The 97,889-nt window shown below is 67.3% G+C and carries 83 protein-coding genes, 1 tRNA gene and 1 pseudogene; 48 read left to right on the top strand and 37 right to left on the bottom strand.

The window, feature by feature from the left end; all coding sequences use genetic code 11:
• Positions 1-336 precede the first annotated feature (336 nt).
• The 4 genes from IEY21_RS08325 to IEY21_RS08310 all read left to right on the top strand — a co-directional run bounded on the left by IEY21_RS08325 (position 337) and on the right by IEY21_RS08310 (position 3,542).
• On the top strand, positions 337-1,296 hold the full coding sequence (locus tag IEY21_RS08325; protein ID WP_188903288.1) for a hypothetical protein: 960 nt from the start codon (positions 337-339) through the stop codon (positions 1,294-1,296).
• A gap of 145 nt (positions 1,297-1,441) precedes the next feature.
• Positions 1,442-2,173 carry an alpha/beta fold hydrolase gene (locus IEY21_RS08320; protein ID WP_229752976.1) on the top strand — a complete coding sequence of 244 codons (732 nt, stop codon included), beginning with the start codon at positions 1,442-1,444 and terminating at the stop codon, positions 2,171-2,173.
• 164 nt (positions 2,174-2,337) lie between these two features.
• A complete protein-coding gene (locus IEY21_RS08315) occupies positions 2,338-2,952 on the top strand; it encodes a hypothetical protein (protein ID WP_188903284.1) in 615 nt (204 codons plus the stop codon).
• A gap of 8 nt (positions 2,953-2,960) precedes the next feature.
• Positions 2,961-3,542 (top strand): 3'-5' exonuclease, encoded by a 582-nt coding sequence (locus IEY21_RS08310; RefSeq protein ID WP_188903283.1) that lies wholly within the window; start codon positions 2,961-2,963, stop codon positions 3,540-3,542.
• Between the two features lie 82 nt (positions 3,543-3,624).
• On the opposite strand, the gene IEY21_RS17180 is transcribed toward IEY21_RS08310, so the two are convergent.
• The 6 genes from IEY21_RS17180 to mntE all read right to left on the bottom strand — a co-directional run bounded on the left by IEY21_RS17180 (position 3,625) and on the right by mntE (position 10,852).
• A complete protein-coding gene (locus IEY21_RS17180; protein WP_444542371.1) occupies positions 3,625-3,744 on the bottom strand; it encodes an MFS transporter small subunit in 120 nt (39 codons plus the stop codon).
• 27 nt (positions 3,745-3,771) lie between these two features.
• A complete protein-coding gene (locus tag IEY21_RS08305) occupies positions 3,772-5,187 on the bottom strand; it encodes an L-lactate MFS transporter (protein ID WP_188903281.1) in 1,416 nt (471 codons plus the stop codon).
• A gap of 144 nt (positions 5,188-5,331) precedes the next feature.
• Entirely contained in the window at positions 5,332-6,192 is an 861-nt protein-coding gene (locus tag IEY21_RS08300) for a formate dehydrogenase accessory sulfurtransferase FdhD (RefSeq protein WP_229752975.1), read from the bottom strand.
• A 3-nt stretch (positions 6,193-6,195) separates the two neighbouring features.
• On the bottom strand, positions 6,196-6,714 hold the full coding sequence (locus IEY21_RS08295; RefSeq protein WP_188903279.1) for a helical membrane plugin domain-containing protein: 519 nt from the start codon (positions 6,712-6,714) through the stop codon (positions 6,196-6,198).
• A gap of 30 nt (positions 6,715-6,744) precedes the next feature.
• On the bottom strand, positions 6,745-9,816 hold the full coding sequence (gene fdhF / locus IEY21_RS08290) for a formate dehydrogenase subunit alpha (protein ID WP_188903277.1): 3,072 nt from the start codon (positions 9,814-9,816) through the stop codon (positions 6,745-6,747).
• Between the two features lie 115 nt (positions 9,817-9,931).
• Entirely contained in the window at positions 9,932-10,852 is a 921-nt protein-coding gene (gene mntE / locus IEY21_RS08285) for a manganese efflux transporter MntE (RefSeq protein ID WP_188903275.1), read from the bottom strand.
• Positions 10,853-10,983: 131 nt separating this feature from the next.
• Between mntE and IEY21_RS08280 the strand changes: the two genes are divergently transcribed.
• Entirely contained in the window at positions 10,984-13,209 is a 2,226-nt protein-coding gene (locus IEY21_RS08280) for an ATP-dependent helicase (protein ID WP_188903273.1), read from the top strand.
• A gap of 202 nt (positions 13,210-13,411) precedes the next feature.
• Here the strand turns inward: IEY21_RS08280 and IEY21_RS08275 are convergent, their stop codons facing one another.
• The 6 genes from IEY21_RS08275 to IEY21_RS08250 all read right to left on the bottom strand — a co-directional run bounded on the left by IEY21_RS08275 (position 13,412) and on the right by IEY21_RS08250 (position 18,681).
• Positions 13,412-13,597: a hypothetical protein gene (locus IEY21_RS08275; RefSeq protein WP_188903271.1), complete on the bottom strand. Its 186-nt coding sequence runs from the start codon at positions 13,595-13,597 to the stop codon at positions 13,412-13,414.
• Positions 13,598-13,737: 140 nt separating this feature from the next.
• A complete protein-coding gene (locus tag IEY21_RS08270; protein WP_188903269.1) occupies positions 13,738-14,208 on the bottom strand; it encodes an NUDIX domain-containing protein in 471 nt (156 codons plus the stop codon).
• Positions 14,205-15,605: a hypothetical protein gene (locus IEY21_RS08265; RefSeq protein WP_188903267.1), complete on the bottom strand. Its 1,401-nt coding sequence runs from the start codon at positions 15,603-15,605 to the stop codon at positions 14,205-14,207. The genes IEY21_RS08270 and IEY21_RS08265 overlap by 4 nt, the downstream gene beginning before the upstream one ends.
• A 31-nt stretch (positions 15,606-15,636) precedes the next feature.
• Positions 15,637-16,470: an NAD(+) diphosphatase gene (nudC, locus tag IEY21_RS08260; RefSeq protein ID WP_188903265.1), complete on the bottom strand. Its 834-nt coding sequence runs from the start codon at positions 16,468-16,470 to the stop codon at positions 15,637-15,639.
• Positions 16,470-17,594, bottom strand: a complete 1,125-nt coding sequence (locus IEY21_RS08255; RefSeq protein WP_229752974.1) for a vWA domain-containing protein — start codon at positions 17,592-17,594, stop codon at positions 16,470-16,472. Before IEY21_RS08255 ends, nudC begins: the two co-directional genes overlap by 1 nt.
• Positions 17,595-17,655: 61 nt before the next feature.
• Positions 17,656-18,681 carry an AAA family ATPase gene (locus IEY21_RS08250; protein ID WP_188903263.1) on the bottom strand — a complete coding sequence of 342 codons (1,026 nt, stop codon included), beginning with the start codon at positions 18,679-18,681 and terminating at the stop codon, positions 17,656-17,658.
• 322 nt (positions 18,682-19,003) lie between these two features.
• Between IEY21_RS08250 and IEY21_RS08245 the strand changes: the two genes are divergently transcribed.
• From IEY21_RS08245 to recQ, 4 genes are all read left to right on the top strand, one after another.
• Entirely contained in the window at positions 19,004-22,135 is a 3,132-nt protein-coding gene (locus tag IEY21_RS08245; RefSeq protein ID WP_188903261.1) for a heterodisulfide reductase-related iron-sulfur binding cluster, read from the top strand.
• Between the two features lie 121 nt (positions 22,136-22,256).
• Positions 22,257-23,096, top strand: coding sequence for a DegV family protein (locus tag IEY21_RS08240; RefSeq protein WP_188903259.1), 840 nt, complete (start codon positions 22,257-22,259; stop codon positions 23,094-23,096).
• A 91-nt stretch (positions 23,097-23,187) separates the two neighbouring features.
• On the top strand, positions 23,188-23,892 hold the full coding sequence (locus IEY21_RS08235) for a hypothetical protein (protein WP_229752973.1): 705 nt from the start codon (positions 23,188-23,190) through the stop codon (positions 23,890-23,892).
• Between the two features lie 72 nt (positions 23,893-23,964).
• Positions 23,965-26,235, top strand: a complete 2,271-nt coding sequence (gene recQ, locus IEY21_RS08230; RefSeq protein WP_188903257.1) for a DNA helicase RecQ — start codon at positions 23,965-23,967, stop codon at positions 26,233-26,235.
• Between the two features lie 13 nt (positions 26,236-26,248).
• Here recQ and IEY21_RS08225 read toward each other — a convergent pair whose 3' ends face one another.
• Entirely contained in the window at positions 26,249-27,049 is an 801-nt protein-coding gene (locus tag IEY21_RS08225; protein ID WP_188903255.1) for a Cof-type HAD-IIB family hydrolase, read from the bottom strand.
• Between the two features lie 142 nt (positions 27,050-27,191).
• Between IEY21_RS08225 and IEY21_RS08220 the strand changes: the two genes are divergently transcribed.
• The 8 genes from IEY21_RS08220 to IEY21_RS08185 all read left to right on the top strand — a co-directional run bounded on the left by IEY21_RS08220 (position 27,192) and on the right by IEY21_RS08185 (position 35,363).
• Positions 27,192-27,273 (top strand) — tRNA-Leu (locus IEY21_RS08220).
• A 15-nt stretch (positions 27,274-27,288) separates the two neighbouring features.
• Positions 27,289-27,513: a preprotein translocase subunit SecG gene (secG, locus tag IEY21_RS08215; protein WP_188903253.1), complete on the top strand. Its 225-nt coding sequence runs from the start codon at positions 27,289-27,291 to the stop codon at positions 27,511-27,513.
• Positions 27,514-27,832: 319 nt separating this feature from the next.
• Positions 27,833-29,596: an ABC transporter substrate-binding protein gene (locus IEY21_RS08210; protein WP_188903251.1), complete on the top strand. Its 1,764-nt coding sequence runs from the start codon at positions 27,833-27,835 to the stop codon at positions 29,594-29,596.
• Between the two features lie 89 nt (positions 29,597-29,685).
• Positions 29,686-30,669: an ABC transporter permease gene (locus IEY21_RS08205; protein WP_188903249.1), complete on the top strand. Its 984-nt coding sequence runs from the start codon at positions 29,686-29,688 to the stop codon at positions 30,667-30,669.
• Between the two features lie 8 nt (positions 30,670-30,677).
• The gene (locus IEY21_RS08200) at positions 30,678-31,820 is read left to right on the top strand and encodes an ABC transporter permease (RefSeq protein WP_188903247.1); all 1,143 of its coding nucleotides are present in this window, start codon (positions 30,678-30,680) and stop codon (positions 31,818-31,820) included.
• Positions 31,821-31,869: 49 nt separating this feature from the next.
• Positions 31,870-32,916, top strand: coding sequence for an ABC transporter ATP-binding protein (locus IEY21_RS08195; protein ID WP_188903245.1), 1,047 nt, complete (start codon positions 31,870-31,872; stop codon positions 32,914-32,916).
• The gene (locus IEY21_RS08190) at positions 32,913-33,938 is read left to right on the top strand and encodes an ABC transporter ATP-binding protein (protein WP_308424831.1); all 1,026 of its coding nucleotides are present in this window, start codon (positions 32,913-32,915) and stop codon (positions 33,936-33,938) included. Before IEY21_RS08195 ends, IEY21_RS08190 begins: the two co-directional genes overlap by 4 nt.
• Positions 33,939-34,085: 147 nt before the next feature.
• Entirely contained in the window at positions 34,086-35,363 is a 1,278-nt protein-coding gene (locus IEY21_RS08185) for a DUF4139 domain-containing protein (protein ID WP_188903243.1), read from the top strand.
• A 111-nt stretch (positions 35,364-35,474) separates the two neighbouring features.
• On the opposite strand, the gene IEY21_RS08180 is transcribed toward IEY21_RS08185, so the two are convergent.
• The 4 genes from IEY21_RS08180 to metH form a co-directional block, all read right to left on the bottom strand.
• A complete protein-coding gene (locus tag IEY21_RS08180; protein WP_188903241.1) occupies positions 35,475-35,906 on the bottom strand; it encodes a Fur family transcriptional regulator in 432 nt (143 codons plus the stop codon).
• Between the two features lie 74 nt (positions 35,907-35,980).
• The gene (locus IEY21_RS08175) at positions 35,981-37,519 is read right to left on the bottom strand and encodes a catalase (protein WP_188903240.1); all 1,539 of its coding nucleotides are present in this window, start codon (positions 37,517-37,519) and stop codon (positions 35,981-35,983) included.
• Positions 37,520-37,646: 127 nt separating this feature from the next.
• Entirely contained in the window at positions 37,647-38,390 is a 744-nt protein-coding gene (locus IEY21_RS08170) for a methylenetetrahydrofolate reductase (RefSeq protein WP_188903238.1), read from the bottom strand.
• Complete coding sequence (metH, locus tag IEY21_RS08165; RefSeq protein ID WP_188903236.1) at positions 38,387-42,157, bottom strand: methionine synthase; 3,771 nt, start codon at positions 42,155-42,157, stop codon at positions 38,387-38,389. Before metH ends, IEY21_RS08170 begins: the two co-directional genes overlap by 4 nt.
• Positions 42,158-42,597: 440 nt before the next feature.
• Between metH and IEY21_RS08160 the strand changes: the two genes are divergently transcribed.
• Positions 42,598-43,089, top strand: a complete 492-nt coding sequence (locus IEY21_RS08160; protein WP_188903234.1) for a hypothetical protein — start codon at positions 42,598-42,600, stop codon at positions 43,087-43,089.
• Between the two features lie 176 nt (positions 43,090-43,265).
• Here IEY21_RS08160 and IEY21_RS08155 read toward each other — a convergent pair whose 3' ends face one another.
• From IEY21_RS08155 to ddrA, 3 genes are all read right to left on the bottom strand, one after another.
• Positions 43,266-44,381 carry a nitric oxide synthase oxygenase gene (locus tag IEY21_RS08155; RefSeq protein WP_188903298.1) on the bottom strand — a complete coding sequence of 372 codons (1,116 nt, stop codon included), beginning with the start codon at positions 44,379-44,381 and terminating at the stop codon, positions 43,266-43,268.
• Between the two features lie 88 nt (positions 44,382-44,469).
• Positions 44,470-45,240 (bottom strand): methyltransferase domain-containing protein, encoded by a 771-nt coding sequence (locus tag IEY21_RS08150; protein WP_188903232.1) that lies wholly within the window; start codon positions 45,238-45,240, stop codon positions 44,470-44,472.
• Positions 45,241-45,440: 200 nt separating this feature from the next.
• Positions 45,441-46,043, bottom strand: a complete 603-nt coding sequence (ddrA, locus tag IEY21_RS08145; RefSeq protein ID WP_188903230.1) for a single-stranded DNA-binding protein DdrA — start codon at positions 46,041-46,043, stop codon at positions 45,441-45,443.
• A 213-nt stretch (positions 46,044-46,256) separates the two neighbouring features.
• On the opposite strand from ddrA, the gene hisB reads away from it, so the two are divergent.
• The 11 genes and pseudogenes from hisB (at position 46,257) to IEY21_RS08090 (ending at position 58,955) form a co-directional block, all read left to right on the top strand.
• Positions 46,257-46,844 carry an imidazoleglycerol-phosphate dehydratase HisB gene (gene hisB / locus IEY21_RS08140; RefSeq protein ID WP_188903228.1) on the top strand — a complete coding sequence of 196 codons (588 nt, stop codon included), beginning with the start codon at positions 46,257-46,259 and terminating at the stop codon, positions 46,842-46,844.
• Complete coding sequence (gene hisH, locus IEY21_RS08135) at positions 46,841-47,470, top strand: imidazole glycerol phosphate synthase subunit HisH (protein WP_188903226.1); 630 nt, start codon at positions 46,841-46,843, stop codon at positions 47,468-47,470. The genes hisB and hisH overlap by 4 nt, the downstream gene beginning before the upstream one ends.
• A 93-nt stretch (positions 47,471-47,563) precedes the next feature.
• A complete protein-coding gene (locus IEY21_RS08130; protein ID WP_188903224.1) occupies positions 47,564-48,613 on the top strand; it encodes a branched-chain amino acid aminotransferase in 1,050 nt (349 codons plus the stop codon).
• 129 nt (positions 48,614-48,742) lie between these two features.
• Positions 48,743-50,608: pseudogene (locus tag IEY21_RS08125) on the top strand (1,4-alpha-glucan branching enzyme); the annotation flags it as partial.
• A 525-nt stretch (positions 50,609-51,133) separates the two neighbouring features.
• A complete protein-coding gene (locus IEY21_RS08120) occupies positions 51,134-51,424 on the top strand; it encodes a hypothetical protein (RefSeq protein ID WP_188903222.1) in 291 nt (96 codons plus the stop codon).
• Between the two features lie 86 nt (positions 51,425-51,510).
• Complete coding sequence (locus IEY21_RS08115; RefSeq protein ID WP_188903220.1) at positions 51,511-54,453, top strand: diguanylate cyclase domain-containing protein; 2,943 nt, start codon at positions 51,511-51,513, stop codon at positions 54,451-54,453.
• Positions 54,454-54,585: 132 nt separating this feature from the next.
• On the top strand, positions 54,586-55,545 hold the full coding sequence (locus tag IEY21_RS08110) for an FAD:protein FMN transferase (RefSeq protein WP_188903218.1): 960 nt from the start codon (positions 54,586-54,588) through the stop codon (positions 55,543-55,545).
• A gap of 72 nt (positions 55,546-55,617) precedes the next feature.
• Positions 55,618-56,184 carry a DUF2271 domain-containing protein gene (locus IEY21_RS08105; protein ID WP_229752972.1) on the top strand — a complete coding sequence of 189 codons (567 nt, stop codon included), beginning with the start codon at positions 55,618-55,620 and terminating at the stop codon, positions 56,182-56,184.
• Positions 56,162-56,806: a PepSY-associated TM helix domain-containing protein gene (locus IEY21_RS08100; RefSeq protein WP_229752971.1), complete on the top strand. Its 645-nt coding sequence runs from the start codon at positions 56,162-56,164 to the stop codon at positions 56,804-56,806. The genes IEY21_RS08105 and IEY21_RS08100 overlap by 23 nt, the downstream gene beginning before the upstream one ends.
• 77 nt (positions 56,807-56,883) lie before the next feature.
• Positions 56,884-57,678 (top strand): nitroreductase family protein, encoded by a 795-nt coding sequence (locus tag IEY21_RS08095; protein ID WP_188903216.1) that lies wholly within the window; start codon positions 56,884-56,886, stop codon positions 57,676-57,678.
• A 107-nt stretch (positions 57,679-57,785) separates the two neighbouring features.
• A complete protein-coding gene (locus tag IEY21_RS08090; protein ID WP_188903214.1) occupies positions 57,786-58,955 on the top strand; it encodes a trans-sulfuration enzyme family protein in 1,170 nt (389 codons plus the stop codon).
• A gap of 73 nt (positions 58,956-59,028) precedes the next feature.
• Here the strand turns inward: IEY21_RS08090 and IEY21_RS08085 are convergent, their stop codons facing one another.
• The 3 genes from IEY21_RS08085 to mnmC2 all read right to left on the bottom strand — a co-directional run bounded on the left by IEY21_RS08085 (position 59,029) and on the right by mnmC2 (position 61,855).
• Positions 59,029-60,027 (bottom strand): isocitrate/isopropylmalate dehydrogenase family protein, encoded by a 999-nt coding sequence (locus tag IEY21_RS08085; protein ID WP_188903212.1) that lies wholly within the window; start codon positions 60,025-60,027, stop codon positions 59,029-59,031.
• A 94-nt stretch (positions 60,028-60,121) separates the two neighbouring features.
• Complete coding sequence (locus IEY21_RS08080; protein WP_188903210.1) at positions 60,122-61,117, bottom strand: NAD(P)/FAD-dependent oxidoreductase; 996 nt, start codon at positions 61,115-61,117, stop codon at positions 60,122-60,124.
• Between the two features lie 48 nt (positions 61,118-61,165).
• Positions 61,166-61,855 carry a tRNA (5-methylaminomethyl-2-thiouridine)(34)-methyltransferase MnmC2 gene (mnmC2, locus tag IEY21_RS08075; RefSeq protein WP_188903208.1) on the bottom strand — a complete coding sequence of 230 codons (690 nt, stop codon included), beginning with the start codon at positions 61,853-61,855 and terminating at the stop codon, positions 61,166-61,168.
• 201 nt (positions 61,856-62,056) lie between these two features.
• On the opposite strand from mnmC2, the gene tsaD reads away from it, so the two are divergent.
• Positions 62,057-63,067 (top strand): tRNA (adenosine(37)-N6)-threonylcarbamoyltransferase complex transferase subunit TsaD, encoded by a 1,011-nt coding sequence (tsaD, locus tag IEY21_RS08070; RefSeq protein ID WP_188903206.1) that lies wholly within the window; start codon positions 62,057-62,059, stop codon positions 63,065-63,067.
• Positions 63,068-63,142: 75 nt separating this feature from the next.
• On the opposite strand, the gene IEY21_RS08065 is transcribed toward tsaD, so the two are convergent.
• The gene (locus IEY21_RS08065; protein WP_188903204.1) at positions 63,143-64,858 is read right to left on the bottom strand and encodes a long-chain-fatty-acid--CoA ligase; all 1,716 of its coding nucleotides are present in this window, start codon (positions 64,856-64,858) and stop codon (positions 63,143-63,145) included.
• A gap of 250 nt (positions 64,859-65,108) precedes the next feature.
• Here IEY21_RS08065 and IEY21_RS08060 point away from each other — a divergent pair, with 250 nt between their 5' ends.
• The 4 genes from IEY21_RS08060 (at position 65,109) to IEY21_RS08045 (ending at position 70,808) form a co-directional block, all read left to right on the top strand.
• Positions 65,109-65,669: a nucleoside deaminase gene (locus IEY21_RS08060; protein WP_188903202.1), complete on the top strand. Its 561-nt coding sequence runs from the start codon at positions 65,109-65,111 to the stop codon at positions 65,667-65,669.
• Positions 65,670-65,672: 3 nt separating this feature from the next.
• A complete protein-coding gene (locus IEY21_RS08055; protein ID WP_188903200.1) occupies positions 65,673-66,581 on the top strand; it encodes a ribokinase in 909 nt (302 codons plus the stop codon).
• Positions 66,582-66,722: 141 nt separating this feature from the next.
• The gene (locus IEY21_RS08050; RefSeq protein WP_188903198.1) at positions 66,723-68,255 is read left to right on the top strand and encodes a B12-binding domain-containing radical SAM protein; all 1,533 of its coding nucleotides are present in this window, start codon (positions 66,723-66,725) and stop codon (positions 68,253-68,255) included.
• Positions 68,256-68,351: 96 nt separating this feature from the next.
• Positions 68,352-70,808 (top strand): EAL domain-containing protein, encoded by a 2,457-nt coding sequence (locus IEY21_RS08045; RefSeq protein WP_188903196.1) that lies wholly within the window; start codon positions 68,352-68,354, stop codon positions 70,806-70,808.
• 30 nt (positions 70,809-70,838) lie between these two features.
• Here IEY21_RS08045 and IEY21_RS08040 read toward each other — a convergent pair whose 3' ends face one another.
• Positions 70,839-72,011 carry a cation:proton antiporter gene (locus IEY21_RS08040; protein ID WP_188903193.1) on the bottom strand — a complete coding sequence of 391 codons (1,173 nt, stop codon included), beginning with the start codon at positions 72,009-72,011 and terminating at the stop codon, positions 70,839-70,841.
• 43 nt (positions 72,012-72,054) lie between these two features.
• Entirely contained in the window at positions 72,055-72,570 is a 516-nt protein-coding gene (locus tag IEY21_RS08035; protein ID WP_188903191.1) for a cation:proton antiporter regulatory subunit, read from the bottom strand.
• A 181-nt stretch (positions 72,571-72,751) separates the two neighbouring features.
• On the opposite strand from IEY21_RS08035, the gene IEY21_RS08030 reads away from it, so the two are divergent.
• The 9 genes from IEY21_RS08030 (at position 72,752) to deoD (ending at position 79,872) form a co-directional block, all read left to right on the top strand.
• Entirely contained in the window at positions 72,752-74,008 is a 1,257-nt protein-coding gene (locus IEY21_RS08030; protein ID WP_188903189.1) for a homoaconitate hydratase family protein, read from the top strand.
• On the top strand, positions 74,005-74,847 hold the full coding sequence (locus IEY21_RS08025) for a shikimate 5-dehydrogenase (protein WP_229752970.1): 843 nt from the start codon (positions 74,005-74,007) through the stop codon (positions 74,845-74,847). Before IEY21_RS08030 ends, IEY21_RS08025 begins: the two co-directional genes overlap by 4 nt.
• Before the next feature lie 13 nt (positions 74,848-74,860).
• A complete protein-coding gene (locus IEY21_RS08020; protein ID WP_188903187.1) occupies positions 74,861-75,373 on the top strand; it encodes a LeuD/DmdB family oxidoreductase small subunit in 513 nt (170 codons plus the stop codon).
• Positions 75,374-75,383: 10 nt separating this feature from the next.
• Positions 75,384-75,728 carry a zinc ribbon domain-containing protein gene (locus tag IEY21_RS08015; RefSeq protein WP_188903185.1) on the top strand — a complete coding sequence of 115 codons (345 nt, stop codon included), beginning with the start codon at positions 75,384-75,386 and terminating at the stop codon, positions 75,726-75,728.
• A 56-nt stretch (positions 75,729-75,784) separates the two neighbouring features.
• Positions 75,785-75,958 carry a lysine biosynthesis protein LysW gene (gene lysW, locus IEY21_RS08010; RefSeq protein WP_188903183.1) on the top strand — a complete coding sequence of 58 codons (174 nt, stop codon included), beginning with the start codon at positions 75,785-75,787 and terminating at the stop codon, positions 75,956-75,958.
• Positions 75,959-76,050: 92 nt separating this feature from the next.
• The gene (gene lysX, locus IEY21_RS08005) at positions 76,051-76,902 is read left to right on the top strand and encodes a lysine biosynthesis protein LysX (RefSeq protein WP_188903181.1); all 852 of its coding nucleotides are present in this window, start codon (positions 76,051-76,053) and stop codon (positions 76,900-76,902) included.
• Positions 76,903-76,928: 26 nt separating this feature from the next.
• Positions 76,929-77,924 carry a DsbA family protein gene (locus IEY21_RS08000; RefSeq protein WP_229752969.1) on the top strand — a complete coding sequence of 332 codons (996 nt, stop codon included), beginning with the start codon at positions 76,929-76,931 and terminating at the stop codon, positions 77,922-77,924.
• Entirely contained in the window at positions 77,921-79,126 is a 1,206-nt protein-coding gene (locus tag IEY21_RS07995; RefSeq protein ID WP_188903179.1) for an alanyl-tRNA editing protein, read from the top strand. The genes IEY21_RS08000 and IEY21_RS07995 overlap by 4 nt, the downstream gene beginning before the upstream one ends.
• A gap of 29 nt (positions 79,127-79,155) precedes the next feature.
• The gene (gene deoD, locus IEY21_RS07990) at positions 79,156-79,872 is read left to right on the top strand and encodes a purine-nucleoside phosphorylase (RefSeq protein ID WP_188903177.1); all 717 of its coding nucleotides are present in this window, start codon (positions 79,156-79,158) and stop codon (positions 79,870-79,872) included.
• Between the two features lie 86 nt (positions 79,873-79,958).
• Here deoD and IEY21_RS07985 read toward each other — a convergent pair whose 3' ends face one another.
• Both IEY21_RS07985 and IEY21_RS07980 read right to left on the bottom strand, forming a co-directional pair.
• Positions 79,959-81,245, bottom strand: coding sequence for an RsmB/NOP family class I SAM-dependent RNA methyltransferase (locus IEY21_RS07985; protein ID WP_188903175.1), 1,287 nt, complete (start codon positions 81,243-81,245; stop codon positions 79,959-79,961).
• Positions 81,246-81,328: 83 nt separating this feature from the next.
• On the bottom strand, positions 81,329-82,579 hold the full coding sequence (locus tag IEY21_RS07980; RefSeq protein ID WP_188903173.1) for an MFS transporter: 1,251 nt from the start codon (positions 82,577-82,579) through the stop codon (positions 81,329-81,331).
• Between the two features lie 306 nt (positions 82,580-82,885).
• On the opposite strand from IEY21_RS07980, the gene IEY21_RS07975 reads away from it, so the two are divergent.
• From IEY21_RS07975 to IEY21_RS07965, 3 genes are all read left to right on the top strand, one after another.
• Positions 82,886-84,064 carry a sugar ABC transporter substrate-binding protein gene (locus IEY21_RS07975; RefSeq protein WP_188903170.1) on the top strand — a complete coding sequence of 393 codons (1,179 nt, stop codon included), beginning with the start codon at positions 82,886-82,888 and terminating at the stop codon, positions 84,062-84,064.
• A 198-nt stretch (positions 84,065-84,262) separates the two neighbouring features.
• The gene (locus IEY21_RS07970; RefSeq protein WP_188903168.1) at positions 84,263-85,669 is read left to right on the top strand and encodes an ABC transporter permease subunit; all 1,407 of its coding nucleotides are present in this window, start codon (positions 84,263-84,265) and stop codon (positions 85,667-85,669) included.
• Positions 85,666-87,045, top strand: a complete 1,380-nt coding sequence (locus tag IEY21_RS07965; protein ID WP_188903166.1) for a sugar ABC transporter permease — start codon at positions 85,666-85,668, stop codon at positions 87,043-87,045. The genes IEY21_RS07970 and IEY21_RS07965 overlap by 4 nt, the downstream gene beginning before the upstream one ends.
• Before the next feature lie 101 nt (positions 87,046-87,146).
• Here IEY21_RS07965 and IEY21_RS07960 read toward each other — a convergent pair whose 3' ends face one another.
• From IEY21_RS07960 to IEY21_RS07930, 7 genes are all read right to left on the bottom strand, one after another.
• Positions 87,147-88,883, bottom strand: a complete 1,737-nt coding sequence (locus IEY21_RS07960) for a S8 family serine peptidase (protein WP_188903164.1) — start codon at positions 88,881-88,883, stop codon at positions 87,147-87,149.
• A 318-nt stretch (positions 88,884-89,201) separates the two neighbouring features.
• A complete protein-coding gene (pruA, locus tag IEY21_RS07955) occupies positions 89,202-90,773 on the bottom strand; it encodes an L-glutamate gamma-semialdehyde dehydrogenase (protein ID WP_188903162.1) in 1,572 nt (523 codons plus the stop codon).
• Positions 90,766-91,656, bottom strand: coding sequence for an SDR family oxidoreductase (locus IEY21_RS07950; protein ID WP_188903160.1), 891 nt, complete (start codon positions 91,654-91,656; stop codon positions 90,766-90,768). The genes pruA and IEY21_RS07950 overlap by 8 nt, the downstream gene beginning before the upstream one ends.
• The gene (locus tag IEY21_RS07945) at positions 91,653-92,585 is read right to left on the bottom strand and encodes a proline dehydrogenase family protein (RefSeq protein ID WP_188903158.1); all 933 of its coding nucleotides are present in this window, start codon (positions 92,583-92,585) and stop codon (positions 91,653-91,655) included. Before IEY21_RS07945 ends, IEY21_RS07950 begins: the two co-directional genes overlap by 4 nt.
• Positions 92,586-92,647: 62 nt before the next feature.
• On the bottom strand, positions 92,648-93,322 hold the full coding sequence (locus IEY21_RS07940; RefSeq protein WP_188903156.1) for a GntR family transcriptional regulator: 675 nt from the start codon (positions 93,320-93,322) through the stop codon (positions 92,648-92,650).
• 58 nt (positions 93,323-93,380) lie between these two features.
• The gene (locus IEY21_RS07935; protein WP_188903154.1) at positions 93,381-93,848 is read right to left on the bottom strand and encodes an MgtC/SapB family protein; all 468 of its coding nucleotides are present in this window, start codon (positions 93,846-93,848) and stop codon (positions 93,381-93,383) included.
• A gap of 157 nt (positions 93,849-94,005) precedes the next feature.
• A complete protein-coding gene (locus IEY21_RS07930; RefSeq protein ID WP_188903152.1) occupies positions 94,006-94,419 on the bottom strand; it encodes a hypothetical protein in 414 nt (137 codons plus the stop codon).
• A 128-nt stretch (positions 94,420-94,547) separates the two neighbouring features.
• On the opposite strand from IEY21_RS07930, the gene recO reads away from it, so the two are divergent.
• Entirely contained in the window at positions 94,548-95,300 is a 753-nt protein-coding gene (gene recO, locus IEY21_RS07925; protein WP_188903150.1) for a DNA repair protein RecO, read from the top strand.
• A 42-nt stretch (positions 95,301-95,342) separates the two neighbouring features.
• Here the strand turns inward: recO and IEY21_RS07920 are convergent, their stop codons facing one another.
• On the bottom strand, positions 95,343-96,035 hold the full coding sequence (locus IEY21_RS07920; RefSeq protein WP_188903148.1) for a 16S rRNA (uracil(1498)-N(3))-methyltransferase: 693 nt from the start codon (positions 96,033-96,035) through the stop codon (positions 95,343-95,345).
• Entirely contained in the window at positions 96,032-96,853 is an 822-nt protein-coding gene (locus IEY21_RS07915; protein WP_188903146.1) for a 50S ribosomal protein L11 methyltransferase, read from the bottom strand. Before IEY21_RS07915 ends, IEY21_RS07920 begins: the two co-directional genes overlap by 4 nt.
• Positions 96,854-96,927: 74 nt before the next feature.
• On the opposite strand from IEY21_RS07915, the gene proC reads away from it, so the two are divergent.
• Positions 96,928-97,719 carry a pyrroline-5-carboxylate reductase gene (proC, locus tag IEY21_RS07910; RefSeq protein ID WP_188903144.1) on the top strand — a complete coding sequence of 264 codons (792 nt, stop codon included), beginning with the start codon at positions 96,928-96,930 and terminating at the stop codon, positions 97,717-97,719.
• Positions 97,720-97,889: the final 170 nt, after the last annotated feature.

Below are 97,889 nucleotides of genomic sequence, written 5' to 3'. Positions count from 1 at the left end.
GCTCCGGATCTTCAGTAAAAACGCAGAATTCCTCGGCCAGCACGGATATTCACTGCGCTATGCAAGGTGCAACTCCTGAGTTTAACGCTTGGGCAGGTCAGCCCGGTGCATCTCTATTCCTTTTGGCATTCTTAATGTAAACCGAGCAGATTCTTAAGTGGTAACCCATTTGCGCTGAGTTACCACTTGTATGAGATTCAAGTTAAGCAGATTGCGGCAACACTTTTGCGGACATGCCGTTAAGTTGGGAACAGGAACGTTCTGGGCCAATGCCCTTTGGCCCGGTGCAACGCAGTGGACCTTCTTCATTCTCACACCACTGCCTAAGGAGTCCCCATGACCGTAAACCGAGATCCACTGAACCGAGATCCACTTTCTCACCGCCTGTCCTGGCGTGGAATCATCGCCGGCTTGGTAATGGGACTGGTGTCCACCCTGACCGTGATTGCCCTGGGCCTGATCATCACCGCCCTGACCGGCCTGACCCTGACGGGCGTGGGCATTGCCGCCGCCATCTGGACCGGCATCGCCGCGCTGGTCGGTGCGTACCTCGCGGGCCTGACCGCCGTGCGTGCGAGTGCGCCTGCCACCCGCAGCGACGACGGTATTGCCGCCATGACCAACGACGACGCCACCCTGACCGGCCTGATCACCGGCGGCGTTCTGGTGCTGCTCACCACCATGTTTGCCTTCAACAGCGCCTCGCGGGTCGTGGGCACGGCCAGCAATCTGGTGGGCACGGCGGGCAACGTCGTGAGCGCGGCGACCGGTGCGGCGGCCAATGCAGCCGACAACGTGCAGATGCCCAACCTGCAGAACTTCTTCAACAACATCACTCCGAATGACGTGGAGGCGCTGATCGCCGAGAACACCAGCGATCTGAGCCAGGAGCAGATCTCGGCCACGGCCGATGTAGTGACCGGGATTGTGCGCCGCGCCCAGAACGATCTGGGTGCCGTGGATCTGGCCAACATCACCGACTTTGCCCAGGCCCGCATTGACGCCATCAAGCAGGCGCTGACTGGCCCGCAGTTCGTGACCCGTCTGGAGCGCCAGGGCCTGACGAACGCCCAGGCGACCGAAGTGCAGAATGAGCTCAACCAGTCGGTGAACCGCATTGAAACCCAGGCCAACCAGGCTGTGGAGAATGCCGAGGCTGCTGCCCGCGGTGCGGCGAGCACCGCCGGCTGGGGCTGGCTGCTGGTGGCCGGCCTAACCCTGCTGGCCAGCATCTTCGGCGCCCGCAGCGCCGCGACCACGAGCGTCTCGACGGTCACCGCTGCTCCCCGCCGCTAAACCACCCCGTTCCACTGTTCCGACCGCGCTCTGCTGGAGCGCGGTTTTTGCTGTCCTGTCGGTGTCCTATGCTGTGGATATGCTGCGACCACGCCGCCGGATACGGCGCCTCACCCTGCCGCCCCGCCTGTGTAGGGCTCTGGGGATGATCCTGGCTCTGGGCGTGGGCTATCTGCTGGCGCTGGCCCAGGGGGTGCTGATCCGGCCTCCGCTGGTGATCGGCCAGGACGCCGTGCCGCCGGCTGGACATGGGATGAATGCAAGTTCTACGCTGGAAAACGAGGGTGGTGCGTTCATCAACATCCGTCCTGCCGGGGAAGCGACGACGCTCCTCATTTTTTATCCGGGCGGTCTGGTGCGCCCACAGGCCTACGAGTGGCTGGGCCGCGCACTGGCCACCGACGGCGTACAGACCATGATTCCCGTGTTTCCCGTGGACCTGGCCGTGACCGGCGTGAACCGTGCCGACGCACTGATCAGCAAGTTTGGCGTGGGCAAACGGGTGGTTCTGGCGGGGCATTCCCTGGGCGGAGCCATGGCGGTGCAGTACGCCGTGGGCCGTCCCGACCAGATTGACGGCTTGATCCTGATGGGCGCGTATCCGCCAGACAACGTGAGTCTGAGGGACCGCACCCTGCCGGTGCTGACGTTGCTTGCGGGCGAGGACGCGGTGGCCGATCCGGCGAACGTGCGCAGCGGCCTGAAGCGGCTACCCGACGGCGCCCGGCTGACGGTGATTCCCGGTGCCGTCCACAGTTTTTTTGGTCGGTATGGCCCGCAGAAGGAGGATGGTTTGCCCACCGTGACCCGCGCGGCGGCGGAACTGGCCATCCTGGGAGCGGTGCGGGACTTTCTTGGCGGCTTGCCCGCCCGGTAGCCCCAGGACAGACCGTGCGGGCGAGGGTGGGGTCAAGCGGCACTGCCCCATGCTGCAGACAGGAGCGGGGCTGTACCCGGCGGGCGGTCATCTTTGGCTGCCCTGCCGGCCTTTGGTAACCGCGGCGCTGTTGCAGGAGGCAGCGGCCGGAACACAATGGAGCAATGCCTGTGCACGAAGCTGTCCTGCCGTCCGCTCCGGCGCTGCCGGCGCCCCGCGCCACCGCCGCCGAACTGACCCGGCTGGCCCGCAGCGCCACACCGGTTCCCGTGCTGGAAGCCGTGGCCCGTCATCCCAATACCCCCATTGAGGTTCTGGGTGAGCTCGCGGCCCGCTACCCGGAAGCGGTGCTGGACAATCCTGCCCTGCCGCTGCTGCGGCTGGCCCAGATGGGACAGATTCGGACATGGTCGGGGCTGACGGTGGCGCGCCTGGCCGCTGTGGAAGCGGCCCCCGAGTGGGTGCAGGACCTCGCCATGCGCCACCCCGAGCCGCAGGCCCGCTGGGCGGTGGCGGGGCGGGCCCGGCTCAGCCCGGAACGGCTGCGGCAACTGGCTGGTCGGCGCGAGTGGCAGCTGCGCGCGGCGGTCGCCCAGCATCCCGACCTGCCGCCCGAACTGATCGAGCGGCTCTCGGCCGATGAGGAATACAGCGTGCGCCTGTCGGTGTCTGCCCGGTTCGATCTGCCGCCCGAGGTCCTGGGTCAGCTGAGGCGCGACCCGCACCCGCTGGTGCGCCGCCGCCTGCAGATGACCCGTGTGCCCCGTCCGGCACTGTAGGCTGCCGCATGTCCGAAGTCCTGCCGCCCACGCTGCGTCAGCCCATCATCTTTCTGGATGTGGAAACCGGGGGACGGGACCCGGCCCGGCATCCGCTGCTCACCCTGGGGCTGGTGACGCTGGACGAGGCCGGGCAGATCACCCGCCCGCTGCACCTGTTCGTCAAGCATTCCGAGTATTGCGTGGAGCCGGGAGCGCTGGCCGTCACCGGGATTGACCTGCTGGCGCATGATCAGGCCGCACAGCCGTCCGAGGAGATCGCGCAGCAGGTGCGTGACTATGCGGCGGAAGTGGGCCGGGTAATGCTGGGAGGCCACAACTTTGATTTCGACCTGCGCTTTGTGCGTCCGCTGCTGCCGGATCTGGGCCGGGTCTTCCGGCGCGGCCACGTGGACACCAAGCTGACAGCCCAGTTTCTGATTCACGCCGGAGTGCTGCCCCATACCGTGGGTACCCCGCTTTCCCAGCTGACCAAACACTTTGGCATTGGTTACACGGCCCACGACGCTCTGGAGGACGCCACGGCCACGGCCAGGGTATATGTGGAGCTGCTGAAATTGGTGGGGGCTGGGCCGGGTCAACGGGATTGAAGGCGGTCGGCAGCTCCGCTCAACAACACGGCCGCCCCAATCTTGGGGCGGCCGTGCATTCAGACGTATGGAAAAACTGGACTCAGCTGAACAGCTGCGCGACCTTGATCAGGGTCTGGTAGACACCCCACGCCAGCGGTAGGGCAACGACGGTCCAGGCAATGTAGATCAGGGCGGGTGAAACTTCACGGTTCTGGTTCATGGGGTCTCCAGAGAAAGGCGCGGAGGCTCAGTCGTTGCCGGTGGGGGTGGCGCCGGGCACGGCCGCAGACTGCTCGGCCCAGAAGCGGCTGGCGATGGGCCGGATCATCAGGTTGCAGATGAAGCCCACGACGAGCAGCGCCGCCATGACGTACATGACCGTGCTGTAGGCCTGGGCCGCGGGAATGCCGGCGGCGATCTGCCGGTCCCGGAAGCCGTTGAGCAGCGTGGGCCCAACGACGGCGGCCGCACTCCAGGCGAGCAGCAGCCGTCCGTGGATGGCGCCGACGTTGGCGGTCCCGAACAGGTCGCGCAGGTAGGCGGGCACCGTAGCGAAGCCGCCGCCGTACATGCTGATGATCACGCAGAAGCCGGCCACGAACAGCACCAGACTGCCCATCTGGCCGAACAGCGGAATCAGGAAGTACAGCACAGCGCCCAGCGCAAAGAAGATCATGTAGGTGGGCTTGCGGCCCAGGCGATCACTCGTGCTGCTCCAGATAAAGCGCCCGGCCATGTTGAAGATGCTCAGCAGGCCCACGAAGCCGGCGGCGGCGGCGGCCGTGACCCCGTTGCCGCTCCCCAGCACCTTGTCACTGAACATCTCCTGAATCATGACGCTGGCCTGCCCGAGCACCCCGATGCCGGCGGTGACGTTGAGGAACAGCACGGCAAACAGCAGCCAGAACTGTGGGGTGCGCATGGCCTGATCGACCATGACGTTGTTCACCGAGATCATGCCGCCGGCCTGCCGGACCACCGGGGTCCAGCCGGCGGGCCGCCAGCCCTCGGCCGGCACGCGCACGAGAAAGGCTCCCAGCATCATGAACACGAGGTACACCGCGCCCATGATCAGGAAGGTGGTGCCGACGCCCAGCGTGCCGTCACCGATAAACCGGGTCATCAGGGTGGTGCCCAGCGGGCTGCCGATGAGTGCGCCGCCGCCAAAGCCCATGATGGCCATGCCGGTGGCCAGACCGGGTCGGTCGGGGAACCACTTGATCAGGGTGCTGACCGGACTGATGTAGCCCAGTCCCAGCCCGATGCCGCCCAGGACACCGTTGCCCAGAATAATCAGCCACAGCTGATGGGTGCTGACCCCCAGGGCCGCCACAAAAAAGCCGCCGCAGAACAGCAGCGCACTCGTGAACATGGTCTTGCGGGGCCCCTCGCGTTCCACCCATTTGCCAAACAGCGCGCTGCTTGCTCCCAGGAAGAACAAGGCCACGCTGAAGATCAGACCAACCTGAAACAGGGACCAGTCGCCGGCGGCGCCGGTCTCGGCCTTCAGGTCCCCGCTGATCAGGCGGGTCATGGGTTTGTTGAACACCGAGTATCCGTAGATCTGTCCGATGCTCAGGTGTACGGCGAGCGCAGCGGGGGGTACCAGCCAGCGGCTCCAGCCGGCGGGGGCTATTGAATGTTCACGGTCCAGGAATCCCATGCAGATCTCCTCAGGGCTGTTGAGAATGCGGAGCCGCGTCACGGCATGCTGACCCCGCTGCGAACGGGGGACGGACTTTAAAAAGTGAAGTTGTAAGCCGCCGAAAATATGCCACGTTTAAAGTGGCACACAAGGGGTGCTGGACTACTCTTTGATGTTTAATCGTTGGCCTCCGGTATAGACCGTCAACCGGCCGTCCCGGACGAAGCCGCACAGGGTCAGATCAAAGGTGGCTGCGGTATCCACCGCCAGCGTGGTGGCCGCGCCCACCGCCACCACCACCGCGATGCCGGCGGTGACGGCCTTCTGAGCAATCTCGAAACCCGCCCGGCTGCTCACCACCAGCACGTGGGTGTCCAGGGGTAGAAGGGCCCGTTCCTGCGCCCAGCCCACCACCTTGTCCACGGCGTTGTGTCGCCCCACATCCTCGAAGACGCACAGCGCCTCGCCGTGCAGAGTGAACAGGCCGGCACCATGCAGCCCCCCCGAGGCGGCGAACCCCGGCTGGGCGGCCCGCAACTGTTCCGGCAGGGCGCACAGGGTCTGCGCCGTCAGTGGGCCGCCGGTCCAGCGGGGAGGCCCCGCCCGGACGGCAAGCTGCTCAATGCTGCCCGAGCCGCAAACGCCGCAGGCGCTGGAGGACACGCTTAAACGTGCCCCCGCCGCGAGGCGTACATGCTCCGGGGTACGCAGATGCCAGACATTGGCATTCTCCTCGTCCGGTGCGAGATCGAACTGCTCCGGCAGCAGACCCTCGGACACAAGCCACCCGGTCAGCAGGGCGCGGTCGTGCCCGGGCGTCCGCATCAGGACCCCCAGGGTGATGGCCCCGTCCGGGGTGGCCAGCCGCAGTTCCAGCGGTTCCTCGGTGGCCACTGCGTCTGCATGGTGCTGGCCGGAGGGATAGCGCACCACAGGCAATTCGGTGTGTGGGCCGGACGGTGCGGAGGGGCGCACCGGGAATGATTCTTCGGTGCGCCCCTCCTGGCCGGTGGAATCGTTCACGGATTACCGGGTTCCGCGGCCCACCATGGTCTGGTTGGTGACCGGATGGGCAGCGCTGTCGTGGCGGCTCTCGCGCAGCCCACGCCCCACACCCTTGAGAATACCGACCAGCGCGCCCAGCGCGATCTGCACGTCGCGGTCGCGCAGCAGGCCCATCAGGTCTCCCACACCAAAGCGCTTGCCCTGCGCGACGCTGCGCGCTCCCTCATGGACTCCCACGCTGATGGCCTTGCCAAGCACGCTGACCTCGTGGGGGTCCAGGGTGGACAGCACCTTGGCGAGTTCGGTGGTGTTGCGCAGCAGGGTGGTGCCGCTCTGGCCCCCGGTAATGTGCAGCAAGGAGGCCACCAGCCCCTCGCCGCCGCGCACGGTCTTGCTCAGCACGTCCAGCACGCCGTGGTTGTGCAGGTCGCGCAGCAGCCGCAGGCTTTCTTCCAGGGCGGGGGCCGAGTCCTCCACCGTGGAGTGCAGCCGTTCCTGCGGGGTGGGTTCGCGCGGCGTGAAATCAAGTGCCTTGGCCATGGAATCTCCTGAAGGGAATGAGGGGGAGCATCAGTCGTCGGCCCCCAGGGCGTCGGTGCGGGCATTCAGGCTGTCGCCGAGCATGGGCAGCGCCCCGCCGGGAAACACATAATCAGGCCGGCTCCACTTGCGCTCGACCTCCACACCCGTCTGGGGGGTGGGGGTGCCGTAACGGAAGTTTGTGGCGGGCAGGGGACTGGCTCCGCTGTCCGGCAGGACCTCCATGCGCACGCTGGTGTCCTTGTACGCCGGCGTGTTGGTGATGGAGTCGCCTCCGCTGCCGGTCAGGAAGTTCACGGTATCCTCGGCCTTGCGGGCGTTCATGGGCACGTACAGCTCGTTGCCGCTGACGCGGGCCGTGACCAGGGCCCGCAGGCGGACCGCGCCGTGCGCGCTGATCAGCCGCACCCACTGACCGCTCTGAATCTGCCGTTCGGCCGCGAGTTCCGGGCTGACTTCCACAAAGGCGTCCGGGGCCTTCTCGGCGATGCCGGCCACCCGGAAGGTCATGTTGCCCTCGTGGAAGTGCTCCAGCATGCGCCCGCTGTTCAGGTGCAGGTCGAACTCCGCGTCCGGGGCCTCCTGACGGGGTTTGTAGGTCGCCGGGTACAGGCGGGCCTTGCCGTCCGGGAAGTTAAAGCGTTCGCGGTGCAGCAGCTGCGAATCGGTGCCGTCTGCGGCGACGGGCCAGCACAGGGTGTTGTAGCCCTCCAGCCGCTCGTAGCTGACTCCGGTGAAGAACGGCGTCAGGCGCGCGATCTCGTCCATGATCTCGCTGGGGTGGCTGTAGTTCCAGTTGGCCCCCATGCGCTGGGCGACCGCCTGATAGATCTGCCAGTCGGGTTTGGTGCCCTTCAGGGGAGCCATGACCTCGTACAGTCGCTGAATGCGCCGCTCGGTGTTGGTGAAGGTGCCTTCCTTTTCCAGCGAGGCGGCGGCCGGGAACACCACATCCGCGTAACGCGCCGTATTCGTGAAATACAGGTCCTGAACCACCAGGAATTCCAGCGCCTCGAAGCCCTCGGCAAGGTGGTTGGCGTTCGCGTCGGTGAGGCTCATCTCCTCCCCGGTGATCCACATGGCCTTGAGCTGACCGTGGATGGCCGCGTCGAGCATCTGGGTGTTGTCCAGGCCACGCTGGGCACGCAGGGTGATGCCCCATTCGCGCTGGTGGCGTTCGATGGCCCGCTCGTCCGTGACCAGCTGATACCCGCTGACCTGATCGGGCATGGCCCCCATATCGCTGGACCCCTGCACGTTGTTATGCCCACGCAGCGGGAAGCCGCCGGTGCCGGTCCGGCCAAAGTTGCCGGTGATCAGCAGCAGGTTGCAGATGGCGGCGCTGGTGTCGCTGCCTCCACACTGCTGCGTGACGCCCATGGCCCACAACACCGCCACGCGTTCCTCGGCCGCGATCTGACGGGCCACTGCCTCCAGCGTCCCGGCGTCAATGCCGGTCTCGCGCTCGGCGTACTCCAGCGTGTAGGTGCTGATGGACTCGCGGTACTCGTCCAGACCGTTCACGCGCCGCTGCAGGAAGTCGCGGTCTTCCAGGCCGTTGTCCAGAATGAACTTGCTCATGGCGCTGAGCCACACGAAGTCCGTGCCGGGTTTGGGACGGATAAAGCGGTCGGCGCGCGTCGCCAGCTCATGCTCGCGGATGTCGAACACGAACAGGCGGGTGTGGCCCAGCTTCTGTGCGCGCTTGACGCGGGTCGCCAGTACCGGGTGGCTCTCGGCGGCGTTGCTGCCCACCGTGATCACCAGCGAAGCGTTCTCGATGTCCTTGATGGTGCCGCTGTCCGCGCCGATGCCGGTCGTCAGGGCCAGACCCTTGCTGGCCGGCGACTGGCAGTAGCGCGAGCAGTTGTCCACGTTGTTCGTCCCGATCACCTGACGGGCGAACTTCTGCACCATGAACGCCTCCTCGTTGCTCGCCTTGCTGGACGCCACGAAGGCCAGAGCGTCGGGGCCGTGCTGCGCCTTGATTTCCAGGAAGCGCCGCGCCACCAGATCCAGCGCCTCTTCCCAGGTCGCCTCGCGGAAGCGGTCCCCCTCACGGATCAGGGGGCTGGTCAGGCGGTCGTCGCTGTTCACGTAATCCCAGCCGAACTTGCCCTTCACGCAGGTGGAGATGCCGTTGGCGTGCCCCAGGCCGGGCTCGACCTTGAGGATGTGGCGCTCGTCGGTCCAGACGTCAAAGGAGCAGCCCACGCCGCAGTACGTGCAGACCGTCTTGGTCTTCTTGATGTAGCGGTCGCGGGCGCTCGACTCGATGTCCGAGACGTTCATGATGGGCTTGAGGCCGGTGCTCGCCTCCACACCCTTGACCACATCCACGGCGGCGTCCCAGACTGGCAGCGGAATGCCGGTGAACATGCCCGCCTCACCCAGCATGGATTTTTCCATCAGGGCGTTGCAGGGGCACACCGTCACGCAGTGGCCGCAGCTCACGCAGCTTGATTCGCCGATGGGCTTGCCGCCGTCCCACAGCACGCGTGGCTGGTCCATTTCCCAGCCGATGGTCAGGGTCTCATTGACCTGAACGTTCTGACAGGCCTCCACGCAGCGGCCGCACAGGATGCACTGGTCCGGGTCGTAGCGGTAGAAGGGGTTGGACATGTCCTTCTCGTAGCCCTTGGGCATGTAGGGCCGGGTCTGGTGGTCCATGCTCAGCAGCCCCAGGGTGTTGTGGACCGTGCAGTTGCCGTTGTTGTTGTCGCAGACCGTGCAGTACAGGTCATGGTTGGCCACGATCCGGTCGTAGGCGTCGCGCTGGGCGGTGCGGGCCTCAGTGGTCTGGGTGCGCACGGTCATGCCCGGCTCGATCCGGGTGCCACACGCGCGCCCGATCACGCCGTTGATCTCGACCGCGCAGGTGTCGCAGGTCTGGATCGGGCCGAGCTGGGGGTGATAGCACACCTGCGCCAGCTCGATCTTCGCGCGGTTGATCGCGTCGACCAGGGGTTCGCCCACGAAGGCGCTGAAGGTGCCTCCGTCAATCTGGATGTCCACGCTGGGGCCGGTGGGGGGCCGGGTCGGTCCCACGGTCGAGCGGATATGCGCGTCGTTGGCGACGCTCAGGTGGTCGGTTTGCTCCATATGTTATTGATTCCTCCGCAGGAAGGTAGGGCCGGTTGTGGTGCACGGGGAGTATAGGAGCCCCCATGTCGGTCCGGTTGAAGCCCCGATTACGTTATGTTGGTTTTTTAGTTCCTCACAGCACCAGCACGCCGTGATGCTTGGCCTTTTCCTGCGGCTCCACATGGATGGAGATGCTGCTCTCGGGCATCTCGGCGCGGATGGCATCTTCCAGTCGGTCGCAGATGGTGTGGGCTTCCTTCACCGACATCTCGCCGGGCACGACCATGTGGAACTCGATAAAGGCCAGCCGTCCGGCGTGGCGGGTACGCAGATCATGCATCTCCAGGGCGCCGTCGCCGTGCGCCTGCATCAGCTGCCGGATACGCGCCTCGGTGCGCGGGTCAATGGCGGCGTCCATCAGGCCGCCCACGCTCTCGCGGACCAGCCCGAACCCGCTCCACAGAATGTTGACGGCCACGAACAGGGCGAGCGCCGGGTCCAGCCACAGCACGCCGGTCAGCTTGGCCGCCAGCACGCCCAGCAGAACCCCCACGCTGGTCAGCACGTCGGTACGCAGGTGCCGCCCGTCGGCAAGCAGGGCGGGGGAGCGCAGCTCTGCGCCGGCCCGCAGGAGCCGCGTGGCCCACAGCGCATTCAGCACGCCCGCTCCCAGGTTCACCAGCAGGCCCGTATACGGCAGGTCCAGTTCACGCGGATTCAGGATGGCCCCCAGCGCCTCGCGCCCGATGCTCAGGGCCGCGAGCACGATCAGGACCCCCTCGGCCACCGCGCTGAAATACTCGGCCTTGGTGTGGCCGTACGGATGCCCCGGATCCGGAGGCCGGGCCGCGACCCGCAGGGCGATGAACGCGGCGATCGCCGCCGCCACGTTGATGATGCTCTCCAGGGCGTCCGAGTACAGCGCCACGCTGCCGGTCATCAGGTAGGCCACGTATTTCAGGCCCAGCACCACCACCGCCACCGCCACCGACCACAGTGCCAGGCGCGAGGCATGGCGGGGCTGGGCCGGTGAGGGGGAATACGGCGCGCTCATGTCTGCGAAGGTAGCAGGGTTAGGTGCGGCGAAAGCGGTGCCTGGACCGGGGACACGGTGGGGCAGAGTGTCGGCATTGGCCCCGGCCGCGATTACGTTGCCAGCAGAACCGACCCTGATAGACTCCTGCGGTGACTTCCGCGCCGGACCAGACCGACCTTCTAAGCCAGCTCAACGAGACGCAGGCGCAGGCCGCCGACCACCACACCGGCCCCGCGCTGGTGATCGCCGGGGCGGGCAGTGGCAAGACGCGCACCCTGATCTACCGCATCGCCCGGCTGATTACCCACTACGGCGCGGACCCCGGCGAGATCCTGGCCGTAACCTTCACCAACAAGGCCGCGGCCGAAATGCGCGAGCGGGCGCGGCACCTGATGCCCGGCGCCGACCGGCTGTGGATGAGCACCTTCCACAGCGCAGGGGTGCGGATTCTGCGGGCCTACGGCGAACACATCGGCCTCAGGCGCGGCTTCGTGATCTACGACGACGACGATCAGCTCGACATTTTCAAGGAAGTCATGGGCAGCATTCCCGGCATCGGGCCAGACACCAGCCCGCGGGTGCTGCGCGGCATCATTGACCGTGCCAAGAGCAATCTGCTGACGCCCGACGACCTCGCCCGCAGCGGCGAGCCGTACATCAGCGGCCTGCCGCGCGAGGCCGCCGCCGAGGCCTACCGCCGCTATGAGGGCCGCAAACGCGGGCAGAACGCCATCGATTTCGGCGACCTGATCACCGAGACGGTGCGGCTGTTCCGGGAAGTGCCGGCGGTGCTGAGCGCCGTGCAGAACCGGGCGAAGTTCATTCATGTGGACGAGTATCAGGACACCAACAAGGCCCAGTACGAGCTGACCCGGCTGCTGGCCTCCCGGGACCGGAACCTGCTGGTGGTGGGCGACCCAGACCAGTCGATCTATAAATTCCGGGGCGCGGACATCCAGAACATCCTCGACTTTCAGAAGGACTATCCCGATTCGAAGGTGTACATGCTGGAGCACAACTACCGCTCCAGCGCCCGCGTGCTGAATCTGGCGAACAGGCTCATCGAGAACAACGCCGAACGCCTGGACAAGACCCTGCGGGCGGTCAAGGAGGACGGTCATCCGGTGGTGTTCCACCGCGCCACCGACCACCGTTCGGAGGGCGATTTCGTGGCCGAGTGGCTCACGCGCCTGCACGGTGAGGGCCGCAGGTTCTCGGAGATGGCGATTCTGTACCGCACCAACGCGCAGTCGCGCGTGATGGAGGAGTCGCTGCGCCGCGTGCAGATTCCGGCGCGCATCGTGGGCGGCGTGGGCTTCTACGACCGCCGCGAGATCCGCGACATCCTGGCTTACGCCCGCCTCGCCATCAATCCATCCGATGACGTGGCCCTGCGGCGCATCATTGGCCGGCCCCGTCGCGGCATCGGCGATACGGCGCTGGAAAAATTGATGGACTGGGCACGCATCAACGGCACCTCATTGCTGACCGCCTGCGCCCGGGCCGAGGAGAACCACATTCTCGACCGCGGCGCCCAGAAACCGGTCGAGTTTGCCCGGCTGATGGCCGCCATGAGCGAGGCGGCCGAGAACTATGAACCCGGCGGTTTCCTGCGCTTTGTGATCGAGACGAGCGGCTACCTCGACCTGCTGCGCCAGGAAGGTCAGGAGGGGCAGGTTCGCATGGAGAACCTCGACGAACTGATCAACGCCGCCGAGGAATGGTCGGGCGACAATGAGGGCACCATCCAGGACTTTCTGGACGACGCCGCGCTGCTGTCCAGCGTGGACGACATGCGCGCCAAGAAGGAGAACCGGGACGTGCCCGAGGACGCCGTGACCCTGATGACCCTGCACAACGCCAAGGGTCTGGAGTTCCCGGTGGTCTTCATCGTGGGCACCGAGGAGGGGCTGCTGCCCAGCAAGGGGGCGCTTATCGAGGCCGGGGGCATCGAGGAGGAGCGCCGGCTGTTCTACGTGGGCATCACCCGCGCCATGGAACGCCTGTTTCTGACCGCCGCACAGAACCGCATGCAGTTCGGCAAGACCAATTCCGCCGAGGACAGCCGTTTTCTGGAGGAGATCGAGGGCGGGTTTGATACCATCGACCCCTACGGCCAGGTCGTCGAGTACCGCGCCAAGACCTGGAAACAGTACCGGCCCACCGTTCCGGTGCCGTCTGCCGTGAAGAACACCAGCCCCATGACGGCGGGCATGGCCTACCGGGGCGGCGAGCGGGTCCGGCACCCCAAGTTCGGCGAGGGGCAGGTGCTGGCGGTGGCGGGCACCGGGGACAAGCAGGAGGTCACGGTACATTTCGCGTCGGCGGGGACAAAGAAGTTGCTGGTGAAGTTTGCGAATTTAAGTCCGGTTTAGGCGGCTCGCCCCACCCCGAACCCCCATCCCCAGGGGGCGGGGGAACTCACGTTGGCACTGGGCAGGGGTTCTCTGGCGCGGCGGGTGGAGGAGAGTGGCAGCATTTCCACTTCGGCGCCATGCTCCGTGACGCCGTGTGCGGCCTGCGCGCTGCGCGCACGACGGCCTTTGGGGGCTCTCTCGTTGGTGGTGCCAGAGAGGGTCAGCGCCGGAGTTGACCGGGATGCCTGGAGTCCAGAAACTCCAGCCAGTCCGTTTGGGTGCTGCCGGGTATATCCCGAACACAACTGGAGGCGATCAGATGGGTCTCGATCAGTTCAAGAATCCAGTCGGTGACGCTGTAATAATCCTCGCCTATGTTCTTGGGCTGCAGGCGAATGAGGGTCATGCTGTCGTTCTCGTCCAGCGACTCCGTCCCCTCCTCAAGCTGGACATAGAGGCGTTGAATCTGCCCGAACAGCCCATCGGAGTCCTGCTCATACGTTGGAATGCCGCCCAGCTTCTGTCACGCCCGAAGAACCGAACGAATCATTCCCGGTTCACGATGTGCCGTACCGTTGCGTCGTCCGCCTCCAGCAACCCGCGGATGATCAGCGGATAGACCGGCCTGGACTCGATCTCGTCCATCGGAATCCACTCGCAGAGCGTATCAGCGTCGTCCAACACAGTGAACGGTTCATCGGGCAGTTCGGGTGGAGCGTCCATGCGGAAGTAAAAGCCGAGTTCGTGCTGCCGTCTGTGCGGCGGGCCGAAGAAGGGCTCCACAATGCCCGCCAGATGCAACGGCCCCGGCAGCGTGCCGGTTTCCTCGGTCCATTCCCGCTGGGCGCAGCTCTGCGCGTCCTCGCCCGTGGCGAGTGCGCCGCCGGGCAGGAACCAGAAGCCGGGGCCACGGTCTCCAACCCCCGTATTCACCAGCACCTTGCCATTGCGCACGCACAGGATCGCCACGCGCACGCTGAACTTCAGCCCTCCCAGAGGCAGGCGGATGTCGGTCATGACTGGAGCTGCGCCTCGGCCCGCACGCTGGGGTCGGCGTCGGCCTGCAGAAGTTCGCGCAGGGCGGGGGAGAGGTCGGCCCGGCCAGCCACCGCCAGCCGCACCCCGGCATCTGGGTCGGCGGCCAGGGAGGGCAGCAGGTCGGCGGGCAGCGTCACGTGGGCGGCGGCGGCGCGGCGCACGCCCATGTTGGGGTCCCCGGCCAGCGCGGCCAGCGTCTGTGTCCCCGGCGCGGCGGCGTAGGCCACCGCCCGCCTGACCTCCGGGTGTTCGTCTTCAGCCAGCCGTGCCAGGCGCAGCTCGCCCAGATCGGGCCGCACTGCCAGAATGGTGCGAATGGTCGGATCGGCGTCGGTCAGCAGGGCGTCCAGCGCACTGCCGGGCAGCCCGTCGGCGCTCGCCACATGCAGGCGGATGTCCGCTTCCGGGGCGCGGGCCAGGGCCAGCACCGCTCCTTCGGGCAGGTCGTCGCGTTCCAGCACGGCGCGGCGCACCAACTCGGCCTCGTCGCCTGCGAGCCGTTCAAGCACAGCCGGGGTGGTGTCCGGGCGGCGGGCCAGGGCGGCGCGCACGTCCGGGTCGGCGTCGTGCTCGGCGCGGTCCAGCCACGCGGCGGGCACGCTCCAGGCCTGCAGCGCCGAGGCGCGCACCAGCGGCTCATCGCTGGCCGCCAGCCACTCGCGCACATTGCGCGGCAGGTCCACCCGGCGGGCCAGGGTGGCGAGCACATCGGTGTCCGTGTCGGCGGCCAGGGTCAGCATGCAGTCCAGGGGCAGGTCCAGGCGGCGGGCCGCGCTGGCGCGCACCAGACCGTGGGCGTCCTGAACCAGCGTCCGCAGCACGTCGCCGGGCAGGTCGGCGCGGCCTGCCACCGCCTTGCGCACGTCGTAATCATCGTCGGAGGCCAGCTGACGGATCAGCGCCGGCGAGAGGTCGGGCCTGCGGGCCACCGCTTCCCGGATCTGCCAGCCCGCGTCCTGTGCCAGCGCCTGCACGCGGGCCTCGCTCAGTCCCGGGCGCGAGGCCAGCGCCGTGCGCACGGTGAAGTCCTCATGCCGCAGCGTGCCCTCCAGCACCCAGTCGGGCACGCTGGGCAGGGACAGCAGGGCCACGACCCCCTCGCCCGGAAAGGTGCCCAGCAGCCCCGGACGTGCCAGCCGGATCAGTGGCAATCCCGGATTGTCCAGCACCTCCTGCGGGTAGGCCGCCGCAAGCTGACCCAGCACCTCCAGCGGCGCATTGGGGTGCCGCGCCACCTGGGCACGCACCCGCGCGTCCGGGTGGGCGCTCAGCCCCGAGAGCGTGGCGGCCGGGGCGCGTGGGTGCCCCGCCGCCTCCAGTGCGCCCTCCACGCCCAGGGTGGTCAGGGTGCGTGGATCGAGTTCGGAAAAGGACATGGCGGTCAATATTGCAGATCCGGCTGCGGAATCAGCCGGCCGGAAGGTCGGCGCGAACCCGTGCCCCGGCCACGGCCCGGTCAATCAGCTGCCGCGCGATGCTGAAGCGCGGCGGCAGCGCGGGCAGCGCCGAGACGGAAAACCAGCGGGCGTCCTCGATCTCGCCGGGCTGCGGGGTGATCTCACCGCCGTCCGCCTCGGCCTCGAAGCCGATCATCAGCGAGTGCGGAAACGGCCACGGCTGGCTGAGCACGTACTTCAGGTCCCGGAGGCGCACCCCGACCTCCTCCAGCACCTCGCGGGCGGCGGCCTGCTCCAGCGTTTCGGAGGGCTGCACGAAGCCGGCCAGCGCGGAATACATGCCGGGAGGAAACTGCGGTCCGCGCGCGAGCAGCAGCTTGGTCTCCGCGCCCACGCCGCGCCAAATCAGCACCATCGCCACCGGAGCCACCCGCGGGTAGACCGTCAGGCTGCAGCGCGGGCAGGTCTTGGCATACTCGTGGCCGGTAAAAGCCAAGGGCGTGGCGCAGAAGCCACAGAACCCGTGTGTGCGGTCAAAGTCCACCACCTGCGCGGCAAATCCGGCCAGCCCGAACAGGTCTTCACTCAGGCGGACCGCCAGCGCCCGCAGCGGCGAGAGGGTGTATCCGGGAGGAACCTCCCCCCGCAGCTGAGCGGCGGCGTAGGGCTGCCCGTCCAGGCGGCCCAGCGAATTGACCAGTTCCAGCTCCAGAGCGGTCGCCGGACCCGCCGGCAGCGTGTCGTCCTCGCGGAGCAGCAGTCGGCTCTTCTGGAAAATGAACCACGTGGCCTCGCCGTGCGGAACGCCGGAAAGAAGCTCGAAGCGCGGGGGGCGAAAGACCATCAGCCCTCCTCCAGCCGCAGAACATCGCCAAACGGAAACCCCTCGTCTTCCAGGCCGCCGGGCGGAACCACCCACAGCGTCGGCATCTGCGGCGCGGTCTCCGGGAAGTCGCCATAGCCGTCGGTGAGGTAGATCAGCACGTCCGGTGTGTGGTCGTCCAGTAGCCTGAAGACCGGGCGGAAGTCGGTGCCGCCGCCCCCCTGCGGCGCGGGAATGGCGCTGCCGGGGGTCAGCTCGTACGGACCGTAGGCTTCGGTGTCGGCGTAGTACAGGGTGGCCCGGACGTGCGGGTACGCGCCGAGCACGCCCTGGACCTCGCCGACCAGCGCCCGCACCGCCTCGTCGTTCACGCTGCCGGAGGTGTCCACCGCGATCAGGGCGCTCAGGCTCTCGTCGTCCAGGGCTTCCAGGTACAGCCCGCGCCCCACGAACCGGCGGTCAAAGCCTCCGAAGTCCACCGGCGTGCGGGCCAGGAACCGCCACAGGTGCGCCCGCCAGTCCAGCCGGGCCGGAGCAAGGCGGGCCAGCTCGCGGTGGGCGCCCAGCGGATCGTCGCCCTGCCCGCCGCTCAGGGCGTCCATGCTGCGGGCCTTGGCCATGGCCTGCTGCCACTGCCGCGCCGGTGAGGAGGCGTTCTTGCCGTTCCGGGGGGGCACGTCGCTGGGGGGGCCGTCGAGCAGGTCGTCACTGCCGTCCCCCTGGTCTTCCTCGCTCTCTCCCTCGGCGAGCAGGGCGGTGTAGACCTCCTCCACGCTCAGCTTTTCCAGATGGCCGTCGCGCCGCGAACTCGGGGGGGTGGGCAGCCCCGCGGCGTCCACCATGCCGTTCACGATCAGGTCGGCCGACTGGTTCCAGCGTTTCTTCTCGCGTGGGCCGCGCCGCTCGACATGCGACAGGGCCGCGTGCAGCACTTCATGCAGCAGCAGGCCGTCCAGCACGTCGGAGGGCAGCGAGGCCGCGACCTCCGGGTTCACGTAGACCCGCTCGCCATCGGTGCCGGCGGCCGCCACCTCTCTGGAGGGCACGAACTCGGCGTGCAGCAGCAGCGTGGCAAAGAATGCCGACTTGCCACGAATCCGCAGCCGTGAACCGGAGATCAGGTGCTGGAAGTCGGGCGGCATCATGCTCCTGGAGCGGCGGGGGCCTGGACGGTGTTCCGGGCCTGGCCCCGCCCACCCGCGCCGGTCACATTCCCTCCGACATCGCCAGCGTTCCCTCCACCAGGGCCGCCAGCCGCTCGTCCCGGCCAATCAGCCCCGCCAGATCGCCCAGCTGACCGATGGCCTGGAATTTGCTCACCAGGGTGGCGACATACAGCTGCAGCCATTCGGGTCCGGCACTGTCGGCGAGCCAGGTAAAGGCGTGGTAGGCCGCGTCCGCGTCGGCGGCGCGGGCGGCCAGCCCCACCACGGCGGCGTAGCGCACGCTGGGCTCGTCGGGCAGCCGCAGACCCCCGCCGCGGCCCTCCAGCACGATGCCCAGGTCGGGCAACTGCTCGTACAGACGCACAAAGGCGCTGAATTCGGCCCCCGCCGCCTCCCCGATCGCGGGCACAGTATCCAGACCGGCGCGGTGCAGGCCCGAGGCCATTTCCCAGGCACGCGGGCTAGGCCACGCGGGCTGCTGGGGGTCCAGGCGGTGCAGCAGCTCCGGGCGGAAGGTCAGGAAGGCGATGATGTGCTCGTGCAGTCCGCGCCCCAGGGCGTAGCTGCGCCACGAGTCAAAGTCGGGGCGCACGGTCAGGTGCAAAAAGCGGTTGGCCAGCGGTGCGGGCATGTCGAACACGCTGGCGCGGTCCTCCTTGCGGTTGCCGGCAGCCCACACGAACCAGCCGTCCGGCAGCACGTAGCTGCCCACCCGGCGGTCCAGGATCAGCTGCTGCGCCATGCCCTGCATGGTGGGCGGGGCCATGTTCACCTCGTCCAGAAACAGGATGCCGTGGCCGCCGCGCGGCAGGAATTCGGGCGGATACCACTTGCTCACGCCGCCGCCCTGGCCGTCCGACTCGGGCACGGGCAGGCCGCGCAGGTCGGTGGGGGCCAGCTGGGAGAGGCGCACGTCCACGAATTCCAGGTTCTGGGCGGCGGCCACCTGCGCAACCACGCTGCTTTTGCCCACGCCGGGCGGTCCCCAGATCATGGTGGAAAGTTTGAGTTCGCCCCGGACCAGGGCGTGGAGGTAGGTCTGCAGTTCGTTGGCGGTGAGGGACAAGGCGAAACTCCTTTGGAATGATGGGAACACTCTGGGCCGTGGCGCGGAGGCCGGGGCAGGGTGGTGACAGGCCGGGCTTCAGAGGCTACCGTGCGGACCGCGCCCACAAAGGTATTCAGGAAAGACATCCAGATGCCGTCAGGAAGCGGGGGGGTATGCTGGGACGACTTCTCTTTCCTGCTGGACGCTCAAGCCCGCACTCTGCCCCTGCCAGACCGACCCCGTTATACTTGGACCCAGTATAAATTTACGGACAGTCCACGGTTCCAGCGAATGACCCGGCCCTGAGCCTGACCCACATCCCCATTCCACCGGAGGTTTCGTGCTCCCCCTCATCCATCAGATTCTGTTTTTCGTCTTTGCCGTCGTTACCGGTGCCTTTGGGCTGTGGGGTTTTTACCGCCTGTACCTGCGCATCCGCCGGGGTGCGCCCGCCACCGAGCGCCGCTTTGACATTCCGGGCCGCCGCATTCTGGACGCTGTCCGCGTCAGCCTGACGCAGGAGCGCACCTTCCGTCGCCGCACGGCGATCAGCGTGCTGCACAGCTTCATCTTCTACGGTTTCGTGTTCTACCTGCTGGTGAATGTGATTGACGGGCTGGAAGGCTATATTCATTTCAGCATCCCGTCCAGCAACCCTCTGGGCGCCGTCTACAACCTGCTGGCCGATGTGCTGAGCTTTCTGGTGCTGTTTGGCGTCGTGAGTCTAGTGATCCGCCGTCTGTTCGCGCCCAGCAAGCGCGACTTCCGCTTTACCGAGAAGACGCTGCTGCACCCGCTGCTCAAGAACAACTACATCCTGCGCGACAGCCTGATCGTCTCGGCGTTCATCTTCTTCCACGTCGGCAGCCGGGTGCTGGGCAACGCGGCGAAAGTGGTGGCCGAGGGCGGTGACGCCTTCCAGCCGTTTTCGAACGCCGTGGGCGCGGCCCTGTTTTCCGGCCTGGGCGAGGGCGCGCTGCTGAACTGGCGCATCTTCGGATTCTGGGGCGCGCTGGGCAGCGTGCTGGCCTTCCTGGCGTACTTTCCCTTTACCAAGCACATCCACATCTTCATGGCCCCGCTGAACTACACCTTCAAGCGCCCGGTGGGCAGCGGCGTGCTGCCGCCCATGAAGGGTCTGGAGGAGGCGATGGAGGCCGAGGAACCGCGCCTGGGCGTGGAAAAGCTGGAAGAACTGGAATGGCCCCGCCTGCTGGACGCCTACGCCTGTATCCAGTGCAACCGCTGCCAGGACGTCTGTCCAGCGAACGCCACCGGCAAGGCGCTGTCTCCTGCCGCGCTGGAGATCAACAAGCGCATGGAGCTGAACGTTATTGCGGCGCACCCCAGCCCCTTTACCCTCAAGGCCGCGCCCTTCGAGTCCGGGGCGAGCACCGCCCACCCGCTGCTGGAGTACGCCATTAGCGAGGAGGCGGTGTGGGCCTGCACCACCTGCGGCGCGTGCATGCAGGTCTGCCCGGTGCAGGACGAGCAGATGCTGGACATCATCGACATCCGCCGCCAGCAGGTGATGGTGGCCGGCGAGTTTCCGCAGCAGCTTCAGACCGCCTTCCGGGGCATGGAGCGCACCTCCAACCCCTGGGGCATCTCGCGCGACAAGCGCATGGAGTGGGCCGAGGGTCTGAAGGTCCCCACCATTGACGAGAATCCCGAACCCGACGTCATCTACTGGGTGGGCTGCGCCGCCGCCTACGATCCGGGCGCGCAGAAGGTGGCCCGCTCCTTCGTGCAGCTGCTGGACAAGGCGGGGGTCAATTACGCTGTGCTGGGCAAGAAAGAGGCGTGTACCGGGGACAGTGCCCGCCGCGCCGGGAACGAGTTCCTGTACCAGACGCTGGCGCAGGAGAACGTGGAGACGCTCAACAGCGTTCGGCCCAAGCTGATCGTCGCCACCTGCCCGCACTGCATGAACATCATCGGCAACGAGTATCCGCAGATCGGCGGGCACTACAGGACGATTCACCACACCGAATACCTGGAAACGCTGGTGGCCGCCGGAAAGCTGCCGCTGGCCGAGCTGGCCGACGACGTGACCTATCACGATCCGTGTTACCTGGGCCGTCACAACGGCGTGTACGACGCGCCGCGCACCCTGATCACGCGCATGGCGGGCGAGGTGCTGAGCCTGGAACGCGAGCGGGACAACAGCTTTTGCTGCGGGGCAGGCGGCGCCCAGTTCTGGAAGGAGGAGGAGGAGGGCCGCGAGCGCGTCTCCGACAACCGCTTCCGCGAACTGCAGGCGCGGCTGGACGGCGCGAAGGCTGCCTCCGCAGAATTTGAGCAAACGGGCAAGGTGGTGGCGGTGGGCTGCCCCTTCTGCAAGGCGATGCTGAACAGCACCCCGGAAAAGCAGAAGCGCGACGACATCGTGGTGAAGGACGTGGCCGAGCTGATGCTGGAAAGCATGCAGCGCGCCACCGGGGAATACGCCGCGCCGGTGGGTGTGAGCGACACGTCACCGGTCGCCACTGAACCGGCTGGGGTTCCCAACGCCGAGGTCCCGATGGAGCGCACGGGTGAGGTCCGCTCTGCCGACGCACCGGACAACGTGGTGGGAGAAACCTCCGCCGACGTGCTCAATGCCCAGCCGGGCAGCCCGGTGGACAATGCCGACACCCAGCCTGAGCCGCAGGCCGCGCACCCCGAGGTGCCCGCGCCGGCCCGCAAGAGCTGGAAGCCCAAAGCCGGAGCGGATGAGGTCAGTACCGCGCCGGTTGGGCCAGATGCACAAACAGGGGAGCCGCCTGTCCGCAAGGCCTGGAACCCGAAGGCCAGCGCGGACGACGTGGCTCCGGCCCAGGCGCGTGTGGAAGAAACGCGGCCCGCCGAACCTTCACCCCGCAAGGCCTGGAACCCTCAGGCCAAGTCGGATGAGGTGAGCGCGGCACCCCCGGCCTCTGAATCCGCTCAGGCGCCGGCCCGCAAGGCGTGGCAGCCCAAAGCCAGGGTGGACGACGTGAGCGCCGAGCCGGTCGCCGATGCCCCTGCCCCCGAGCCTGCAAAGTCGGCGCCGGTGCGGCAGGCGTGGAAGCCTCAGGCCAAGGCCGAATCCGCTGAGGCCAGCAGCGCCCAGCCCGCGCCCGCCCCCGCGCCCGAAACGGCCCCGGCGCAACGCAAGAAGTGGACCCCGCAGGCCAGTACGCCGGTGGACCGTCCTGAAGAACCCGACACTGCAGGAATCGACGCTGCAGAAACCGGTGCTGCCGCCCCTTCGGAGAGCCCAGAGGTGTCCGCCTCCGCTCCTCAGCCCACTGCCACTGGCCGTCCGAAATGGCAGCCGAAGGCGCAGACGAAAGTGGAGGCTCCTGCGGGCCCGATCACCGAGCACGTCGACCTGCGTGAGGTGGGCGAGAATTCGCTGGAAGAGGGGCAGCAGGCCACCTCCGCACCGGACGCCTCAGACGCCGGGGCAGGTGGGCGCAAGAAGTGGGTGCCGAAGAAGAAGGAGTAAGTCCAGAGGGACTGTGAGGACGCTGCCTGTCGTGGGCGGCGTCCTCTTTTCTGCTCCTCCCTCTCTTCTCGCCCTCCCTTGACGCGGCGGATGGTTGGCCGGGTCACAGTAAGATCAGGTCATGACCATCGCCCTCGTCACCGATTCCACGAGTGACCTCAATCCAGAGCTGTGTGCCCAGCACGATATTGTCAGCGTTCCGCTGTACGTGCTGTTCGACGGCAAGATGCACAAGGACGGCATTGACCTGACGCCCTCTGAGCTGTTTGCGGGCCTCAAGGCCGGCAAGAAGACGCCCAGCACCTCCCAGCCCAGCCCCGCCGAGTTTGCTGAGGTTTACACCCGGGCGCTGGAAACGGCAGATCAGGTGCTGAGCATTCACATCAGCGGGCAGTTGTCGGGCACGGTGGGCAGCGCCCGCCTCGCCGCACAGGATTTCGGAGACCGCGTGACGGTGCTGGACACCGGCTCGGTGAGCATGGGCCTGGGCATGCGCGTGCTGCGCGCCGACGAGCTGCGCCGGGCAGGCCGGTCCGTTCCGGAAATCGTGGCCGAACTGGAGCAGGTCGGCAAGCAGGCCGACATCCGGTTTACGGTGGACACCCTGGAATTCCTGAGGATCAACGGGCGCATCGGCGGGGCGCAGGCGCTGCTGGGCGGTCTGCTGAGCATCAAGCCAATCCTGGTGGTCAAGAATGGCCGTGTCGATTCCGGCGGGCGGGTGCGCGGCCACAAAAAGGCCATGCAGGACATCGTGGACCACACCCGCAAATACGTGACCTCGCACGGCGGGGCGCGGGTGGCCTTCCTGTCCACTGTGGGCGGCGAGGCCTATGTAGAGGAAGTTCGCGCCGGGCTGGCCGGGGTGGAGTTCCGGGACATGGGCAACCACGGCATCGGCGCGGTGGTGGGCACCCACACCGGTCCGGGGACCACCGGCGTGACCCTGGAGCCGCTGTAGGCCAACCGACCGGGGCGGGAGGACACGGGTGCGGACCGGTCCCCGACCTCCCCGTCATAAATTGTTCAGAGTGCGCCGTTAGCCTGGGTCCGTGAAGTCCGTGACCCGATGGATGGCTGCCCTCAGCCTGCCCCTTGCCCTGGCCGCCTGCGGCGGCGTTGCCACCCCCCAGGCCTCCGACCAGCCGACCACCGAGCGCATCGTGGGTCAGGTGTCCGGGTGGACCGGCGAGGGGGCCCTCTCGGTGGCGGAACTGCCGGCGGCGACGGCCACCATCGGAACGGACGGCCGCTTTACCCTGACGCTGCCGCCCGAATCTGCCCTGGCGGGCCTGACCATCGGGGCGGCGGACCTGGGGGCCCTGGCCCGGCTGGGGTGTGATGGCCGCTTGGACAGCAGCGCCGCGCAGGCCCGCGGCTTTGTAACGGCGACCCTGAACACCGTGGCCTTTCCTTCAGGCAAACGGACCCAGGTCCGGGCCGCGACCGGCAGCAAGCCCAACGCCCTGAGCCGCCGTGTGACCGTGCGGGTGTGGCTGTACAGCGACCGCCCCACCCAGCTGCGCGGCACCCTGGACTGCGCCAAGGCGTTGGGGGTTCAGCAGATTGACCGCGTGCCGGTGGTGGTGGCCCTCAACACCAAGACCGGCTGGAACGTCGCCGATCTGGTTATCAATGCCCGCAGCAACGTGATCGGACAGCTCAGCGCGGACGGTTCATTGACCAATGCCACGGATGTGAATGCTCCCACCACCTGGCGCACCACCCAGGAAGTGCAGTCGCAGATCGGCTTCTGAGTCCTCGCCCCACGGGGGCACCGGCGGCTCCACAACATTACGTCCCAGGCGTAACGCGCTATGCTGGCACCGATGGCCGTCGCTCCTTCCCTTGACCTTTCCACGCAAGCGCTGAACACCCTCCGGCAGATCTGGGGCTATCCCGAATTCCGGGGGGTGCAGGCGGACATCGTGGCGACGGTGGCGGCGGGGGGGGACGCGCTGGTCCTGATGCCCACCGGCGGCGGCAAGAGCCTGTGCTATCAGGTGCCCAGTCTGCTGCGGCCCGGCACAGGCATCGTGGTCTCGCCGCTGATCGCGCTGATGAAGGATCAGGTGGACACCCTGCGCCAGCTGGGGGTGCGGGCGGCCTTCTTGAATTCCACCCTGGCTTTGGACGCCGTGCGCGAGGTCGAGGCTGCGCTGCTCGCCGGGGAACTCGACCTGCTGTATGTGGCCCCCGAACGCCTGCTGCTTCCGCGCACGCTGGAGTTGCTGGAACGTGCCCCGGTGGCGCTGTTCGCCATTGATGAGGCGCACTGCGTCTCCCAGTGGGGGCACGATTTCCGTCCGGAATATGGCCAGCTGCAGGTTCTGCCCCGGCGCTTCCCCGAGATCCCGCGCGTGGCCCTGACTGCCACCGCCGACGACCGCACCCGCGCCGACATCCTGCGGGTGCTGGAGCTGGAGGGCGCCCCGCAGTTCGTCTCCAGCTTCGACCGGCCCAACATCCAGTACCGGGTTGCCGGCAAGGAGGGTCCCAAGACCCAGCTGCTCGACTTCATCCGCGCCGAACATGCCGGAGACGCGGGCATCGTGTACTGCCTGTCGCGCAAATCGGTCGAACAGACCGCGCAGTGGCTGGCCGCGCAGGGGGTAGACGCCGTGCCGTACCACGCGGGCCTGAGCCCCCGCGAACGCGAGCGTGCCCAGGAACGCTTCCTGAACGAGGAGGGCGTGGTGGTGGTGGCCACCGTGGCCTTCGGCATGGGCATCGACAAGCCCAATGTGCGCTTCGTGGCCCACCTGGACCTGCCCAAGAGCATGGAGGGCTATTACCAGGAGACGGGCCGTGCGGGGCGCGACGGTCTGCCCAGCACCGCGTGGATGGTGTACGGTCTCGCCGACGTGGTGAACGTGCGGCGCATGCTTGCCCAGAGCGACGCTCCGGAGGAGGTCAAGCGCGTGGAGGCCGCCAAGCTCGACGCGCTGCTGACCTACTGCGAGGCCGCCACCTGCCGCCGTCAGCTGCTGCTCGCCTATTTCGGCGAACACAGGGATGAGCCCTGCGGCAACTGCGATGTGTGCCTCAGTCCCCCGCGCGTGCGCGACGCCACCCGCGAGGCGCAGATGGCCCTCTCGGCGGCGATCCGCACCGGCAACCGCTTCGGCGCGGCGTACCTGACCGATGTCCTGCTGGGCCAGCCGACCGAGAAGGTCTTGGGCATGGGGCACCATCTGCTGCCCACCTTCGGGGTTGGCAAGGGCCACGATGAGAAGATGTGGCGCGGCCTGTTCCGGCAGCTGGTGAGCCTGGGGTATCTCGCGGCGGGCGAGTACCACGGCCTGAGCGCCACCGGCAAGTCCCGCGCGCTGCTGCGGGGGGAGGCCACCCTGATGTTGCGTGAGGACAGCCTGTTGCCGCGCGAGAAGGTGCGGGCCCGCGACCGGTCCAGGGGTGGGGGAGGGCGCGCCCCGGTAGACGCCCAGGACGCCCCCCTGTTCGAGGCGCTGCGGGCGTGGCGGCTGGAGCGTGCCCGCGCCCAGGGTGTGCCGCCCTACGTGATCTTCAGCGACGCCACCCTGAAGGCAGTGGCCGAACTGCGCCCCGGCAGCGCGGCGACGCTGGGAACCGTCAGTGGCGTGGGCCAGCGCAAACTGGCCGACTACGGCGACGAGGTGCTGCAGATCGTGCGTGATCGGTCGGGAGAGCGGGGAGCAGGGCGCATCCCGCTGCCCACTGAACGTGGAGTGCGCGAGAACAGCGCGGTGCTGGGGATGCTGCGGGGCGGCCCTGGTCCAGCCCATGTCGTGGCCCCTGCAGAGGCCGCGTCCGTCAGGCCGTCTGCAGCTTCAGTGGCCGCGCCGGCTCCGCTGCTTTCCGCCGGTTCGGATGTCGGGCAGGCACCGGCGCCCGCCGACGGTGCCGTGGCCGGGGCCCTCAGTGCGCTGCGCCGCGAACTGGCCCGCGAGCATGGGCGCAGCGCCTTCCTGATCTTCCCGAACGCCACCCTGGAGGTTCTGGCCGCCCACCCGCCCCGCACCCTGGGTGACCTGGAAGGCGTTCCTGGCCTCGGTCCCAAACGCATAGAGGCCTACGGCGAACAGATTCTGAACGCGGTGCGCACAGTGCAGGAGGGCTGAGCGCGAATGGTCCCTACGCGTTCAGCGTGAGGGCCAGCTCGACCGCCTCGCGCAGCCCGCCTGCGTCCACATCACCCACGGTGTGGCGCGCGGCGGCGCGGGCCGGTGGATCGGCGTTGCCCATGGCCACCGGGTGCCCCACCACCCGCATGGCGCTGACATCATTTTCCCCGTCGCCCACCATCATCACCTGACCCAGATCCAGGCCGTAGGTCTCGGCGATCCGGCGCACCGCGCTGCCCTTGCTCACGCCCGAGCGCGTCACGCTGATAAACATCGCGTCGGGCATGGCGGGGCTGCCCGCCGGGTGCAGGTCGAGGCCCGGGTGGGCCTCTGCCGTGACCAGCGTTTCCTGGGCGCGGGGCACCACCCACTGTGCGCGCACCCGCGTGCCGCTCAGCGACTCGGGGGTCAGAGGTTCATAGGGCACACCCAGCAGCGCAGCGTGCCGCTCGGCCAGGTCGCCGGGCCGGGTCACTCCGTAGGCGCCATCGGTGTAGACCTCCAGCAGACGGTCCTCGCTGCGGGCGCGGTCCAGCAGCAGGGGCAGGGCGTCTTCGGGCAAGGCTTCGGAGAGGCTGGCCCCGGTCTGCACGTTCACGATGCTCGCGCCGTTCTGAAAGACGTGCCAGCCGTCGGCGTCCAGCCGCCGCGCATACGCCAGCGCGTTGCCGAAGGCGGGCCGACCACTGCACAGGGCAATTCGGACCCCCTGCGCCCGCGCCCGCGCCAGAGCGTCCCAAACGTCCTGGCGCACCACATTGCCGGTACCCACCAGCGTTCCGTCCACGTCAACACAGATCAGACCCAACATGCGGCGCAGTCTAGAGGCTGGGGGCCGCAGCTCCGGCGTGCCGGGTGGACAATTGGGTCAAGCGCACCGGCCGACTGCATTTGACCGCTGCTCCCTGCGCGCGCTAGCATTCCGGGCGCGCCTGCAAGGCTGCAATCTTCAGGCCGGTGTGGCGGAATGGTAGACGCACTCGACTCAAAATCGAGCGGGAAACCGTGGGGGTTCGAGTCCCCCCACCGGCACCACCCAAGAGGTTTTCAATGATTCTGACTTTATTTCTGGTGCTGTTCGCGCTGATCTGTGTGGCGCTGGTGTTCTTCGTGCTGTTGCAGGTGCCCCGTCAGGCGGGCCTGTCGGCAAGCATGGCCTCGGGCGGTTCGCTGCTCGGCGGCCGCGGCGTCGAGGGTGGTCTGGTGCGCATCACCAGTGTGCTGGGTGGCTTCTTCATGCTGCTGGCCCTGCTGATTGGTCTGGTGTCCCGCTAGGCTGAACCGCCCAAACGTCTTTAAGCCCTCGGAGGTCGACCACGATGGTCGGCCTCCGGTTTCATTTGTAAAGGCAGGATTGGCAATTGCAAGGCGATTGTAAGCCCTGGATGTGAACTAACCCAAAAATATAGGCAGAACGTCATGCCTGCACTTGACCCTGAGTAGGTCAATTCATATATTGACCCCGCTGGCAACCCCAACAACACACAGACGCCCCTCCGGCTCAGGCCGGCGCGTCTGCAGTTTCAGATAACCCTTTTTCTGAAGCTCTCCTCATCTGACCAGCACTTCCGGACCCAATCCTTGGAGGATTTACATGAAGAAAGCCCTGTTCCTGGCCCTTGCCATGACCGCGACGACCTCGCTGGCCGCCCCCTTCGTCTACCCTGCTGCCTGGACCGCGGACCAGAACACCGCCAACAAGCGCGGCGGCGAGTTCCGCAACTACACCCTCTCGGACTTCAAGACCATGAACCCGTTCACCAGCGCCGAGGCGACCAGCATCCCCGGCACCATGGAACTGGGCGCGGGCCTGTTCATGCAGGACCCCCGCAACAACGAGTTCATCCCCAAGATGGCCGACGGCCCCGCCGTGGTCAGCAACAACAACAAGCGCTTCGTGGTCAAGATCCGCCCCGGCATGAAGTTCAGTGACGGTCAGGCCATCACCGCCGACGACTGGATCACCACCTGGAAGATCCACACCGATGACAAGGTCGGCAGCAACAGCTACGACTCCTTCTTCATCAACGACAAGCCGATCGTGATCAAGAAGCTCAACGACATGACGCTGCAGTTCGACTTCCCCACGCAGAGCTCGACTGCCCTGAGCATCATGAGCTACACCCCCTGGCCCGACCATGTGTTCGGCAAGGCTTACCGTGCGGGCGGCGCAGAAGCCGTCAAGAAGATGTGGGGCCTGGGCACCGACCCCAGCGACATCGTCTCGCCGGGCATGTGGACCATGGAGAGCTACAAGGCCGGTGAGCGTGCGGTCTTCAAGGCCAACAAGTTCTTCGGCGAGTGGAACAAGGACAGCAAGGGCAACGCGCTGCCGTACCTGGACAAGTACTCCTTCCGCATCGTGTCGGATCTGAACGCCGGTCTGGCGGCCTACCTTGCCGGACAGATCGACTCCTTCGGCGCGAGCAAGGCCGACGATCTGGCCCAGATCAAGAAGGCCATTGACGCAGGCAACCTGAAGTCGGTCCTCAAGGCCAACGTCAGCCCGAACGCCACCTCCTCCTGGATCGTGTTCAACTGGAACAAGGCCGGCGACCCCGCCAAGCAGGCTCTGTTCCGTGACGTGCGCTTCCGCCGCGCCATGAGCCACATCGCCAACCGTCAGGCCATGGTTCAGCTCGCGCTGGGCGGCCTGGGCAGCGAAGTGTACTTCAGCACCTACCCCATCTTTAAGGCCCAGACCGACGCGGGCATCGCCGCCGGCGCACCCCAGTACAAGTACGATCTGGCACAGGCAAGCAAGCTGCTCGCGCAGATGGGCTACACCAAGAAGAATGCCCAGGGCTACCTGACCGACAAGAGCGGCAAGGTGCTGGAATTCAACCTTGCGACCAACGCCGGCAACAATGTCCGTGAGCAGCTGGGCCGCATCTTCGCCGACGAGGCCAAGAAGGTTGGCGTCAAGGTGAACTTCACGCCCATCGACTTCAACGCGCTGGTGGGTCAGCTGACCGCCAAGGGCGAGAACCGTCCCTTCGACGCCATCCTGCTGGGTCTGTCCGGCGGCACCAACATCTGGCCCTTCGGCGTGAACGTGGTGCCGTGCGGAACCAACCTGCACAGCTACAACAACCCCAGCGACGGCAAGTGCCTGACCAGCCAGGAACAGCTGATGACCAAGCTGTACTACCAGGGTGACGCCGAGCTGAACACCGCCAAGCGCCTGGCCATCGGTGCCCAGCTGATGAAGACTGAAGGCGAACTGCAGCCCGTGGTGTACCTCGTGGGTACCAACTACCACGTCACCTTCAATGACCGCCTGGCCGGCGAGTACCCCGCCGACCTGATGGACGCTTACTACGGCTCGCGCAATGTCGCGCTGACCTTCATCAAGTAATCCACCCGCGTTCGACTGTGGGGGGTGGTCTGCTGCGGGCGGACTGCCCTCCACATTTTGGGGAAAACCGGTTCCCTTCGGAGTAAGGCATGATTCCATTTCTTGTTCGGCGCTTCTTTCAGGCCATTCCCACGCTGCTGCTCGCCAGCGTCCTGATCTTTTTTGTGATCTCGCTGGCGCCCGGCGACTTCCTGACGCCGGCCCGGCTGAACCCGGGCATCAGCCCCGAGCAGATTGCCAATCTGCAGGCCAGTTTCGGGCTGGATAAGCCGATATGGGTCCAGTACCTGTACTGGATGAACAACATGATCTTCCACGGCGACTTCGGGCTGTCGTTTCAGTACACCCAGCCGGTCCTGCCCGTGATCTGGCCGCGTATCGTGAACTCGGTGTGGCTGGTGCTGCTGAATCTGGTGTTCTTTTATGCCATTGCCATTCCCATCGGCGTGTACGGCGCGGTTCGGCAGAATTCCTTCGGCGACAAGGCCATCAATGTGGTTCTGTACTTCCTGCTGGGCTTTCCCAGCTTCTTCCTGTTCCTGATCGTCATCTACTTCATCCTGCAGATTCGCAACGCGACCGGCTGGGACATCCCCATCGGTGGCATGACCAGCAACAACCATGATCAGCTCTCCACCCTGGGCCAGATCTGGGATGTGCTCAAGCACCTGCTGATTCCAGCGGCGGTGCTTGCCATCACGGACGCGGCCGGGCTGACCCGCGTGATCCGCGGCCTGATGCTGGAAGTGATGCGCTCGGACTACATCCGCACCGCACGCGCCAAGGGCGTCAGTGAGCGCAGCGCCATCTGGAAGCACACCTTCCGCAATGCCATCGTGCCCATCGTCGCGGGCATTGGGGGTCTGCTGCCCGCCGCCATCAGCGGAGCGGGCTTTGTGGAAGTGGTGTATGCCTATCCGGGAATCACGCCCATGCTCCTGACCGCCATCAATGCCCAGGACCTCTACCTGATCGCGGGCTTCACGGTGATCTCGACGGTGCTGCTGATCATCGGCAACGCCCTCTCAGACATTCTTCTGGCCGTGGTCGACCCACGCATCAAGGTCGGGTGAGCTAAAAAATGACGACTACTGCGCCTGCTCCACAGAAAACTGCGCGCCGTTCACAGGGTCAGTCCCAGTTCTCGGTTGCCTGGGGCCAGTTCCGCAAGAACCGCCTGGCCCAGACCGGCGGCGTATTGCTGATCCTGATCTACCTGATGGCGATCTTCGCCCCGTTCCTCGCGCCGGACGGTCTGTCCAGCTACTCCACCTCCAACATCACCCGTTTCCAGCCCCCCACGCCGGTGTATGTGCGTGATCCGGATACGGGCGCTTTTACCCGTCCTTACGTGTTCAAGTACTCGCAGCAGCTGAACATGGACACCTTCGTCAACGAGTACAAACCCACGACGGAACGCTGCCCGGTGTACTTCGGGGTGCGCGGCGCGTCCTACAAGCTGCTGGGCTTCATTCCCGGCAATCTGCACCTGTTCGGGACCGGCGCGGAGAATCCCGACTGCAACGTGTTCCTGTTTGGCGGCGAGGCGCTGGGGCGTGATCTGTTTACCCGCATCCTGTACGCCTCGCAGATCAGCCTGACCATCGGTGTGGGCGCGGTTCTGCTCAGCACCATCATCGGCCTGTTCATGGGTGCGGTGGCGGCGTTCTTCGGCGGCGTGGTGGACGTGATCATCATGCGCTTCGTGGAAGTGCTGTCGGCCATTCCCTACCTGTTCTTGCTGCTGCTGCTGCGCTCGGTCTTTCCACAGGACATCAATCCCATTCTTGCGCTGTATGTGATTCTGGGCATTCTGTCCTTCATCGGCTGGGGCGGTCTGGCGCGTGTCACGCGTGGACAGATGCTCAGCGTGCGCGAGCAGGACTTCGTTTCGGCCGCGCAGGCACTCGGCGCGGGCAACGGACGCATCATGTGGCGGCACATGCTGCCCACCATGACCACCTACGTGATCATCGGGCTGTCGCTGGGCATTCCGGGCTTCATCCTGCTGGAATCGGGCCTGAGCTTCCTGGGCATCGGCGCCGTCGAACCCTACGTCAGCTGGGGCAGTCTGCTGGCCCAGGCACAGGAAGGCGGTCTGTCCAGTCTGAATGCCCGTCCGTGGGTGCTGATTCCCGGCTTCTTTATCGTCTTCACGGTGGGCTGCTTCCAGCTGCTGGGTGACGGTCTGCGCGACGCCTTTGACCCGCGCAAGCGGCAGTAACGAACGACAGGACATGTATGATGCGCTACGTGGTAACAATGGAGGAACAATGACCGACCAGGCCGAAGTCCTGTTGGCCGTGAACGGCCTGAAAACCTATTTCAACACCGATGACGGCGTCGTCAAGAGCGTGGACGGCGTGACCTTCCACATCAACAAGGGCGAGACGCTGGGCGTGGTGGGGGAATCCGGTTCGGGCAAGAGCGTGACCAGCCTTTCGATCATGCGGCTGATTCCGATGCCGCCGGGCGAGATCGCAGGTGGAGAGATTCTGTTCTCGGGCCGTGACGGCAAGCCGCAGGACATCGTGAAACTGTCCGAGGCCGAGATGCGCAAAATCCGCGGCAACGACATCTCGATGATCTTTCAGGAGCCCATGACCAGCCTGAACCCGGTGTACACCGTGGGCGACCAGATTGCCGAGGCGGTGATGCTGCACCAGGACAAGAACCGCAAGGACGCGATGGTGGTGGCGACCGACATGCTGCGTTTCGTGGGCATTCCCGCTCCCGAAAAGCGCGTCAACGAGTACCCGCACCAGATGTCCGGCGGGATGCGTCAGCGTGTGATGATCGCCATGGCCCTGAGCTGCAACCCGGCCCTGCTGATCGCCGATGAGCCGACCACCGCGCTGGACGTGACCATTCAGGCCCAGATTCTGGACCTGATGCGCAAGCTGCAAAAAGACATCGGCATGAGCATTCTGTTTATCACCCACAACCTGGGTGTGGTGGCCGAGATGGCCGACCGCGTCGTGGTGATGTACGGCGGCCGTGTGGTCGAGGAAGGCGACGTGGTCGAGATCTTCAAGGCCCCGCGCCACCCGTACACCATGGGCCTGCTGAACTCGATTCCGCGTCCGGGCGTGGACGCCCACGTCCCCGGCACCCCCCGCAACCGTCTGGAAGCCATTCCCGGCAACGTCCCCAACCCCCTGAACCTGCCGCCGGGCTGCGCTTTCGAGCCGCGCTGCAAGTTCGCGGTGGCCGACTGCTCCAAGGCCGTGCCCCCGCTGGAAGACACCGGCGGCGGCCACATGGCCCGCTGCATCCGCTGGCGCGAATTTGAGCAGGTTCAGGCCGAGGTGAGCGCATGACCGCCCCAACCATTGTCAAGGCTCCCGATTCGCGCGGCATGGCCGACAAGGGTGAAACCCTGCTGGACGTGCGGAATCTGGAAAAGTACTTTCCGATTCGCGGCGGTCTGCTGTCGCGGGTGGTCGGCAACGTCAAGGCCGTCAACGACGTGTCGTTCACCCTGGCCCGCGGCGAGGTCGTGGGGCTGGTGGGCGAGTCCGGTTCGGGCAAGACCACGGCGGGGCGCGCCATCCTGCGCCTGATCGAGCCCACCGGCGGACAGGTGATCTTCAACGGCACCGACATCACCAAGCTGTCCAAGGGACAGATGCGCGATTACCGCCGCGAGATGCAGATCATCTTCCAGGACCCCTTCGCCTCCCTTAACCCGCGCATGACCGTGTCGGACATCATCGGCGAGGCCATGCAGATTCACAACCTGAATCCGGGCAAGGGCCGCATTGACCGCATTGCGGAGCTGCTGCAGAAGGTGGGCCTGCGCCCCGAACACATGCGGCGCTACCCGCACGAATTCTCCGGCGGTCAGCGCCAGCGCATCGGGATTGCGCGCGCCCTGGCGGTCGATCCCATGTTCATCGTGGCCGACGAGCCGGTCTCGGCGCTCGACGTGTCGATTCAGGCGCAGGTGGTCAACCTGCTGCAGGACCTGCAAGAAGAGCTGGGCCTGACCGTGCTGTTCATCGCGCACGACCTGGCCGTGGTGGAGTACATCTGCGACCGCATCATCGTGATGTACCTGGGCCGCATCATGGAGATTGCTCCCAGCCACGAGCTGAACAACAACCCCAAGCACCCCTACACCGAGGCGCTGCTGTCGGCCGCGCCGGTGCCCGACCCCACGGTCAAGCGCCAGCGCATCATCCTGGAAGGCGACATTCCCAGCCCGATCAATCCGCCCTCGGGCTGCGTGTTCCGCACACGCTGCCGCTACGCCCTGGACGACTGCGCCAAGGTGGTGCCCGAGCTGCGTGAAGTCGCGCCCGGACACTTCAAGGCCTGCATCCGCGACGACGTTCTGTAAGGACCGGTCAGACCGACCGGCTTGCCTGAGGCGTCACCCACTCCCCTCCGGGGGAGTTTTTTTATGCCGTTCTGCGGCACAGTTTTCTGTCGCGCGTCTGACGGACCCTCTCACATCTCATAAAGAGACGTAAGACACCATACGGCCATGAAAAGAACCCTGATGGTGCTCTCGGCCCTGACCCTGGGCGCGGCCCACGCCACCGACCTGCGCATCTACCCCTCCTTTACAGAAGTCCGCCAGCCGGTGCAGAGCAGTGGAACGACCCTCAGCGTCTCGTTGCCCCAGCAGGCCTGGGAGAATGTGCTGCCCGGCTCGCTGGATCTGGAGGGCCTGCCGTTCATCCGCGCGGCGCAGACGCTGGAAGCCAACTGGCTCAGCGGACTGGAGGGCAAGACGGTGTATCTGGAGCGGGACGGCAAGACCGAGCCCGTGACCCTGATTCGGGCCCGTGATCTGCTGGTCAAGGACGCATCTGGCCGGTATTTCAACGTGCGCTACGAGGATCTGCGTTTCGAGACCCCGCCCCCCACCAATCCCCAGAGCCCGTCGCAGACGCTGACCTACACGCTGCCCCGGGCCGGCAGCGGCACGCTCGTGTACCTGACCCGTTCGGTGGCCTGGTCACCGCGCTACACCCTCAAGGCCAGCGACGCAGGCGCTCAGCTCTCGGCCCTGGCCGACATCCGCAACACCACCGAGTTGCCGTATGACGTGCAGAACACCGAGCTCTACTCGGGCGACGTGAGCGTGCAGGCCAATCCGGCGGCGGACGTGGCTTCGGAGGCGGCGGGCTTCAATCTGCGGGCCCCGGCCGCCGCCCCGGTGCCCAAGATCGGAAGTGGATCTGAACTGCGCGGCCTGTACCGCTACGCGCTGACCACCCCGTTTACCTTGCCCGCCAACAGCGTCATCACGCTGCCCTTCCTGACCCCCAAACTCAGCACCTTTGAGCGTTATGTGGGTCTGGAGACGTATTTCAATGTCGCCACCCAGGAGGGCACGCTCAACCGCTTTTACCGCTTCAAGGCCGACCAGCGCCTGCCTGCCGGCCCCATCACCGTGCGTGAGGACGGCCGGCTGGTGGGGCAGACGGGCCTGCCGGAAACCCGCGAGGGCGGCACGGTGGACTTCAGCCTGGGCGATGATCCGGATGTGGCATACACCCGTACCGTCCAGACTGTGGGGCAGGTCAAGGACAGCAAGGGCACGGTCACCAAGAGCACCTACAAGGTCACCTACACCTTCGAGAGCAGCAAGACCCGTGCCGTGCGCGCCGAGATCACGGAGCGGGTGGGCGGACGCATCATCATTATCGACAGCGCCGCCCCGACCAGAAATGGCGGCGTGGCGAGCCTGAAGGTGGATGTTCCGGCAAAGGGCAAGGTCAGCAAGAGCTTCACGGTGGTGGTGGACAACTCCTGACGTGAGAGGGGGCTGCTGGAAAACCTTCTCCCGGCGCCCCCCGGCTGATTCGGGGCAAGGCAAACCCCATCCCGGTGGGGAAGGGGTCAGTCGATAAAGGAGTGGGGTGTCTCAGGAAGCCGCCTGTGCCTGGCAGTCCGGACACACGCCCTGCAGTTCCACCCTGGCCCCGGTGATGTGCCAGTCGTGGCCGGGCCCCTGCGGGCGCAGGTCGGGCAGGCTGAGGATGATGTCGAGCAGGGTGCCGCACTGAGCGCAGCGCAGGTGCGAGTGGGGCATCAGGTTGGTGTCGTAGCGCACCTCACCGCTGCGCCCGATCACCTCGCCGATCAGGCCGTGTTCACTGAAGGTCCTCAGGTTCTGGTACAGCGTGGCGATGGGCAGGGGCTGCCCCGCTTCCCGCAGCCGTTCCGAGATTTCTTCCGGTGTGAAGTGGCCCTCGGTGTGCAGGAAGAATTCCAGCAGCCGCAGGCGCGGCTGGGTCACACGCAGTCCGCGCCGTTCCAGATGGTGTTGCAGTTCATTCAGGGCAGATCCAGACATGGCCCTCCACGGGTGCAGATGCTTCCAGAAAACGTGGCGGGCACGGTTTTCCGCGCCCGCCACGTTCATTTGCCTCAGGACAGCTGAGGCTCGCGGGTATCCTTCATCTTGTTCTGGCGGACCTGTTCCAGTCCCTCGGCCACACGGCGGCCATAGTCGGCGTCGCACTCGGTGAACAGCTCGACCATGCGTGCCTGGACTTCCGGCGTGGCTGCCGAGATGTTCTCGACGAGGTTGTTGATCAGGTCGTCGCGCTCCCAGTCCTCAAAGGAGCGGTAGCGTTCACCCGCCTGCTTGAAGTTGTTGGTGCGCTCAATGCTCGCGCGCTGCAGGCGGCCCTCAACGTGTGGGCTGTGCTCGGGCAGGTCGCGCGGCGCTTCCTGGGGGCCGTTCATGCTTGACGGCTCATAGTTCACGTGCGGGTTGTGGCCCGGGGCGGTGTCCACATGGAAGGTCATCTGGCCGTCGCGCTGGTTGGTGGCGACCCCGGCCCGCGGCGAGTTGATGGGCAGCTGCAGGTAGTTGGGTCCCACACGGTAGCGCTGGGTGTCCGAGTACGAGAAGGTGCGGCCCACGAGCATCTTGTCGTCGCTGAAGTCCAGACCGTCCACGAGCACGCCCGTGCCGAAAGCTGCCTGTTCCACTTCCGCAAAGTAGTTCTCGGGGTTGCGGTTCAGGGTCATCATGCCCACCGGCAGCATGGGGAACTGGTCTTCGGGCCAGATCTTGGTGTCGTCCAGCGGATCGAAGTCGAGTTCGGGATGCTCGCCGTCCTCCATGATCTGCACGCGCAGTTCCCACTGCGGGAAGTCGCCGCGCTCGATGGCCTCGTACAGATCCTGGGTGGAGTGGTTGATGTTCTTGGCCTGAATCTGCTCGGCCTCGGGCTGGGTCAGGTTCTTGACGCCCTGCATGGGTTCCCAGTGGTACTTGACCAGGGTGCCCTCGCCCTTGTCGTTGACCCATTTGTAGGTGTTCACGCCGCTGCCCTGCATCTGGCGGTAGTTTGCCGGAATCCCCCACGGCGAGAACAGGAAGGTGAGCATGTGTACCGACTCGGGCGTGTTGCTCATGAAGTCGAAGATGCGTCCGCCGTCCTGACGGTTGGTCACGGGATCAGGCTTGAGCGAGTGAATCACGTCCGGGAACTTGATGGCGTCGCGGATGAAGAACACCTTGAGGTTGTTGCCCACGAGGTCCCAGTTGCCGTCCTCGGTGTAGAACTTGACTGCGAAGCCACGCGGGTCGCGCAGCGTCTCGGGCGAGTGGCCCGAGTGGATCACCGTGGAGAAGCGCACGAAGACAGGTGTCTGCTTACCCTTTTCCTGAAACAGCTTGGCGCGGGTGTACTTGCTGATGCTCTCGTCGCCGACCTTGCCGTAGGCCTCGAACACGCCGTGTGCGCCCGCGCCGCGCGCATGCACCACGCGCTCGGGGATGCGCTCGCGGTCAAAGTGGCTGATCTTTTCCAGAAACTGGTAGTTCTCCAGCGTGGCCGGACCGCGCGTTCCTACCGTGCGCTGGTTCTGGTTGTTGCGGACCGGGTGGCCCTGGCGGGTCGTCAGGGTCTGGGTGCTGCTGGTGGGCTGCTGGTTCTCTTTCGGCTCGATCATGGAGATCTCCTTGGGCAGGCGGCGACGCTCTGCGGAACAACGGGAAGCCGGGCGAACGAATCAGGCCCAGTCCTGGGAATCATAATGATTATGAATTAAGCTGTCCACCACCCCTGCGTGAAGGCCCTTAAACAATGCCGCCCAGATACCCGCGTATGTCGGCCCGTACCGGCATGAAGTAGGCGTGCTGGCTGCGCTCGCCGGCAAAGGCGAGCACCTGCGCCGCGAAGGCGCGGTTCCATTCCAGGGTCGGCTGGAAGCTGCGGGGAAAGACGGCGTGGTTGCGTGCCCGCCAGTAGTTCAGGGTCGGTTCCTCGGTGATGGAGGTCGCGCCCCACCACACCTGCGCGCCTTCTGGAATCAGGTCGGCGTAGGTCTGCATCAGTCTCAGGTCGAAAAACGGCTGGGTGAAAAAGCCGATGGCCCCGGCGTCGAGCTTGCGCGCCAGGTAATCGCGCTCGCGCGCCAGCGACTGGCGGTAGGGGTCCAGGCCGGCGTAGACCCGCACCTGCGGCAGCTCGCGCGCAAAGCGGCGGATGGCTTCCACGGTGCTCACGTCGTACACCCGCGCGCTCATGTCGGCGGGGGCGTCTCCGGACACGATCAGGACCTCATCCAGGCCATGTTCGTCCAGATGTGCGGCCATCGCCAGCGGTTCACGCGGATTGAGGTCCACCGCCCGGATGTGGGGAATCGCCCGGTAGCGGGGGCGGGCGAAGGCGCAGCCCTGCCACGAACGCGTGGAAAAGCGCGTCAGATCCGGCACATTCACCGTGTCTACCCCCGGCAGATGCGCGGCCACCGCCGCGAGTTCGGCGCGCAGCCCCGAGCGCGAGCGGGGAACGAGTTCGATGGAAACGCGGGAGGTCACGCCCGGCCTCCGGCGGCAGGCTGAGGAGACGGTCCAGCGGGGTATGAGGAGGGCGCGGTCGTCACCCGCGGCTGGTTCTGTTGCGCCGGGTCATACGCCAGCAGCGGCCCCAGCCAGCGCTCGGCCTCCTCCAGCGTCCAGCCCTTGCGGGCGGCGTAGTCCTGCACCTGATCGCGCCCGATGCGGCCCACTGCGAAGTACCGCGCTTCCGGGTGGGCAAAGTACAGCCCCGAAACGGCGGCGGCGGGCGTCATGGCACAGGACTCGGTGAGTTCCAGCCCGACGTCCTCGGCGCCCAGCAGCCGGAACAGGGTGCGTTTCTCGGTGTGGTCGGGCTGGGCCGGGTAGCCGGGTGCGGGCCGGATACCGGCGTAACGCTCGCGGATCAGCTCCGTGTTGTCCAGCGTCTCATCCGGGGCGTAGCCCCAGTGGGACACCCGCACGTCGCGGTGCAGTTTCTCGGCGAAGGCCTCGGCCAGCCGGTCGGCCAGCGCCTTGATCAGAATGGCGTTGTAGTCGTCGTGGTCGGCTTCGAAGGCGCGGGCGAGTTCCTCGGCTCCGTGGATGGCCACCGCGAAGGCCCCCAGATGGTCGCCGCCGTCCCCCCCGGCAATGAAGTCGGCCAGGGCGGTGTTCGGGGTGGTCTGGTCCCGCTGCTGGCGCAGGGTGTGCAGCGTGGCTGTTCCGGGCAGCGGCTCACGCCCCGCCGCGATCTCGTGGGTCTGGTGGTCCACGGTGTCGGAGTGTGTTCCGGCCTCCACCACAAGGTCATCGCCCTGCCGGGTGACGGGCCACAATCCGATCACGCCCCGGGCCGAAAGCAGCTTTTCATCGATCACGCGCAGCAGCAGCGTCTGGGCGTCGTCGAACAGTTTGCGGGCTTCCTCGCCGCGCAGCGGGTCGCTCAGAATGGTGGGGTAGATGCCCTTCATCTCCCAGGCGATGAAAAACGGCGTCCAGTCGATGTAATCCACCAACCCGGCCAGCGGCTGCTCGATCACCTGCCGGCCCGGCTGGCGCGGCGCGGGTGCCGGGCTGGGAGGGAGGCGCGGCGCCCGTTCACGCGCCTCCTCAAGGGACACCAGACGGACCTCGCGGGAGCCGTGGCGTTCGCGCAGGGCGTCGTATTCGGCCCGCACCCGCTCCTGCACCCTGGCCGGGTCGGCGAGCAGGTCGGCGGTGGTGGTCACGGCGCGCGAGGCGTCCAGCACATGCACCACGGGTCCCGGATACGCCGGGTCGATCTTGACCGCCGTGTGCGCGCGGCTGGTGGTTGCGCCGCCGATCAGCAGCGGCTGGGTCATGCCCCGGCGGGTCATCTCGCGGGCCACCCCCACCATCTCGTCCAGGCTGGGAGTGATCAGTCCGCTCAGGCCGATCACGTCCGCGCCGATGCGGGTGGCCTCGTCCAGAATCTTCTCGGTCTGAACCATCACCCCCAGGTCCGTGACCTGATAGCCGTTGCAGGCGAGCACCACGCCTACGATGTTCTTGCCGATGTCGTGAACGTCGCCCTTGACGGTGGCGAGCAGGACCTTGCCCTTGCCCCCGGCCTCCTGCTTCTCGGCTTCCATGTACGGAGTCAGGTGGGCCACGGCGCGTTTCATCACGCGGGCGGACTTCACCACCTGCGGCAGGAACATCTTGCCGGCCCCGAACAGGTCGCCCACCACGTTCATGCCGTCCATCAGCGGCCCCTCGATCACCTTCAGCGGCGAACCCAGCTCGCGGTACGCTTCCTCGGCATCCTCCACCACGAAGTCGGTGATGCCGGAGATCAGGGCGTGCTTAAGCCGCTCGTTCACAGGACGCTCGCGCCACTCGCTCTGGGCGGCGGCCTCACGCCGGACGCCCTTGTAGCGCTCGGCCAGGGCGAGCAGGTTCTCGGTGGCCTCTGGGCTGCGCGCCAGAATCACGTCCTCCACGGCGTTCCGCAGCTCGGGCTCAATGTCCTCGTACACGGCGAGCATGCCCGCATTCACGATGCCCATGTCCAGCCCGGCGCGGATGGCGTGGTACAGGAAGACCGAGTGCATCGCCTCGCGCACGTGGTTGTTGCCCCGGAACGAGAACGAGACGTTGGACACGCCGCCCGACACCAGCGCTCCCGGCAGATTCGCCTTGATCCAGCGCGTCGCCTCGATAAAGTCCAGCGCGTAGCGGTCATGTTCCTCGATGCCGGTCGCCACCGTCAGCACATTGGGATCAAAGATGATGTCCTGCGGCGGAAACTCCGCCTCTTCGGTCAGCAGCCGGTAAGCGCGGGCCGTGATCTCCTGGCGGCGTTGCAGGTTGTCGGCCTGTCCGTGTTCATCGAAGGCCATCACGACGGCGGCGGCTCCGTAGCGCCGCAGCAGTCGCGCCCGTTCCAGAAACTTCTCCTCACCATCCTTGAGGGAGATGGAGTTCACCACGCACTTGCCCTGTACCCGCTTGAGGCCCGCTTCCAGAATCTCCCACTTGGAGGAATCCAGCATCAGCGGCACGCGGCTGATGTCCGGTTCCCCAGCGAGCAGGTTCAGGAACCGGACCATCGCGGCCTCGCCGTCGAGCATGCCCTCGTCGAAGTTGATATCCACGATCTGTGCGCCGTTCTCGACCTGCTGGCGCGCGATCTTGAGGCCTGCGTCGTAGTCCCCGGCCAGAATCGCCTTGCTAAAGCGCGGGCTGCCGGTCACGTTGGTTCGCTCGCCCACATTCACAAAGTTCAGTTCGGGGGTGACCGTCAGGGCTTCCAGCCCGCTCAGGCGCAGGTGGGGAGGGAGGCCAGCAGGCGTGCGGGGCGCGATGTCTTCCACCGCGTCCGCAATGGCGCGGATGTGTTCGGGCGTGGTGCCGCAGCAGCCCCCCACGATGTTGACCAGTCCCTCTCGGGCGAAATCGGCGAGCACCGCCGCCGTGTGTTCGGGCGTCTCGTCGTACTCGCCGAAGGCATTGGGCAGCCCGGCGTTCGGATGCACCGAGACCAGGGCTTCGGTATTCGCGGCGATCGCCCGCAGGTGGGGCCGCAGCAGGTCGGCCCCCAGCGCACAGTTCAGGCCCAGGCTGAGCAGCCGGGCGTGGGCGGTGCTGATGGCGAAGGCCTCCGGCGTCTGTCCGCTCAGGGTCCGGCCCGAGGCGTCGGTGATGGTGCCCGAGAGCATCACCGGCAGGGTCTTTCCGGTGCGCGCGAAGGCCTCCTCACAGGCGAACAGCGCCGCCTTGGCGTTCAGCGTATCGAACACCGTTTCCAGCAGCAGCAGGTCGGCCCCGCCCACGATCAATCCCTCGGCAGCGTCGGTATAGGCCGCCACCAGATCGTCAAAGGTCACGTTGCGGAACTCGGGGCGCTCCACGTCCGGCGAGAGGGTCGCCGTACGGTTCGTCGGGCCGATGGCCCCGGCCACCCAGCGCGGCCGGCCGTCCCGGGCCTCAAATCCATCGGCCACCTCGCGGGCCAGACGCGCTCCCTGCTCGTTCATGGCACGGGCCAGATGCTCGGTACCGTAGTCCGCCTGCGAAATGACCGTGCTGTTGAAGGTGTTGGTGCTGGCAATATCCGCGCCCGCCTCAAAGTACGCCCGGTGAACCCCACGGATCACGTCGGGCCGGGTCAGTTGCAGCAGATCGAAGTTGCCCCGGTACATCCGCAGCGGGTCGGCTCCGTCAAACCGGAAGTCCGCCTCGCTCAGTGCGGCCCGCTGCAGCATGGTGCCCCACGCGCCGTCCAGCACCAGAATCCGTTCCCGCGCCGCAGCGCGAATGTTCCTGTCTGTCGCTTTCCCCATAGCTCTGTACCTCTGGCAAAACAGACCGCATCCGGCGGCCTGGAAATGTCTTTGCGCGGTGCGCCTCAGTCTTCCGGCCATCGCCTCCCGCCCGCGCCATCGTCGGCGCACCCCAGCGGAAAGCTTTTCTGTGGGGCACCGGGGCCGCCATGAGGGCCTGGTTGCCGCGCCGTCGGTGGGCAGAAAAAACCCTCGGGCGCTCTGGATGACCGCGCTTTGCCGGCGCGATACGGCGAGCATAGCGTGGTGTGGATAAGGAAAAAGGGGGGTGGGGTGGACAAGCCCACAGCGCCGCCTATTACCTAAAAAATGTGCTGAAACACGTATTTCATAAGGGTTGTGAGACATCGGGTTACGTAGTCTGCCCGGACGCTCAACGGCCAGCTGACTTGATTCCATGGAAGCCGTGAAACAGCTGCCTGGTCGCAAGGAGGACGAACATGAAAACACCTTCTGTAATGCTCGCGGCAGGTTTCGTGTTGACCACGGGCACCGCTTCGGCGGCAACGAGCAACATGACCGGTACGACCCTGTGTGTGGACAACGAATCGTTCACGACTGGAATCGGCTCGCTGGGATCTACAAGCGCCACTGTGGCGCAGGCGCTCTACGACCATTTCGTGAGCTCGGCCAAAGCACAGCGCATCCCGTTCAAGGAAATGGGTGTGCGGGCCTGCAGCGAATATGCCGTCGGCCTAGACTTTGGAGCCACCACCGGAACACCCCGTGCATGGTACGGCGAACTCAATCTGTGGGATTTTGCAGCGTACGCGTCTCCCGATATTAATGATGCCTATACCGAGCCGGTGAGCATCTGGAGCACGGCAGCTTACGGCGTATTGGCCAGCAACGACGGCCTAGTCACTTACCTGATCAGCGAGGGCAAAGCAATGATTAATACCTTCCTCAAGGCGTATAAATTGGCCAACTGAGCCGTTCGGCCGGAAAGACAGTCTGGCCGGTGGCATGGGTGCGTGCCTTATGTTCAGTTCTGTCTCCCTGTTTTACAGGCCTGCCAGAAACAGGCTGGGGGGCCGGAAATCCCCCTATCCCCTGGACTTGGGCCGGGGGCAGAGGGTGTGCGTCTGACCCGAGGCACACATCAACGTCAGTGAAAGGGACAGCCTCGTTCTGGTCTCTGCAATTTCACCCACGCGGCCTGCCCGCGCACGAAGCGGGGCGATTCGTCACCGTCCTCGTAGTGCCGGTGCCAGACCGGCGTGGTGGCGGGTGAGAGGGGCGGCACCAGCCACGACCAGCGGCCCCGCACGGCCCGTCCAGCGCGCGCCTCCTCCTCCTCAAAACGCACGAACTGCCGGGTCGCGGCGTGGTGGTCGCTCAGGCGCACGCCCGCCGCGTCAAAGGAATGCAGCGCCGCCACGTTCAGCTCCACCAGCGCCCGGTCCTGCCACAGGGTCCGGGCACGTGACGTGTCCAGCCCCAGGGCGCGGGCCACGGCGGGCAGCTGGTTGTAGCGGTCCTGATCGGCCAGGTTGCGGGCGGCGATCTCGGTCTCTAGATACCAGCCGTTGAAGGGCGCACACGCAAAATCCAGGCCACCGATCTCCAGAGCCATGTCGCTGATGACCGGCAGGGCGTGCCATTTCAGGCCCAGGGCCCCCAGGGCCGGGCAGTCGGGGTGGGTGAGCGGCACTTCGTGAATGGCTTCGGCCGGCAGGTCGTACAGCTGCACCTCGCCCCCGGCCTCAATGGCAAGCGGCAGCACGTCGAAGGGGCTGCCGGGGCCGCCCCCCCAGCCCAGCCGCCGCAGATGGTCCGTGAGGGCCACGTTCTCCGGATCGCCGACGACCCCGCCGTCCGGCCGTGGGTACCCGGCATAGCGGATCAGCTGGGGGTTGTGGATGCGGACGCCGGGGCCAAAGACGCTGATCACCGGCCGGATGCGGCCCCCGTTGAAGGCCCCGTGCAGGTGGGCCAGCAACTGAGCAAAGACCTCGTCCGGATGGGTGGCGTGCCGCAGGTCGCGGACCTCCAGCGCCCGCCATGGCAGCCGGCCCACGCAGCGCGCACTGTTGCGCCACGCCACCCGCGCCCCGTGGGTGAGTTCGCCGGGCGTCAGGGTGTAATGGCCCGTGCGCGTCAGCTCGCTGCGCGCCGTTTCCAGCCGGGCCTCCAGACCGTCCTGCCCACCTGCATACCCGACCTCACGGTGGTACAGCCTCAAAAAGTCCTCGGCTTGCTCCAGCAGCGGGGAGGCAGGCATCAGGCGCGGCGCGGCGGTCACCGGTCCATCCTCGCGTCTCCTGGCCGCGCCGAATGTCCCCGTTCTCGCCTTCACGCCGCTGGCGGGGCTAGGTCCGCTGCGCCACGAACAGCACCCGCGTAAAGGCGTAGTACACCCGCTCGCCCGGAAAGACCTCTTTCAGGCGGGCGAGGTAGGCGCCGGTAAAGCGCCGCCCGTCCTCGGCCCCCAGCCGCGAGAGGTAGGGCACCAGCGCCGTGCCGCGCGTCCATTCCAGCAGGCCTTCTGCCCCGCTCAACACCACCGGGTAGACCTTGCTGAGGGCCGTGACCTCGGTTGCCCCCAGCGCGTCGAGCAGCTCGGCATAGGCGGCGGGTGTCAGCACCGGCGAGGCGCCCTGCGCCGTTCCGAACCGGGTGGAGCCGCCCAGCTGTGCGCTGAAGTCCTCGGCCGTCTCAGACAGCAGCCGGTGGCTGGCGTGGTCGTGGTTGGCGGGCACCTGCACGGCCAGCACGCCGCCGGGCCGCAGATGTCCCCACAGCCGGGCGAGCAGCGCCGGGTGGTCGGGCAGCCACTGCAGCGCGGCGTTGGAGTACATCAGGTCGTGGTTGCCGCTCAGGTCCTCTATCTTTCCGTGCTCGAAGCGGAGGTTGGGCGCAGGATGTGCCCCGGCCCGTGCGAGCATCTCGGCGCTGCTGTCCAGTCCCACGACCTGGGCGTGCGGAAAGCGACCGGCGAGTTCTCGTGTCTGTTCTCCCGTTCCGCATCCCAGGTCGAGAATCTGCCGGTAGGAACGGTCGGGAATCATCGCCATCAGGTCGCGGGCCGGAGCGCTGCGGGCTTCACTGAAGCGGTGGTACTGGTCGGGATTCCAGGTCATGTGGCGAGCTTAAAATATGGCCCCGGTAGTCTGTCCGTACTGTAGTGGTAACACTGGGCTGCCATCAAAAAACCCCGTCCAGAACAGACGGGGCGCAGTGAGAAAGGTCTACAGCAACCGGGCCAGGGCACCGCTCATGAGCATCAGGGCGAGCAGTCCCAGCGTGACTGTGAGCAGGCGGCGGGCGTCCGGATACGGGTTCATGCGGCCTGCCCGTGGTTGCTGTGGGTGGAGTGCAGGCTGCCCAGGGCAGCCTTGAGGTGCTTGTAAACCTCACGCTGCAGGTCCAGATCCTCGGGCAGTTCGTAGCGCAGCTGCTCCATCGCCTGAACCAGATGTGCGCCGCCGGGGCTGCGTTCGTGGTCAGGCCGGGCCCATTCGGGCAGTTCGGGGGGAGTGACCGGCTCGTGCCGGGCGTCGTTCCAGTCCACCCACTGTTTGGGCAGGTCATACAGGTAGCGGCCAATGCCGAACTGCACGGCGCAGCGCTTCAGGGCGTCGGAGGAGGCGGCCTTGAGGGTGGCCAGCGCACCGTCTCCGGCCTCACCGATGTCCTCGCGGGTCACGCCCAGCACGGTCAGGCGGCCCTTGACGGTGGGCATGGCGGCCCCGGTTACCACCTCAATCTCAAAGCTCCAGGCGTCCGGACAGATGGCGTCCAGCCGGTCCTGCACGGCGCGGGCATCCACGTAGGACAGCATCAATGCGCGGCTGCGGTCCTTGGTGAAGCTCTGGGGTTTCCAGCCCACCAGATGGGACGGAAACGGGGCTTGAAGTCGTTTCTGAACATCGCTGAGCTTCATGTAATTAGTATATAACAGAATAGAATTATGGTCAAGACAGAATGGAGCCCGTTTTGAGGGAAATCTGATGAAGTGCCGGGGCGCGGTCATGCAGGCTGGGGCGTCCTCCGGGCGGGGTGGGGGCCAGGGATGCGGCGGGTGTTCTGGACAGGTGGACATAAAAGCGCCGGGCGGCTGTTCAACGGTTCACGCCTGAGCCTCTACACTCGGGCCATGAGCCGCACGGCCACCCTGACCCGTACCACCGCCGAGACCGACATCACGGTTCGTCTCGATCTCGATTCGTCTGCCCATGACGCTCCGCACAGCGGCCACGGCTTCTTTGACCACATGCTCGACGCCCTGGCCCGGCACAGCCGTCTGGGCCTCAGCGTGCGGGCGACCGGCGACCTGCACATCGAGCCGCACCACCTGATTGAGGACACCGGGATCACGCTGGGACAGGCGCTGGCCCAGGCGCTGGGCGACCGCAAGGGCATCGAGCGCTACGGCAGCGCCTTCGTGCCCATGGACGAGACCCTGGCGCACGTGGTCGTGGACCTCTCGGGCCGGGCCCACTTGGCCTTTGAGCCGGAGCGGCTGGAGGTCTGGGGCGAGGCGGGGGGCATGACCCACTACCACCTGCGCGAGTTTCTGCGGGGCTTTTGCAACCACGGCGGCGTGACCCTGCATGTGCGGCTGCTGGCCGGACGCGAGGCCCACCACGTCATCGAGGCCGTGGTTAAGGCGCTGGCCCGCGCCCTGCGCGACGCGGTGGCCGTGACCTCCGCCGAGATGCCAAGCACCAAGGGAAGCCTGTGAAGCCGGCCGAAGTGCTGCTGCTCGACTACGGGGCGGGCAATGTCCGCAGCGCGGCCAAAGCGCTGGAACGCGCCGGGATGGCGGTGCGGGTCTCCGCCGATCCGGCCGATGTGGAGCACGCCTCCGCATTGGTGGTGCCGGGGCAGGGCCATTTCCGGCAGGTGATGGAGGCCTTCGATTCCAGCGGGTTTCACGGTCCGGTCACGCAGGCGGCGCGCGGCGGCGTGCCCCTGCTGGGTATCTGCGTGGGGATGCAGATGCTGCTCTCGGCCTCCGAGGAGGCGCCGGACGTCCCGGGGCTGGATCTGGTGCCCGGTACGGTCCGCAGGTTTGAGGTCTCGCCGGGGCATAAGGTGCCGCAGATGGGCTGGAACGCGCTGGAACCGGTGGGCGACTCGCCGCTGCTGCGCGGATTGAGTGGCCCGGCCTACGCCTACTTCGTCCACTCGTATTACGTGCCTGCCGACGTGGTGGTGCAGGACGGTGCGCTGGGCGAGTACGGCGTGCCGTTCTGGGCCGCCTTCAGCGTGAACAACCTGCACGCCACACAGTTCCACCCGGAAAAGAGCGGTGCGGTGGGCTTGGCGCTGCTGGAACGCTTCCGCAGGAACGTGCTGGCGGGCTGAGGGCTGGGGGGACGCAGGTGAAGTGTTCTGCATCCCCGGATGGTGGCCACGCTGTCTGCTGATGCCCTGCGCCATTTGCGCCACAATCAGGGCATGACCACCACCCCCACCACTCCGGTCGACATCGACTGGTCCACCCTGGGTTTCAGCTACATCCGCACCGATCTGCGTTACCTGTCGCGCTGGAAGGACGGTGCCTGGGACGCCGGAACGCTGACCGAGGACAATGTGCTGCACATCTCCGAGGGCAGCACGGCGCTGCACTACGGCCAACAGTGCTTCGAGGGCCTCAAGGCCTACCGCACCAAAGATGGGTCCATCCACATTTTCCGCCCGGACCAGAACGCCGCACGCATGCGCCGCAGCTGCCGCCGCCTGCTGATGCCCGAAATCTCGGACGAGCAGTTCATCGGGGCGGTCAAGCAGGTGGTTCAGGCCAACGAGCGCTTTATCCCGCCCTACGGCACCGGCGGCTCGCTGTACATCCGGCCCTACGTGATCGGCGTGGGGGACAACATCGGGGTGCGCAGCGCCCCCGAGTTCCTGTTCGGCGTGTTTTGCCTGCCGGTCGGCCCCTACTTCAAGGGCGGCCTGACACCCCAGAACTTCATCGTCTCGGACTATGACCGCGCTGCACCCAACGGGACCGGAGCGGCCAAGGTGGGCGGGAACTACGCGGCCAGCCTGATGCCGGGACAGCAGGCCAAGCAGACCGTGATTGAGGGCCGTCACTTCGCCGACGCGATCTACCTGGACCCCGAGACACACACCAAGATCGAGGAGGTCGGCGCTGCCAACTTCTACGCGGTCACCCGCGACGGCCGCTTCGTGACCCCCCGGTCGCCGAGCATCCTCGCGAGCATCACCAAGTACAGCCTGCTGTACCTCGCTGAGCACCGCCTGAATATGCCGGTGGAGGAGGGCGACGTGTACATTGACCGCCTCGACGGGTACACCGAGGCGGGCGCGTGCGGCACCGCCGCCGTCATCACGCCCATCGGCGGCATTCAGTACGGCGACGAGTTTCACGTCTTCTACAGCGAGACCGAGGCCGGCCCCGTGACCCGCCGCCTGTACGACGAACTGGTGGGCATCCAGTACGGGGACGTCGAGGCCCCGGAGGGCTGGATCGTGAAGATTTGAGCTAGAACCCTTCCGGAACACGTCACAGACAGTCTTTCCGGCTGTCTGTGACGTATTTCATGTCCCGCCGCTTTTCGTTATCTGCACGAAACCCCTTGCCGGCGGACCGCTCCCCGTTACACTCGCCTCATGACTTTCCCGCTCCCGCTGGACCACGACCATCTACAGAAGCTGGTGACGGCCGACCTGGTGCGGCCCGATCATCTGCTGGGCGCCCATCCTGTTACCGAAAACGGTGTGGAGGGGGTGCGCTTTGCCGTCTGGGCCCCCAACGCCACCCACGTCAGTGTGGTGGGGGACTTCAACGGCTGGAACGGGTTCGACAACGCTATGGACCGGCTGGATTTCGGGTTCTGGGGCGTGTTCGTGCCCTCGGCGCGGCACGGTCAGCGCTACAAATTCCGCATCACCGGGCCGCAGGGTCAGACCGAGGACAAGATGGACCCCTACGGCAGCTATTTCGAGACCCGGCCAGCCACCGGCAGCATCGTGTGGGGGCAGCACTACGAGTGGCACGACCAGGACTGGATGCAGTCGCGCACGGCAGGTTTTGACCGCCCGGTGAGCATCTACGAATGTCATGCGCCCAGCTGGGCCAAACGGGACGACGGCTGGTTCCTGAACTACCGTGATCTCGCGCACCGCCTGGGTGACTATCTGGAGTACATGGGCTACACCCACGTCGAGCTGCTGGGCGTGATGGAACATCCCTTCGATGGTTCGTGGGGCTATCAGGTGACCGGGTATTACGCGCCCACCAGCCGCATGGGCAACCCGGAAGACTTCAAATACCTCGTGGACCACCTGCACGGGCGCGGCCTGGGGGTCTTGCTGGACTGGGTGCCGGGGCATTTCCCCACCGATCCGGCCGGACTGGCCCGCTTCGACGGCGCGCCGCTGTTCGAGTACGCCGACCCGCGCAAGGGATTCCACCACGACTGGAACACCTACATCTTCGATTACGGCCGCAATGAGGTCGTGATGTTCCTGATCGGCAGCGCCATGAAGTGGCTGCAGGACTTTCACATCGACGGCCTGCGGGTGGACGCCGTGGCCTCCATGCTGTATCTGGATTTCTCGCGCACCGAGTGGGTGCCCAACATCCACGGTGGGCGTGAGAATCTGGAGGCCATCGCCTTCCTCAAGCGTCTGAACGAGGTCGCGCACCACATGGCCCCCGGCGTGATGATGATTGCCGAGGAAAGCACGTCGTTTTCCGGAGTCACCACGCCCGCTCCCTTTGGCCTGGGCTTCGATTACAAATGGGCCATGGGCTGGATGAACGACAACCTGCGGTATTTCGAGGAAGATCCGCTGTGGCGCCGGCACCACCACCACGCCCTGACCTTCTTCAACGTGTACCGCACCAGCGAGAACTTTGTGCTGGCGATCAGCCACGACGAGGTGGTCCACCTCAAGAAGAGCATGGTCATGAAGATGCCCGGCGAGTGGTATGCCCAGCGTGCCCAGTACCGCGCCTTCCTGGCGATGATGTGGAGCACCCCGGGCAAGAAGCTCCTCTTTATGGGCCAGGATTTTGCCCAGTCCACCGAGTGGAACCACGATCAGGAATTGCCCTGGTACATGGCCGACCAGCCCGACCACCGCGGCGTGATGAATCTGACGCGCCGCCTGAATGAGCTGTACACCCAGCGTTCCGACTGGCACGTCGCCGACACCCGTGAGGATGGCATGCTGTGGCTCAGCGCCGATGACGCCGACAACAGCGTATACGCCTACCTGCGCCGCGATCCGGATGGGGGAAGCTGGAGCGTGGTGGTGGCCAACCTGACCCCGGTGTACCGCGAGATGTATCCGATGGGCGTGCCCCAGGGCGGCGACTACCGGCTGCTGCTGTCCACCGACGACGGCGAGTACGGCGGCTTCGGCACCCAGCAGCCCGACCTGAGTGCCAAGGACGAGGGCTGGAACGGCCAGACCCATCACCTGCGCCTGAACCTGCCTCCCAACAGCGTGCTTGTGCTGGAACCGGTGTCCTTCCAGGGGGCGGGGGAGCTGACCGGAAATGGAGCGGAGGGGACCGATGACACGCCGCCTCAGCCAGAGTCCTCACCGTCCGGTTCCTCGTCCACTGACGCGGCCTCCGGCGAATCCTCCACGAAGTGGAATGACGCAGGGAATTCTGCGCGGCAAAACGACACTCAGGGTGCTGCCGTGGCCCAGGCAGACAGCGGGGATGTCGCCCCGGGCGAGGTTCAGACGCCACAGGCCGCGCCGCTGACCGATCCGGTGGAACTGGAGTCTGCCCGCACGGTGACGGCGCGCGCCAGTCGGGCCCGGAAGACCAGGTCGCCGGCCGAGCCGCACGCCCCAGCGGACGATGAAGTGGTCCCCGCCGCCAAGTCGGGCAAACCCAGAAGCACCCGCAGCAAGGCTCCGAAGGCCGCTGGTCCTGAATCCATGCCCACCTCTGAAAATCCAGAGGCGGCAGCGCCCGCCAAGAAACCGCGTGCCAGCCGCGCCAAGAAGAAGCCCGCAGAGTCTTCCGAGGAGTGAGCGGTGACTGATCCAGGCGGCGATCCGGCGCCGGGCCCGCGCCCCACGCCCGATCCCCTGACTGTCGCCAGCTTCGCGCTGCTAGGGGTGCTTGCGGCGCTTCTGCTGGCACCGCTGCTGACCGGTGGCGCGCCGCCCAACCCGTATGTGATCGCTGGACTGCTGCTGCTGCGCCTGGGCCTGCAATTTCTGCGGTCCCGCCGCGACGAACGGCTGCGGCGGCCCGCAGCCTGGGCCTTCGATCTGGTGCTGATCGGTCTGATCTTCTATGTGGCAGGCAGCCAGCCGGGGTAAGGTGCCGCCCCACTCGCAGGGACATTCATCCGGTAATCTGCGGGGTTGAAAGTTTGGAGTGAGAAATGAACGGCTAGAGTGCGTGCATGCTTGATGGCCTGCCTGTCGCCGGACCCACGCCCCGGCGACGGAATTTTTCCCTGCGCCGCGCCTACATGCTGCCGCTGCTCGTGCTCGGAGCGCTGAGCATCGCTTCCAATGCCCTGCTGAGTGCCCAGCTCGGAGCCTCGCGCGAGGACGCGGCGCTCGTCAACCTGACCGGACGTCAGCGCATGCTCTCGCAGCGCATCGCCTGGGACGCGGCGGCGTTGCCGAGCGCCACGCCCGCCGAGGCCGCCAGACTGCGCGCCGATCTGCGAATCAGCCTGAGCCGGTTTGTGCAGAGCCACGAGCGCCTCAAGGACCCGGCCTCGGGCCTGTACCGTTCGCGCGACGCCTGGGAGGTGGACCGGCTGTATGCGGGCGAGCTGAACACGCAGGTGGCGGCGTTCGTGGCAACGGCGCAGCGGGTGATCGGTGCGCCGCCGGCGACCCTCCGCAGTGGCAGTCCCGACCTGACGTTGCTGCAGACCCAGGCGCGCGGCCAGCTGCTCGTCAGCCTGGAGGAGGCGGTCAAGCGGGCCGAGCGCCGCAGCGAGGGCTACATGGCCCGGCTGAACATGCTGGCGTGGTTGCGGGTGGCCGTCGTGCTGAGCCTGCTGGCCCTGGTCGGCGGCGTGATCGTGCGCCCACTGGAACGGCGCAACCGTTCGCTGCTCAGCGGCTTGGCCCGCGAGCGTGATTTTGCCCGCACCATCGTGCAGAGCATGGGCCAGGGACTGGCGGTGACGGGGCGCGACGGCCGGGTGACCCATATCAACCCGGCGCTCGCCCGCATGCTGGGCGAGGGGGCCGAGAAGGTGCTGGGCCTGGGTCTGCCCGACCTCACCGGCCACGCACCGGAGCCCCCGGAAGCCGGCCTGCCCGGGGCTGGCGCTGCCCCGCAGACTTCTGTGGAGGGCCGGAGTGCCCTGCGGCGTGCCGACGGCAGCGAACTGCCGGTACAGATCAGCACCGCCCCACTGGGGTCGAATGCCGAGGAGGGCCGGGTCACGGTCATCACCGACCTGAGTGCCCATGAGCAGACCGAGCGCGAACTGCGCGGCCGCGAGGCGCGCTACGCGGCGCTGGCGGCCAACTTTCCGGACGGCGCGGTGGTGCTCTTTGACCGGGATCTGCGCTACCTGATTGCCGGCGGCGAGGGCCTGGCCGACGTGGGGCTGAGCCGCGAGACGGTCGAGGGCCGGCAGCCCGGCGAGATCTTTCCGCCGGAGATCAATGCCGTGGTGGTGCCCGACCACCTCGCGGCCTTGGCCGGTCAGCGTTCCGAGCGGGAACTGACTTTTTTTGGGCGCAGCTACGCCGTCCAGACCTTTCCGGTGCCGGATGAGGAGGGTGCGGGGGGCGTTCAGTTCGGCATCGCGATCGTGCGCGACGTGACCGAGCAGGTCCAGGCCCGCCAGGAGATCGAGATGCAGTCCGCCGAGCTGACGGTGCTCGCCCAGACGGCGGATCAGGCGCGGCGCGACGCGCTTACGCTGGCCGAGCTGACGCGCCGGCTGGGGCAGGCCCAGACCATGGACGAACTCACGGCCCAGACCTTCGCGGTGCTGGCCCCGGCCCTGGAAGTGGGCTGGCTGGCCCTGATCCAGTTGCAGCACGCCCGCTCCCACCTGCTGGGGCTGCACGGGCCGGTTCCCGGTGAAGTCCGCGCCCGCCTGACTGGGGGCGACGGGCTGCGGGCCCAGACGCTGTGGCGTGCGGTCCGGCAGGGCCCACAGTACCTGGAACAGACCGATCAGCCGCTGCTCGCCGCGCAGGGTGTCACGGGGGTGGCACTCGTGCCGCTGCCGCGCAAGCCGCAGCGAGGAGAGGTCCTGCTGATCGCGGCCCGCGGGGGGCTGGTCCTGTCGTGGACCGCCCGTCAGCGCACCCTGCTCGAGGCGGCGGCAGAGGCGCTGTGCGCCGCGTGGGAACGCGTGGCGCTGCTCGAGGATCTGCGCCGGGCTGCCGAGTACGCCCGCGCCCTGGTGGACATCTCGCAGCTGATTGAGACCGACGACATGGTGGAAACGGTGGCGTCCCGCGCCGGAGCCATCGTGGCGCGCGCCAGCGGGGTGGACTGGCTGGCCCTGGTGGTGGCCGAGGGCGACCAGGCCCGCGTGCTCACCTCCCACAGCGGCCCGCGGGTCAGCCGGGCCTTCACTGCCCGCGTGACGGGAGGTTTGGTGCGCGGCGAGGGCATTCTGTGGCAGGTCCTCGACCGCCACGAAGCCCTGTATGTCGAGGACTATGCCGCCGCACCCGGCGCGAACGACAGCCTGATTCAGCACGGCGTGCGCGCCGCCGCGTGGGTGCCCCTGTCCCGGGTAGGCCACCAGAGCCTGCTGCTCAGCGCCATGCGCATGGACCGGCAGCCGTGGCACGACCACGACCGCGCGCTGTTCGAGGCGGCGGCGCGCAGCGTGAACGTCGCGCTGGAACGTCAGGCGCATCTACGCGAACTGGAGACGGCCGCCCTGACCGACGCCCTGACCACCCTGGGCAACCGGCGCGCCTTCGAGGCCGAACTTCAGGAGGCGGTGGCGGCGGCGCGGCGGGACGGCGCCCCGCTGACGGTGGTCATGATCGACCTTGACGGCCTCAAGCACTTCAACGACACCCAGGGACACGATCGGGGGGACGCCCTGCTGCGGGCCTTCGCGCAGGCGCTGCGTCAGTCGTTCCGGAATACAGACCGCATTTACCGTCTGGGCGGTGACGAGTACGCCCTGTTGCTCGACAGCACCGGAACTCCGGAGGACTTTCTGCGCCGGGTGCAGCAGGCGGTGACGCTGACCCGGGCTTCCGGTTTCGAGACCGCCGGGGCAAGCGCCGGGGTGGCGGGCTTCCCGGTGGACGGCACGTCTGCCCCGGCCCTGGCCAAACGGGCAGACGAGCGGCTGTACGCGGTTAAGCAGGCCCGGCCGGGCAGGGGGCAGCCTCGCTGACCTGAACCACCCGTTGCCCGGTAAGGTCCCGGGCACTGCAGCTCCATGTGATGAGTCCCCTGACGACAGGGTGGGGCAAAGGCGGATCTGGCCTGCGACAAATCTTCACCGACCTTTTCCAGAATGGCGGCCATGTCCGGCCTCCTGTTCCCTCTGCTGCGTGCCCTTCAGCCCCCCTACCGGCTGCGCAGCGTGTACCAGCGTTTGCTGGGCACCGAGGTGGAGCTTCAGATCGTCGCCCGCACGCGCCGGCTGGCCGAATCCGCCGAGGGCACCGCGCTGAGCGAGCTGGAGCGGCTGAGCGCCGTCCTCAACCGCTTTGACCCCCACAGCGAGCTGTCGCGCTGGCTGACCCGGCCGGGCGAGTGCGCGCCGCTCAGCGCAGAACTCAGGGCCGTGCTGACCCTTGCCGACGGCTGGCGCGTGCGAACCGGCGGAGCCTTTCATCCCGGGGCCGACGCCCTGGGGGGCCTGTGGCAGCGGGCCGCCAATCAAGGCCGGGAGCCGGACGCTGCAGAACGGGCGGAGGTGGCCGGACAGCTGAGGGCCGCTCCCTGGACGTTGCACGGCGACGGCACGGCCACCCTGCACGCCGCCTATCCGCTCGGGCTGAGCGCCCTGGCCAAGGGCTTCATCGTGGACCGGATGGCCGGGGCCGCGCACGCCTCGCCGGGGGTGGAGGCGGTGCTCGTGAATGCGGGCGGCGACCTGCGGACCCTGGGGGGCCGGGGGCTGAATGTGGCGGTGGCCGATCCTTTCACCGCCCGTGACGATGCTCCGCCGCTCACCCGCGTGCATGTCCGCGACGGAGCGCTCGCGAGCAGCGGCGGAGCCCACCGGGGGCGGATGGTGGGCGGCGTGTGGCGCCCGCACCTGCTGGATCCCCGGGATGGCCGGCCGGTGCAGGACGTTTCCGGCGTGACTGTCACGGCCCCCGACTGTGCCACCGCCGACGCCCTCGCCACGGCCCTGAGCGTGCTGGGGCCGGGCGCGGGGCTGGGCCTCGCTGAGGACATCCCGGGCTGCGCCGCCCTGATCGTCTCCCGTGACGGCACGCGCCACAGCAGCCGGCACTGGCCGCACCCCCCCTGAATTTCCCCGAACTACAGCATTTCAACGTGGCCCCAACCGAAGCGCTCTACCCTCACCCAAGGAGTGTCCAGCATGACCCCCAATACCACCCAGAGCCGCCGCACCTTTCTGCGCAGGATGTCTGCCGCCGCCGCTGCGCTAACCCTCTCGCGGCTTCCCGGCGGTTTTGCCGGCGCCGCCACCAGCAAGCCCTGGACCTCGGGCATGCGCCTCGACGTGACCTTCATGGTGGCCACCCAGGCCACGGGCCGCATCAAGCGGCCCTTCGTGGCGGTGTGGATCGAGGACGAGTCCGGCAAGACCGTGCGCAACCTGAGCGTGTGGGTGCAGCAAAACCGTCTGAACCCGCGCTGGCTGGCCGAACTGCGCCGCTGGAGCCGGCAGAACGCCGACCTGCTGGACACCGTGAGCAGTGCCACCCGCAATCCCGGCACCTACGCCGTGAAGTGGGACGGCAAGACCGATGCGGGCAAACTGTCCGAGCAGGGCGACTACTACGTGTGCATCGAGACGGCGCGTGAGCACGGCCCGTACAGCCTGGTGCGCGAGAAGGTCACGCTGGGAACGGCGGCCTTCAAGAAGAACCTGACCACGGACAACGACATCGAGGCCGCCAGTGTCGCTTTCGGCAAAGCCTGAGGCGGCCGGGACCGGACGGCCCGCGGCCCGGCCCCGCACCCTGAAGGCGCGCAGTCATGTGTGGTTGCGCTGGTTGCACACCTACACCTCCATGATCAGCCTGCTCGTGGTGCTGTTCTTTGCCCTGACCGGCATCACCCTCAACCACCCCGACTGGGCCTTTGGCACCACAGAGGTCCGGCGTGAGGTCACCGGCACCCTGCCAGCGGGCTGGATCACGAACGGCAAGGTGGACTGGCTGACGGTGGCCGAGGACCTGCGCGCCGAGCAGGGCCTCAAGGGCCGGGCCGGGGAGACCCGGGTGGACGGCGGCGAGGCCAGCATCTCGTTTCTCGGGCCCGGCTACAGCGCCGACACCTTTATCGATACGGCCACCGGCAACTACACCACGACCGTGCTCGCGCAGGGTGGAGTGGCGGTGCTCAACGACCTGCACCGGGGCCGCGACGCGGGCGGGGCCTGGAAGTGGTTGATTGACCTGAGCGGCGCCGTTCTGACGCTGGTAGCGGTCACGGGCATTGGCATCCTGCTGTACCTGAAAAAGACCCGCCGGCAGGCGCTGATCGTGATGGGGATGGCGGGAGTGGCCGTGCTGGCGCTGGGCTGGCGGGCGCTGGGCTGAGGTGGGGGCGTGGTCCGGCGCCCAATTGGAGGCCCGTCAGCGCTTTTATAAGGTGGGTTCTGGGTATCCTGCCCGCCATGCCTTCCACACTGCCCACCCGTGCCCAGAGTGCCGAACAGGTCACGGCCTTTTACGACGCGCACCGAACCGTCCGCAAGTACGTGACGGCGGAGGACGGCTCCCCGCTGCCGCTGCCCGCCGACCATCTGCAAACCATCCTGCACGCCGCGCAGCGTGCTCCCACCGACGCCACCGCGCAGCTGTACTCTCTGATCCGGCTGTGGCGCCCGGAGGTGCGGGCCGAGGTGGCCGCGCTGACCACCAACGCGCACATCGTCACGGCCTCAGAGGCCTTCGTGGTCTGTGCTGACGTGCGCCGGGTCAGCCGCGTGCTGGAGGTCGCCGGCCACACGCCCGGGCATTGGCCGGCCATCGCGGTGCATTTCGGCATCGGGGACGCGGTGATGGCGGGCACCAACCTGCTGACCGCCGCCGAGATGCTGGGCTACCAGGGCTGCTGGATCGGTGGGGTCATGAACGGCCTGGACGGCCTGATTGACCTGCTGAAGTTGCCGCAGGGTGTGTTGCCGTTCGCGGCCCTGACCATCGGGCAGCCCGCCGAGCAGCCGCCGCACCGTCCGCGCGTGCCGCGTCCGCTGGTGATCCATACCGACACCTACCACGACGCCACCCCGGAGGAACTGCGCGAGGCCACCGAGATTATGAATCCCATCGCCGCCCGTGCGGGGCAACCCGCAGACTGGGCGCGGCTGATGCGCTCGTATTTTGCGCAGGACGGCAGCATGGAGGCCCGTGAGCCCCGTCTGGTCGCTGCCCTGAAGCGGCAAGGCTTGTGGGCGGGCGAGGAGTAGGCCTCCAGCCCCTTCTGCTCCCGGATCACAGGACTGTCCGCCAGGAGCGACCGGGTACACCTGCCCAGCCGCGCTCACACGCCCCACCAAAACGCTAGCCTGGGCGGGTGAATTCCACCTATGACCTGACCACCCTGGCGGCCCGCGCAGGCGAGGAAGCCCGGCCCAATTCCTCTGTGCCGCTCGTCGAGCCGATCTACCAGTCCACTGTCTACGCCTTCCCGGACCTGGAGACGCTGGACGGGGCCATGAGCGGCGAGGCACCCGCCGCCTTCTACTACCGCAACGGCACGCCCAACGCCTCGACCCTGGAGCGGGCGCTGGCAGTGCTGGAAGGCACCGAGGCCGCGCTGGTGGCCGGCAGCGGAATGGCGGCCATCAGCGCGGCGTTGCTGGGGGTGCTCAAGGCAGGGGACCACATCATCACCGATGCCCGGGTATACGGCGTGACCTACGCCCTGCTCGCCGAGGAATTTCCGCGGCTGGGCATCGAGGTTTCCTTCGTGGACGCCTGCGACCTGGGTGAGGTCGAGGCCGCTTTCCGGGACAACACCCGGGTCGTGCACGTCGAGAGCCTGACCAATCCTCTGCTCACCGTGCCGGACGTGCCCGCCCTGGCGCGGCTGGCGCATGAACGCGGCGCACTGCTGAGCGTGGACAACACCTTCGCCAGTCCCGCCGTGTTCCGTCCGGCCCTGCACGGCGCGGACCTCGTGACCCACAGCGTCAGCAAGTACCTCAGCGGCCACAGCACCGCCTTCGGTGGCGTGCTGTGCGCCCGTGCAGACCTCGTGGCGCTCGCCCGGACCCGGCTGCTGCGTCTGGGCGGCACCATCAGCGCCTTCGATGCATGGATGACCATGCAGGGCCTCAAGACCCTGGGCCTGCGAATGCGGGCGCACAGCGGCAACGCGCAGGCAGTCGCCGACGTGCTGGTGAACCACCCCCGGGTCAAGGCCGTCTATCACCCCGGCCTCTCGGACCACCCGCAGTTTCATCTGGCGCAGGACCTGTACCCCAACGGCTTCGGCGGGATGCTGGCAGCCGACATCGAGGACGCCCCGGCCTTCGTCAAGGCGCTGGCGGGCCGGATTCCGCTGGCTCCCAGCTTGGCCGATGTGATCACCACCCTGTCGTGGCCGTGGGGAACCTCGCACCGCGCCCTGCCGGAAGCCGAGCGCCGCCGCCTGGGCATCACCCCGGGCCTGCTGCGCATCAGCGTGGGCATCGAGGACATCGGGGACCTGCTGGGAGACTTCGAGGGCGCGCTGGGATAAGCGTACAGAGATCAAGGAGTGGTCCCCAGCTGGAGGCCACTCCTTGATCTCTGCTTTTTCGGCTGGCTGTGATTTACAGCGCGGCGATCACGGCGTCAGTGAATTCCTTGGTGCCGGCGGTGCCGCCCAGGTCGCGGGTGCGCGGGCCTTCGGTCAGGACCTTGTTCACAGCGTTGTCGATGCGCTGGGCCGTTTCATGGTCGCCGAGGTGGTCGAGCATCAGCACGGCGGCCAGGATGGTGGCGGTGGGGTTGCTCACGCCCTGTCCGGCGATGTCGGGCGCGCTGCCGTGTACCGATTCAAAGATGCCGAACTTGTCGCCCACGTTGCCGCTGGCGGCAATTCCCAGGCCGCCCACCAGACCGGCCGCGAGGTCCGAGAGGATGTCGCCAAACATGTTGGTCATGACCATCACATCGAACTGGCGGGGGTTGCGGACAAGCTGCATGGCCGCGTTGTCTACGATCATGGTGGAGGTGTTGAGGCCTTCCACGGTCCGGGTATGGTCCAAGATGGTGTTCAGGAACAGCCCCTGGGTCACGGGCAGCACGTTGGCCTTGTGGACCACCGTGAGCCGTTTGTTGCGCTTCATGGCAAGGTCGGCGGCGAACTTGCCGATGCGCTCGCTGGCATCCTTGGTGATCACGGTATCCGCGATGGCCGTGTCGCCGTAACGCCGCTCCTGCTCCACGTACAGGCCCTGGGTGTTCTCGCGCACGATGACCAGATCCACGTTCTCGTAGGCGCCGGGCACCGGACGGGTCTTGGTGGGGCGCACGTTGGCGTACAGGCCGTACTTCTGGCGCAGGTGGCGAATCGCGCCGGAGAACCCGGCGGGTTTCTCGCCGCTGGGGCTGGTGGCCGCGCCGAACAGGGTCGCGTGGGTGTTCTCCACGGCGTCGTAGGTGGCCTGGGGAGTGCTGGTGCCGTGATCGAGGAAGTACTCGTAGCCGGCCTCGGCGTGAACGTACTCGGCGTCGAAGCCGGCAGCGTCCAGCACGCGGCGGGCGGCGGGGATAACCTCGTGGCCGATGCCGTCCCCTTCAATCAAACAGATGCGGTAAGTCGCCATATCCGGAACAGTGTAGTTCAGGCCGCTGTCTGCCGGGCCGTCACCGGGCGTGTGACGCTGACGGACGCGGGGGGTGAGGGGCGCGGCAGCCGGGTCAGGGTGACGGGGCCGTCTCCTGCGCTGCGGCCACCTGCGTGGCCAGATCCCGCGCCAGCAGGGGCCCCAGCAGGAACCCCTTGCTGCCCAGACCGCTCAGGCGCCACACGCCGTCTGATTCCCGGCCGACCCGCAATCCGGACAGGCGCGACCCGGTCCAGCGCCCGGTGACGTTCACGCCACCGAGATCGGTAAGCGCCTCGCCCTTGCCCAGCAGCCAGCCCAGCGAGGCCAGCGGCAGGCCCGGCTCGGTCCACGTTGGAGCAGGAGCCTCGAACGTCGCGCCCAGCACTCCTCCCACTGCGGACGGTGCCAGATAGGCCCCGAAGCTGACGGGCACGTGGGTCGCCGCGCGGTCCAGCGTGAGCAGGGTGCCCATGCGGTGGGTTCCTGTCTCCCGCGCCAGCGTGGCTCCCAGGGAGCCGCCGCAGTGGAGGACGGCGTGGGCCGTGAGGGACCGGGCCGGTGATGTGGGGGACGCCTGCAGCGTGACGGTGTGTGCGGTCCAGCCGGCCGCCTGTTCCCGGACCACCATGGCGCCCGAGGCCGCGAGCAGCGCCCGCGTAAAGGCCGCGCCGTCCAGCCAGCCCCCCTGCGGCAGCCACAGGGCGTGGGCCCAGCCGGGAGACAGCGGAACAGGGGACTCCTCAGGTGCCAGCCAGCGCCGCTCCAGGTCGGGCGGAAGGTTGCGCCCGAAGCGCTCCCGCGTCCGGTCGTCGGGCAGGGGGCGCAGAACGCCGCCTTGGCCGTGTGGAACTGCAAAACCAGCGTTCTGCAGGTCCTGAACTAGCGTCCAGGTCAGGGCCATGCCGGCCAGCGCCCGCGCGTCGACTCCGCCCGACTGTCCACGTACCGGGTTGATCAGCGCCGACGGGACGTGGCTGGCTGCGTGCCGGCCCGCATCGACCACCGTGACCTCCACGCCCCGGTTTGCCAGAAAATACGCGGCGGATGCCCCGGCGATGCCCCCTCCAATGATCAGGGCCGTGGTCATGGCCGGGCCACCTGAGGTAGGCCACCGCTCAGGTCCACCGGCTGCCCCTCACGGTTCACGGAGCTGGTCCGGTGCCCGCACGGCCCGCAGGCACTCGCGTTTGCCGGGGGCTCCGGGCCGGCGCTCAACCTGCAGTCCCGCCGCTTCCAGGGCGCGGCGAACGTGCCCGGCGGCGCTGTAGGTGGCGAGCACTCCCCCCGGCGCGAGGGCCTGTGCCAGCCGCGCGGCGAAGGGGGGCGTCCAGACCTCCGGATTGCGGGTGGGGGAGAAGCCGTCCAGATACAGACCGGTGGCCCAGCCCTGCGGCAAGGTGGCCTCCAGCACGTCGGCAAAGTGAACGGTCAGGCGAACATTCCCGCTCTCCAACTGGAGGGGGGTATGCGGCCAGTTCTGCAACAGTGCCTGCCACAGCGGATGGTCCGAGCCCGCCTCGCCCGCCGCGACCTCGCGCAGCAGGGGGGCAGGGGCCGGGTCGAACTCGTAGGCCACATACTCCAGCGCCGCGCCGCGTGTCGCGGCGTCCGCCAGGGTGGCCCGGAAATTGACGCCCAGGCCAAAACCGATCTCCAGCACGCGCGGCGCCGGGTGCTGCTGGGTGCGCGTGCCCTCCACAAACACGTGCCGGGCCTGCGAGAACGCGCCGTGCCGCGAGCCGTAGGTCTCGCCAAAACGGGCGCTGTGGGCCGTGCGCGAGCCGTCGGGCGTCACGATGATGGGGGAGGAATCGCACGGGGCCATCCGGGGCAGGATAGTGCAGGTGGGAGGCAGGCGGGGAGAATGGCGCAGGTGGCGGTGGTTCTCCGCCTGCTGGGCGTCTTTTCTGGCCGTGCCGCAGGCCGCAGCACCTGGCCGCAGCGCCGCAGATGCTCCGAGGCGTGGCCTGCGGACGCCGCTCCCCGCCGCCTTTCCTGGCGGCCACCCCTGCTACACTCCCCGGCAATGAGCGCTCCGGCTTCCCCCCTCTACATTCTGGGCATAGACACCTCCTGCGACGACACCGGCGTGGGGGTCGTGGAACTGTCCCTGGACGGCAGCGTGCAGGTGCGGGCCAACCGAATCTGGTCACAGACGGTCCATGCCCGCTACGGCGGAGTGATGCCTGAACTCGCCAGCCGCGAGCATGTAGAGCGCATTGACGAGGTGATGCGGGACGCGCTGGCCGAGGCGGGGCTGCAGGTTTCCGATCTTGGCGCGGTGGCCGCCACCTCTGGCCCCGGTCTGGTGGGGGCATTGCTCGTCGGGCTGATGTACGGCAAGGGACTGGCGCAGGCGCTGAACGTGCCGTTCTTTGCGTCGCATCATCTGGAGGGCCATATCTTTGCGGCGGCCTCCGAGGCCACCCTGCAGCCGCCGTATCTCGCACTGGTGGTCAGTGGCGGCCACACCCATCTGTTCGACGTGCCGCAGGCGGGCGAATACGTGCTGGTGGGCGCGACCCGCGACGACGCGGCGGGCGAGGCCTTCGACAAGATCGCCCGGCTGGCGGGTCTGGGCTACCCTGGCGGCCCGGCCATCAGCGAGGCGGCAGCTCGGGGCAATCCGGACGCGGTGGCCTTCAAGGAGCCGCTGCAGGGACAGAAGGGGTTTGACTTCAGCTTCAGCGGACTCAAGACTGCCGCCCTGCTCGCCCACCGGGCCGGTGCAGGTGCGGATGACCTGGCCGCCAGCTTTCAGCGCGCCGCCGTACACGTGCTGGTCAAGACGACCCGCCGCGCCGCCGAGGCCCAGGGCCGCCGCACGGTGGTGGTTTCCGGCGGCGTGGCGGCCAACGCGGCGCTGCGGGAAGCCTTCGCCGCCACCGATCTGCACGTGGTGTTTCCCGGCAAGGGCCTGAACACCGACAACGGCGCGATGATCGCGCTGGCCGGGGCCGCGGCCCTGCGGGGCGGACGTGAGCCCAGTTCACTGACTGCCGGGGCGATGGCCTACGCGCCGCTGGCAGCCGGCTAGGGACCAGCAACGCAGGAGGCCGCCTGGAAAGGGAAGTTCCAGGCGGCCTCCTGCGTTGCTGCGGGGGAGGGGACTCTAGGCGCTCTTCTGCGCTTCCCGCTCCTCCAGCGCTTCCTTGGCCAGCTGACGGCGCAGGATCTTCATGGCGGCGCTCTTGGGAAGTTCCTCGCTGCGGAACTCGACGCTGCGGGGCACCTTGTAGGCGCTGAGGTGCTGGCGGCAGTGGGCGACGATCTCGGCCTCGGTGGCGCTGGCGCCGGGTTTAAGGTGCACCACCGCGTGGACCGTCTCGCCCCGGTAGGGGTCGGGCAGCCCCACTGCGGCGGCTTCCAGCACGGCGGGATGGCTCATCAGGGCTTCCTCGACTTCGCGGGGATAGATGTTGTATCCGCCGGCGATGATCAGGTCCTTCTTGCGGTCCACGATGCTGAAATAGCCGTCTTCGTCCATGATGGCCATGTCGCCGGTGAGCAGCCAGGTCTGGCCGTGGGCTTCACGCAGGGTCTGGGCCGTTTCCCCGGAACGCTGCCAGTAGCCGAGCATGATGTTCGGCCCGGCCACCCACAGTTCGCCGACCTCGCCGGGCGCGACCACCTGTCCGTCCTCGCCCATCACGATGGCGTTCACGCCGGGCATGGGCAGTCCGATGCTGCCGCTCCTCTGCTCCCCGAAGATGGGGTTGGTGTGGGTGATGGGGCTCGCCTCGGTCAGACCGTACCCCTCGACCAGATTGGCCCCTCCCGTGATCTCGCGGAACTTGCGGGCGGTTTCCAGCAGCAGGGGCGCGCTGCCGCTGATGCACGCACGAATGCTGGTCAGGTCATGCCTGGGGGTATCGGCGTGGTTGTTGATCGCGTTGTACAGCGTCGGCACACCCGGAAACAGCGTGGCTTTCGAGGTCTCGATCTGCGACAGCACCATGCCGATGTCGCGCGGGTTGGGCACGAGCACGATGGTCGCGCCGATCAGCACGCTCAGGTTCATGGCGACCGTCATGCCGTAGACGTGAAAGAAGGGAATGGCGGCCAGCGTGACCTCCTGGCCGTCTTTCAGGTCGGTCATCCATGCGCGGGCCTGCTCGGCATTGGCGACCAGATTGCAGTGGCTGAGCATCGCGCCCTTGGGGGTGCCGGTGGTGCCGCCGGTGTACTGCAGCAGGGCCAGGTCTCTGGGGGTGCGCTTGGACGCGCCGGGCGTGGGCGGCTGGAAGCGCAGGATGTCGCTGTACTTCACGACATGGCTGCTGTCGGGAACGTCCACCCAGGTGCCCTCGCGCCGGGCCTTGATCGGGTAGAGCAGGTTCTTGGGAAACGGCAGGGCGTCCTGAATGCCGGTCACGATGACCCGCTTGACGGGCACCTGATCCTGCACGGCGGCGTAGCGCGGGTAGAAGGAATCCAGGATGATCAGGGTCTCGCTTTCACTGTCCCGCAGCTGATGCCCCAGTTCCTCGGCCACGTACAGCGGGCTGGTGTTCACCACCACCGCTCCGGCAAGCAGCGCACCGTAAAAGCCCACCACGAACTGGGGCGTGTTGGGCAGCATCAGCGAGACCCGGTCGCCGGGGCTCACCCCCATCTTTTCCAGGGCCAGGGCCAGACGCTGCACGTTGTGCCACAGCTCCCGGTATGTGGTGTTCGCGCCCAGAAAGCTCAGGGCCACCCGATTGGGGTGCCGCTCGGCGGTCTCGCGCAGCAGTTCGGGCAGGGTCAGGCGGCTGGGCGTGAAGTCGTGCGGCACGCCTTCCTCGTAGAACTTCAACCACGGGCGGGGGATGGGGGTAGGGGTCATGGCACTCCTCGGAAATGGGGGACGAAATATGAGCGACCGGGGGTGGTCAGGCGGTCAACGGAGACAGCACACAGAATTGAACTTGGTTCAATTATGATCCACAGGACCTCTCATCTTCAAGGCGTCGCCCGCTGGAGGGGCTGGTCCGCACGCCGCCTGCGCCGTGGATGTGCCCTGGCTCAAGGTTCTCTCTGCGCACAAAAGCCTGTGCCTGTCGCTCGCCTGCCGGCCAGATGCCACACTGGGCGGCATGTCGTCCGCTCCCTCTGAAGCTGTCAAACATGACCACGCCCGGCACGAACCGTATCTGCGCGAGGCCCTGGCACTGGCCCACGAATCGCTGGCGGCGGGCAGTTCGCCCATCGGTGCGGTTCTGGTGGACGCAGACGGCCAGATCGTCGCGCGTGGCCGCAACCGGGTGGGCGAGGACCAGAGTGCCGAACACGTCGGGCACGCCAGCGTGGCCCACGCCGAGATGGACGTGTTCTTTCAGGTGGGCAAGCTGGAGAGTCCGGAGACCCTGACGCTGTACACCAGCCTGGAACCGTGCCTGATGTGCGGCGGGGCCAGCGCCCTGCTGGGGGTGGGACGGGTGGTCTGGGCCACCGACGACGCGTGGGGAGGATCGGGCCGCCTGATCAAGTGGACCGATCACCCGGCCATGCAGGACACCGAGGTCGTGGCCTGCCCGCTGCCCGAACTGGAAAGCGAGGGCGCGCGGTTGTTTGCCCCCGAGGCCAAACGTGCCTTTCCGGACGAGGGCTGGGCACTGTGGCGTGGGCGCTACCCGGCCGAGACCGAGGGGGTCTAGGAAATGGCCGCCGGGGGCGTGCTCGTGGTGGGCAGCGTCAACGCTGACCTGACCGTGCGTGCCGAGCGCATTCCCGGCCCCGGAGAAACCGTCCTGGGCGGCGACGCCCACACCTCGCCGGGGGGCAAGGGGGCAAACGCCGCGGTGGCGGCGGCGCTCGCGGAGGCGCGGGTCGCCCTGGTGGGCGCGGTCGGCCACGACGCTTTCCGGGCGGCGGCGCTCGCGGGCCTGACGCGGGCGGGCGTGGACCTCGCCGGCCTGCACACCTTGGACGCCCCTACCGGTCTGGCCCTGATCACGGTCTCGGAGGCGGGCGAGAACGCCATTACCGTGGCGAGCGGCGCAAACGCCCACTTGCGTTCCGCGCATCTGCCGGCCGAGATGCACGGTTTCAGCCACCTGATGCTGCAGCAGGAACTGCCCCCCGAGGTCACGCTGGCCGCTGCCCAGCGGGCGCGTGAGGCGGGGCTGCGGATGCTGCTCAACGCCGCCCCCACCCGCGGCACCGATCCCGCCCTGCTGCGCCTGACCGACCACCTGATCGTCAACGAACACGAGCTTGCTGCCCTTGCCGGGAAGGAGGGCAGCCTGAAGGCCCGTGCGCGCGCGCTGCTGAGGCGTGGGCCACAAGCGGTAACGGTAACATTGGGGGAGAAGGGCAGCGTTACGGTCACCCGCGACACCACCCTTGAGCTTCCGGCGCATCCGGTCACGGTTCTGGACACCACCGGAGCCGGGGATACCTTCTGCGGCGTACTCACGGCCCGGCTCTCAAGAGGCGACGCCCTGGAGCAGGCGCTGCGCTGGGCCGGTGTGGCAGCGGCTCTGACCTGCACGCGGCCCGGCGCGCAGAACGCCATGCCCACCTGGGCCGAAACGCAGTCAGCGGGGCGGCAGGTAGGCCTGCGGTGAATCCTGGTAAGCCCCACTTCAGTTACCGGCCAGGAAGGCAGTACACTGGCAGGCTGTGACGTGCGTGGCCTCCCGCTGACCCTCTTTGGGGCAGCAGTCTCCCGGGGCCGGTGGCGCACCCCCTAGAGGACTGGAGGAGTTTTGAGTTACTGGCGCAATACCATCAAGCCGCTGCTGGAAGCGGAGACCGGGACGATGTTCAAGCACGCCCCGGTCCGCGTGACGCTGGCCTTTCCCAACCGCTACAGCGTGGGCATGGCCTCGCTGGGTTATCAGGTCATCTACCGCATGTTCAACAACGAAGAAGGTGTGGCCTGCGAGCGCACCTTCCTGCCCGACGACGTGGACGCTTTCGAGAAGCTCGGCCAGCCGCTGCCCACCGTCGAGACGGGCCGCGAGGCGGGCGACTGCGAACTGTTTGCCATGAGCGTGTCCTTCGAGCTGGACCTGACCAACATCATCCGCACGCTGGACGTGGCCGGCATTCATCCCCTGCGGGAGCAGCGCGACGACAGCGACGCCATCGTGATGATTGGTGGCCCGCTAACGTCCTCCAATCCCTACCCGCTCGTGCCCTTTGCCGACGTGATCGTGATCGGGGACGGCGAGCAGATTGTGCCGGTGGTGAGCAGCGCCCTGCGTGAGGCCACCTCGCGCGAGGACTTCTACGACCTGATCGACGGAATGCCCGGCATCTTCCTGCCTGCCCGGCACACCCACGAGCCGACCTGGGCCACAGCGCCCAAGGAGCTGCTGCCCGCCTACAGCCAGATCGTGACCCCGCACAGCGAGCTGAGCAACATGTTCCTGGTCGAGGCCCAGCGCGGCTGCCCGCGCCCCTGCACCTTCTGCCTGGCGCGGACCATGTACGGCCCCAACCGCAACAACGGCGGCCAGGAACTGCTGGACGTGATTCCCGACTGGGCCCAGAAGGTGGGGCTGGTGGGCGCGGCGCTCTCGGACTTTCCGCATACCAAGTTCGTGGGGCGCACGCTCACCCAGCGCGGTGTCAAGCTGGGCGTGTCCTCCATCCGCGCCGACACGGTGGACACCGAACTCGCCGAGATCCTCAAGGCCGGCGGCCTGCGGACCTTCACGGTGGCGAGTGATGCTCCCAGCGAACGCCTGCGCCGCTGGCTGAAAAAGGGCATCACCACCGAGGACCTGCTCAAGACCGCGCAGATCAGCCGGGACCTGGGCTTTTCTGGCCTCAAGGTGTACATGATGATCGGCCTGGGGCCGGAAAACGACGATGACATCAGCGAGTTGATTTCGTTTACCAAGGAACTCGCCGGCATCAACCGCATCGCGCTGGGCATCAGCCCCTTTGTGCCCAAGCGCCACACGCCCCACTTTGCCGATCCCTTCGCGGGGGTCGGGGTCATTGAAAAACGCCTCAAGCGCATCCAGAAGGAGCTGCGCACCACTGCCGAGCTGCGCAACGTCTCGGCCAAGTGGGCCTGGGTGGAGAGCGTGATTGCGCGCGGCGGTCCGGAAATTGGCATGGCGGCCTATGCCATCTACCGCAACGAGAGCATCGGCGCATGGAAAAAGGCGCTGGACGAGATGGGCTGGGTCGACGAATTCGAGGACAATGCGTCCCTGATTACCCTGCCGCCCGGACAGTACGCGGCCCGCGAGGTCAGCGCCCATGCCGAGGGACTGGCGGTCTGAAGGGGGCCGCAAGGCCCGGCTTCATTTTTTTCCGTCCCCCATGACCTTTTTCTGGATGTGCCAAAGTTGTCAGAACGGTGCGGGTAGGATCGCGCGGTGAGGGGCACCGACTGGACGCAACATCTGCCCCATGCGGGTGCTGGCCCATGGACCGAGCGCCTGACGCACATGGAGAATCTGATCCTCAGCGATCCGGACGCGGCCCGCCAGGAACTGACCACCCTTCAGGCGCAGGCGCGTGAGGGTCAGGACGGGGCCGCCGAGACACAGGCGGCCCTGCTTCTGGCCGGCTGCTCGTACTACCAGGGCGACTACCGGCACAGCGGCGAACTGGCCCGCGAGGCCCTGATTCTCAGCCGCAAGCATCAGTTGCAGGGAGCGGAGGCGCGCTGCCTGAACCTGCTGGGCGTGATCCAGCAGCGTCTGGGGCGTTTTGATGAGGCGCTGGAGTCCTTTGTTCACAGCATGACGCTGGCCCAGCAGGCCGCCGACGAGATCGGCCGCTGCCGCGCGCTGGCGAACATTGCCGTGATGCACACCCAGGCCGGCGAATTCCAGAAGTCGGTGGACATCAGCGTGGAGGTGCTGGAGCTGGCGCAGGCCTGCGGGCATCTGGTGTATGCCTGCGACACCCAGACCAACCTGATCGAGTGCCATTACCGCCTGGGCGAGTTCGGTGAGGTTCAGCGCCGGGCTGCCGAGCTGCTGCCGGTGGTCGTGGCCGAGGGAATGCACCGCTTCGAATGCACGGCCCGCGCGTTTCTGGCCCTGGCCCTGCTGGAAACCGGTTCGCCCGAGGCGGCGCTGGCCCAGGCCCTGGCAGGGCTGGACACGGCCCGGCGGCCCGGGGACCGCGAAAGCCTGTGCCTGCTGCACATCACGCTGGGACAGGTTTATTTTGCCCTGGCCCAGCTGGACGAGGCCAGAACCCATCTGCTCGAGGGCCTGCAGCTGGGAGAGGCGGGCGAGCAGCGCCTGATGCGCATTGAGGCCCACAGCGTCCTCTCCCGGGTGCTGGCGGCCCAGGGAGACTACCCGGGGGCCCTGGTTCAGGCGCGGGTCCACCACGATCTGGAGCGCCAGCTGTACCAGCGCGAGGTCGAGCGCCGGGTGGGAACCCTGGCGGCCCAGACCCGCATGGAACTGATGCGTCAGGAAGCGGAACTCGAACGTCTGCGCACCGCCGAGCTGACCCGGGCCAACGCGGCCCTGCAGGCCACCCAGCGGGCCCTGGAGCATCAGGCGGCCCACGACAGCCTGACCGGTCTGGCCAACCGCGCCCACTTCCACGCCCGGGCCCAGCAGGTGCTCGACGCCCTGGCCGACCCCGCGTGCGCGGAGGAATCAGGATGCGTGGCATTGATGTTCATTGACCTTGACCAGTTCAAGGCGGTCAACGATACGGCCGGCCACCGGGCGGGCGATCAGCTGTTGCAGGAGATGGCCCGCCGGATTCAGACCACGGTGCGCGGCAGTGATGTGGTGGGGCGCATGGGCGGCGACGAGTTCACGCTGCTGCTGCGCGGTCTGGCACAGCCCGAGGAGGCGGAACAGGTGGCGGCCAAGGTGCTCGCCGCGCTGCGCGAACCGCTGTGGGTCGGGCGCCAGCAGTACCGGCTCTCGGCCTCGCTGGGCTACGCCCTGGCCCCGCACGATGGTCTGAACGCCGAGACCCTGCAGCAGCGCGCGGACCTGGCGATGTACCACGTCAAACGCTCGGGCCGCAACGGCTGGCTGCGCTACGAACAGCGCCTGAGCGCCGCCGAGAACGAGCGCCGGGAACTGGAACGCGAGCTGCGCGGCGCACTGGCCGCCGATCAGCTCAGCCTGCACTATCAGGGTCAGTTTTGCCTGAACAGCGGAGCGCTGATCGGGTTCGAGGCGCTGCTGCGCTGGCAGCATCCCCAGCTGGGGGCGGTGTCTCCGGACCGCTTCATTCCGCTGGCCGAGGAGAGCCTGCTGATTCTGGAAATCGGCCGGTGGGTGCTGGAGGAAGCCTGCCGTCAGGCGGTGAAGTGGGACTTCTCCGGACGCGGCATCAGCACCTCGGTGAACGTGTCGGCCGTGCAGTTTGAACAGCCGAATTTTGTGGAGGTTGTCCGGCGGGCGCTGCAGGACACCGGTCTGCCTGGCGGATGCCTGATGCTGGAACTTACCGAGAGCATGGTGCTGCGCGATGAGGCCCTGACCCAGCGCCACATGGGTGAGCTGCGCGAGCTGGGCGTGCAGGTGGCCGTCGACGATTTCGGTACCGGATACAGCAGTCTGAGCATGCTGCACAACCTGCCCTTCACGCGCCTGAAGGTGGACCGCTCATTTGTGCGCGTGCTGGGAGCCCACACCGCGCGGACCGACCGCGCCTACCTGCTGATGCAGGTGCTGGTCAAGCTGGCCCACAGCCTGGAGATGACCGTGATGGCCGAGGGGGTCGAGACGCCCGAACAGCGCGCCCTGCTGCTGGAGATGGGCTGTGACGCGGCACAGGGCTACGGACTGGCCCGGCCCCTGCCCGCCGAGCTCGCGGCCCGGTTGCTCGACGCCGCCTCCGGCTGATCAGGGGACGGCGACCCGGCCTGAACGGAACTATCCCGGAGCCGAAGCTTTGGCCTTGCCCCCACGTTCCAGCAGGGTCACGACCTGGGCGTCAAAGCGTGCCAGCACCGGACCCAGGATGGCGGTGAGCAGCACGTAGACGGCGGCCAGCGGGCCCAGGCTGGGGGCCAGTCCCAGCCCCAGCCCGGCAATCAGGATGCTGAACTCGCCGCGCGGAATCAGCGTGGTTCCGGCCCGGAACCGTCCGCGCAGCTGCACGCCTGCACGCGCCGCGCCCATCCAGCCCACCGCGAACTTGGTCGCCCCGGTGATCACGGTCAGCAGGGCGGCGGGCAGCAGCACGTCCGGCACTTCCCTGAGGTTGAGCTGCAGCCCGAAGAACACGAAGAACACGGCGGCAAACAGGTCGCGCAGCGGCTCCATCTGACGCCGCGCGCGCTCGGCGACCTCGCCCGACAGGGCGATGCCCACCAGAAAGGCCCCGATGGCCGCGCTGACCTTCAGCAGGTCGGCGGCCCCCGCCACCACCAGCACCAGCCCCAGCACGCCCAGCAGCAATGCCTCATCGCTGGGGACATTCATGATCCGGCTCAGGACGTGCCCGTACCTCAGGGCCAGAAAAAAGGCCAGCCCGAAGGCGGCCAGGGCGACCAGCAGGTTGACCCCCACGGCGACCAGGGTTCCCCCGATCAGCAGCGCGGCGACCACCGGCAGATAGGCGGCCATCACCACGTCCTCGATCACGCACACGGCCAGGATGGTCGGGGTCTCGCGGTTGCCCAGCCGCCCCAGGTCGCGCAGGATCTTGCTGGCGATGCCGCTGGAGGTCAGGTAGGTCACGCCGCCCAGCAGCACGGCGGCCATCGGAGCAAACCCCAGCAGGAAGCCGGCGATCAGGCCCGGCGTGAAGTTCAGGGCGAGGTCGACAATACCGATGGTCCGGTTGGCCTGCAGGTTCTGCCGCAGCTCGTCACTGGTGTATTCCAGCCCCAGCGTGAACAGCAGCAGCACCGCGCCGATCTCCGCGCCGGTGTGGATAAATTCCTCCGGCGCGTTGCCCAGGCTCATGACTGCCCCCAGACCGATGCCGGCGAGCAGATACAACGGAATGGGCGTGATGCCCAGCCGTCCGGCGGCGCGGCCCACCAGGGCCAGCAGCAAGATGACGCCGCCGAGTTCCAGAAAAAGCTGCCCTAGCGGCACGGGGGACCTCCGGAAGAAGGAATCGAACGCTCTGGCCAGGAATCTAGGATGTCCTGCCCGTCACTTTCTGCTGCGGCTCACCGTTCAGCAGCCGGGCGGCGTGGACCACACCGTCGGCGGTCCCGACAACCACCACCGTGTCTCCGGCACGCAGAATGAATTCCGGTCCCGGCGCAGGAATCGCGCCGCCTCCGCGCATGATCGCCACGATGCTCGCGCCCGTGCGGGTCCGCAGCATGGTGCTTCCCAGCGGTTTGCCATCAAAGGGAGTGGTGTCGGCCAGTGGCAGCCAGTCCATGGCCAGCCCCTCAATGTCTTGCATGCTCTGGGCCATACGGCGGGTCACGGCGCTGCCCCCCAGCAGATTGGCGACCGCCTCGGCCTCGTCCTCGGCGAGCACGATGTTCTGGGCGCAGGCATCGGGGTCCTCGCGCAGCGACACGAACAGCTCCCGCCGCCCGTCGCGGTGCGTGATCACGCCCACGCGCTTGCCAAAGCGCCCATCAAAGTCGTAGCGCACGCCCACGCCGGGCAAGGGGGTTTCATCCAGCTTCACCATGCCCACCAGAGTAGTGCCTGACGCGCCCCCGGATTCCCTGCCGTTCTCCAGTTGCGCTCCCCGGTCCCGGCGGCGTGGCCTTCGCTGAATTGCCCGCCGCCAGCTTTTCTGTTGAAAACTATTCGTGTCAAAATCCAGTCAATCTCACGCCGGCCAGGCAAGGGTGCGGCATGATGGAGCCATGACTGAAGCTGTCGTCCGCCCGCAGACCATGGCGGAAAAAATACTCTCCCGGCGCGGCACCCAGACCGTATACGCCGGCGACCTTGCCGTGGTGGACGTGGATCAGGTGATGGTCGTGGATTCCATCGCCCAGAGCTTCATTGAGCGGATGCGCCGCGACCTGGCCGCCACCCCGAAGTACCCCGAGCGCGTCTCCATCGTTGTGGACCATGTCGCGCCCGCCTCGACGGTCAGTGTGGCGCAGGCCCAGAAGGAGGCGCGCGAGTACGCCGCCGAAACGGGCGTGCGCCTGTTCGACGTGGGGCGCGGCATCTGCCATCAGGTGCTGATGGAGGAGGGGCTGGCGCAGCCCGGGTGGATCGTGCTGGGCTCGGACAGCCACTCGACCACCTACGGCGCGGTCGCTGCCTTCGGCACCGGCATGGGGGCCACCGACATCGCCCTGGCCGCCGCCAGCGGCAAGACCTGGCTGCGCGTTCCCGAAAGCGTCAAGGTGACGTTTACCGGTGAGTTGAGGCAGGGAGTCAGCGCCAAGGACGCCGCCCTGGAGATGATCCGCGTCCTGGGAGCGGACGGCGCAACCTACCAGAGCATCGAGCTGCATGCCGGCGACCGCTTCACGCGCGGCGAGCGCATGACGCTGGCGAACCTGTGTGTGGAGGCGGGTGCGAAGGCCGGCTTGGTCGTCCCCGGAGGCGAGATTCTGGACCTGTATGACGTGCCTGGATGGGTCTACCCTGACGAGGGCGCGGCGTATGTGCGCGAGATCGAACTCGACCTGAGTGTCCTGAATCCCCGCATGAGCGCCCCCAGCGAGGTGGACAACGTGCACGACGTGTCTGAGCTGCGTGGCCTGCGGGTCGATCAGGTCTTTATCGGTACCTGTACGAACGGCCGCCTGGAAGACCTGCACGCCGCCGCCGAGGTGCTGCGCGGCCGCAAGGTCAGTCCCGGCACCCGCCTGCTGGTCATTCCGGCCAGCTCACAGGTGATGGAGCAGGCCATGGAGGACGGTACGCTGCTGACCCTGCAGCGGGCGGGCGCGGCGCTGGGCACCCCCGGCTGTGGCCCGTGCATGGGCCGGCATCAGGGCGTGCTCGCCCCCGGCGAGGTCTGCGTGTCCACCTCCAACCGCAACTTCATCGGGCGCATGGGCGACAAGGACGCGCGCGTGTACCTGGCCAGCCCGGCGGTGGCGGCGGCGACGGCTGTGATGGGCCGGATCGCGCTGCCCGAGGATGTGGGGGCGGCGTGAGCGGCGCGCCCTCCACGGGGCCTCGCCCGATCAGCCGGGACACCCGGCTGTGCATCTCGCTGGCGGGACGGCCCGGCCATTTTGGCACCCGCTTTCACAACTTTCTGTACGCCGAACTGGGGCTGGATTTCATCTACAAGGCCTTCACCACCAGCGACCTCGGTGCGGCCATCGGCGGCGTGCGGGCGCTGGGCATTCGCGGCTGCGCGGTGTCCATGCCGTTCAAGGAAGCCTGCATCGGGTTTCTGGACGAGCTGACGCCCTCGGCGGCGGCCATCGGCTCGGTGAACACCATCGTCAACGATGACGGATTCCTGCGGGCCTACAACACCGATTACCTCGCCGTCCGCCAGCTGATTGAGGAGTACCGGCTCGCACCGGACACGCCGTTCGCGCTGCGCGGCAGCGGCGGCATGGGCAAGGCGGTGGCCTCGGCGTTCCGGGACGCCGGATTCACCCGCGGCGTGATTGTCGCCCGCAACGAACACGCGGGCCGGGCGCTGGCCCAGGGCTGCGGCTACGACTGGCGGGCCGGGCTGGGCGACCTGCGCCCCGCGCTGCTCATCAACGTGACGCCCATCGGCATGGCCGGTGGCTCCGAAGCGGCGGAGCTGGCCTTTCCGGCGCCGGCGGTCGCGGCCGCCGAGACGATCTTCGACGTGGTGGCCCTGCCCACTGAAACCCCGCTGATCTGCGCAGGCCGCGCCGCCGGAAAGCAGGTCATCACCGGCGCGGAGGTGGCTGCTCGCCAGGCCCTGGAGCAGTTCGTGCTGTATACCGGCGTCCGGCCCAGTGCCGGGCAAGTGCAGCGGGCCGCCGAATTCGCCCGCTCAGGTTGAAAGGAAAAACAATATGCCCCGAATCTGGAAATTTGGCGACAGCGTGAACACCGACGACATCCTGCCCGGCAAGTTCGCGCCGTTCATGGCGGGCGAGGACGTGTTCCAGACCTTCGCGTTTCATTACGTGCGGCCCGAGTTTGCCGCGCAGGTGCAGCCCGGCGATGTGCTGGTGGGCGGGCGCAACTGGGGCCTGGGCTCCAGCCGCGAATATGCCCCGCAGGCCCTCAAGAAGCTGCAGGTCGGGGCGATCATCGCTCCCAGCTTTGCGCGCATCCACTACCGCAATCTGCTGAATCTGGGCATTCCCGCCTTCGAGGCCGACCTGACAGATACGCTGCAGGACGGCGACACGGTTCAGCTGGACCTGGCTTCGGGGGTGCTCACGCGCGGAAGCGAGACCTTCCAGCTGCCCCCACCCCCCGAGTTCCTGCGCGAGGCGCTGGCCGAGGGCAGCATCCTGGCCTTTTTCAAGAAGCACGGCCGTTTTCCGGGCGAGCGTCCCGCCGACGAGGGAACCCCTTAAACTGTCGGGCATGACTACGCTGGAAATAGAGTGCCCCGTGTGCGCGGAGGTGCTGGAACTCACGGAGCAGGACCGCGCCGAGCTGACGGTCGGGGACGTCATTGTGTGCGATTCGTGTCATGCCGAGATGGAGGTGACCCACAACGGTCCCGGGGAGGACTTCGAGCTGGAGCTGCTGGGCATCCTCACCACCTGCCCCAACTGCGGCGAGGAATTCGAGGTCACCGAGGATCTGCTGGCGGCGTCGCCGGTCGTGCAGGGCACTGACGGCTCGGAGGTCAGTGTCGTCACCTGCCCCCACTGCCGGGCAAACATCGAGCTGGAATTCGAGGATGACGACGGGACGGCTGTCTAGTCAATATCGTTTGATAGATTATTTAAGCGTTAACCTGTCGAACGTAAGGAGTAAGTATGACTGTAATTCAATTTGAAAACCCGGATACCGGCGCACCCATCGAACTGACCAACCCCGAACTCGGCGAACTGGTGATTGACGACGAGACCGGCGTGGAGTACGAGGTTGTCTCGGTGGACCCGCCGCGCCTGGAAGCCGCCCCGCAGGAAGCGGAGGACTGGGGAGAGTAAGCCCGTACCGGCACCCAGCGGTCAGCGTCCGGCCCCCACGTGGGGGCCCACCCTGACCGCTGAATGCTGACGGCTTGCCCCCAGGACCTGTTATGGCCGAACTCGCTGTGCTGTATGACCGCATCCGTCCCGACGAGAAGATGCTCTTTGAGGCGCTCGACGCCCTGGGCGTGCCCTACGACAAGGTGTACGTGCCGCAGCTCAAGCTCACCTTCGACGACGCCGGGCGGGCCCAGGTGCCGTGGAAGGTCGCGCTGGAACGCTGCGTCAGCCAGACCCGCGGTCACGCGGTCACCCGCGCCCTGGAAGGCTTTGGCGTGCGCGTCATCAATCCCGCGCACGTCATCGAACTGTGTGGCGACAAGCTGGCGACGAATGCCCGCCTGCACGCCGCGGGCCTGCCCACTCCGCGCACCGGGGTCGCCTTCGACGGTGACGCGGCGCTGGCGCTCATCGAAGACCTGGGCTACCCGGTGGTGCTCAAGCCCACGGTCGGCTCATGGGGCCGCATGGTCAGCCGCCTGAACGACCGCGCCGCTGCCGAGGCGGTCATCGAGCACAAGGAAGTGCTGGGTGGGCCTCAGCATGGCATCTTCTACGTTCAGGAACTGATCGCCAAGCCGGGGCGCGACATCCGTGCCTTCGTGGTTGGCGGCGAGTGCATCGGCGCGATCTACCGCACCTCCGAGCACTGGATCACCAACACGGCGCGCGGGGCCAAGGCGAGCAACTGCCCGGTCACGCCGGACCTCGCCGATCTGGCGGTGCGGGCCGCCGCCGCCGTGGACGGCCAGGTTGTCGCCATCGATCTGGTAGAGGACCCTCAGCGCGGCCTGCTGATCATCGAGATCAACCACACCATGGAGTTCAAGAACAGCGTGGCGACCACCGGCGTGGACATTCCCCGCCGGATGGGCGAGTACGCCGTGGGTCTGCTGGCCTGAGGGCCGCCTTGCCCTACCATGGCCCGGTGAAAGCGAATGGACACAGACGGACCCTGGCGCTGGCGGCGGGACTGGCGTGCTCGGGCCTGGGCGGCGCGGGAGCACAGGTGGGGCAACTCCTGGCTCCCTTTCTGAAGGAGCCCGCGCTGGCCGGAGTCAAACCGGACGCGGCGGGCACGCTGACCTTTCCCGACGGGGCGCGGGTCGTCCTGCAGAGCCGAAGTGGCTACCTGACGGGGGCGACGATCAGTGTGGCCCCGGCCAGCGGCTCCGGCGCGGCGCGGGCCGCCGAGCTGACCGGCCTGCTCAGCGGTTTCGGGCCCGGGCTGGCCGAACCGCTGCTGTCCTTCCTGAAGCGCCCGGAAGTCGCCGCAAAGCTGCCGGAAGGGATAACAGTTGAGGCCGATCCCTTTGAGATCACCGTCAAGACGGTGGGTGGACGCCTGACCGTGGGCCTGGGCCTGAGCCGCGTGCCCGCCGCCGACTTTGCACCGACCTCGCACGCCCTGCCCGCCCGCAAGGCGGCGGCCGTGGTGCTGCGGGTCTACAGCGATTTTCAGTGCCCGTACTGCGAGCGGTTTGAAACCCAGACCCTGCCCGCCCTGCTGCGCGCCCTGCCAGACGACGTGCGGGTGGAATTTCATCAGTTTCCGCTGGAATCCATTCACGCGCTGGCCCGCCCGGCCGCCGAGGCGAGCGAGTGCGCCGGGCAGCAGGGCAAGTTCTGGGCCTACAAAGACGCCCTGTTCCGGGACCGCTCCTGGCTGACCGGAAATGCGGCCGGGGCCTTTGTGGCCCTGGCTGCCGACGTGGGCCTGAAGGCCGGCCCCTTCAAGACCTGCCTGAACACACGCGGCGGCAAGGCGGCCGTGGACGCTGGACTGGCCGAGGCCCGGCGGCTGGGCCTGAACGGTACCCCCAGCGTTTTCGTGAACGGCTACGCCGTCCCCGATCCTTCGAACACGGCTGCCCTGCTGCAACTCATCAGGTATGCCCGCGCTGTGGACGCCCCCCGGCCATGACCCGCGCCCTTTACCACGAGGACGCGGTCGGCCTGAGCTTCGGGGCCCAGGTGCAGGCGGTGCGCGGGGAGGGGGGTAACCCTGAGGTCCTGCTGGACGCCACCGCCTTCTACCCGGAGGGCGGCGGCCAGGGTGCGGATCACGGCGTGCTGCGCTGGAATGGGGGAGAGGCCAGCGTGACCGACACCCGCAAGGACAAGTCCAGTGGCGAGATCTGGCACCGCCTGGGCGGTCCACCTCCCGCTCCCGGCACCGCAGTTACGGGGGTGGTGGACGCCGCGCGGCGCTGGCGGCACATGCAGCGGCACAGCGGTGAACATCTGCTGGCGCAGGCCTTCGTGCAGATCAGCCCGGCCTTCACGGTGGAGGCGGTCAACATGACCCGCCCCGAATGCACCCTGGACCTGCGCGGTGACCCGACCGAGAAGGACGTGCGCGCCGCCGAACAGCTGCTGCGCGAGACCCTGGCCCGGACCCGCCTCATCCTGGAAACGCCCAGCGTGCCCGAGGAACACCTGGGAGCGTACCCGCTGCGCCGGGAAACCAAGGTGCGCGGGCAGGTGCGGCTGGTGATCTTCCGCCGGGAGGACGGTCAGCCGTTTGATGTCAGCGCGTGTGGCGGCACGCATGTTCCCCACGCCAGCCTGGCTGCCCCGGTGGTTGCGCTGCGGACCGAGCGCATTCGCGGCGGCGTGACCCGCGTGACCTTCATGGCCGGTGAGGAGGCGGCCGAGTACCTGGGCGGCGTTTATCGGGAGGCCCGCGCCCTGGCCCAGGACTTCAGTGTGCCGGTGGAGGGACTTCCGGACCGGGTGGCTGCCCTGAACGCCGAGCTGGGCGCCACAAAGGCTGAAACCGCCCGCCTGCGCGAGACGCTGGCCCGCGTGCGCGTGACCACCGCCCCGGCGGATGAACACGGCCTGCTGACCCTGACGCTGGAGGACCCCGCCCTGCTCGCCCCGGCGCTGGCGGCAGTGCCGGACGGCGCGGTGCTGGCGGTGCTGGCCCCCGGTGGCCGCTGCGGGGTGGCGAGCGGACGGGCCGGGGTGCACGCCGGCGAGATTCTGCGGGCGGCCCTGGCCGTGACCGGAGGCAAGGGAGGCGGGCGTGCGGAACTGGCACAGGGAGTCACTCTGGAACCGGCCCGGTTCCTGGCAGCTGTGGTTGGGGCGCGGGTTGCGGCCGAGGGGGCGGCTGGGTAAACGGCTCCCGGCCTGCTAGCCTGGGCGGCATGAGTCTTCACCTGAACGCAGAAAAAGGCCAGATTGCCGAGACCGTCCTGTTGCCGGGCGACCCCCGGCGCGCCCAGCACATCGCCGAGACCTTCTTTGAAAATCCCGTGCTGCACAACACCGTGCGCGGCATGTCAGGCTACACCGGCACCTATAAGGGCCAGAAGGTCAGCGTGCAGGGCACCGGCATGGGCATTGCCAGCGCCATGATCTATGTCAGTGAGCTGATCACCGACTACGGCTGCAAGAACCTGATCCGGGTGGGCACGGCGGGCAGCTACCAGCCGGACGTGCATGTACGCGACATCGTGCTGGCACAGGCGGCCTCCACCGACAGCAACATCAACCGCATCCGCTTTGGCGAGAAGACCTTCGCGCCCATTGCGGACTTCGGCCTGCTGATGGCGGCCTACCAGATCGCGCGCGAGCGCGGCTTCACCACACACGTCGGCAACATCATGAGCAGCGACACCTTCTACCACGACGACTTCGACCAGTACAAAATCTGGGCCGATTACGGCGTGCTGGCTGTGGAGATGGAGGCCGCCGGGCTGTACACGCTGGCTGCCAAGCATGGCGTGCGGGCACTGACCGTCCTGACCATCAGTGACCATCTGGTCACCCGTGAGGAGACGACGGCGGAGGAGCGGCAGCAGACCTTCGATCAGATGATCGAGGTGGCGCTGGACGCCGCGCTGAACATTCAGCAGGGCTGAGACCAACAGCGGCGGGGTGCCCTGGGTGTAAATCCAGGGCACCCCGTCTGTGTTGGGGATTCGGGAAGCTGTGGCCCGAAACAGTCTTACCCTTCCTGCCGGCGGCGCAGGCGGGCGATGAAAAAGCCGTCAATGCCGTCTACCGGCACCGTCAGCAGACCGGGGCCTGCAGGAACATGCGGCACCTCGACCTCGGGGATGCTTTCCGGCGTGAACTCCGGATGGCCATCCAGAAACCGGGCCACCACCTCGGCTCCTTCCTGGGGCAGCACCGAGCACACCGAGTAGACCAGGGTGCCGCCCGGCTGCACCAGCGCGGCGGCGTGGGGCAACATCTGTGCCTGCAACTGCGCCGCCGCCGTCACCGCCTGTGGCGTCAGCCGCAGCTTGATTTCCGGGTGGCTGCGCAGGGTGCCGCTGCCGGTACACGGGGCGTCCAGCAGCACGTGCGAGACGGGCGGCAGGTCCACGGGTGCGCTCAGATCGTGCGTCACAAAGTCGGCGCGCAGCCCCAGGCGTTTCAGGTTGGCACGGGCGCTGTCGTGCTTGCGGGCGAGCACGTCCACGCTGGTGACGGACGCTCCGCGCGCGGCGAGCATGGCCGCCTTGATGCCCGCGCCGCCGGCGAGGTCCAGCACCGGCACACCGTTGACATCGCCCAGCGCGTCCACACAGGCCAGGCTGGCCGGGTTGATGGGCTGCGCCCAGCCCTGCCCGAACGCTTCGGTTTCACGCAGCGGGCGCGACAGTTCCACCCGGTCCATGCCCTGTGGTCCGGGGGTGACTGCGCTGCCCTCGGCCTCCAGCGCCTGCGCTCCGCGCTCTGACAGGCTGAGCCACAGCGGCTGTGGGGTCAGCAGATCAGCAAAGATGGAGGCCGCCTGCTCCCCGTACGCGGCGCGGTAGGCGTCGGCCAGCCACGGAGCCATCTCGGTGTGGGTGAGCTCGCCGGGGGCCACGGCCTCGATCCGGCGCAGCACGGCGTTCACCAGCCCGGACGGGGCCAGCCGCGCGCCGCGCGCCAGGTTCACGTACTCGCTGACCACCGCGTGTGGTGGCGTGTCCAGGTGCAGTTTCTCGAAGGCCCCGGCGAGCAGCACGGCGCGCGTCTTGGGGTGGGTGTCGCCGCTCAGCATGGGTGCCAGGGCCGCTTCCAGGCTGGGCAGATGGCGCAGGGTGCCGTACACGATATGGGTCGCCAGCCCCGAATCGCGCCCGGGCAGGCGCGCCGAATTCAGCGCGCTGTCCAGCGCGGGAGCAGCGAAGGTGTCGCCGGCCAGCACCCGCAGCAGCACCCGCACGGCGACCTCGCGGGCTGGGTTGAAGGGATCGGGGGGATGCTGGGCACGGGAAGAACGGGAAAACTCGGTCATCCGCGCCAGCATACGGGGTCCGGCGTGAACAGAAGGGGAGCCAGGGCTGCTTACCGCCGGCTCCCCGCTCCGCGCTGCGGAACTCAGCCGCTGCCCACCGCTTCACTCGGCTGGCCGATGCGGGGCCGCGCCGTCAGGGTCCACGCCAGCAGCAGGGCCAGCACCGTGCCGCTCAGCAGGTACGGCGCGCCGTGGCTGGCGTGCTGGTACAGCCCGGTCCCGATCAGGGGACCGGTCATGCGGCCCAGGGCCAGCGCGCTGCTGTTGAGGCCCGCCACCGCGCCCTGCTGGTCGCCCGACACGCTCAGGCTCAGGGCGGCGCTCAGGCTGGGGCTCAGGACAGCGCTGCCCACGCCGATCACGGCCAGGGCCAGGGTGATGGGCCAGTAGGTACGCATCTGGGGCAGCAGGAACATGCCCGCCGCCATCACGGCCAGCCCCACGCTGATCAGCACCGGCGGGGCCACCCTCTTGCTCAGGGGCCGGATCGCGCCGCCCTGCACCAGCGCGGCCACGATGCCGAACACTGCGAGCATGCCCCCCACCGTTCTGGCCGTCTCGCCGGGACGAAGGTTCAGCGTGTCCTGCACGTAGAAACCGATGGTCTGCTCCATGCCCACACTCGCCAGCGTGGACAGTGCGCTGATGGCGAGGAACAGCGGAATGGCTCCGCGCGTGAGCAGGGCGCGCCGGTCTCCCGTCTGCATGGGATTGTGGTCGTGGCGGCGGGTCTCGGGCAGGACGAAGAAGGCGAAGGCGGCGGTGAGCAGCCCCAGGCCCGCCGAGAAGAAGATGGGGGCCGTCAGGCTGATGGTGCTGAGCAGTCCACCCAGTGCCGGACCGAAGACGACACCCAGCCCGAACGCCGCACCGATCAGCCCCAGGCTGGCAGCGCGGTCCTGCTCGTTACTCAGGTCGGCCATCATCGCCTGGGCGGTGGGCAGCGTGGCGCTGCTCAGAATACCGCCCACCACGCGGGCGGCGATGAGCAGCGCGAACAGTGCCGTGCCGGTGACCAGTCCCTGTATCCCCAGCGCCGCCACCAGCCCGAAGATCCCGAAGCTCAGCGAGAAGCCCACCAGACCCAGCAGCAGCACCGGTTTGCGCCCCACCTGCTCGCTGCGCGACCCCCAGACCGGCGAGAACACAAACTGCATCAAGCTGTAGGCCGTGGAAAACCAGCCCACCTGGGTCTCCGTGAGTCCCAGCTGCCGGCCCAGCGGAGCCAGGATCGGAAACAGCACCGACAGGCCCAGCATGGCGATAAAGATGGTAAAAAACAGGATGACCTTGGTGCTGCCGCCAGGTCGGCGTGAATCGGAGGGGGCCGTCATGTTCCGGATTCTACGCGCCGCCTGACCGGTCGGTCAGCTGGCGGGTCACACTTTTGCCGGCAGTCTTCTTCTCGGGGCTGCCGGGCACGTTCCCCGGACGGGTTCCTGACGGCGCCGTGAGCGCTGACCGTAGGTCTGGACATTGTCAGTGGGCCACGCGCCGTCTATAATCACCATCGAGTCAACTCAGCCATAAAATGCTGCCGCAGATGCGGCCAGCTTTTTTGCCCTGTCACAGGAGCGGTGGAGCCGACTCGTCCCCTCACCTTCTGGAAGCGGTTCACTCCGCTCGGATCAAGGAGCCCTATGAAAAAAGCTTTGACCATTCTTTCCCTCGCCCTGCTGGGGCAGGCCTCCGCGGCCAACATCACCGTCTGGACCCACTTCGGCGGAGCCGAGCTGACGTGGCTTAAAGAGCAGGCCGCCGCCTTTGACAAGCAGGGCAACAAGACCACCATCGTCAGCGTGCCCTTTGACCAGATTCCGGACAAGCTGATTCAGAGCGCTCCCAAAGGCCAGGGTCCTGATGTCGTCGTGACCCTACCGCAGGACCGTCTGGGCCAGCTCGCCTCGGCCGGCGTGATCGAGCCGATGGACAAGTACATCACGAGCAAGACCGACCTGGACAAGACCGCGCTGTCGGCCATGACCTACCAGGGCAAGCTGTTCGCCATCCCCATGTTCGCGGAAGCCGTGGCGCTGGTATACAACAAGAAGCTGGTGCCCAACGCGCCCACCACCTGGGCTGAATTCCTGAAGGTCGCGCAGGCCAACACCGGCAACGGCAAGTTCGGCTACCTGGCCGATCTGTCCAACGCCTACATGAACTACGGCATTGTCAGCGCCTACGGCGGCTACGTGTTCAAGAACACGAACGGCACCCTGAACACCAAGGACATTGGCTTGGCAAACGCGGGAGCAGACAAGGCCAGCGCCTTCCTGAACGACCTGCGCTACAAGTACAACTTGGTGCCTGAAGGCGTGTCCGGCGACGTTGCCAAGGGCGCGTTCACCGACGGCCGCCTGGCGATGTTCCTGACCGGTCCTTGGGACATGGGCGACATCAAGAAAGCGGGCATCGACTACGGCATCGCCGCCTTCCCCACGCCTCCCGGCGCGAGCGGCAAGTGGAGCCCCTTTGTCGGCGTGCAGGGCACCATGATCAACGCCTACAGCAAGAACAAGGTCGCGGCGGCGCAGTTTGCCAAGCAGATCAGCTCCTCGGACGCGCAGACCTCCTTCAACAAGGCCGGGGGCCGCATTCCGGTCAGCCTGAGCGCGCGCACCAAGCTCAAGAGTGACCCGGTGGTCGCCGGCTTCGGCAAGTCCATCAGCGCCGGCACCCCCATGCCCAACGTTCCGGCGATGGGCGCGGTGTGGGGCCCCTGGAGCAACGCGATTGCCCAGAGCGTGCAGAAGGCCAACCAGAACTACAGCCAGATTCTGGACAAGGCCGTGCAGGAAATCAACAGCAACATCAAGTAAGAGCAGCCTTGAGCAAGAGGCGGACAGGAGACCCTTCCTGTCCGTTTTTTGCTGATGGGGTAAGCCGCCAGCCGCCTGAGGTGAACGCGGCCGCTGTATCCGCCGCGCCCCAAGGGGCTTTGTTTGGTCGTATGATTGCCGCCAAATCCACAATCCTGCGCTCTGCTGCCGGAATCTGCCAAGGAGAATGATGTTCCGATGACCGCAACCCTGCCCGCCCGCCGCCCGCCCTCTACCGTTCCGCCCCAGGGCACGCGCGGCGTCCTGCTGGCCGTACTGGTGCTGGCCCTGATGCTCGGCGGCGCGGCCCTGATCGGCTGGCTGCTCAGCGGCCTGACCGCCCGGCTGTACCCCACCGCGCCGCCCTACATGATCCTGATCTACGTGCTGGGTGCGCTGCTGATCATGATGCCGCTGGTGGTGCGCGCCGTTCCGTGGATCAGCAACTGGTACTACCTGTTTCCGGCCCTGGTGTTCCTGGCGGCCTTCACCGTGCTGCCCATCGTCCTGACCGTCAACTACGCCTTTACCAACTACAACGCGGTGAACAGCGGAAACCCGGATTCGGCGCTGCGAACGGAAGCCACCCTGAGTCCGGACCGCCGGGTCGTGACCCTGGCCGAGACGCCGCAGTCGGCGAGCGTGCAGGAATACCTGCGCTGCGACACCCCGGGCTGTGCGGGTGAGCCGCTGGTGCTGTTCGACGATCAGGCCTCGGTGCCGTACCGCACGCAGGTGCAGAGCGTCGATGGCCTGCAGGTGACCTTAAGCGCCCCTTTCGTGCCGGACATCACAGTGGCGCGGGCGACCCGCATCAACAGCTACGAGTATGTGGGCCTGGAAAACTTCCGCGAGATCTTCGCCAAGGCGAGCCGCGCGCTGGTCCCGGTGTTCATCTGGACGGTGGTGTTTGCGTTCTCCACGGTGATCATCAACGCCATCGCGGGCCTGATTCTGGGCATCCTGCTGTACAACAAGCGGCTCAAGGGCCGCAACGTCTACCGCACGCTGCTTTTCCTGCCGTGGGCCATTCCCGCCGTGATCAGCGTGCAGATGTGGGTGGCGCTGTTCAACCAGCAGTTCGGCATCGTGAACAAGTCGCTGGGCCTGCTCGGCATCGCCGCCGTGCCGTGGCTGGGCGATCCGCTGTGGGCCAAGATCAGCGTGCTGGTCGTGAACCTGTGGCTGGGCTTTCCGTACATGATGACCGCCACCATCAGCGCCCTGTCGACCATCAACGAGGACCTGTACGAGGCCGCCAGCATCGATGGGGCCAGCCGCTGGCAGCAGATCACGAACATCACGCTGCCGCTGCTGCGCAGCAGTTTCACGCCCATTTTGCTCTCGGGCTTTGCGTTCAACTTCAATAACTTCGGCATCATCTACCTGCTCACCCAGGGCGGGCCGCCCCAGCAGGGCCGGGAAGCCACCGCCCAGAGCACTGACATCCTGCTGTCATGGGGCTACAACACGGCGTTCGCATCCAGCGGCGGTCAGAACTTTGCCCTGGCCAGCGCCATCGCGCTGATCATCTTCTTCCTGACACTCGCCATCAGCCTGGTCAACTTCAAGGCGGCCGGCGTCTTTGAGGAGGCCCGCCGATGACCACCGTTCCCACTCCCCAGCAAGACCTGCCGCCGGGCGGCTACGTTCACAGGGAACCCAGCGTGCTGCGCCGGGCCCTGCCGTGGCTCGTCACCGCCGCGCTGGTTATCGCGCTCGTCGTGCTCGGCTATTACCTGAACCTCAACATGCAGGGCCGCCCCAAGAGCTTCACCATCTACTACGTGGAACGCGGCTGGGTCCGGTTCCTGCTGTTTCTGCTCGCGGCCTCGGGCGTGCTCGCCCTGACCAGCCTGATCGGTCAGCGCATCGGCATCGCCCGCACAGGCCGCAAGATCAGTTACGCCGCCGTGCTGGGCGATCAGCTCACGCACCTGTTCCTGATCCTGGTGGTGCTCGTTGCCATCTATCCGCTGCTGTACGTGCTGATTGCCGCCTTCGATCCGCGCAACAGCCTGTTCGCCTTTCCGGATTTCTCCAATCCCAACATCCTGTACAAGACGGGTCTGCTGCCCCGCCTGGAAGTGCTGAGCTACGAGAACTTCCAGAAGCTGTTCGAGGGCGTGACCATCCCGCTGTGGCAATTGCTGCTGGCCGGCATCTCGGGCGCGGCGCTGACCGCCCTGGGCATCCTGGCGGTGGTGGGCCGCATGGGGCGCGAGAGCGAGGGTCTGACCCGCACCCGTGCCTGGATCATCCGCATCCTGCTGGCCGCGCTGGCCGTGCTGATCGTGTTCCTGGGGCCGGCCCAGTTCCAGGGCACCACCAACGAAAGCAAGTTCCTGCTCTCGGTGCGCAACACGCTGCTCGTCTCGGGCATCACCGGCATCCTGGCCATCCTGCTCTCCACCACTGCCGGGTACGCCATGGCACGGCTGCGCTTTCCGGGCCGCTTCCAGACGCTGCTGTTCTTCATCTTCATTCAGATGTTCCCGGTCTTCCTGGCGCTGGTCGCCGTGTACACCCTGATGGTGCTGCTGGGCCTGAGCAACACCTTTACCGGTCTGATCCTGGCCTACAGCGGCGGGGCCATCGCCTTCAACACCTGGATCTTCAAGGGTTACGTCGAGTCTTTGCCCGAATCGCTGGAGGAAGCCGCGATGGTGGACGGCGCGACCCGCTGGCAGACCTTCCTGAAGGTGGTGTTGCCGCTGTCGGGGGGCATCCTGGTGTTTATCTTCCTGAATCAGTTCATCGGGACCTACGCCGAGTTCATCCTGGCAAACATCCTGCTGACCGGCGTGGAGAAGTGGACCGTGGGCATCATGCTCCTCTCCTTTACGCAGGGCCAGTTCAGCACCAAGTGGGGCGTGTTCGCTGCCGCCGCCACCCTGGGGGCGCTGCCCATCGTGGCATTGTTCTACGGCTTCCAGGGGTACTTCGTGGGCGGGACCGTGTCGGGTGGCGTCAAGGAATAGCGCTGATCTGATCACCATGCGCCACAGACAAACGCCGCCGGGACTGGTTTCCCGGCGGCGTTTCTGATGCAGACCGTGTTCTGGCCCACGTGGGGACGATGTTACTGGCCGGTGATGGCCTTGAGGGGATTAACCAGACCATCGCCGAAGTTGTTGTCCCGTCCGGCAGCTCCCAGATCCTTGGCGGTGGACTTGAGCAGGCTGAGCAACTGGGTATTGGTTAGGGTGGGTTTGGCAGCCCACACCAGGGCGGCGGCGGCGCTGACATGCGGGGTGGCCATGCTGGTGCCGTCGAGGTACTCGTAGTCTGATCCAGTGACGCTGACGGTGCCGGTGGTGGGCAGTTTGCCCAGAAGTGCCGTGCCGTCCGTTTGCAGAATGCCTGCCACCGGCACGCTGTAGGTGTTGGTCAGAGTCATCCCCAGGCTGCCCGCCGTGTTGTTGTAGATCAGTACCGCCTTGGCTCCGCTGCCCACCGCGTTGGCCGTCTTTTCCTCGAACGAGCAGGTGCCGCGGGAGATCAGGGCGATGGCACCGTTCAGGGCCGAATTGCGTGTGCCCACTCCGCAGAACTCGTTGTTGGTGCCGCCTGCCGCAACGACAGTGCCGCTCATGGTGCCCTTACCGCTGAGGTCTGCCGCCTGTACGTCCGTGAAGGCCACGCCCCCCCCGCTGCCTGTCGCGGCCACACCCTGTCCCAGCGGAATGCTGCTCAGAACGTGCACGCCGGGACCGACCAGATCCACCTGGGTGCCAAAGTTGCTGAAGTCGGCCTTGGCTTCGTTGCTGTCAATGGCTCCGATGCCCACCACATTGGGGTAGGCGGCGGGATACGAGACCGCGCCGCCGTCATTGCCGGTGGCTGCGACAATCAGGGCGCCCTTGTTGTAAGCAGCTGTATAGGCGCGTTCCTCGGTCTTGCTGGCCCGGCCACCACCCAGGCTCATGCTGACCACGACCTTGTTCTCGGTGCCGCCCTGGGACTTGAGCTGCGCCACGCACCAGTTCACCCCATTGATGATGCCGCTGCTGCTGCCGCTGCCGCTGTCCCCCAGCACGCGCGCCATGTACAGATTGACGCCGCTGGCAACGCCGCCGATCCCGTTGGGATCCTGACCGGCCTGCAGACCACTCGCCCCGGTGCCCGCGCCGTACTGGGCGAAGATGGTGCCCGACACATGCGTGCCGTGATGCGATACGTCATTCAGTGCGTAGGGGTCGTTGCGGTTGGCCTCGGTGGTCACAAAGTTTTTGAACCCTTTGAGTTTGCCTCCGAATTCGGGGTGGTTGCCGTCAATACCGGTGTCGGTGACACATACCGCCACACCCGCGCCGGTGTAGTTGGCAGTCCGCAGCGCAGGCACCCGCAGCGCTGCATTCCCCCAAGTGGTCTCGCCGCTGGCGTTATACACATCCTGGGCATACAGGTTCTGGCGGCCCAGGCTGCCGCGGCTGACTGCCGCGGCAGCGGTGCCTGCGCTGCGCGTGCCCATGGCGTGGCGCACCAGATCAGGCTCGACATACTCGACCAGCGGGTTGGCCCTGAGTTTCTCCAGAGCCGCTGGTGAGAGGCGTGCGGCGGCGGCGCTGATCTCTGTCCACTGTCCCGTGGCGGTTCCGCCGGCAGAAGAGATGGCCTGCGCCTGCATCAGCGCCTGCTGCTGAAGGTTCTGTCCCTGCAGTCCGTCTTGTTTAAAGCCGATCAGATAGGCTCCGCTGAAAGCCTCAATGCCGGCGCCGGGTGCGCCCGGGTCAGAGGCGGCAATCTGGGGAGATTGCCCGCAGGCGGCGAGCGAGAGAGCGAGGGAAGCGGCCAGCAGACAAGGGGTGTATTTCATGGTGATCCTCCAGGTGAACACAACAACGGGTCGCCTGACGAAACCGGAGGCTTCGCTCGGGAGGGTGACTTTGCGGCCCACCTGGAAAAGCACTGGTGGGAAAACGGTCTAATCTGCTGTTCGGGGAGTGATTTGAGGAAGCTTAGTGTCGTCGGAATACAAGAGGACAAGCCTGCCTATACATCTGTGCAACCCTTCAGAACGGATGAGGAATGCGTCATTCTGGGGGCTGGATAAGGTGTACGAATACCTGGCCTTTACCATCAGAAAGCGGCAGAACCCTCAGAGGGTTCTGCCGCCTTGCTCTTCAAAGAGGGTTTACCAGCGCTCGGTCACGGTCTTGAGCTGCATGAAGTTGGCGAGGTAGTCCGGTCCGCCCGCCTTGCTGTCGGTGCCGCTCATGTTGTAGCCGCCGAAGGGCTGCACGCCCACGATCGCCCCCGTGATCTTGCGGTTGAAGTACAGGTTGCCGGCCTCGAACTCCTGGCGGGCCTGCTCCAGCCGGGCGCGGTCACGGCTGCACACGCCGCCGGTCAGGCCGTACTCGGTGGAATTGGCGATGTCCAGCGCGTCCTGCCAGTCTGCGGCGCGGATCACCGATACCACCGGCCCGAAGATTTCCTCCTGGGCCAGACGGGCGTCCCGCTTCACGTCGCCGACGATGGTGGGGTGCACGTAGTACCCGGTCTTGCCGTTCGCGTCACCGGGAGCCTCGCCGCCCAGCAGCACCTTGCCTTCGCTGGGGGCCAGGTCCAGGTAGCTCTTGATCTTGTCGAAGGACTCCTGGTTCACCACGGCCGTAACGGGCGCGTTCTCCTCACCGGTGCCGATCTTCAGCGCGGCGGCACGTTCCACGAAGGCGTTTACCACCGCGTCGTACACCTTGTCCACCACAATCAGGCGGCTCATGGCGCTGCACTTCTGGCCGTTGAAGCCGAACGCTCCCTGCACGGCGGCGAGCACGGCCACGTCCAGATCCGCCGTTTCGTCGACGATCATCCCGTCCTTGCCTCCCAGTTCCAGCACGACCTTCTTGATCCACTTCTGGCCGGGCTGCACCTTGGCGGCCACCTCGTTGATGTGCAGGCCCACCGCGCGGCTGCCGGTAAAGGTGATAAAGCGTGTTTTTGCGTGGGTGGTCAGGTACTCGCCGACCTCGGAGCCCACCCCGGGCAGAAACTGCAGCACCCCGGCGGGCAGTCCGGCCTCGTACATGATGTCGGCGATGAATCCGGCGATGAGGCCCGAGTCCTCGGCTGGTTTGGCGATCACGCAGTTGCCTGCCACGATGGGCGCGGCGAGCATGCCCAGGAAGATGGCGCAGGGAAAGTTCCACGGCGAGATGGAGACGCCCACGCCCAGCGGCAGCGACATCAGGCCGTTTTCCTCGCCCTCGAACCAGGTGGTTTCGCTGCTGCCGAAGCCGGTGTACTTCATGGCGCTGCGGGCGTAGTACTCCAGGAAGTCGATGGCCTCGGCCACCTCCACATCGGACTCGGCGTAGTTCTTGCCCACCTCGATGCTCATCAGGGCGCAGGCCTCCAGGCGGCGGCGCTTGAGGATGGCCGAGGCCTTCAGCAGAATGCGGGCGCGGGCGTCCATGTCCCAGGTCTTCCAGTCCTCGAAGGCTTTCCACGCGCCATTCAGCGCACGCTCGGCGTCCTCGGTCGTGGCCCTGGCCGTCGTGCCCACCACTTCTGAGGTGTCACACGGATTGATGGATTCCAGTTTGCCGGCGGTGTCCACACGCTCGCCGTCAATGACCAGCGGGTAATGCTTGCCCAGCAGTTCGGCCCGGACTTTTTGCAGCGCGGCTGCGTAGGCAGCGACGTTCTCGGGCAGGGTGAAGTCGATGAAGGCCTGCGGGCGGTATTCCTGAATCTTAAGCATGGGATTCTCCTTGAGCTTGTAGTAGAGGGCGGAGGTCGTGGGCGAAGTCTGCGGTGGTGCGGGAGGGGCGGCCCAGCAGCGCCGGCAGGTCGGCGGAGACGTGTCCGGCGAGGCCGAGCCGGATGGTGGCGTAGACGGCTTCCAGCGCCAGAACCTGTGCGGCGGGCAGGCCCCGCCTACGCATTCGGCGGAAGAAGGCCAGCGGGCTGGGAGCGGTGTAGCGGAACAGCTTTCCGGTGACGTGCGTGAAGATCTCGGCCACCTCGCGGTAGGTCAGCGCCTCGGGGCCGGTGAGTTCGTAGGACCGGTGCTCGTGTCCACGTTCGGTCAGCACGGTGGCGGCGGCTTCGGCCACATCCCGGGCGTCCACAAAACTGGTGCGCCCCCGGCCGGCGGGCACGGCCAGCTCTCCGTGCCGGAGTTCGGGCAGGTGCGTGGTGGTCAGGTTCTGCAGGAAGAAGCTGGGGCGCAAGAAGGTGTACGCCGCGCCGTTGCCCCGCAGATGCTGTTCCAGCTGGGCATGCGGCGTGAAGGGCAGGCGGTGGGCCCCCTGCAGAGACAGAAGCGCAAAGTGCCGTACCCCGGCCCCCAGCGCCACGTCCAGTGCGGGAACCATGTCCCGGCGGACCTGAGTGATCTGCGGCGGGCGCAACACGAACAGGCTGTCGAGGCCCCCGAAGGCGTCCAGATACGTCTGACGCCGGCCGAATTCCAGCGTCCGGACCTCGATCTGCCCGGCGGAGGCACCGGCGAAGGCATCCTGCGCCCGGTCCGGGTGGCGGGCCAGCACCCGCACCCGCGCGCCGCGCCGCAGCAGCTCGCGCACCAGCGGCGTGCCGATGTTCCCGGGCGCTCCGGTGACGCCGATCACCGACCCGTTCACCCCTTGAGCATGCCGCGCAGGACGAACATCACGTTGGCGGGCCGTTCGGCAATCCGGCGGCTGAAGTACGGATACCAGTCGCGGCCATAGGGGATGTAGGCGCGCACGCGGTAGCCTGCCGCCGCGAGCTCTTTCTGCAGGTCACGGCGCACGCCGTACAGCATCTGGAATTCGTAGGCCTCCTTGGAGATCCCGTGCGCCAGCGCATAGTGCTTGACGTCCTCGATGATGCTCTCGTCGTGGGTCGCCACGTTCACATAATTGCCGGCGGCCATGTGCGCGTAGACCAGCTTGCGGTAGCTGGCGTCCACATCGGCCTTGTCGGGCATGGCGACCGAGTCGGGCTCCAGGTACGCGCCCTTCACGATGCGCAGGTTGGGGCGCAGGTCGTCCAGGCTGCTGCGGTCCGCCTCGGTGCGGTACAGATAGCTCTGCAACACCGTGCCCACATGCTGCGCCCCAAACTCGCCGACCAGGATGCGGAACTGCTCCAGGGTCTGGTCTACACGCGGGTGGTCTTCCATGTCCAGGCAGATGAAACCGCCGTGCTCCCTGGCCCGGCCCACGATGCGCCGGGCGTTGGTGAGCCCCAGGTCCTGACCGTCGACCGTCTGGCCCTGGCCCACCGCCGAGAGCTTCACGCTGGCGTAGGGCGGAATACCGGCGGTGTGGGCGGCATCGAGCAGGTGCAACACCTTCTCGGCAAATTCATTGGCCTTTTCCGGCGAGGCCACGAATTCGCCCAGCAGATCGAGGTTGCCCAGAATGCCGTCCTGCTGGAGTTCCCGAACAGCGGCGATCGCTCCGTCCACCTCCTCACCGGCCACAAAACGCTGCGCCAGACCCCAGCCCTGTTTGCGGACGATGTCTTCCACGAATTTCTGTCCTGAAACAGTCAGGATGGCCTTGCGGTAGAGCTGATCAATCATGGATACCTCGGGGATGGGATGTGGGGTCGGGGGGGGTGGAACACGGAGCGGGGGTGGGGATTTCAGCTTTCGGCCCCGGCTGCGAGGTCATGCAGGACCAGCGCCGCAAAGGTGCGGACATGCTGCCGGGCCGCCTCACGGGCCGCGCCCGCGTCACGGTCCAGGATGGCCTTGAGGAGGGCGGCGTGTTGGGCGGCCGTTTCGGGGTGGGCATTGTAGGTGCGGGTCTGGTGCTTGATCAGGGCCACGCGCTGTTCCAGGTCGCGGGCGAGATCGGTCAGGGTGGCGTTGTGCGCGGCCAGGGTAATGGTGCGGTGAAAGCCCAGGTCCAGCCGGGTCTGTTCCCGGTAATCCCCGGCCGGCGCGGCATTGACCTGTTTCAGCGCCGCCCGCAGCGCCCCGGCGTCGTCCCGGGTGTGGGCGGTGGCGGCGACGGCGGCGGCCAGTCCGTCGAGTTCCTCGCGCACCACATAGGTGTCGCGCGCTTCCTGCGCCGTGACGGTGCGCACCCGCACGCCCCGGTTCGCAGAAGCGACGAGCAGGCCGTCCTGCGTGAGCCGCATGATGGCCTCGCGGATGGGCGTGCGTGACACCCCCAGGCTCTCGCCCAGCTCGGCCTCCCCGATGCGCTCTCCGGGGGCGATCTCGCCGTCCAGCACGGCGCGGCGCAGGTGTTCATACACACCGTCGCGCACCAGCACGGGCCGGGCAAACGCCGCACGCTCGGAGAGGCTCATATGGATATTGTATCCAATATGCGGCCAGGAGAAAAGGGCAGGCGGCAGGATGGCGCACTTATCCCTCGCGTTCTGCGTGGCCCTTATGTTCCAGCCACCGCTGGATGACGGCCAGCGTGAAGACGAACAGCAACGTCGCGCCGGTGGCGAGCACGTACAGATGCAGTCCGCAGGCGAGCCCCACGCCCGCCGTGGCGAGCAGGCCCGCCGCCGTGGTCAGGCCCCTGGCCTTCTCGCCGCGTCCTGCAGAGAAAATCACGCCCGCGCCCAGAAAGCTGATGCCGCTGACCACCGCTCCCAGGATGCCGATCATGTCAAAGCGCACGCCCGCGTCCCGCCCCCCGAAATTGCTGATCAGCGTGTCGGCGAGCACCACGAACAGGGCCGCGCTCATGCCGACCATCATGTGGGTCCGCAGGCCCGCGCTGTGCCCCGACCGTTCCCGTTCCCACCCGATCACGCCGCTGAGCACAAAGGCCACGAGCAGACCTTCCATGAGCCTCAGCTCCTGCCAGACTCCTTCCATCTGCCCATTGTAAGGAGGGCATTGTTCCTTGTCTTGATCCGTGAAACGCCGCAGACCCCCGTCCGGGTTCAGGACCGGGGATTCGCGCTGGGTGGGTGCGTTCAGATGCACCGGGGTTCTCAGCGGCAGCCAGAGGGCAAAGCTGGCCCCCGTGCGGCTATCCGCCGTGCTCGTCGGCGTGAACCGGCTCGATGGGGAAGATGCGTCCAGCCAGCCCTTCCAGGCCGCGCCGTCCCGCCCGGCCCTGGCAGGCCTCGGTGGCGGTGCACAGGGTCACGTAGCGGCTGCGGCGCGCGGCGACGGCCACGCGGTACACGGCAGCCTCGGTGCGGCTGCGGGTGTAGTGGCACAGGTCGCAGTGCAGGGCGTTCTTGCCTTTAGGGTCCAGCGGCGTGAACTCGGCCAGCTGGCCGCCGTGGACCAGCGCCAGCCGGCCGTCGGCCACCGGGTACAGGCCCAGGGTGGGCGGGGCATCCTGCGGGTGGTCTCCAAACAGCTCGCGGTGGGTCTCCGGGAAGAGTTCCCGCAGCAGGTCGCGGACGCTGTGCTCCTGGGAGTGCGGGTCGTTCATTGCTGCCAGTTTAACGGTGGTGGGGCCGCAGGAAGGTGGACGCTGGCACAGCTCATCACTCTGGCAGCGCCTAGACTGCGGGGCGTGACGCGGCCCCAGAACTCCAGCATGCACACTCCGGACGCAGCGTGAGGCTGCGCACCGCCAACCGCAGCGGCATCGTGATGCGCCGCCGGGTGCTGCCCTCCGGAGACATTCTCGTGACGCTGCTGACGCCTCAGGGCAAGCTCAAGGCCATCGCGCGCGGCGGGGTGCGCGGGCCGCTGGCAAGCCGCCTGAACCTGTTTCACCATGTCGGGGTGCAGGTGTACCAGACCCCCAACAATGACCTCGCCACCGTGAAGCAGGCGGTGCTGGAGGGTGCGCTGCCCACCCTGGCCGAGCCGGGGCGCCATGCGTTTGCGCACCTGATGGCCGAGTTCGCCGACGCCCTGTTTCAGGAGGGCGAGTTCAGTGAGCAGGCCTTCGAGCTGTTCGCCGGGGCGCTGCGCGGCGTGGCCCACCAGCCGGACCCCGAGTGGGTGGCGCTGGTCATGAGCTACAAGCTGCTGGGCCTGGCCGGCATCATGCCCCAGACCGCCCGCTGCACCCGCTGCGGCGTGCCGGACCCCGCCCACCCCGACCCGCTGGGCGGCCAGATGCTGTGCGCGGCCTGCGCCAGCCTGCCCGCCTATCCCCCGCAGGCCCTGGACTTTTTGCAGAACGCGGTGCGCCGCTCGGTCCGGGCAAGCATGGAAGAGCCCGTGCCGCCGGCCCAGCGCCCCCCGCTGTGGCGGGCCCTGGAGCGCTTCGTGACCGTGCAGGTGGGAGGAGTCCACAGCTGGCGGCAACTGGTGCCCAGCGAAGTGGAAGCTCAGGAACTGCTGCCCGGAACGCGGTAGACCCTCACCAGAGGGTTCTCCGGGGGCGCCGCACACCGCCGTTTACCTGCCCATCGCCGCAATCGCTCCGAGCAGCGCCACCGGAGCCGTTTCTGCGCGCAGGATGCGCGGCCCCAGGGTGACGGCGTGCGCGCCGCGTTCCAATAGTCCGGCGACCTCGCGTTCGCTCAGGCCCCCTTCCGGGCCGGTCAGGACGTTGACCGGAGCGGCCCAGTCCAGCAGCCCGCCGAGCCGCTCCGGCGAGCCGGGCTGTGCGACGAACAGCTGCCCCTCCCACTGCCACCCGGCCAGCGGCACGGGGGAGAGGACCGTGGGGATGACGGCGCGGCGCGACTGCTTGCTCGCCTCCTCGGCAATGCGCTGCAGGCGCGTCAGCTTCTGGGCGCCGATCTCGCGGGCGTCGGCGCGCTCGGTGATGAGCAACTGCACCGAGGCCACCCCCAGTTCGGTGGCGGCGCGCACCACGTCCGAGAGCTTGTCGCCCTTGAGCAGCGCCACCGCCAGCGTTAGCGGACAGGGAGTCTCGGCCACTCTCTCGACCACGTCGCCCAGCTGCAGCACGGCCCGCTCGGGCTCCAGCACCGCGATCGTGGCGCTCGCCTCGGCCCCCTGACCGTCGAAGACGCGCAGCGCGTCGCCCACCGCGAGGCGCAGGACATGCAGGTGCCGGACCTCGCGCGGGCCGAGGGTCATCTCGGGGGCGAGGTCGGCCACCCGCACGCGGTGGCGGCTCATGCCTCCGGCGCGCGGGCCGTGACGAGCACCCACTCGCCGTCCTCGCGCACAGTCACGTCGCCAAAGCCCTCACGGTCCAGTGCCGTGCGGACCAGGTCCAGCTTGCTCGTCAGAATGCCGGTCAGAATCAGCGGCCCGCCGGGGCGCAGGTGCAGGGCGTATTCGCCCGCCAGCAGGTCATGCAGCTCGGCATACAGGTTGGCGACGAGCACGTCAAACACTCCGTCTGGTGCGGCGTCTTCGGGCAATTCCTGGCCCAGGCCCACGCTGCCCTCCAGAAAGGTGGCCCGGCCCGGCGGCACCCGGTTGATCTCCGCGTTCTCGCGCGCAATCGGAATGGTGAGGGGGTCAATGTCCAGTCCCAGGGCGGACCCGGCCCCCAGCAGCGCCGCCGCGATGGCAAGCACGCCGCTGCCGGTTCCCACGTCCAGCACGCGCTGTCCGCCGAGGTCCAGCGCCGACAGCGCCTCCACGGCCATGCGCGTGGTGGCGTGGTGGCCGGTGCCAAAGGCCATGCCCGGCTCGATCACCAGCGGCACCTGCCCGGGCTCCACCTCGTGCAGCAGCCACGGCGGCACCACGGTCACGCGTCCCGCCCGCACCGGACGCAGGTTGGCCTTGAACTGGGCCAGCCAGTCCTGATCGGCCTCAGCGCGCCACTCGCCATCGGCAATGTCGGTGGGCAGGTCCAGGCGTTCATCAAAGTAGGCCCGGATCAGTCCGGCACGTTCTTCCAGGCCGGTCGCCCCCGCCTCCCACAACAGGTCCAGATGGTTCTCGCGTGTCTCAAAGGTTCCGGGGAGGTGATACACCAGCATGGAGGCAGTGTAGCGGGCCGGGCGAACAGACAGCCCTGGTCAGAGCCCAAAAGGTGCCGCCTATACTGCCGCGCATGGAACTTGCCATCGTTGGCGTCGGAAAACTGGGTCTGGCCCTGCTGGAGGGCGTGACCTCACGCGGGGTGCTGCCTGCCGGACAGATCGGGCTGCTGGACGCCAACCGTGCGCGTGTGGAGGAACTTGCCGCCCGGACCGGAGCGCGGGTGATCACTCAGGGCGATCTGGGAGAAGCGGGCCGCATTCTGGTCAGTCTGCAGCCGCGCGTCTTTCCCGAGGTCACCGAGTGGCTGGCCCAGGAGAATGCCGGGTACATCAGCACCATGGCGGGGGTCAGCGTGGCAACCCTGACCCGACGGCTGGGCACCCAGCGGGTCGTGCGCGTGATGCCCAATCTCGCGGCGACCATCGGCCTGTCCCAGACCGCCATCACCGGGCCGCAAGAAGCCCAGGGCGCGGGCGACCTGGACTTTGCCCGCCGGCTGTTCGGTGCCGTCGGAGACGCCTACGACCTGCCCGAACACCTGTTCAACGCCTTTACTGGCATGAGCGCGTCCGGTCCCGCCTACGCCGCCGTGGTGGCCGAGGCGCTGGCGGACGGGGGCGTGCGGATGGGCCTGCCGCGGGTGCTGGCCAACGAACTGGCCGCCAAGCTGCTTGTCGCCAGCGGTGAACTGCTGCAGCGCCGCGCCCACCCCGGCATGCTCAAGGACGAGGTGGCCTCGCCCGGAGGCACCACAATCGCCGGACTGGCGGCGCTGGAGGAGGCGGGCGTACGCGGCGGCCTGATGCGCGCCGTGATCGAGGCGACCCGCCGCAGCACCGAGCTGGGGCTCGATCAGGAGTAGAGCTGGCGGGAAGATCCCGGGGGGGGCAGTCCGGGTCGGGGTTAACCGGCACCCTGGTGGCGACAGGCGAGCGTGGCCGTTTCCAGGCGGCTAGAGCCCGTTTTGGAATTTCACGCCTCTCTGGGCGAGCAAATACCATGAGGAATGGCCTCTCAGACGTATGGTTCTGA

The sequence above is a fragment of the Deinococcus aerophilus genome, from assembly GCF_014647075.1.
GTDB classification, from domain to species: Bacteria; Deinococcota; Deinococci; order Deinococcales; family Deinococcaceae; genus Deinococcus; species Deinococcus aerophilus.
This window is presented reverse-complemented; position numbering and strand designations above follow the sequence as displayed.

Coding starts and splice junctions, on each gene's coding strand:
- IEY21_RS08030 (WP_188903189.1), top strand. CDS start 72,752: ATGACTGAAGCTGTCGTCCGCCCGCAGACCATGGCGGAAAAAATACTC.
- IEY21_RS07930 (WP_188903152.1), bottom strand. CDS start 94,419: ATGAACGACCCGCACTCCCAGGAGCACAGCGTCCGCGACCTGCTGCGG.
- IEY21_RS08065 (WP_188903204.1), bottom strand. CDS start 64,858: ATGACCCCTACCCCCATCCCCCGCCCGTGGTTGAAGTTCTACGAGGAA.
- IEY21_RS07975 (WP_188903170.1), top strand. CDS start 82,886: ATGAAAAAAGCTTTGACCATTCTTTCCCTCGCCCTGCTGGGGCAGGCC.
- IEY21_RS08175 (WP_188903240.1), bottom strand. CDS start 37,519: ATGATCGAGCCGAAAGAGAACCAGCAGCCCACCAGCAGCACCCAGACC.
- hisB (WP_188903228.1), top strand. CDS start 46,257: ATGAGCCGCACGGCCACCCTGACCCGTACCACCGCCGAGACCGACATC.
- IEY21_RS17180 (WP_444542371.1), bottom strand. CDS start 3,744: ATGAACCAGAACCGTGAAGTTTCACCCGCCCTGATCTACATTGCCTGG.
- IEY21_RS07935 (WP_188903154.1), bottom strand. CDS start 93,848: ATGGAAGGAGTCTGGCAGGAGCTGAGGCTCATGGAAGGTCTGCTCGTG.
- lysW (WP_188903183.1), top strand. CDS start 75,785: ATGACTGTAATTCAATTTGAAAACCCGGATACCGGCGCACCCATCGAA.
- proC (WP_188903144.1), top strand. CDS start 96,928: ATGGAACTTGCCATCGTTGGCGTCGGAAAACTGGGTCTGGCCCTGCTG.
- IEY21_RS08185 (WP_188903243.1), top strand. CDS start 34,086: ATGAAAAGAACCCTGATGGTGCTCTCGGCCCTGACCCTGGGCGCGGCC.
- IEY21_RS08310 (WP_188903283.1), top strand. CDS start 2,961: ATGTCCGAAGTCCTGCCGCCCACGCTGCGTCAGCCCATCATCTTTCTG.
- secG (WP_188903253.1), top strand. CDS start 27,289: ATGATTCTGACTTTATTTCTGGTGCTGTTCGCGCTGATCTGTGTGGCG.
- IEY21_RS08130 (WP_188903224.1), top strand. CDS start 47,564: ATGACCACCACCCCCACCACTCCGGTCGACATCGACTGGTCCACCCTG.
- IEY21_RS07985 (WP_188903175.1), bottom strand. CDS start 81,245: ATGACCGAGTTTTCCCGTTCTTCCCGTGCCCAGCATCCCCCCGATCCC.
- IEY21_RS08195 (WP_188903245.1), top strand. CDS start 31,870: ATGACCGACCAGGCCGAAGTCCTGTTGGCCGTGAACGGCCTGAAAACC.
- metH (WP_188903236.1), bottom strand. CDS start 42,157: ATGGGGAAAGCGACAGACAGGAACATTCGCGCTGCGGCGCGGGAACGG.
- IEY21_RS08180 (WP_188903241.1), bottom strand. CDS start 35,906: ATGTCTGGATCTGCCCTGAATGAACTGCAACACCATCTGGAACGGCGC.
- IEY21_RS08080 (WP_188903210.1), bottom strand. CDS start 61,117: ATGACCACGGCCCTGATCATTGGAGGGGGCATCGCCGGGGCATCCGCC.
- IEY21_RS08150 (WP_188903232.1), bottom strand. CDS start 45,240: ATGACCTGGAATCCCGACCAGTACCACCGCTTCAGTGAAGCCCGCAGC.
- IEY21_RS08115 (WP_188903220.1), top strand. CDS start 51,511: ATGCTTGATGGCCTGCCTGTCGCCGGACCCACGCCCCGGCGACGGAAT.
- nudC (WP_188903265.1), bottom strand. CDS start 16,470: ATGGTCTTTCGCCCCCCGCGCTTCGAGCTTCTTTCCGGCGTTCCGCAC.
- IEY21_RS08255 (WP_229752974.1), bottom strand. CDS start 17,594: ATGATGCCGCCCGACTTCCAGCACCTGATCTCCGGTTCACGGCTGCGG.
- IEY21_RS08160 (WP_188903234.1), top strand. CDS start 42,598: ATGAAAACACCTTCTGTAATGCTCGCGGCAGGTTTCGTGTTGACCACG.
- IEY21_RS08270 (WP_188903269.1), bottom strand. CDS start 14,208: ATGACCGACATCCGCCTGCCTCTGGGAGGGCTGAAGTTCAGCGTGCGC.
- mntE (WP_188903275.1), bottom strand. CDS start 10,852: ATGAGCGCGCCGTATTCCCCCTCACCGGCCCAGCCCCGCCATGCCTCG.
- IEY21_RS08225 (WP_188903255.1), bottom strand. CDS start 27,049: ATGTTGGGTCTGATCTGTGTTGACGTGGACGGAACGCTGGTGGGTACC.
- IEY21_RS08155 (WP_188903298.1), bottom strand. CDS start 44,381: ATGCCTGCCTCCCCGCTGCTGGAGCAAGCCGAGGACTTTTTGAGGCTG.
- deoD (WP_188903177.1), top strand. CDS start 79,156: ATGAGTCTTCACCTGAACGCAGAAAAAGGCCAGATTGCCGAGACCGTC.
- IEY21_RS08315 (WP_188903284.1), top strand. CDS start 2,338: ATGCCTGTGCACGAAGCTGTCCTGCCGTCCGCTCCGGCGCTGCCGGCG.
- IEY21_RS07920 (WP_188903148.1), bottom strand. CDS start 96,035: ATGAGCCGCCACCGCGTGCGGGTGGCCGACCTCGCCCCCGAGATGACC.
- tsaD (WP_188903206.1), top strand. CDS start 62,057: ATGAGCGCTCCGGCTTCCCCCCTCTACATTCTGGGCATAGACACCTCC.
- IEY21_RS07960 (WP_188903164.1), bottom strand. CDS start 88,883: ATGAAATACACCCCTTGTCTGCTGGCCGCTTCCCTCGCTCTCTCGCTC.
- IEY21_RS07965 (WP_188903166.1), top strand. CDS start 85,666: ATGACCACCGTTCCCACTCCCCAGCAAGACCTGCCGCCGGGCGGCTAC.
- IEY21_RS07940 (WP_188903156.1), bottom strand. CDS start 93,322: ATGAGCCTCTCCGAGCGTGCGGCGTTTGCCCGGCCCGTGCTGGTGCGC.
- lysX (WP_188903181.1), top strand. CDS start 76,051: ATGGCCGAACTCGCTGTGCTGTATGACCGCATCCGTCCCGACGAGAAG.
- IEY21_RS08265 (WP_188903267.1), bottom strand. CDS start 15,605: ATGTCCTTTTCCGAACTCGATCCACGCACCCTGACCACCCTGGGCGTG.
- IEY21_RS08210 (WP_188903251.1), top strand. CDS start 27,833: ATGAAGAAAGCCCTGTTCCTGGCCCTTGCCATGACCGCGACGACCTCG.
- IEY21_RS08020 (WP_188903187.1), top strand. CDS start 74,861: ATGCCCCGAATCTGGAAATTTGGCGACAGCGTGAACACCGACGACATC.
- IEY21_RS08305 (WP_188903281.1), bottom strand. CDS start 5,187: ATGGGATTCCTGGACCGTGAACATTCAATAGCCCCCGCCGGCTGGAGC.
- IEY21_RS08325 (WP_188903288.1), top strand. CDS start 337: ATGACCGTAAACCGAGATCCACTGAACCGAGATCCACTTTCTCACCGC.
- IEY21_RS08275 (WP_188903271.1), bottom strand. CDS start 13,597: ATGACCCTCATTCGCCTGCAGCCCAAGAACATAGGCGAGGATTATTAC.
- recQ (WP_188903257.1), top strand. CDS start 23,965: ATGGCCGTCGCTCCTTCCCTTGACCTTTCCACGCAAGCGCTGAACACC.
- IEY21_RS07945 (WP_188903158.1), bottom strand. CDS start 92,585: ATGATTGATCAGCTCTACCGCAAGGCCATCCTGACTGTTTCAGGACAG.
- IEY21_RS08060 (WP_188903202.1), top strand. CDS start 65,109: ATGTCGTCCGCTCCCTCTGAAGCTGTCAAACATGACCACGCCCGGCAC.
- IEY21_RS08295 (WP_188903279.1), bottom strand. CDS start 6,714: ATGGCCAAGGCACTTGATTTCACGCCGCGCGAACCCACCCCGCAGGAA.
- IEY21_RS07970 (WP_188903168.1), top strand. CDS start 84,263: ATGACCGCAACCCTGCCCGCCCGCCGCCCGCCCTCTACCGTTCCGCCC.
- IEY21_RS08055 (WP_188903200.1), top strand. CDS start 65,673: ATGGCCGCCGGGGGCGTGCTCGTGGTGGGCAGCGTCAACGCTGACCTG.
- pruA (WP_188903162.1), bottom strand. CDS start 90,773: ATGCTTAAGATTCAGGAATACCGCCCGCAGGCCTTCATCGACTTCACC.
- IEY21_RS08205 (WP_188903249.1), top strand. CDS start 29,686: ATGATTCCATTTCTTGTTCGGCGCTTCTTTCAGGCCATTCCCACGCTG.
- IEY21_RS08015 (WP_188903185.1), top strand. CDS start 75,384: ATGACTACGCTGGAAATAGAGTGCCCCGTGTGCGCGGAGGTGCTGGAA.
- fdhF (WP_188903277.1), bottom strand. CDS start 9,816: ATGGAGCAAACCGACCACCTGAGCGTCGCCAACGACGCGCATATCCGC.
- ddrA (WP_188903230.1), bottom strand. CDS start 46,043: ATGAAGCTCAGCGATGTTCAGAAACGACTTCAAGCCCCGTTTCCGTCC.
- IEY21_RS08095 (WP_188903216.1), top strand. CDS start 56,884: ATGCCTTCCACACTGCCCACCCGTGCCCAGAGTGCCGAACAGGTCACG.
- IEY21_RS08105 (WP_229752972.1), top strand. CDS start 55,618: ATGACCCCCAATACCACCCAGAGCCGCCGCACCTTTCTGCGCAGGATG.
- IEY21_RS08110 (WP_188903218.1), top strand. CDS start 54,586: ATGTCCGGCCTCCTGTTCCCTCTGCTGCGTGCCCTTCAGCCCCCCTAC.
- IEY21_RS08035 (WP_188903191.1), bottom strand. CDS start 72,570: ATGGTGAAGCTGGATGAAACCCCCTTGCCCGGCGTGGGCGTGCGCTAC.
- IEY21_RS07980 (WP_188903173.1), bottom strand. CDS start 82,579: ATGACGGCCCCCTCCGATTCACGCCGACCTGGCGGCAGCACCAAGGTC.
- mnmC2 (WP_188903208.1), bottom strand. CDS start 61,855: ATGGCCCCGTGCGATTCCTCCCCCATCATCGTGACGCCCGACGGCTCG.
- IEY21_RS07915 (WP_188903146.1), bottom strand. CDS start 96,853: ATGCTGGTGTATCACCTCCCCGGAACCTTTGAGACACGCGAGAACCAT.
- IEY21_RS07995 (WP_188903179.1), top strand. CDS start 77,921: ATGACCCGCGCCCTTTACCACGAGGACGCGGTCGGCCTGAGCTTCGGG.
- IEY21_RS08190 (WP_308424831.1), top strand. CDS start 32,913: ATGACCGCCCCAACCATTGTCAAGGCTCCCGATTCGCGCGGCATGGCC.
- IEY21_RS08085 (WP_188903212.1), bottom strand. CDS start 60,027: ATGGCGACTTACCGCATCTGTTTGATTGAAGGGGACGGCATCGGCCAC.
- IEY21_RS08240 (WP_188903259.1), top strand. CDS start 22,257: ATGACCATCGCCCTCGTCACCGATTCCACGAGTGACCTCAATCCAGAG.
- IEY21_RS08200 (WP_188903247.1), top strand. CDS start 30,678: ATGACGACTACTGCGCCTGCTCCACAGAAAACTGCGCGCCGTTCACAG.
- IEY21_RS08320 (WP_229752976.1), top strand. CDS start 1,442: ATGATCCTGGCTCTGGGCGTGGGCTATCTGCTGGCGCTGGCCCAGGGG.